Genomic DNA, 115,343 nt, shown 5'->3' on the forward strand with positions numbered 1-115,343 from the left:
CGGCGTTAATGGCGTTGGTGCTGCCATGGCTGACATACTTTGGGTGAGTGCGGTAAAGCTGACGAATAATAGGGGAAGGGTACGCAAAGAATGCTCCTTGGTTCGCAGGTTTTCACCTTGTATCACTACAAATAATCATAGGTAGTGGTTGATAAAAAAGTGTCCAGTAGCATGCTGACTTACACTGTTTAAGGTTGCTCGATAATGGCATCGACAGACAGCAGGTTATAGCCGAGACTGACGTTCCTGTAAATAGCTATCTAAATCAATATTAAAAGCAGCATAGTAAACTAAAATGGCATTGCCATGACCAACGTCACCAGATCGGGACGCCATTCATATTCAGACAAGCTAATTTTGCCACAGTTCACTGTTACCCCATCCATTCTTAATAATTCCATTTGTTGCTGAAAAGCATGTGAGTTTTTTTCAAAAGAAATTTTACCTTGGCTATTAAGCACTCTATGCCAAGGAAGTGATAAATGCTCTGGTGCCGATTTTAACGCTTTAGACACATAACGTGCTCGACCTGGTAAACCCGCATAATCGGCAATTTTGCCATAACTGCTGACTTTACCCTGTGGGATCATCGCCACGATATGCCATATTTTCGCCATGGGTGATAGCGTGGTTGTTTTTGTCTGTTCACTCGCAATATCTTTTTCATCTTGTTGAAGATATGCATACAGTGGTGATTTGTCTTTTGGAAACGATGCCATCAAATAGCAGCCTCAAGTTAAATAATATGTGGCACTCACTGAATTTCATTCCACAGCGGTAGCAGTAGTTTACCGGTAATAAGGAAATATTAGGTAAAGTAAAGGATTCATCAGCCTGTTAATGGTACAAAATCCTTAAGGTTTTATCGTTAATTCCGATTACCGATGAAATATTTAACCTATTATTGGCTTAAATATTGTGTAAACGGTCAAATAGTCCATAATAGCGCCAATTTTTTTGACTCGATGAGAGAAGATAACCGGCATGGCTGTACTCGATATTCTAACAATCCCCGATGAACGCCTTAAACGTAAAGCGCAACCTGTAAAAGATATTGAATCTGTTCAGGGATTTATCGATGACTTAATCGAAACCATGTACCACACCGAAGATGGTATCGGTTTAGCGGCAACACAAGTTGGCAGTACCGATGCGATTATCGTGATCGATTTATCTGATGAGCGTGACCAACCTCAAGTGCTAATCAACCCGGAAATCGTCGAAAAGTCTGGTGAGTTTATCGGTGAAGAAGGTTGTTTATCTATCCCCGGTTATCGCGCTAAGGTGACTCGTTTTGAAAAAATCAAAGTGATCGCCTTAGACAGAACGGGCAAGGCTATTGAAATTGAAACTGATGAGTTTTTAGCTATTGTATTGCAACATGAAATTGATCATTTGCATGGCAAAGTGTTTATCGAACATTTATCTATGCTAAAGCAACAAATCGCACTTAAAAAAGTCCGTAAATACGCCTAAGTTTGTTGTATAAAGCGTATAGTATCTCTTGATTAGCCGCATTTTACGATGCGGCTTTTTTGTATCTACAGGTTCGTTTCTCTTATCTTTTTTTACGCTGGTAAAAGGTTCAAAGATGTCATCTATAAAATTCGCAGGTAAAAAAGCGATCCACTTGGATCGCTTTTTTTATCGCTTTAACCTCCACACAACGCTAGCGTACTTGCGTATTAGGGCCTGACCTCCTATGATCCTCCGGTTTTATAATCCATGGTGACCATTTAAATGTTGAACTCTCCGCTTTCTGCCAGCTCGAACGAATTAGTGATCAGTATCTTAACTATGGTGCTGAGCCAAGGGAAACCCTTAGATCGGGCCTATTCTCAGCATTTTTCTGGATTGCAATTGGTGCCCGCCGAACAGGCGCGTATCGCATTAACGACAGGAGATATCCTTCGTCGCTTAAATCTTTACTGCTATCTGGCGGAAATTAGCCCAGATGAGATGGAACGTTTTGGTTCTAAATTGCTTAATGCGTGGCATTTATTCCACGGGCTTGAACTGCCTAAAATGCAATATTCGCTGCAAGTCGATGAGGCACGTTTAGCCGATCGTGTCGAGCAAGCGAAAACTAAGCCGGTATTATGGGACGGTTGTCCCGAATGGCTTGATACTATGGGCCGTGAGCAATTAGGCGATGCTTGGGAAAAAGAACGTGCAGCCTTAAGCACAGCACCGAAACGTTTTTTACGCGCAAATGGTCTTAAAGTCACTCGTGATGAGTTAGCGGCAAAACTTGCCGCTGAGTTTGTCAGCACGCTTAGCGTTGACGGAGTCGATTCTGCCCTTGAAGTGACCTCAGATTCCGCTTTGTTTCGTACACAAAGCTTTAAAGACGGTTTATTCGAGCAGCAAGATGCAGGCTCGCAGCGCGTAGCGGCGGCGCTCGATGCCAAACCCGGGATGAAAGTGATTGATGCTTGCGCGGGTGCGGGGGGTAAAACCTTGCATATTGCGGCGCAAATGCAGGGCAAAGGCCGCCTGTTGGCGATGGATGTGGAGCAATGGAAACTCGATAAACTCAAAGAGCGTGCTCGACGTAATGGCGCACACAATGTTGAAACACGCGTTATCGCCAGCAGTAAAACCATTAAACGCTTAAAACTGAGTGCAGACAGAGTATTACTCGATGTTCCATGTTCAGGTTTAGGGGTGTTGAAGCGTAACCCCGATGCGAAATGGCGCGATACCGTTGAACGTTTACCAGTATTAATGGCGCTGCAACAACATATTTTGAGCAGCTACAGCCGCATGGTTAAAGTTGGCGGTATTGTCGTGTATGCCACCTGTTCTATCTTCCCCTGCGAGAATCGTGGTCAAGTAGATGCCTTTTTAGCTGAAAATCCTAATTTCCGTTTAATTGAAGATGAAAGTATTAGCCCAGCCGATAGTGGTTTTGATGGGTTTTACATTGCAAAACTGGAACGCATTCAAGAATAAGGTTTTACCGTTAAGGTAAGTCGCCTGAGTAAATTTAAATGCTGAGCGGGTGTTAGCACTTACTGAATTAGTCATCCAAATAATTAGAGCGCCTAGGGCGCTCTAATTGTTTTAGCTGTTATTGAATTGGTATTAAGCGTTAGTTTTTAACTGGCCGTTAATCACTAGGCTCAAGTATTCAGTAAAGTCATGCCCGTGATTCTGTAGCATTTTGGGGAACATCGAAATCGGCGTAGAACCTGGAAAGGTATTGATTTCATTTAGCAGAATCTCGTTATCAGCGGTTAAGAAAAAGTCGATACGCGACAGATGACGCAGTTTCATGCCTTTAAATGCCTTAATCGCATAGGCACGAATTTGCTCGCTGATCTCAACTGAAACGTTTTGTGCCACAACATCGGTCCGTGCTTTGCTGTTTTTGGCGTACTTTTCATCGAAGGTGTAAAAGTTATTGGTATCACAAATGATTTCACCCGGCACGGTTGCCACTACTTCACCGTTGTACTCGTATACCGCCACTTCTAACTCGCGAGCTTTAATCGTTTTTTCAACTATCACATAGGGTGCATAACCAAACGCATCTTTAAGTACGGCGGCAACATTATCGCGGTCATCGACTTTGTAACAACCTACAGAGGACCCCTGTGAAGCCGCTTTAACAAAGATGGATCCCCATTGCGCTAATGCCGCTTGAGTTTGCTCAATCGCCGCATCATCAAACTGATTCAAGAAAATATACGGTGTATTGGGAATACCTAAGGCTGAGAACCACATTTTAGCGGTGATCTTGTTGAAGCAGTTGCTACTGGCTTCGGATTCGCAGCCAAAATAGGGCAGTTGGATCAGGTTAAAATAAGATTGAATGTCGCCGGTTTCGCCAGGGTAACCATGAATGCAAGGAATGACGTAATCGACTGGCCACGGCGCTTTACTTTGATCACGGAAGCGAATTTCACGGCTATTGGTTAATTCACAGTCATCACCTGCGACGGTGCGGTACTGGCCTAATTTATCCAGCTCGACGCGTAATACACAAAACTTCTCGGACTTTGCCAATGAGGTTTCAAAATAATTGGCCGACATTAATGAAATATCGTGTTCGGCACTTCCGCCACCGCACAGCAAAAGTAGATTGATCTTAGACATTATGATTCCTCAAGTGAGCAAAGTCGGATGACATCGGCCAGTGGCAATATGAATATCATCCAATAGTACAGCCGCTGACATCTTAGTTTTCTTGCCCCTATGAGCGCAAGGCTTTGGTGCCTTGGCGCTATTAAGTGGCGAATTTTAGCGCATCCCCGTTGGGTTTAACCCGCAGAGCTGGTTTGTGAATTGCCCAACCAGAGTCTATCAGCAAGGCCTGATGCCCGTTGAGTCACTTGGCTGCTGGCGTGTTCGAACACTTGCTGGGTACCTAAGCAGGTAAAGTGGGTTTTAGCGCGGGTGATGGCGGTGTAGACCAACTCTTTAGTCAACAGTTGCCACTGGGCTAAGCTTGGACTTGGCGGTAGCACTAAAGCAACGCGGCTGAATTCGCTACCTTGGCTTTTGTGTACTGTCATGGCGTAACAGGTTTCATGGCTAGGTAAACGGGCGGGTAAAACTTTTAACAGGCTGCCATCGGCCTTGATAAAATGTGCCATTAAACGTTCGGGTTTATCTTCGTCCTGTAAAATCAGTCCGATATCGCCATTAAATAGGCCTAGGTTATAGTCATTGCTTTGGATGATGATGGGCCTGCCTAGGTAAAACTCCTGCAGCGGTTTGATCAGCTTGGCATTGGCAAGTGCCTGAGTCACATATTGATTGATACCTTCGACCCCATAATCGCCTGAGCGCATGGCGCATAAAATACGGTACTGGTTGAAGCGTTCTATGATGTCAGCGGTACTTGGACGAGTGCCTAAATCACTGTTATCTACAGAGTGGTTCAATGCGCGAAGATAGTCGCCATATTGGTTGCAGGCTTGTTCGAGCAATAAGTTAAGCCCTGCGTTATTGGCAGGTTCGCTCACTTTCGCTTGGGTTTGGCTTACGAGCATGCTGTGTTCTAGCCAGCTTAATTCCGCTGGGCCTTGTTGCCATACCTGTAAAATAGCTTGAATATCAGCGCGATTGACGGCGCTGGCAAGCAGTCCAATACCTGCATCGCCTTTAAATCTGTGACTGTGCATCAACATACACAAGCTATCGCCAAGTTTAGGGACATCACTGATATAAGGCGTTAATTCAAAACCCGTTAAGGCGCACAGGCGCTCAGCTTGCTCTTTGGAGTAGCGCATTTGCCACTGAGGACTCTTATTTAACTCATTGTTGTTTAGAAAATTATTGTTTGGAATAGGGTTATTGGGATCTGCTGGTATTTTAAGACCTGCACAAATATCGGCGAGCACAGCACCGGCTTCTACCGAGGCGAGTTGGTCTTGATCGCCAAGCAAAATCAAACCGGCGTGCTCAGGTAGTGCGCTCAGTAGTTTATACATCATGGGCAAATCGACCATGGAAGCTTCATCGACGATTAACAAGTCGAGTCGTAGCGGATTGCCTTGATGGTGACGAAAGTGCGCTGAATTTGGGATCACCCCGAGCAGTCTGTGTAAGGTTGATGCCTCCTCTGGAATACGCCCTAACGCCGTTAGAAAGTCTTGGTTATTGGCACCAACATCAGCATGGGCGTTGAGTTCCTTTGCCAGACGGGCTTTTGAGGCCTTAATTGATTCGCTTAAGCGGGCTGCGGCTTTTCCCGTGGGTGCCACTAAGCGTATTTCCTGCATAGATTCCATTTGCAGCAACAATAAAAGCTTAGTCACAGTGGTGGTTTTACCTGTACCTGGGCCGCCAGTGATCACCGACAGTTTTTTGCCTAGCGCTGTGGCGGTAGCCACTTTTTGCCAGTCGATAATCGCGGCGTTTTCATTGTTAATAAGTTCATGATTAACGAGTGCATTGGTAGGGAATAATTGATCTAAACGTGACCTCAACTTAGCATCTTTAATTTGATCTTGAGCGTGAGTATCTGCTGATACGTGCTCAGATACGGCGCCAGATAAACGGATTAATGAGGCGGCCACTGAGGTTTCAAATTGATGGTAACGTTGCAAATAGAGCCTGCCATTGTCAAAAATAAGTGGTTTATTGCTACCCGCGATTCCAACTGCATCAAAGCTTTGCAAGCTCTGTGTTAGCGCCTCTAGACTTAAGCTGATTTTACAATGGCTAGTTTGCTCGGCCATGGGATTAAGCGGCACTATATGGGCTAACACGAGGCAGCTGTGCTGTGAAGATAATTGCTGGCTTAACAGCGCACACAACAAAATAAACAGGGGGTGCTGGCCATCACTGGGATGCAACTGACTCATCTCGAGCGCAAAGTGTCTATCCAGTGGCGTGAGCAGTCGTTCCTGCTCCCACAGCTTTAATAGTTCTGGCAAGACTGCACTAAGCTGGATTGCACCATGGTCTATCCATTTCGCTGCGGTGAGTGAATGTGCATTTAGCCGTTGAGTTGAGCGCATTATGCTATGACTCCTGCATCAGTTTTGCGGGGTAATTTGCTGTGAAATAAATTGTTATTAAAAAGCGCGTCGAGTGCGAGGATAAGCGCTTTGGCAGGTTTATCGTAATAAATACCATAGCCGGGATATTGCGCCGACATGCCCCGTAAAAATAAGTAATAACAACCGCCGATATGGCTGTCGTAGTCATAACTTGGCAGGCGCAAACTTAAATATCGGTGCAGCGCCAATGAGTAAAGGATGTATTGTAAATCGTATCTGTGGTCGGTGATTGCGCTTTGCAGCGCGCTCTGATGATAGGCATTGATATTGTCGCCCAAATGATTCGATTTATAATCGGCGATGTAATATTGACCTTGATATTCAAAGGTTAAGTCGATAAAACCCTTGAGCATGCCCTTAAGTTCATCAAACTTAAGTGTCGACTCATAGCCAAACTGCTGCAGTAGCGTATTGAGCTCAGTATCCTTAAGCTCGCTTAAAGGTAAATAAAATTCCATTTCGACTAAGGTATCTTGCGGTGATAACTTGGCTAAGTACAGATCTGGATGTTCAGGTTTGGCCGGCTTTAAATTGCTCTCGTAATCAATCGCATAGTCATTCGCTGAAGATGTTGCAGCATTGCTCTGAAATGCGGGTGTTGGCGGCATTGCGGATGGCATTAGCCCAAGTGGTGCATGCAGTATATCCAAATACCAAGTATGTAATACCGCTTGCCACTCGGGGAGGATTCCATATTGCAGCATGGCTTTGGGTAATTGCAGCGGTAAGTCGATTTCTGCTTTGGTAAAATCAATCTCTTCTAACACTAAGTGCATAAAGCTACCGGCATTGGCGCCGCGTTCAAAGTTAAAGCGATTGAGCATACCATCCTGTTGGGGGCTATCTGTGGTTGAAATTTGGACTGTGTCTAGCACACTCAATGCTTCATCATCCGCACCAGGCGCAGCTTTACCATGGCTGGTATTTTTAACTAGACCTGAATAACTGCCAACTCGCCACGGCGTATTGTATTGGCGAGTTAAGGTTTTCGCGCATAACACTTGCGCGCTATCTTGACTTGAGGGCAATGGGCGCTCGTCTATGTTATCGGGTACCTTATCAAGGCTAATGGCATCTACACTTTGGGCGAGTTGCTGGGCTGCTTTGCAGATACGGGCAAAATCACATTCTGAGTCGCCTATATTTAATAGATAGCCGATAGCGGTTTCATGCAGCTGGCTTTTAAGGCCATTTTTAAGCTGACGACTGTGGTTAGCAATATACAAGTAACATAAATATACAGGGCGAGTGAGCGCAACATACAAGAGGCGCAAATCTTCGGCCAAGGTTTCCTGTTTTGCTTGCTCCCAACCCTCATCCGTACCTTCGATATCCCACACTAACTCTTGCTCACCAGCATCGTTGATTCTGTGATACAGCATAGGCGTTGGGCGGCGGCGATTGTCACGGGCTAGGCTGACAAAGGGCACAAAACATACGGGATACTCAAGGCCCTTACTCTTATGGATAGTAACGATTTGTACTAGATTCTGCTCGCTTTCGAGGCGCAGCTGCTGCTCATCGGTGCCAGTATTATCAATCAGTTGTTGCTCATACCAATTGAGTAGGGCGCTAATGCCATCAAGCTCGGTGGCTTTTTGCTGTAATAGCTCGGCAAGGTGGCGAAAATCCGTCAAACGACGTTCGCCGTTAGTGGCGTCTTGTTCTTGAATATCAGTACTTGTGGTGTGCAGTAAACGGTCAATCAGCTTAGTACTATTGGCAAGGCTGAGTAGTGCGGGCATGATGCCGCGTTTTTGCCACACTTGGTGCAAGTTAAAAAACTGTTCTAACAGCAGTTGTCGCTGCTCTTCATCTTGGTTAAAGGCATGAATTTGCTCAGCGCTATAGCCTAATAATGCTGTGGCTAGGGCGCTGCGCAGTGCTCGCTCATCCTTTGGGTTAGCTAGAGAGCGTAAAATTAACGCCATTTCCCGCGCTTCTAGGGTATCAAATACACTGTCGCGACTTAAAAACACCGCGCCTATGTGACGTTTACTCAATGCAGTTTTCATCACCGCGGCTTCGTTACGATCACGCACTAGGATGGCGATGTCTTTAGCAACCAAAGGCCCTTTCGGGCTGTGGCACTCGCCATTGGCTGCATCTGTAAGTAAGCGAGTGATTTCTGCCGCCGCATCTTCGGCCAATATGTGTCTAGCAGTGGTCTTGTTGAGGCCGTTATCTTCACTTTCACTCAAGAGTCTTAATCTTAAGGCGGCGGGATTAGCGGTTTTTTCAGTGAGAGTCTTATCTTTAGCACTGCTGGGCGTTTTCACGCTATCAAAGGGGATCGACTGGCTGATAAAAGGATCGGGATGCTGGCTAAATAGATGGTTGACCCCAGCCACCATGTTGGCGCTTGAGCGGTAGTTAGTATCCAGATGATAGTGGGCCTGCGTATGATTACGCGCCTCAATATAGGTATGAATATCAGCGCCGCGAAAGGCATAAATGGCTTGTTTAGGATCGCCAATCATCAATAGACTGAGTTTGTTTTCAGTATCGTCTTTATCTTGTTGCTCAAATGGGTAACGGCCTTGGTAAATATCAGAGAAAATAGCAAATTGCAGCGGATCGGTATCTTGGAACTCATCAATAAGCGCAACCGGGAAACGCGCCGCCACGGCTTTGGGCAAGGTTTCATTGTTGGCATTTAGCGCGCTTGCTAAGGTCGTGAGTAAATCATCGGGTGTTAGCACGTTCTTTTGCTGTTTTTGCTCGCTAAAACGCTCGCTGATCCTGAGTTTAGCGCTATATAAAAATGCCGGTTTAATCGCAGCTATCAATGTAGCTAGCTGCTCCATATGATCCATCAGCGGCGCTTCACTTACGCTTGGGATCACGCCGCCCTTGTTGAGTTTTAACTCAGACAAGGACAAGGCGGCTAACTCTTTCAGTGGCGGCAGCCCATAACCGAAGGCAAGCCAGTTATCCAGCTCATCGAACATGGCGGCGAGTTTGGGGTATTGATCAGTTGCTTTACCAAAACGGGTACCATTTAGCGGTAAACTGTGCAGTAGTTCCAATAAGTCATCGCGGCCCCGCGGCCAGACTAATTTAAAACGCTCGACACTCTGGCGCAGTGACAGGGCTAAGACATCAAACTTAAGCGCAGCTTTAAGCGGCTTTGCTTGACTGGCACCAAGGAGCGGCCGCAACTGTTTGACTAAACCATCGGGCTCGCCAAATTCCTTGGCAATAATTTGCGCTAAGTAATCGGGCAGCGGATAACAGGCCTCACGCCAAAAATCCCGCACCGCATGGTGCAAAAATTCGCTATCGTCTAAGGTAAAGTCCGATTCGAACAGCAAAGATGACTCAAAGGCGAGATCCGATAAAATACGCTGACAAAAACCGTGGATGGTGAAAATCGCCGCTTCATCGAGGGACTTAAGGGCGAGATCGAATCGCCGCAGGGCAATGGCGCGATCACGCTCAGGGGTGTTGTCATACAATGCCTGCACAAAGGGATCGGCAATCGTTAGTCCTAAAAAGCATTTAAAGGCGACTTGAATACGGCGACGAATACGATCCCGTAACTCTTCGGTAGCCGCATTAGTGAAGGTTACTACGAGAATTTGTTCGCAGGTCAGCGGCGCTGCTATACCATCGCCAAGTAATAAACGTAAATAAAGGCCTGAAATGGTATAGGTTTTACCTGTGCCAGCACTGGCCTCAATAAGACGGTTACCGCCAAAGGGCAACGTGAGTGGGTTAAGTGCCTGTGCGCCTGCACTTAATTCTTGTGTGTTCAATGGTATCAGCTCGCTCATGTAGGTTCTCCCTGCGCGCTATCGCGGCTTAAATGTGCGGCAGTTGCTTGGCCTTGGCTCATGCCATCGTTAAGCGCAAATTCCTCAAGCTGAGCCAGCGTGTCTTTGTGATATAAACTTACCATAGGGCGATAGATGTGCTCGGCTAATACGCCAAAGCTTTCCTCAGAGAAATCCCGCGGAAAACTGAATACTCGCTGGTAATGAGGTTCATTCCCTTCTCCAAAAGCAGCTTCACCTAATTGACTTTGCTCATCTAGCCATTCAGGTAGTGCTTGCTGTAAGCGGTCATCGTGCTCGCCCTCGCTGCTGACATAGGCCAAAGAGGTGCGCGGCATAAAACACAGCGGGTATTGCTGACCTTGGTAAAACAGTACCAATAAATCGGCGAGTAACGTATGGGCGCGCTCAGCGGTGATTGGCGCTAGGGCGTGGAAATGCCCCATGTCGAGTAGATAGCTTGCATGTGTGTGTCCCATCGCCATTAAGCACAGGTGGCGAAGGTACAACCTCAGTACGTCGCGGCCATGGGCGCTACCGGGACGATAATTCACTAATCCCTTAGGGCTAATATCATCGATACGACCTTGCAGTAGTACTTTGTAAGATTTATCCGGCGTGATGGGCAAGTCAAAGGCGAGGTTAATATCGGCGTGGCTGCTGGCCTGTTCACCCTTGAGGAACAAAGTTCTGCCAATCAAAGGCTTAATATCGTGCTGATATTGGCGTAGCAGTAAATCATCGAAGGGCTGCATCGGCAAACTGCCGCTGGCTTTGAGGCGTTTAATCAGCTCGATATCGGGCTCAGTTGTCCCTTTACCTATGGCATCGTCGAGTAACTGAGCTTGCAACATATAGCGTTCTAAGGCATTTAAGCTAAAAGGCTCGTCATTATCGTCGGCCTGAATATTAAGGCTAAGGTCGACTTTTAAGGTTCGGTTGAAAAAATACTGCGCCGGATTTCGAAAGAAACGGATTAAGGCAGACACGTCCACTTGCTTGCTTTGCTGTGGTTCGTGCTGTGAAGCGGCCTGTGCATTTGTCTCTAATATTGAATCTTGCTCATCAGTTTCGAGCAGGATGCGGGTGTGCGCGTCGATAAAGCGGCCCGAATTTACGCCTGCTTTATCGGCATTAGGCGGACACCATTGCTGGCTGTAACTTTGGCCTACGCCTGATTTATTGCCTGAGCCATTTTCATCACCACCTTCACGCTTAGCTTGATACAACTTAGGATCGAAGGGTTGCAGTGGCTGGTGGCTAACAATCGCTTTATAAAGTGCTTTTTCGGCATCCTCTGGATCTATAGGGCTTGAAGCATTTTGCGATTGAGCCAATAGCGTTTCAGGCAGATAACACAGCTGGCAATATTCTATTAGTTCAGAAACCAGCATAGAGGCGATACGCTCAGAGTTATCCCGTTCGCTACGACCGATATAGCTGATATACAGTTGCTCACGCGCCGATAGTAACGCCTCTAAAAACAAATATCTGTCATCGAGGCGGCGGGAGCGATCGCCCCTGCGGGCACCAAAGTGCGCCATGAGATCAAAACCGACAGGATGTTGAACCCTAGGATACACCCCATCGTTCATGCCGAGTAAACACACGACCTTAAAGGGGATAGATCGCATTGGCATTAAGGTACAAAAGTTCACGCTACCGGCAAGATAACGCTGGCCGACCCGGGATTCAGTTAAGCGTTGATTAAACCATTGCTGCAGCACTTCAATGCTGAGGCTCAGTCCGCTTATGCGCTCTTGAGTTAACGTCTCTAACGGACTTACATCTAAAGAAAAACCCAACAGTGAGGCATCTAATGGCTTTACCGCCGAGAGCAGCTCTTTCTCTAGGGCGGCAATGGCATCGCGGATTTCTTGTAACTGTTCGCGCTCGTCTTCATCTGTGTCGTAAAAAGCATCTAGCAGTTCAGTTAATTCACTTAAGCGCAGTGCGCCAATTTGCTGCAGTGCGAGTATTTGCGCCGTTTCATCGAGCACTTCAATAAAGTTAAGTAATTTACCTAACGCCTGTGCTGATTGGCCTTCGATACCGGTTACCACTAATTGGTCTTGATACAGCGGCGCATCATCACTTAAGGCATAGCCTAAAATCAGTCTTTTAATACCAAACGCCCAGGAGTTTTGCTCAAATGCCGGCACGCCTTGTTTAAGGCGGCTTTGTTCATCACGGCCCCAGCGTACACCAGCCTCATCTAACCAACGGCGGATCAGTTGCAACTCATCGTCATCGAGTTGGAAACGGCGCAAAATGGCGGGCACTTCGAGTATGCTCAAAATGTCGGTTAGGCCAAAACGGCTCTGATTAATACCCAGTAAATTTAAAAAACTATTGATGAGCGGAGATTCCTGCGCTGCGCCGCGGTCGGCAATGGCGTAGGGAATGTAATGCAGTCCTTGCTTTGCTGAAAAGACGGCATCGATATAGGGCGCATAGGCGGCGACATCGGGCATCATCACCACGATATCTTTGGGAGTTAGGTCTGCATGGTTGCTGAGTAACTCAAGCAAGTGATCGTGCAGGGTTTCGACTTCCCGCAGTGGGCTGTGACAACTCTTAACGCGAATGGACTCATCGTCGCGTTTAAATAAACGTCTGTTCTCAACATTCTGATAAAGCTCGGCATCTGGCCCTAGCACTCGGTCTAAGGTTTGCATCTCTAAAATATCGTATTGCACCCCGTGGAGCATGCTGGCTTGATTCATGGGATCGTTAGGGTCGTCACAGGGCTCACAATAAACATCATCACCAAAATCGCAGTGTTCGGTGGGGAGTTCAAGCAGCATATCGAGTAATTCACGGCCCATTTTACCGTTATTAGCCAGTAGCGGATTGCCCACTTCGAGTTTATCTTCCCACAGTTCGGCTAATTGGCGTTTACCCGCATATTGCACCGCCATACGGGCACGATTACGGGGGTCGATAATGTCGCCCCAATAATGCTGACACGGACTTAAACCCAGCACTATCACATCGATACGGCTTGCCAGATGATAAAGCACCTCGAGGGTTTGCGGCGCCATAGATGAAATGCCAAACACAAATAAACGTTGCGGCAATTTGGCGAGTGACGTGTCGGGATTATTCAGCGCGGCAATCAAGTCACTGTGCAGGTTAGCCCTATGGTAATGGTTTTGATTAAGCTCATCACGGTTAAAGGCAATAAGCGCGCGCCATAGAATAGGTTGCCAGCGTTGATCGTCATTCAGCGATTTTGAGAGTGATTCTGGATGCTCATTTTGCTCCCACGCTAAAATCCAATCGGGGCGATAGACTAAGTATTGGTCGAAAATGTCGGCGATGCGGCCACAGAGTTGGTACAGCTTAATATCATCCGCCGTCATGTTGCTAGTGTTGAGGCGCTCACTCGTATCAGCGGTATTTTCGTTAGAAACATTATTGTCTAGCGTATTACCTAGGTAGTGTCTTAATGGCCCAAAGGCATCATCTTGCAACATGCGCGGTAAGAGTTGCATCAGCTTCCACGTCATTGCCGCCTTAGTGAAGGCGTTATCCTTAGGCACATTGGGCAATAAGTCGTGGCACAACTGCCAAGTAAAGCTCGATGGTAGTGGAAACGCTAATGCGGCGGCAATACCATTTTGTTTGGCGATTTCAAGGCGTAGCCAAGTCGACATGCCGGGGCTCTGCACCAGAATATGCTCGTTACTCAGTAGACGTGCAAAAGCAAGGGGTTGGGTCAGGTAAGCGGCTAAATGGGCGCAGAGCACTTCCATCTGATTGGACTGGATTAACTTAAGCATGTGCAACTCGGCATGGTGACAGTAAAACAATTCTATGTGTTTGATTTATAAGATTCAACACTATTGCTGCATCTATGAAATTTACCCGTGATTTTAGGTGTTTACTGGGAGCACTGGTTAGCTTAAACCTTTAAGTACTCGCGATTGTTAGGCTAGATTGAGCTTAGCTCGCACCTTCGCGTTAAATAAGTACCTATTAAGTTGTTTTACCGCCATTTTAAATTCGCTTAAATGCCGTTGATAGTCCTCAGCGGGTAACGCTTGGTATTTCAGTGCCACATAACTTTGCGTCATGGTTTGAACCAGCGCGCAGAGTTTTGGTGCACTGTGTTGGTATTGCTTGATTATCTGCTGGGAAAATTGATTGGGACCATCACTGTCATTGCGTTTAATGCCATGGCGGGCAAGACGATTACAAACGAGTTGATAGCGGTTACGGATGGGATCGCCCTTAGTATTAAAGTGTAATAGCCCTGCACTGTAGGCGATATAAAGCACGATAAGGCTGATACACAGCCCCATAAACAGCGCAATTTTAGTGTTAGTCACCTTGCCTAAAATCCCGCTGAGCACTTGCTTTTGTTTATCTTGGTTGAAACCGAGCACCCACACACTCCAGTAGTAATCTATGCTGGCAAAACGCTGTCTTAACTCGTTAAGCCAAGGCATAGATTTAAACCGTAGACTACTAAAAGGGCTTGCTTGCAGGTAACTTTGCTCTGGGTCAAACTGAGCGTCAAACCCTTGTTCGATGCGTTCGGGCGCCACCATCGCGGTCGGATCAAAGCGCACCCAACCTTCACCTTCAAGCCAAACCTCTGCCCATGCATGGGCCATATATTGATAAATGCTGTAGTAACCCGCCTGTGGATTAAACTCTCCGCCTTGATAGCCTGTCACCATACGTGCAGGTAAGCCTGATGCCCGCGCCATAAAAATAAACGCAGCGGCATAATGCACACAAAATCCGGCTTTGTTTTCAAATAGAAAATCATCCACTTGCTGCGGCCCAAGGGGAGGTGGCGTGAGCGTATAGAAAAAGGGTTCACTATTGAAATGGCGCATCATGGCCCACAATTGTGGCTTAGGCTCGGGATGTTGCATTTTAAATTGTGCTGCCAGTGCCCAAGTACGCGGATTACTCTTACTCGGCAGCTCAAGGTTAATCTGCCTTTGTTGCGCTGAAAGCATGAGATCCATCTTCGCCTTGGGCCAAGATTCAACTTGATAACTCATGCGTTGGTCGACATTACGCAGGGCTAATAGCCGATAGTCGGGTAGATTGGCCACATTATCATCTTGGCTATAGGCCACATCCAGACCAAATAACCACGGCTGGTGGCTCGGCTCAGCAATCACTTGGTAACGAATGCTGTGGCTATTATCTTGCGCAGCATTTTGAGGCTTGCTGCTTATCAAAGTAGGGTTATTAATCATCAACGCGGGGCTGGGCCGTGATGGCGGAAACTGCAGCACCTCTTTTTGCAGCTTTTTAATTTCTGCATCTTGGCGCCAAGTGACACCGTCATAGTTTTCCATTACTAGGGCGCGCCAATATAACTCGGCATTGGTGGGGGTTGCATTGGAAAACCCCGCCCTAAAGGCAAGTTCGGTCGAACGGGTGAGCTTGCCGATATCACCAATAGCTAGATTATCGGACAGACCCGTTTGCGCTTCTTTCATGTTAGGCACTAACCAGAGCGGCGCAAATCGCGGTAACACTAAAAACAACAGCAGCGCGAGTGGCACACTCTGCAGTAAAAATTTGCCACCGAGCCAAGCTGTATGTTTGAAGGAGTGTTTATCTTGGTATAACGTCACCAGTACGCAAGTGTTGATTAGCGTAACCACCAGTAGGAGCAGAGTGCTCAGTAGGGATTGGTGATCAATAAATGTCAGCGCGATAATAAAATAGCCCGCGAGCACGACAACTCGTACATCCCTTTGGTTGCGCATTTCAATGTATTTTAAGGCATAACCTAACAGCAATAGATTCACTAGCGCATTCAGTAAGCCAATTTGCTTTGAGACTAATGCCAATGTGGTGGCGGCGCCTATTGCAAGACTAGTTACCAGAAAACGCGGCGGCTTTGCCACTTTGCCGACATAAATACCTATGCGCCACAGCAAACAAATCGCGCAAATCCCTAACGTCCAAGGCGTGGTTTTATCAAACAATGGGCTTAATACAGCGATATTGGTGATCAATAACCAAAAGAGTGTATGACGGCCGATATTTTCGCCGATTTGCGGTGTCGTGCTGTTGGCAAGTAATTTCATGCCTGTTCCCTCGAGATAGGGATATGACGCTTCTTGCTGCTGGCTTTATCTGTTTTATTCGAGTGCTTCGCCGCTGATGACGAATTAACAGCTGACGGCGCTTGTGGATACAAGGCAAGGGCTTTTTGACAGGCGATCCTATGGTTATTGCCGGTAGCGGGCGCAATCAGAATATCCTCACCCATCGGCATGGGTAGGTGTAAACCGAAATACTGCTCGAGTTGCGTAAGTTTATTAACTTGCCAGCTTAACTGACTCAACTGGGTTTCGAGCCGTTTAGCATCGGGTCTGAGCCTTAACCAAACAGGCTCGCCTTGGGGCTGTTGAAATTCTTTACTGAGCATGCCGCGCCCTTGCGCCCATTGTTTCCACGCCACTTGCTTAAGGGATTCACCGAGCACATAGGGTTTAAGTCCTTTAAATTCATCGATACCCGCCACATGTTTACCCGCAAGTAACAGCGGATCTTGCTCTGATTGAATATTGTCTGCCTCAAGTTGTAACGGCGCTTCCATTGGTTTTGCAAAAACTAAGTGGTTAATGGCTAAATCGACATGGGACCATGCGCGGCACAGCCCTAAGGGATAAAAGGATTCAATTTTGAGCCGCCCCGGTGACATATTTCCCCGTTGATGATACTCAAAAGGCACCAGCGCTTGCTGTTCATCGGCGTTGACGTCTTGCACTGTATAAGTGCGATTATGCGGATAGTTAAGCTGGATATTATGGCTACTGTGATGGGTACTAATGAGGACGGGAAAGGTTAATGTTTCGTCCGCATAGGTTTCTGGCGGCGTCATGGCGCGTAAATGTAGGCCAGCCAGATTTTTGTAACTGTAGAGAATACAGGTATTAAACAGGCTTAAAAGTAAAATACTGAGGCCAATGACTAAGTTATTTTGATAGTTAGTACCAAACAAATATAAGAGTAAAATCAGACCTAGCCAAACTAAGCCAAAACCGCTCGGCAAAATAAAAATGCTGCGATGGCTTAAGATGATTTCAGGACTCGGTGGTAAGCGCCTTACTAACCAACGCTGCCAAATCGGGGCTAAAATTGTAACCGCCAGTCGTTTCACGCTTGTATCACTTCCTTATTTGAATAGCTTACCTAAATACCTTGGTTCATTCGTTTAATGACATACTTTAGCGATATCGTTTATTACAATGGCTCGCTACATGATGGGATTGACGCTGGCAAGGATTCGCTCAGATAACGCTTCACCCTGTAATTGGCTACTGGTTCTCAGTCTGTGCTCCGCCACGCAGCAAAATACCGCTTGCACATCTTCGGGGACTAAATAATGTCGGCCCTCTAAAAAAGCCCATGCTTTAGCGGCTTGCAATAAAGCTTTAGTGGCGCGCGGTGATAAACCCACACTGTCACTTTGGCTGCGCGAAAAAGCGACTAAGGCCAAAATGTAATTTAGCAGAGCATCGGAAGCGCTGACCTTGTCGCACTCTTCTTGCAGTTGCATCAAGGCTAGTGGTGTCAGGCACTGGGGCAATTGTTCTAAGGTCAAGTGGTTATGATTACTTTTAAGCATCGCAAGCTCAGCGTCGTGGCTTGGATAGCCAATAGATAGACGCATCATAAATCTGTCTAGCTGCGATTCTGGTAGCGCAAATGTACCCGATTGATCGGTGGGGTTTTGCGTTGCGATGACAAAGAATGGATTGGGTAATCTGTGGGTAATGCCATCGACGGAAATTTGTTGTTCAGCCATCGCCTCGAGCAAAGCACTTTGTGTTTTAGGGCTGGCGCGGTTAATTTCATCGGCCAAAATCATTTGCTTAAAAATCGGCCCGGGATGAAAGATAAATTGCGCCTGATGTTGATCAAAAATTGACACGCCAAGAATGTCTGCCGGCAGCATGTCACTGGTAAATTGGATCCGCTGGTAACTCAAGCCCAAGCTTTGGGCTATAGCATGGGAAATACTGGTTTTACCCATGCCAGGTAAGTCTTCAATCAATAGATGGCCGCGGGCGAGAATACAGGCTAATGCAAGCCGGATTTGCCTAGGTTTACCCAGCAATACTTGTTCAAGTTGTTGTAGTAATGCGCTGATCCCAGATTGTGTCACGGGCGACTCCTAATACATTTGAAAACGCTGCTGAACGTACATGTGAAAGCAGACAAGCTTTACCACTATGGCGGATAGTTGCCTGCTTATCCAGTGGCATTTCTGCTGTGAAATCAATTGCTCGACTGAGTGAAGTTTAGGTTTGAGTGTACTGGTGGCGCAAAACCAAAGGACAGCGGTCGATCTATGCAAGACACAGCGTTTGACTGCTGGTGGGGCGAATAAACCAAGATTTAAACAAAAAGCCTTGGACTAAGTGGACGCCGATGTCTCGCGCAAATGCTAAGTGAGCTTCAGTTTCTATACCTTCTAGAATGCACTTCTTATTAGTTTGTTTAGCAAAGTTAATCAGTGCTATGAGTAATTGGACTCCCTCAGGATGCGTGATATGGGTTAACCAATGGCGATCGAACTTGAGATAATCCACGTTCATCATCAGATCGACACACAGCAAAGAGTGGGGCGCGCCAATATCGTCCAGCGCTACCTTGATATTCGCTTGTTTAAATTGGCTGAATAGTTGATTAGCAAGCATGGCATCGTTAACACAGGTATTTTCAATGATCTCGACCGTGACTTGCTGGTACTGTGATAACAGCTTTATAAGCTTGGCAGTATTTGGCCCATCGACGGCATGGGGATCGACATTAATAAAAATACGCTGCTGTTGGGGCGCATGGGTGAGTTGAAATACCTTGGCTTGATATTCAACCGCGGCGAGCAACTCTATGGATTCATGCAGTTGCTCGAACACTATATTGGGTGCAATCGCATCGCCATTCGGTTGATAAAAACGCGCTAAGGCTTCATAGCCGTCGATAGTAAACGTATGGGGATCGACAAAGGGTTGGTATTCACAGCTGAGCGTTAACAAACTAAGGTTAATCATGGGCCTAATGGGAGTATTAATGCATTAATACTAACTATTCGCATTTAATGCCTTTTAGTGCAAACAAATTTACGAGAAAACGGCGTGATTGCTGAATAATTATTCGCTTTGCTAATTATTTGAATTTAGTGGACATCATTAATAATTTTTGGCGGTTAAAGTGTGGGCATTACTCTAGGGTATGCTGAAAAGTAGGAACTCGATACTGCTGAGCATCGAGTTCCTTTTTATGCCGCGAGTTAGTAAGCAAACTTCAGTTCAGCTTCGCTGAATAATGGCTGCGCTTTTTGTTCCTGCGCCTCATAAATCAATCGATAGCTGAGGACGGCTTGCACATATTCACGGGTTTCGGTAAACGGAATCGCTTCAATAAAGCCCATAGCATCGAGTTTACCGTCTGAGTTTGCTAACCAGCGACGTACTCTTGATGGCCCTGCATTATAGGCCGCGGTGGCGAGGACACGGTTTTGATTAAACTCTTTCAATAACTGGGCATAGTAAGCACTGCCAAGATTGAGATTAAGCTCGGCACTATAAAGATCTTTTGGATCGCTATATTTTGCACCCTGCTTTTTAGCGGTTGCTTTGGCCGTAGCTGGCATAATTTGCATTAATCCGCGGGCACCTACGCCAGAGGTCGCATAAAGGTAGAAGGCGCTCTCGCGGCGACTAATAGCACGAATTTCATCGATGTTCACTTTGTGCTTTTTACTGGCATGTTCAAAGCCTTCTTGGTGTGCCATAGGGAAACGTAGCGGTATATCATCCCACAACTTACCTTGGATACTGGCTTCAACGCCAAAATCGTACCAGCCCTGTTCGTGGGCATAACGACCATAACGGGCACGCATAGTGTTATCACTGCGTTTGAGCAGCGATATCCATTCGTAGCGCGCATCAAAATAGCGGTCCAGAGCCATTAATTCTTGCACTCTAACAAAGCCCACATCATCGGTTAACTTTTGACTGCTGGTATCGACAACGGGCTCGGGACTTTGATTAAGCGACACCGGTTTGTTTAAGTACTGTGCCGCGGCAAAACCGTAAAAATTGCGTTCATTACTGATGGTGGCAAGTGCCTTGGTGGCACTCTCTGGCGCATCTTTGGCATTGGTACGATAGAGCCAATATTGCCAACGTTCTTTAGCTAAGGTTTCGGGTTGTAGCAGGTTCAAATATCGCGCAATGCTGCGCATGTCATGATCGCGAATTGCCCATCTTAAACGGCGCTCAAACAAATCGTCATTTTTTAACGTAGCTATTTCTGCGTCTGCATAGTCTTTATGGTCATCATCTTGTTCAATTAATACGCGGCGAACCAAGTATTTATTTAATTGTTCTGCCTGAGCTGGCGTGAAACGATGGGAATTTTGATACCGAGTATACAAATTAATGGCTTGATCGAGGTCCTTGCGAGCAAGGCGTTTTAGCCCCGCGGCAACAATGTCACCGACAAGGAGATTTTTATCATTAAATTTTTCGGTATGGCGCAAACTATTAGGATCTTTAAATACGGCGACTAAGCGTTTTGCTTCGTTATTGTGGGTGGTGATTTTTTGTGATAAATAACTCAGTAGGCTTGTTTCACCAGCCTCAAAACTCAGCATCATCCGTGCCCATATGACATCTTGTGTACGTTTACCGGCTTTGGTCCAAGTATTAAATAGCGGATCACATTCCTTTGGCCGTGAACCACCATAAACCCACAGAGATTGCGCGGCAGCATAGGCGGTTTTAATGTCACCTTGTGCCAGTTTTGCTTCAAAGAAGTAACATTGCAGGCGGATATCGGCGGGGGCTTCTTGGGCGATAGTCAGGTAATCAGTCCAACGATTTTGGCTGCCAGCATTGTATAAGTATTTAGACCTTAACCTGTTGTACATAGGCGTAGTCTCATACTTTTCAATTAATGATTTAGCCGCAAAACCGGATAAGCCATTAAGATTACCAATATCAATATCGTGATCTAAGTAGATTGCCAGCGGATAATCACCGAGTTTTGCTCGCAGAGGTTTGTAAACTGCATAGTCTTGCTTTTTTAATGCTTGTTCAGCCTCTATAAAGGTTTTTTGCGTCGATGTTAGCGCAAGTGCAGCAGGGGCGTTGAGTGCGCCTGCAAGCAATATTGCACTAGAGATAACCACATTCATAACGGCTTTGCACATGGCGCATTTGCCTCCGGGCATTCAGGTTTCAATCGACACTTTTGCATCGATTCAAGATAATTAGTGAGTATTTCGTTGTTTATTCAGCACCGCATTAAGCGGGTTCGAGTTCGGTATTGCTGCGCTCTGGCTGCAAATTGGCATCAAGCTCATCGTCCTGTGTGTCATTATCATCTTGAGCTTCATTGAGCGCTTTTTCGAGCAGCATTTTATCCAGTTGTTTACTGGTATCGACACCAAGTTGTTGCATTAAATGGGCTTGGCGTACAAGGTTACCTTTACCCGATGACAACTTGTTCATCGCACTGTGGTAGCTTTTTTCGGCATTATCTAAGGCGCGGCCGAGTTTTTCCATATCTTCAATATAACCACATAACTTGTCGTAAATGCGGCCCGCTTGCTTGGCAATCGTTTGCGCGTGTTGATTTTGGTATTCATAGCGCCAAATATTATTAATGGTGCGCAGGGCCACCAATAAATTGGTTGGGCTGACTAACATAATATTCTGCTCAAGGGCAAAGTTAACTAGACTAGGATCATGCTCTAGCGCCAGTAAAAATGCTGGTTCAATCGGAATAAACATCAACACATAATCAAGGCTCTTAAGCCCATGAAGATGTTGATAATCCTTTTGACTCAAGCCCTTAATATGGCTGCGAATCGAGATCACATGCTCATTAATCGCCTGTTGGCGCAGGGCGGGATCTTCGCTATTGAAATAGCGCTCGTAACTGACCAACGACATTTTAGCATCGATGACCACATCTTTATTTTCTGGCAGATGGACAATGACATCCGGCTTAAAGCGTTTGCCGTTATCGTCCTTTAAATCTTGTTGAGTATGGTACTCGTGGCCTTCACGTAGGCCACTTTCCTGCAATACGCGATCGAGGATCACTTCACCCCAGTTGCCTTGCTGCTTGTTATCGCCCTTAAGCGCTTTAGTCAGGTTGATGGCGTCTTGACTCATCTTAAGATTGAGATCCCTTAGGTGCTCAAGTTGATGTTTAAGAGCGCTACGCTCGGATTGTTCGTGGGTGTAGGACTCACGAATTTGCTGCCTGAATCCTTCAAGCTGTTGTTTTAATGGCCCAAGTACACCTTCAAGTTGACTGGCATTTTGGTGCTTAAAGTTTTCACTACGCTCTTCAAAAATACGATTCGCGAGGTTTTCAAATTGGGTTTGAAGGCGTACCTCAGCCGATTCGAGACTGGCGATTTTATCCTGCAGTGACTCTTGCTGTGCATCGGCCTTGGCTTGAATGGTTTGCTGCATAGCATTGGATTTTGACAGCGCTAATTGAATTTCTAGTTGGCGGCGCTGGCTATCAGTTAATTGCTGCTCTAAAGTGGGAACACGTTCGGCTAAGGCTTCGGCTTTACCTAATTGCTCAATTTTAAGTTCAAGACGCTGTTGGTATTGGCGTAACTGTGCTTCTTTGTCATCGACCAAAACTTGCTGTTGTGCCAAGGATAATTCGGCATCTTCGTTCACTTGACGCATTTCTTGTTCAAGTTGGTCTTTGTGTTCTTGCCAGCGTTGGCGTGTGAGCCTTTGATTGAGCAGGGCACCTATCAACAAGCCCAAAAAAGCAATCGCGAAAAGGCCGATGATTTCGGCGACAGAAAAAGATTGAAAAAATGGCATGTTCAATAACACTCCTTTAGCATTGACGTCTAGGTTCGCATGCTCAATAACAGGCTTCAAGCCCTTTAAGCAACTATATCTGCGCTTGATGTCTGAATGAGCAAGTCTTATACGTTTAAGGTGAATTTATTCACGGGTAGAAAGTTTTTCTGGCTTTTACCTGTCTATATAACAGTGTGCGATACAGACGAGCGCCAGATAAGGTTTTATCGCGACTCGATAGCTTAAATTATCAGATTGCAGAGGTGTCAATTGGCTAAAAATTCCCGTTTTACCCCAAGTATTCTCAAAAAAGCGCAGTGGCACATGCAAGATAATCAAGTGACTCCCGAAGCGGTATTTCGCTCGCGTAGACAGATTGTAAAAGCAATGGGCCTCGGTGCTATCGGCGCCAGTGTGCCAGGTTATGTGCAAGCCGGATTATTCGATTTATTTGGCGAACAGCCTAAATCATCCTTTATCACTACGCCACTGACTTTTCAAACCAATAAATACTACGGCGACACCGATGTGTTAACGCCGTTTGATAAAGTTACCCAGCACAATAACTTTTTTGAGTTTGGTACGGACAAGCAAGATCCTTCCAATAATGCCCAAGGCTATAAAGTCGATCCTTGGCAACTGCGTATTGAAGGTGAAGTTGAACGGCCAATGACCTTAGATTTTAATGATCTGACAACTATGTTCCCGCTTGAAGAGCGCAACTATCGTCTACGCTGCGTTGAAGCTTGGTCTATGGTCGTTCCTTGGGTGGGCTTTCCCTTGGCGGCATTATTGAAAAAAGTTGGCGTGACTAATAAGGGCAAATATGTTGCTTTTGAAACGGCCTTTGATCCCGAACAAATGCCGGGCCAAAAGAGTCGATTAATGGGCGGTGGCATCCATTACCCTTATGTTGAAGGGCTCACGTTAGCCGAAGCCATGAACGACTTAACCTTAATGTCGGTCGGTTTATACGGTAAAACCCTGCCACCGCAGAACGGTGCGCCCATTCGCTTGGTGGTGCCATGGAAATACGGTTTTAAGAGTATTAAATCAATTGTGCGAATTCGGGTGATGGATAAACAGCCGCCAACCAGTTGGAACCAGCTTGCTTCACACGAATATGGATTTTATGCCAACGTCAATCCGGCGGTAGATCATCCGCGCTGGTCACAGGCCACTGAGCGCCGTATTGGCGAGGGTGGATTATTTTCAGCCACCCGTATTGATACCCAACCGTTTAATGGTTATGGCGAGTTTGTAGCTTCGCTTTATGACGGCATGGATTTGAGGAAAAACTATTAATGGTTTGTTTGCTGTTGCGTTTGCAGTCTTGTTTGCCGTTAAATTGGGGTAACCTATGTTGAGGTTAACCCCTAAGCACTTATTTTGGCTAAAGGTGATATTTCATTTGTTAGGTTTACTGCCTATCGGCTATTTAGTGTTAACTGTGATATTGGGCCGTGCGGGCGGCGATCCGGTGCAGCATATTATTCACTATACAGGCATAGGCGCCTTAAATGCGTTAGCCGCGACTTTGCTAATTTCACCGATTGTTAAGCTGACAAAGCAAGGGCTATTGATGCAAACCCGCCGCTTGGTGGGTTTATACGTGTTTGCCTATGCAACCTTGCATATTGTGGCGTTTTTCAGTTTAGATCTACTGTTTGCTTGGGGATTATTGTTTAGTGAAGTGGTAAAACGGCCGTACATTTTAGTAGGTGCAGTAGCTTATCTTATCGTGACAGCCTTGGCGGTAACCTCGTTTAAAGCCTTGATGCGTAAGATGGGACGTCGTTGGCAAACCTTGCACAATGGCGTGTATTTGGTCGCTATTTTAGCGCCAATCCATTTTTACTGGTCGGTAAAATCAGAAATCATTGAGCCGAGTTTGTATATCTTAGGTTTTAGTGTGTTATTGCTGTGGCGTATGCCTTGGTTTAAACGCAGGTTTAGCCGAAAAGGAGTAAACAAAACGGCTCAAAAGGTGACAAGTGCATCAAGGTAAAATAGTGACAAACCAACGTCAGCACAACGCGAGTTGTTAATCTTGAGCTGGTTTTACAAGTGGTTTTACGAGTTTAAATGCCTATGCTAAATATGCAGCATAAAAAATGCCGAACTTAACCTTCGGCATTTTTATTGTTCAGTTTTAACCTAGTGAATAGGGTACGGTTTAACCTAAACCTTGTGTCATTGATTTCATTTGAATGAACTCAATTTTATAACCGTCAGGATCTTCGACGAATGCAATTTCAGTGGTTCCACCTGCGACTGGACCTGGGGCGCGAGTGACTTTGCCACCGGCTGCGGCAATCGCAGCACAACGGGCGTAGATATCTTCATCGCCTATGGCTAAATGGCCAAAACCAGTGCCTAAATCATACTTGTCGGTGCCCCAGTTGTAGGTCAGTTCGACTACGGCTTGGCCGGTAGACTCTTCACCGAACCCTACGAAAGCTAAAGAATATTTGTACTCTGGGTTCTCAGAGGTACGAAGTAGTTTCATGCCAAGCACGTCAGTATAAAAAGTAATACTGCGTTCTAAGTTACCGACACGGATCATAGTGTGTAATAGTTGTGACATAGGGTTCTCTTGATAAATAAATTACCCATCGAGTATATCAAAAATGCGTCTATGGATGAGGATAAATGTAGTTCTTAATGGACTTTGTTCTGCTTAAGTCAATCGAGTACTAGGGCGCCATCCGATTAACTTTTATGTCCTGTGACAAAGAAATAGCCGATAAATTGGCTGTCGCTCACAAAACACAGATCCAAACATGGGTTTTTGTTATGGGCTTGATGATAATGTCATCAAGCCCACTAGGAGAGTAAAAAATGAGTATCGAACTAAAAATGGCCTTAGGCACAACGGTTGTGGTCGCTTTATTTTTAAGCGCGTTCTTCGTTTCACTTTTTTGATGAGTTTTACAATTTTTTGCTAAGCTTGTACCCGTCAATCAAAAAGCCGCATTAGCGGCTTTTTGATTGTCTGTGATTTAATACGATTGTATAATCCACGTAAAACTTCACAAGGATTTGAAGATGATGTTTAGCAAAACTGAAATAGCATTAATTGCATCGGCTAAGCGAAAAGTACAGATGGCACAGAAAGTGCGGTTAGCTGTGATTGCATTAGTTGTGCTGGGTACTGGGCTGACGATATCTGGTTTGTGGGTTAATGAGTTCGCTATTTATATGATCTTTGGACTCGTAGTCTTTGCAGTGGCCTTGCCACAATTTGGGCAAGGGCCAAAATATGAAGAGTTAGTCAGCTTGCTCGAGAAAAAAAGCCAAGGTTAACTCACTTGAGGTTTATTCATCAGGATAAATTTTATCTTTAAATTCACATAAATCTTCAATGATACAGCTGCCGCAGCGCGGTTTACGGGCGAGACAAGTGTAGCGTCCGTGTAGGATAAACCAGTGATGCACATCGACTTTAAACTCAGCAGGCACGACTTTTAGCATTTTATCTTCCACTTCGACTACATTTTTGCCTGGGGCAAATTTAGTGCGATTGGCGAGGCGGAAAATATGCGTATCGACGGCGATCGTTGGCCAACCAAACGCAGTGTTGAGTACCACATTAGCCGTTTTGCGCCCAACGCCGGGGAGAGATTCTAGCGCTTCTCTATCCTCTGGTACTTCACCATGATATTTCTCAATTAAGATCTCACACGCTTTGATGACATTGACAGCTTTGTTGTTATATAAGCCGATGGTTTTTATATATTGTTTTAAACCATCCACCCCTAGGGCATAAATACTGCTGGGAGTATTAGCAACCGGAAAGAGCTTATCAGTTGCCTTATTCACACTCACGTCCGTTGCCTGCGCCGATAAGGTCACAGCGACCAAAAGCTCGAAGGGGCTAGAGAAATTGAGTTCGGTCTCAGGTTTTGGATTGTTATCGCGAAGACGAGTGAGAATTTGAATGCGCTTTGCTTGGTTCATATTAGCTAACCTTAGTGATCCGTGCGCGGGTAACACTTGGCTCAGTAGCGACTTCTGGCTGGCGTTCCTTGAGTTTTTTATCAATCACATTTTTGAGGGCTATAAGTAATCCCATAATGATAAAAGCGCCCGGTGGCAGCATCGCCAATAGGAAAGGCGTGTCCACTTGCCATAGATGAACCGTTAATGATGTTGCCCAAGGACCAAGGAGCAAATCGGCGCCTTCAAACAGTGTACCTTGACTTAATATTTCCCGCGTAGCGCCAAGCACTGTTAGCACTAAGGTAAAACCCAGCCCCATCATTAAGCCATCAAAGGCAGCACTAAAGGCATTATTGCGTGAAGCAAAGGCTTCGGCGCGGCCAATGATAATGCAGTTTGTTACAATCAAAGGCAGAAATATCCCCAGCGATACATACAAACCGTAGGCGTAGGCGTTAATCAGTAATTGCACTGTGGTGACAAGCGCCGCAATGATCATCACAAACACGGGAATACGGATTTCTTTTGGTACATAATCACGCACCAAAGACACCAATATGTTAGAACCTATCAGCACCAACATAGTAGCGATACCTAATCCTAGGGCATTAGTTATCGTGGCGGTCACCGCAAGCAACGGACACAGACCTAAAAGCTGCACTAGGCCAGGGTTATTTTTCCACAGGCCTTGCCAAGCTATTTCGCGATAATTAGTCATGTTTGGCCTCACAATTCAATGGTTGGCTGAAGATTTGCGCTTGGTTATTATTGAAATACCAGACGGCATTTTTTACCGCCTTAACATAAGCGCGTGGGGTGATGGTTGCGCCGGTGAATTGATCAAAATCACCGCCATCTTTTTTGACTAACCATTGTTTGTCATCTTGCGAATCTAACATTTTACCGACAAATTGACTGACCCAATTGGATTTACGTAACTCGATTTTATCACCTAAGCCGGGTGTTTCTTGGTGGGTTAAAGTGCGAACACCTAATACTTCGCCTTGGGTGTTAACCCCAACAATTAGCTTAATATTACCGTTATACCCATCAGGCGCGATGGCCTCAATGGCGATAGCAACCGGCTTACCCGCCATTGTTGCAATGTAGGCTGGCATAGGGTTATCAGTGCCTAAGGCTTCTTTATTTAACAATAAAGTACATTGCTTCGTGAGATCATTATCGTGTATCTCATCGGGAATTAATTGATGTAAGACTCGCATTAATTCTTGTTGTTCTTGTTGCGTTATTTTGTCGGCAGTTTGTTGATTCACCACAGCGACTAAACCTGTACAAATCAGGGCAAACAGTGCCAATAAAAACCCATTTTTAATCATCGGATTATTCAAAACGATTTCCTTAAACTCTTGTTACTCACGCCGTCATGCATTTTCGATAATGACGTTAGCCCGCAGAGTGACCATAGGTCCGTGGACGAACATAATAGTCAATAAAGGGCGCGCACAGGTTTGCCAGTAATACGGCAAAAGCAAAGGCGTCAGGGTAACCGCCTTTGGTACGAATGATATATACCAACACACCAATCAATGCCCCAAAGATAATACGGCCGCGAGGACTGGTTGCTGCAGTGACGGGATCGGTGGCGATAAAAAACGCCGCTAACATGGTCGCGCCAGAAAATAAATGTAACAGAGGACTGGCTTGGGTATCAGGCGACAGTAAAAAGCCGATACTGGATGCCACAAAGAGCCCTAATAATACGCCAGTGCTGATCTGCCAACGGATAGCTTTAAGCTTGAGTAGCACTAAACCGCCAGCAAGATAAGCTAAATTCACCCAGAACCAACCTACACCTGTGCTGCCATCAAAAATCGCCTTAGTCATGCTTTCCGTGCTGGTTAATCCCATCGATAAATCGGTTTTGAGGGTATCAAGTGGCGTGGCCATGGTGGTACCGTCAATGCCTAAACGGAATTGATTGATATCAATGTGAGCACCTAGATTGAAAATAATCTGCAGGCTATCGATAAAACTCGGTGAGTTTAGCGCAACACTACTGGGGGCGACCCAAGTCGTCATTTGCAGTGGGAAAGACACTAAAAGTAATACGTAAGCCGCCATCGCAGGGTTAAACAGGTTATGACCTAAGCCACCGTAAAGGTGCTTCACAATGACAATCGCAAAAGCTGCGCCCATCACTATCATCCACCAAGGTGCAAGAGGGGGAATAGCGATACCAATTAAGATGGCGGTGAGCATGGCGCTGTTATCGCTTAAGCTTGCTTTGATGTTGCGCTGGCGAAGTTTCATTACGGCAGCTTCGCAGCTTAAGGCGACAAGCATTGCCAGTAACACTTGGATGAGTGTGCCCCAGCCAAAAAAGGCACATTGCAGCACAAGTCCTGGCAGTAAACATAAAATAACCCGTTGCATAACGGTTGAGGTATGCAGGTTGTGCGTTACATGGGGTGATGAGGCAATTTTAAACGCCATCGTGATTCCTTTTTATCATTCTATTCTCAGTCATTGCTAACACTTGAGTCGCTTGACGTTGTGGCTTCATGAGCGAGCGCCACTTTTTTGGCTTTTGCCTTGGCGATGGTCGCCGCTATTCGCGCTTTTTTAAGGTCTTCGCTAGATAAGGGCGCCGTTTCAATGGGATTTGTCGTGAGCGCGGCAGATGGCGAAAGGGTTTCAGCTTTCGCTACGACGGTATCAAGCGTGTTTTCTATTGGCGGCATATTCACTTTAGTTTGAACATGCTCAACTGACTCAGACTTAACTGCAGGCTCGGATTTAACGACAGCCTCAGGCTTAAGTGTTGACTCAGACCTAACGGCTGGCTCAAGATCAGGCTCTGTTGCCATTAATGCCGCTTTCTTCGCTTTAGCGCGCGCTACCGCTGCGGCGACTTTGGCCTTTTTAATCGTTTCAGCATCATCAATATCTGTAGCGGCTTCAACATCAGTACTCGCATTGATTTGCGCGCCAGAGGTTGATTGCAAATCTGGAGTAACGGTTTGGCTTAAATCATCTCCAGTATTAGCTTGTGCTTGTTGAGCGGCTTTTTTGGCCTTAGCGCGGGCAACGGCAGCCGCTACTTTGGCTTTTTTATCTGTATCTGCAGTGGGGTGCGCTGCGCTGGCGGCGGTTTCACTGGTTTCAAGCGGCGTGTTATCGAGCTGCTGTGTGGCCTTTTTGGCTTTGGCGCGGGCAACGGCAGCAGCAACTTTTTCTTTTTGAGTTAACGGCGCTTCTTGCGTTGTTACGACACGTGTTGCCGTTGGTGCGTGATTAGCTTCAACATTCACTGCATGGCTTAGGTCTGCATCATCGGTATTAGCTTGTGCAGCTTTTTTGGCTTTAGCCCGGGCAATTGCTGCAGCAACGGCTTGGTTTTTAGGCGTTGCTGTCGAAGTCGTCGTTTCTACCGTATCTACGCTTGGCGCTGCATTTGATGGTTGCGCTGCGGCAGCTTTTTTTGCTGCGATACGCGCCATCGCTTCAGCGACAGCATTTTTGTCTGTGCCTGTCATGGTGGCTTGTCGGCGCTCAGCGGCTTCTTTAGCCTTAGTTTCGCGGGCGATTTTTTCTTCTTCAAGACGCATTAAACGAGCATCAAAACGTTGCTTGGCGCGTTCTGCTTGTTGTTTTTCATCGGCGCTGTGTTTTAGGGCCGATTTTGCAATACGATAATATTCGACTAAGGGAATATCACTTGGGCAGACGTAACTACAGCAACCACATTCAATACAATCCTTTAGATTGAAACTGGCGGCCTTGTCGTACTCTCCCGCTTTGGCGTGCCAAAATAGCTGTTGTGGTAACAAGAGTGCAGGGCAGGCAATAGCGCATTCGCCGCAGCGAATACAGGCTTTTTCCTCTGGTGTAGTCCCTATTTCTTGGCTACTTGGCACCAAAATACAATTGGTGCCTTTTAAAATAGGTACTTGGATATTCGCCAATGCGTGACCCATCATAGGCCCGCCAATAATCACTTTTTGTTCGGGCTCGGGGGTAAATGCTGTCGTGGCGAGTACGTGCTCAACCGGTGTACCTATGGGGAGCCAGTAATTGCCAGGTTTACCTACATTGTTGCCCGTTACAGTAACGACTCGTTCAATCAAGGGTTTACCTTGGGTGACCGCTTGATAAATAGCAAATGCAGTACCCACGTTGTGGACCACTATGCCGAGTTTGGCTGGGATTGCGCCCGAGGGCACTTCTCGGCCAGTGATAATTTGTATAAGTTGTTTTTCGCCGCCAGAAGGATATTTAGTCGGAATGACGGTCACGCGTATGCAACCGGCAGGGAGCGTACTTTGCATCACCGCGGTTTGCATGGCGTTTATCGCTTCGAGTTTATTGTCTTCAATCGCGATAATAATGCGTTTTGGCGTTAATAGCCGATGAATAATGCCAATCCCCGCGAGGATATCGTGGCTGTACTCACGCATTAATCTGTCATCGGCGCTGATGTAAGGCTCGCATTCGACGCCATTGATAATGACTACATCAATCTCACTGACCGGATTGAGTTTTATATGGCTTGGAAACGCCGCGCCGCCCATTCCTGCAATACCAGCGGAGCGAATTTTATCGATCATTTGTGGATTGCTGAGATTCTCAAGCTCACTTTTGGCTAGCTCGCACCAAGTATCATTGCCGTCGGCTTTGATAACGCAAGTGTTAACGGGTAAAGCCGAGGCATGATTACTGATCCTAGGCTCAATCGCAACAATTGTGCCCGATGTGGGCGCGTGCACAGGTAAGTGCCAAATAGAGGTGCCTTGAGTTAACGGTGCGCCCTTTAATACTTTATCGCCAACCTTGACGATTAAAGTGCAGTTTTCGCCTACTTGAGGGACGGGCACTAAAAACGTCGAGGCCAATGGCAGTTGCCCAATTGGCGTGGTATTGGAGAGGGATTTGACTTCAGGAGGATGTATTCCACCGGGTGAGCGCCAAAGGGTTCCTTTATCTAATTGATCTAATAAAGTTAACACCGCTTATCCTCTTCTAACTGGGCTTTTGGGGCCATCGTATTTTTAGCAGTAGCATCTTGAGCAGTGCCGTCTTGAATCATCGTCACTGGAATGGCATTTAAACGCCAATCCCAATTTTTAATATTCTGGGTCACTGGGATCATATCAATACAATCGACGGGACAAGGCTCAACACATAAATCACACCCAGTGCAGTCGGTTGTCAGTACGGTGTGCATGAGTTTACCGGCACCGATAATGGCATCCACAGGACAGGCTTGAATGCATTTAGTGCAGCCAATGCATTCGTCTTCACGAATATAGGCGACCTTTTTAACTTGCGATTGCGCTTCGGCATTGAGCGGCTCGGGATCAACCCCCATTAAGCTGGCGAGTTTTTCCATGGTGGCGGTGCCGCCTGGAGGACATCTGTTGATTTTTTCGCCATTGGCGATGGCTTCAGCGTAGGGACGACAACCGGGATAACCACATTGACCACACTGAGTTTGCGGTAAAATAGCTTCGAGATCATCGACAATTGGATTGCCCTCAACCTTAAATTTAAGGGCGGCAAATCCGAGTATGATCCCAAAGACTAACGCTAATAGGGTTAATAATATTACAGCAATTAAAATTCCGGACATCTTACTTAACCAATCCTGTGAATCCCATAAAAGCGAGGGACATAAGGCCTGCGGTAATCATCGCAATCGCGCCGCCTTTGAAGGGTAAGGGCACATCGGCAGCCGCTAAACGCTCACGCATTGCCGAGAACAGAATTAACACTAAGGAGAAACCCACCGCAGCACCAAAACCATAAACCGCCGATTGAATAAAATCATGCTTCTCGTTGACGTTAAGCAAGGCCACACCGAGGACTGCACAGTTGGTGGTGATAAGCGGCAGGTAAATCCCTAAGGCGCGGTGCAGCGTCGCACTGGTTTTTTGCACAACCATTTCAGTAAATTGTACTACAACGGCAATCACTAAAATAAAGCTCATCGTACGTAAGTAACTTAAATCAAAGGGTAATAATAAATATTGATTAACGAGATAACTCAAAATAGAGGCTAAGGTCAACACAAATGTGGTTGCCATACACATGCCAATAGCGGACTCCAATTTACTGGAGACCCCCATGAAAGGACACAGGCCTAAGAATTTCACTAAAACGAAATTGTTAACCAGCACTGTACTGATTAACAGGAGGAGATATTCAGTCATCTCAATACTTGTCTAAACGGATCTTGGCGGTATTATCGACTTTTCTGTTTGTATAAACAACATATAGAATGCAGGGTTAAACATCTTTACTGTAAATTTTGGCGACGAATTAACCCATTGAAGTATTAAATCTGATCTGTGGTTGTGATGGCTTGTGGCTGGGCGATGTAATAACCTTGCAAGCCATCGACGAGCATTTTCTCGAGCGTCAGCTTTTCTTCTTGGCGCTCAACACTGGTGGCGATAACACGAATGCCTAAACGTCTGGCCACGTCTACCATCATACGGACGAAGAACTTATTATTGCTATCCTCATCAATATTCGAGGTGTAGCTGCCATCAAGTTTAATGTAGTCAGGGCGCACTTCACTGAAGAATTTGAAAGAGGTAAAACTCATACCAAAGCGTTCAATCGACACCCGTGAACCAACGCTATGTACCTCGCGGACGAATTTATGACTTGCCCCTAAATTTGATTGCATGCCGGACTCATTAATCTCAAATACTAAGCGTGATGCTATGTGCTTATGTTTACTTAACATGTCTTTTAGCCAAGCGATAAACAGATCTTGGTGGGCTGAAAACGCACTGATATTAATGCCGAAATTAGCCGAAATAGCCGGGTTATCGTTAAGCATTTTTAATGCACTGATCACCACTAATTTATCTAATTCAGTACTCATACCATGGCGTTCGGCCATTGCAATGACGGTAGTGGTGGGTAAAAACTTACCTTCACTGTTGTAAAAGCGTGCCAGTAGCTCTCGATAAACCTCAACATTGGTACGACAGGGTTGAATTGGTTGCTGGTAGAATTTCAATGCCCGTCGAGTGATTAAATCATTGATGGTCATTTTCCAACGGTCATCGCCAAATTGCTCATTACTATTGAGTTTTTCTAGAATATGAAAACTATTGGGCCCCAATGTCTGAGCGATGCTGACGGCGGTATCCGCGATGGTTAATAAATTGACCGCATCGGTACCTTGTTGATAAGGGACTAGGCCGATATGAGCGACCGATTCTGACTCAGTTACTTGCACATATTGATCGAGATAACTTTTTAATAGCTCTAAAAACTTAGGCGCATCTTTAAGCATGACGTCAGGAATAAATACTGCAAAATCAGCACTTGATACTCGAAAACACTCGGCATCAGGATATTTACTGCAGGCTTTACGGATACAGGCGGCGACTTTTACCAAATAATCATCACCTGCTGTACGCCCCTTTTTTTGATTAATTTGCGCAAGCTCTGTTGCCTTAACCATTGCCATTACGCCCAATTGGGGCATATCGGGATTGCTAATGGTTTCTAGCTTTTGGGTAAAGCGTTGGCGAGTAGCAAAACCTGTAACCGTGTCTTGATAAGCCGCTTTATGTAGCTTTTCGTTTTCTTGATTGAGTTTATCTATTTGTGTTTTGAGTTGAGTTCTGCATTCTTCAAGTGATACTGCAATGGGTTTTAGTTCACCAGAGAGTTTGGATGATGCGACTGCCGAAAAACTTAGGTCGGGTATTTTTGAAATATAATCAGCAGCATAACGTATTGCAACCTTCTGCTTGGACATTAAAATAATAAACGCAGCGAGCAACAGTAGGTAACTGGCTATCAGTATGATACCGAATGATGACGTATTACTTATCGCAATTTCTATGGCTTGATTGGTACTGAGTTTGACCTGTAAACGACCCGTCGCTAATTTTTGTGTATGGCTGAGGTCAATTAAAAATAGGCTCGAAAAAGGGGGGGCATCTTGGTTGTCTAAACTGCCTTCAGTGTAATTTTGTGAGCCATCAGTGTCATCCACATACTGAAAAAACTGGAACGGGTAATGTTCAGCGAGTTTTTTAAACAGTTCTGCGCCATTACCTTGCCATTGTTGATATTGGGTTAAACTGGTTTTAAAGCTAGCAAGCTGTTGTTGCTGCTGAAGCTGCAATTGGTTATTTTCACTCTGGTACACCCAAGCAAAGAGGCCTAAAAAGATAATTAGTAAAAGAATGGGATATGATTTTGATATGGTCATAATAATCCGTTGTAGATTTAGATGATTTTGAACCGAGCAAGTTTAAGCTAAGAGTGCTTAAGTCGCTATCTGTATGAAAAACCGTGAGCAAAAAAATCATCGATTTGTTTAATTGTCAGTAATGAGTGTAACTGTATTTAAACAAAAACAAAATGATAGGTAATGTAGGTAAGGTTTAGATATTTAAATACGCGAAAGCGGGGGAATGGTATGGAGCTATAAATGGCTCCCCTGACTGGACTCGAACCAGTGACATACGGATTAACAGTCCGCCGTTCTACCAACTGAACTACAGGGGAATTGAGTGCGATATCGTTATCGACTTTTTATCTATAGACACACATCTTTAAAATGGCTCCCCAGACTGGACTTGAACCAGTGACATACGGATTAACAGTCCGCCGTTCTACCGACTGAACTACTGGGGAATCGAAAATGCGATATTGCTATCGACTTTTACTATTTCATCTTACTTTAAAATGGCTCCCCTGACTGGACTCGAACCAGTGACATACGGATTAACAGTCCGCCGTTCTACCAACTGAACTACAGGGGAATAACTTTAAAGTAATAATGACAATTTTATTTAAGTGGCTCCCCTGACTGGACTCGAACCAGTGACATACGGATTAACAGTCCGCCGTTCTACCAACTGAACTACAGGGGAATTGCGCTTAAATCAAATTGTAATTGTTGTACCCAACGATATGTAAATTGGCTCCCCTGACTGGACTCGAACCAGTGACATACGGATTAACAGTCCGCCGTTCTACCAACTGAACTACAGGGGAATCGTTTCACAAAGTCATAATGACTCGTTGAGAACGGAGCGCATAGTAAAACGACCCGTTGTACGAGTCAACTCGAGTTACCAAAAAAAGTGTAATTATGCTGTTAAGTGCTCATCTAATGTGCATCATGGCGCAGAATTCGACGTTTCGGTGTAAAAAATGCTTAACAATTCGGGATATAGCCTAAGTCATTTTAAAGTTTTACTTTTCTTTTTCTATAAAATTTAAATAGCTAGCTAAAAAGTAAACTAGATAGCAGCATTAAGTTGAATTGTCATTTAAGCCCGTTAATTAGACAGGGTTCGCAAGAATTTATATATTGAGAGTGAGGTAACTCATATCATGGCAAGGGTGTTTGGCTAAAGGTGTTTTGGATTATTATTATCAACACTCTAAGAATAGCCCGCTAACAGATTGACGTTAACGACCCTAATTTAAAGACTTCTCTTAACACTTAAAATACGCGCATAACGATGTCATTCTTTAGTATGGCCCTGCTATCGCAGTTAATTCTCGCTCGCTTTTATGATTACCACGCCATTAATTCCCGTTAATCATTCTTGCGACTGACGAGCGAATGTGCCGAAAATGAAATAGATAAAAGTAAGCACGTTTATCAAATGTAATTAAATTACCAAATGTTGAACCAGTGTGATTGGTGAGCATAATAGCCTCCAATCCCGCGTGGTTTATAGGTTATTTCGACTTATCAACAAAATCTGTGGATAACCCTGTGAGTTGTCTTAATAAACGGGCGGCAAAGCCTTGGGGGATGGGCTACGGACTTAAAATGCACTATTTTGTGGTTTTAAATTAAACCTCTTATTTTTCAATTAAATAGTAAAAGCAAGCGCTTTTAATTGTCGGTATAAATAAGGTTGCAGTTTTGTAATCAAACAAAATACCTTTCTTGTGTATTAAATTGGTATTTTTGCTCAGTTTATGCGTATTTTATGGGCAAAATTAGTAGAAAATGCCTTCGACACAAACTTTCAGATTTTCTCCGCTAATTTATCATTTTACAGTATTGTGGTGCGTCTTTCGTCGTCAACACTCTATTCTCATCAAGTCATATAATGACTGGAGCTTAGTGAGTGACTTGATTAGAATAGGGTGACTCATTAAAAGGATATGCGCGCGTGTCAGAATCTGTTTTTCAGCTTGAATCGGAATTCGCCCCCGCAGGCGACCAACCTACCGCTATAGCCAAATTAGTCGACGGCCTCGAGGCGGGTTTGGCTTGCCAAACGTTACTCGGCGTAACCGGCTCAGGTAAAACCTTCACGATTGCCAATGTGATCCAACAGTTAGGCCGCCCCACGATTATCATGGCGCCCAATAAAACCTTGGCAGCGCAGCTCTATGGCGAGATGAAAGAGTTTTTCCCCCATAATGCGGTCGAGTATTTTGTTTCTTACTACGATTACTATCAACCAGAAGCCTATGTACCTGCATCAAATACCTTTATTGAGAAAGATGCTTCGGTGAATGCCCACATTGAGCAGATGCGCTTATCCGCCACTAAGGCGCTATTAGAGCGTAAAGACGTGGTGCTGATTGCCTCCGTGTCGGCTATTTATGGCTTGGGCGATCCCGACTCCTATTTGAAAATGTTGCTGCATCTACGCCAAGGCGATGTGATGGGCCAACGTGATATTTTAATCCGCCTCAGTGAATTGCAATATAAACGTAATGATATTGAGTTGCAGCGCGGTACTTATCGAGTACGCGGTGAAGTGATTGATATTTTTCCCGCCGATTCTGAGCGTAATGCCATTCGTATTGAGCTATTTGACGATGAGATTGAACGCTTAAGTGAATTTGATCCGTTAACTGGCCATATTATTAAGCGTATTGCTCGCACTACGGTTTATCCTAAAACTCATTATGTGACACCGCGGGAAAAAATCATCGCTGCCACTGAGTTTATTAAAGAAGAATTACGTGAGCGTAAGCAGTATCTGCTTGATAATAATAAGCTGATTGAAGCGCAGCGCATTCATGAACGAGTGCAATACGATGTCGAAATGATGGTGGAGTTGGGTTACTGCTCCGGCATTGAAAACTACTCACGTTATTTATCTGGCCGTGCTCCGGGCGAAGGGCCACCAACCTTACTCGATTATTTACCCGCTGATGGTTTGCTTATTATCGATGAATCCCATGTGACTGTGCCGCAAATTGGCGCCATGTATAAAGGTGACCGTTCACGTAAAACCACGCTTGTGGAATACGGTTTCAGGTTGCCGTCAGCATTAGACAATCGCCCGCTTAAGTTCGAAGAGTTCGAGCAATTGATGCCGCAAACTATTTATGTGTCGGCAACTCCCAGTGTCTATGAGCTTGAAAAGAGTCAAGGCGAAATTGCGGAGCAAGTGGTACGGCCAACGGGTTTACTCGATCCAGAGTTAGAAGTACGTCCGGTTGGCACACAAGTGGATGATTTACTGTCCGAAATTGCTAAGCGAGTTGCCGTTAATGAACGGGTGCTAGTGACGACATTAACCAAGCGTATGTCGGAAGATTTAACCGAATACTTAGATGAGCACGGCGTTAAAGTGCGTTATCTGCATTCAGATATCGATACCGTTGAGCGAGTTGAAATTATTCGTGATTTACGGCTTGGCAAGTTTGATGTGCTGGTCGGCATCAACTTATTGCGTGAAGGCTTAGACATGCCAGAAGTCTCTCTGGTGTGTATTTTAGATGCCGATAAAGAAGGCTTTTTACGCTCAGAACGCTCGCTTATTCAAACCATTGGCCGTGCGGCACGTAACGTCAACGGTAAAGCTATCCTTTATGCCGATCGCATCACTAATTCAATGGAAAAAGCGATTGGTGAAACGAATCGACGTCGAGAACGTCAGCGCGCGCACAATCTAAAACTTGGCATCACGCCTAAGGGCGTGGTTAAACGCATTACTGATGTGATGGACGTGGATGATGGCCGCAACAGTAAGGCGGTCTATGGCAAAGTGGCTGAGTCTACATCCCAATACCACAAAGCCGATGCGACGGAATTGAGCCATCAAATCGATGTGCTCGAAAAGAAAATGCACGATCACGCGCGTAATTTAGAGTTTGAACAAGCGGCGGCGATGCGTGATGAAGTAAAACATCTGCGGGATTTGTTGATTAGAGCGTAGATTTTTTTACGTTAACTATTTAAGGCGTTGGCCATTAAAAACGCCGTCTAGCATTTAATGCTACGACGGCTTTTAAATATCAGTTATCGGTTAAATAGGGTTAAGTCGTGACTTTTGAACGATTAAGTTTAAGAGTGATAAACACAGCTAAAGCGCAAATCAGCCCACAGACTAAGCCGACTAAATGTGCTTCGGTGGCCACGCGCGCGCCTATCATGGCGGTGACGTCACTACTCGCACCATAAAGCTGTTCGTGGCCGACTTTAATAATAACGCCAATTAATAGCACATACCCAGAACGCAGCTTGCGCACTATATCTTGCACAGCGCCATAGGCGAATAAGCCATGCAACATACCGCTTAAGCCAACGTAACCAAGCAATTGCGGATAACCCACATACAAGCCTATGCCTTCAAACAAACAGAGAATAAAAAATAACGTACTCAATCCTTTGAGATGATAATGAAAGTGGTGCAAAAACAGCACTACCCATAATCCTGCTAGATTCATCAACAGATGCCATTGATTCGTGTGCAGCAAATTACCACTGACTAAGCGCCACCATTCGCCGTCATTAATTGCACTACGGCGATAGGCGAGTAAGTGGTCGATAGCAGGACTTGTCAAACCGGCGAGATATAAGCCTACGCAAATCAAGCTTATAATCAGTGCGAGCCAATAGGGGCTACGTGTCATACCTTGGGCTCACAGGCGTTAAGCTCAGCCATCACTGCGGTTTTATTTTGCAGATAGTCTTCTAATCCACGTTTACGCAGATGACAAGCAGGGCAATCACCACAACCATCGCCAATGATGCCGTTATAACAAGTGAGCGTGTGATGACGCACTAAATCAAGTTGCTGATACTTATCCGCCATCGCCCAGGTTTGCGCCTTATTGAGCCACATTAATGGCGTGATGATCTTAAGTTGTTTATCCATACCTTGAACTAAGGCACTTTCCATCGCTTTGACAAAATCATTGCGACAATCTGGGTAGCCAGAAAAATCGGTTTCACACACACCTGTGATTATCGCCTCAGCCCCCAATTGATAAGCATAAATGCCCGCAAGCGTTAAAAACAAAATATTACGGCCGGGTACAAAAGTATTGGGCAGCCCATTTTCCATTAACTCGTGTGAAACGGGTATCGCATCACGGGTGAGGGCCGAAATCGCCAACTCATTCAACACGGTAACATCCATGACTTTGTGACTGGTGATTTTCAAATGTTCCGCTAAGGATTTAGCGACTTCAATTTCTTCGCGGTGACGTTGGCCATAGTCAAAGGTGATACCGTGTACTTCATCGTACTGGGTTAGGGCTTGAATAAGGCAGGTTGTCGAATCTTGCCCGCCACTGAAGACTACCACTGCTTTTGACATTAACTTTTTTGACTCTGAATTTATTGACATAAAGAATTTCACTTGACCGTAGAACACGCATAAATAGGCCGTTAGTGTAACTCAGGCCATAGAGCTTGCCCACTCAGTGAGTTAACTCGTAGGCGTAAAAACTTGCAGCACAAGTTAAAATCCACTATAAATGCCGCCCCATAAAAGTGGAACGCCCGCATGAATTATCCTGTCAACGAAGTATTTGAAACCATCCAAGGTGAAGGTGTCTTTACCGGAGTGCCCGCTATATTTGTTCGCTTACAAGGTTGTCCCGTGGGATGTGCTTGGTGCGATACTAAACAGACATGGGATGTGCTTGAAGCCAATAAAGTTGAACCAGCGCAGGTGATTACCGTAGATGGCACTATTGGTCGATGGGCTGAACATACCGCCCAAAGCCTGATTGCCGCTTTTAATGCCAAAAGTTTTACTGCGCGCCATGTCGTGATCACTGGCGGCGAGCCTTGCATGTACGATTTACGTGATTTAACCCAAACTCTCCATAGCCAAGGTTTTGCTACTCAAATTGAAACCAGTGGCACTTTCGAGGTGTTGTGCGCCGATGACACTTGGGTAACTGTGTCACCCAAGGTGAATATGAAGGGCGGTTATAAAGTATTAACGCATGCATTGAACCGTGCCAATGAGATTAAGCATCCTATTGCCACTGAGAATCATATTGCTGAACTGGATAATTTACTGCAAGACATCGATATTTCAGCTAAAACGATTTGTCTGCAACCGATAAGCCAAAAGCCCAGAGCGACCGAACTGGCGATGAAGGTGTGTATTGCCCGTAATTGGCGTTTATCAATTCAAACTCATAAATATTTGAATATTGATTAATGCCAATAGGTTAATACATTCATCATAAAAAATGCCTCACTCATCGTGGGGCATTTTTTATGGCTGATATTTAGTGATGAGCTTTTAGTCCAATTGCGCTAAGGTGGGGCGCAAATCGAACAGATTTAATCAAGCTCAATTAACTGACCTAAATGACTAAATGCTACGAGTTGGCGCTCGTAAGGCGCAATATCACCGATATTAGCTGCAATCCAATCTGTATCGTAATAGGTATCAAGGTAACGCTCGCCAGAGTCGCAAATCAAGGTCACGATTGAGCCTTGTTCTCCACGCGCTTGCATTTGCACGGCAAGTTGTAAGGCGCCGTAGAGGTTAGTTCCGGTCGATGCGCCCGTTTTGCGGCCAATCAGTTGCGCTAACCAGTGAATCGTCGCTACCGACGCTGCGTCGGGGATCTGCAGCATAGTATCGACCACGCCAGGGATAAACGATGGCTCGACTCTTGGTCTACCAATGCCCTCAATCTTACTGCCATTACAACAGGTCAGGTTGGCATCGCCGTTATGGTAAAAATCAAAGAATACTGAGTTTTGTGGATCGACCACGCAGAGCTGCGTCGCTAAACGTTGATAGCGAATATAGCGGCCTATAGTCGCCGATGTGCCGCCAGTGCCGGGGCTCATCACAATCCAACGTGGGATAGTGTGAGGCTCTCGCTCCATTTGATTAAAAATGGAATTGGCTATGTTGTTATTACCGCGCCAGTCGGTTGCGCGCTCAGCGTAGGTGAATTGATCCATATAATGGCCGTCTAGCTCTGCGGCAAGACGCGAAGATTCGGCGTAAATTTCACTGGAATGGTCGACAAAGTGACACTGACCACCATAAAAAGTTATCTGCTCTATTTTCTTTTTAGCGGTACTTTTGGGCATTACCGCAATAAAGGGTAATCCGAGTAAGCGGGCAAAATAGGCTTCAGAGATTGCAGTGCTGCCCGATGAAGATTCAATAATCGGTGTGCCTTGCTTAATCCAGCCGTTGCACAGGGCATAAAGAAAGAGTGAGCGGGCGAGGCGGTGTTTTAAACTACCAGTCGGATGCGTACTTTCATCTTTGAGGTAAATATCAATACCATTGAGCATGGGCAATTCAAGCTTGATAAGGTGCGTATCGGCACTGCGCTGAAAATCCGCTTCAATTTTACCTATCGCATGGGCTTCCCATGTTGGGCATAGATCATGGGCAAGGTTTGAGCCCATTGGTGGTTGAGTCGTATTGATCATCATAGTCACATCGAAAAGAATCATGTTTAGATCATATCACAGCGACTGGCAAAGCGGTTTTCTTGGGTAAATGAGTACTAAATGGTTGGTTAAATGCGGTTAAATATAAATATCGTCAAAGGATAGTAGTGGGGCAGCTAAGTGTAGCTAATGCATTAAAAAGAGAAATATGAAAGAGGATTATAAAGAATAGAAAATTTGCAACGAGAAAATACAGCAACATACGACGTGGAAAGTGAAAGAAATGGTGGAGGGAGAAGGATTCGAACCTTCGAAGGCTGAGCCGTCAGATTTACAGTCTGATCCCTTTGGCCGCTCGGGAACCCCTCCACAAACTTTCTTTTATCTTGCTTACAACTAGCTTATCTAAACCACATCAATTAAATGCATGATTTATATAAATTAAGTTATCAGCATTGTCCTAAACATTGGCCTGGTTTAGAACATTAAAAATCATCATCTGCGTTAGAGATAAAGATGGTGGAGGGAGAAGGATTCGAACCTTCGAAGGCTGAGCCGTCAGATTTACAGTCTGATCCCTTTGGCCACTCGGGAACCCCTCCACAAATACCTTTAACGCTTTTGTAAAACTCTACATTATTTTCAAAAAACAACGTTATACATACTACAGTGCAAATGGTGGAGGGAGAAGGATTCGAACCTTCGAAGGCTGAGCCGTCAGATTTACAGTCTGATCCCTTTGGCCACTCGGGAACCCCTCCTCAATTGCGGCCGCCATAGTAGTCAGAAACCTTTTGTATGTAAATAGCCAATGTAAAAATTTCCCTAAAGTTATGTGCCAAATGGTCGATTAAATAACAACGAATTGTTTTGACGATGTTTTTTTATGCAAATTGATGTTCCTTTAGTCAACGAAGCCCAAATTGGCACCCGCTTAAACGCGGCGATAGAAAACGACAGACGGGGCGAGTTCGCCTTGTTATTGTCGTTACTGTCGGTTGACGCTCGGGACATGGCGCAATTTCAATGGCAAAACGATCTCAATATGGCGCAAAAATTACAGCGTCAGTTCGAGTTACCACCGCAGCAAGCCTTAATGGCTGATTTATCCTCTGTTGAACCTGTGGTTGATAACAGCAGTATTTTTATAGCAGAGGGCCCGCGGGCATTTCAATTACAGCAAGCATTGCGCCCAGAAGCTTTAGTGATCCGTGGCGGTGAGTCAATGGCAATGGCTGAAGCACTCAGTAATTGCGACCCTATCACCCAACTAAGGCAACGGGGTCAATTGATTCCGCCTAAAGTGGACATCATGCACTTTGCTGATCAATTGGCGATACAACGTAATCTGGTTCCCTTACAGGCTTTGGCATAACAATTTTAACTCAATGCTCTAGCGCTAACTTGTGTGCCTGTTTAAACATTCAACTTATTATTGTGTTTTATTATCAGTAGATAAGCGTGAGCTAAAGCAAACTCTTATCCTACTAAATTGCCTATAATCGGCTTCCTAAAGAGTTAAACACTAACGGACATATTTCAGTTATGCCGTTATTGAGTCGCTATTATTGATAAGGAATTAAAGATGAAAGGCATAATAGAAGCGCAGAATCCAGCAGTGAATGATACTTGTACCGATTGTGGCAGTTTTGTTGATATCGGTGCAGTGATTGATGAGCACGATACGTTATTAACCTTAAAATTTACAGGTGATAGTGCGCAAGCCGATGCAAATGAGATGGCTGCGCGTGCCCAAGCCCGTTTTGCTGAGGTGCAAACGCAATACGTGACTAAGACAACAGGCGTTGATCTACTACTGACTTTTGGCGTTAGCGCCGAGAAAATGATTTTTCAATTAGAAAATGGTTTGTAATATTTTTAGTTAATTTTTAGTCGGCTACGCAGTATTTTTAATAGTGGTACATGACAGTCAATTATTTAAAAATACTGCAGTTGTAAATTAATAGTAATCAATTGTGCTGCATATTGCTGTACTTATAGTGGATGGTGTAATCTGCTTCAAATAAAAATTATTCTCATAGCCATTTTAAAATTACAGAAGAATTTGCTAAGGCAACGATCTTTAGCCCAACACGAAGTTTTGTAGGGATCCAGCGTGAAGCGACGTCAGCATCAACATTTATTGGAGTCTTTGGTGCATTCGACTGCAAAGCAGCAGGGCGATTTTACTAAGACGGCAGAGTTAACCATAGAATTGTTATGTCAGAATGTAACGGTTTCTTTGGCATCAGTGTGGACGTTTTCATCGGATCAACAAACTCAGTCACTTGAAGCACAATTTGGTTCTATGATGCTGCAAGATATTCATCGACCTAAGCGACTACAAGACTGTCCCCGCTATCTGCATGAGCTGCAAACCCATCGCTATATTGATGCAGGTAATACTGTTATCGATCCACGTTTAAGCGAGCTGGCGAATGATTATTTTATCCCTCTGCAAATTCACTCTAGTCTTGAGGTCGGCATTCGAATCAACGGTCACCTCGAAGGTGTGCTTTGTTTAGAGCGCGCACAAGTGACTTCCCATTGGCATGACAGCGAAATTCATCTCGCTTGTCAGATGGCCGATCAATTAGCACTGACATTAGCCATAAAACACAGTTACGAGAAAGAAGAAAGCTTGAGCTTATTTCGCTGTGCGGCCGAGCAATCAAAGCAAATCAGTATGTTAGTAAATTTGCATACTGAAAAAGTCGAGTATGTTAATCAGGCTCACAGTGATATTACAGGTATTCCCCGTGAACAAATTATCGGCGCGAATCTGCGTGAATTATCCTTTTTCAAGCAACACGGTGAATTAGCTGAACAGTCCCTAGCACAGATTTTTAAGGGCGAAATCGTCAACGGTGAGGTGCAATTTCAGCGTGCCGATGGCAGTCATTATTGGATCCAATATGTGTTAAGCCAGTTTATTACTGAGCGGGGTAATCATTATGCTTTGGTGTCAAGTGTCGAAAATACTGGCGAGCATAACTATCGTTCTGAGCTTGAACGACTCGCGTGGCGCTGTGGATTAACCGGTTTGTATAACCGCACTCATTTTAATCGCGTGCTTGAGCGAACCACACAGGGCGTGTTGCTATTCGTCGATCTGCTGGGCTTTAAACGTTTTAACGATACCTATGGTCATGATAATGGCGATAGTCTATTGATTGAAATTGCCCACCGTATAAGGCATTTTCCTGAGTTTAATAAGGCCATTGAAATTGCCCGAGTGGGTAGCGATGAATTTGCTGTGCTGCTCACTGAAAGTAATGATTTAGACTATTTTAGCCATCGCCTATACCAGCATCTATCTATGCCTATTTTAATTGGTCGAGAGCAAATAGAACCCAAGCCTGCACTTGCTATCGTTGATATTGCTTCGGTTGTGGGCACATTTTCACCGTTAACCTGTGCCGATATTGCAGTGCAGTATGCTAAAAAAAGAAAAGGCAATGCAATTCAAGTATTCAATAATGCTTTGTTAAACGAATTTAAAGAAGATGCACAAATAGAACGTGATTTGCACAGTGCAATCAGTGGTCGACAATTTGAGCTGTATTATCAACCTTTAAGGGACTTAGAACAGAATACCTATATTGGCGCTGAAGCATTAATCCGTTGGCATCATCCTAAAAGAGGTGTGTTATTTCCCGCCTCATTTATCAATATTGCAGAACAATCAGGCGTGATTAATGCGATTGGCAGTTGGGTTTTGGAAGCGGCATGTCGGCAATTAAATCTGTGGCAACATCATAATGCCGATATGACAATGCATGTGAATGTGTCAGCTCGTCAGTTCTTTAGTGGCAATCTATTTGAACAGGTGTGGCAGCTATTGATCCGATATCGATTAAAGCCTAAAACGTTGATTTTGGAGATTACTGAAACAGAATTAATGGGGGATGTGCGCCATGCCACACTGTTATGCCAAGAACTGGCAGAATTGGGCGTAGGGTTAGCCATTGACGATTTTGGTACGGGTTATAGCTCTATGCGTTATCTTAAACAGTTTCCCATCAGTAAACTTAAAATAGATCGCTCATTTGTTTCAGATTTAACCGTTAGCCGCGAAAGTCGTGAAATCGTTTCAGCGATTATTGCGATGGCGAATGCATTGAATATTTCATTGACGGCAGAAGGGGTTGAAACGGTTGAACAAGAAGCGTTTTTAGCGAAAAAGGGTTGTCATCAGGCGCAGGGGTATTTATATAGCCCTGCATTGCGAGAACCTGAATTTGCACAGTTTTTATTGTTGGCCCAAAATCCAGTATTAATAGCGCATTAGAATTGCTTTTTACGTTATGTATTGCTTACTTATCAAAGTCTAAACCCTACTGAGGCTACTTATACGTTAGTCCCATGCCGATAGTGTTCGTTACACAGATACTATTAATAATGCGGCATAGCCAATGTGACTGGTGTGAGTCCTAAGCACGGTAGTGATTTCTCATCAAACACGGATTATCTGACATCTAATCATAAGTCTGCTTTCAAACAGCATTGTTTAAATTTTTTACCGCTATGGCAAACGCAAGGATCATTTCTACCGGGTAATTTAGCCGTCATTTGTTGGCCTTGGCTGTAATACCAGCGGCCAGCTTGGTAGATAAATTCTGAGCGCTCATAAATCGCATCAATTTCACCTTCGAGCTTATACCAAGCCTTAAATGTCACAGTGCCCTGAGTGATTGACGGACTTTCAGCTTGAGTCCTGTGGGCTGTATTTTGAAGATTATCGAGCACTTCTAGTCCAAGCCAATATGGCTGAGGGCCAGCATTGAGGCTTGCGAGCGTCAGGCCATTTAAGTAGTCAGGGTGATGTGTTTTTAAAATGTAATCAAATTTTTTCAATGCAAATGCGCTGTAACGTGAGCGCATAAGTTGCAAAGGAGTATTGGCAATGATTTGCCCGTCATCCACATGTCTATGTAGAGGCTCACAACAGTTCTGATAGCTTAGAGCACTGCCACAAGGGCAAGTATTTGGTGTTTTGTTCATATTGGTATACTACGGTAAGATTTCATTTTATTATAATGAGTTAGAATGTAGCGATGCTAAATCCTAGGGGAATTTCTTGTCAGAGGGTAAAGGAGAGAACTGACGACCATAATATAAATTAGGCACAGGTTTCGCATTCAGATAATAGCTAGGTTCTGCTCGATTACTTGTATCTAAGTTCACTTTCCATTGTGTTGCTGAGACTTTTTCAGTGCCAATAGCAAATTTACCTGCAAATTCACTCACAGGTTCGCCTGTTTCTTGTGCAGGATAGAATCTCACTAAGTAATAGCCCGTATCGATAGCCCCATTACCCCATATTTTACGTTTGGTAACACGAAAATCTATGTCAATACTTGCTTTCTTTTTGCGGATTTTATCGAAAAATTTTTGATAAATTGCCACAATGCTGTCCCTGCCATAATAAATTTCCTTATTCTGACTTTCTGAAAGATAACTCGCATCATCAGTGTAAATCTCGCGGGTAACTTCAGACGATAATTGATTAAATGCACCAATAAACAAGGGGTAATTAGCATTAATCAACTGTTCGACAGAAGAGGTAGTTTGTGTTGTAGCTGGATTAGCGACGCTTGGCATCGACAATAAACACATTAGCAAGAGCGGCAAAAATTTCATCACGTTATTCTAATTCTGGCAATCATGGCGTCACTATAATGTAGCCGTCCTCTGAACTAAAGCCTTGAATGTTTACAAAGTGTGTTCGGCATAAAAAATTACAAGGAGCTTTTACCTATAACTTTGCGTTGGAACGAAGAGTTTGGATAGGTTTGGCTATTTCAAGTGAGTCTTTGCATGCTTCGAGTTTTTTGCATGATGGGGTGATTATGCAATCAAGTTTGATAGTCCAAGATGACTGTAAATTCATTATCCACAGTTTGATTCTATTGTTAATGCAGTAATTATTGCTTCAGCATTATCACAGGCGCTTAATCCCAGCGCGAATGTTCGGCGAAGGCAATTTTACTGCGACTAATTAATAAAATAACCCAATTCACTCATGCTTATTGCTTTTATAGTTCGTGGTTTACCTAAACCAGAGTATTTTGTGAAAGGGTTAATTAAGTTGTTGGTTATACTTATTTCGCCCAGAGAGAACGCAGGTTATAAAACGGTAGTTTTAACTAATTTTAGTTTGACATCCGTAGTGGCAATGTTTAATTTAAACGAGTGTTTAAATTATTTCAAGGTCACGGAATGGCAAGTCGATCTGATACAAAAACTAGAATACTTGATGCCGCTGAAAAATTGTTCGCCGAACGGGGTTTTTCTGAAACTTCCTTGCGACTGATTACCAGCAAGGCTGAGGTGAATTTAGCATCGGTTAATTATCACTTTGGTTCTAAAAAAGAGTTGATCCGTGCCGTATTAGCGCGTTATTTAGATGTGTTTATGCCAGCGGCTTCAAACCAAATGAACCATTTACATTCCGCCCCAGTACAATCAACGCTGGAAGAAATTCTCTCTTCGTTGGTTGATCCGCTGTTGGATTTAAACGCATTACGTGCTGAAGGCACGACGATCTTCTTGCAGCTTTTGGGTCGCGGTTATATCGAAAGCCAGGGACATTTACGTTGGTTTATCACAACGCATTACGGCCAGCATTTAAATGCATTTGTTAAAGCTGTTTCCGCCAGTGCGCCGCATATTCCATCGGCTGAAATGTTTTGGCGTTTACACTTTACCCTAGGTACGATTGTATTCACTATGGCGTCTGCCGATGCTTTAAACGATATTGCAGCAGCTGAATTTGGTGAACATAACGATATTGAAGCTGTGATCCGTAAAGTCATCCCCTACATGGCGGCTGGTATATCAGTCCCGGTTGAAAATTAATAAAAGGTATTGATTATGTTGACGATTATAATTATTGCCCTGGTTGCCATTATCGTGTTTTTTGCGGTAAAAAATATCCGGATGCAGTTTATTACGCGCCCAGTGTTTAGTTTTTTCAAAAAAGTCTTGCCGCCGTTATCTGATACCGAGCGTGAAGCGATGGAAGCAGGTGATGTATGGTGGGAAGGAGAGTTATTTCGTGGCAATCCAAACTGGAATATGCTGCACAGCTATGGTAAACCGACCTTAAGCGCAGAAGAAAAAGGCTTTATCGATAATCAAGTCATGACAGCACTGACAATGATTGATGATTTCGACATAGTGCATAACCGTAAAGATTTACCGCCAGAGCTGTGGGAATACTTTAAGAAAGAAGGTTTCTTTGCACTGATTATTCCGAAAAAATTTGGTGGTAAAGGCTTCTCTGCATACGCTAACTCAACCATTGTCAGTAAATTAGGTAGCCGTAGCGTTAGCGCAGCGGTCACAGTCATGGTGCCAAACTCCTTAGGCCCTGGTGAGTTACTGACTCACTATGGTACCAACGAGCAGAAAGAACGTTGGTTACCGGCTTTAGCCAAAGGCGATGAAATTCCTTGTTTTGCATTAACAGGTCCAGAAGCGGGCAGTGACGCAGGTGCTATCCCAGATATCGGTATTGTCTGTCGTGACACGTTTAATGGCGAAGAAATGCTTGGGCTAAAACTTACCTGGGATAAGCGTTATATCACGCTTGCTCCAGTGGCGACGGTTCTGGGTTTAGCGTTCCAAATGCGCGATCCTGAAGGTCTGCTTGGTGATAAAAAGAATTTAGGTATTACCTGCGCGTTGATCCCAACGGATCATCCTGGTGTGGTTATTGGCCGTCGACATAATCCGCTGGGTATGGCGTTTATGAACGGCACGACTCAAGGTAAAGAAGTGTTTATCCCGTTAGATTGGATTATCGGCGGCCCCGAGTTTGCCGGTAAAGGCTGGCGTATGCTGGTTGAGTGTCTATCAGCTGGTCGCGGGATTTCATTGCCAGCATTGGCAACGGCTTCTGGTCATATGGCGACTAAGACGACAACGGCTTACAGTTATGTGCGTCATCAGTTTGGTATGGCCATTGGCCAGTTTGAAGGGGTGCAAGAAGCGCTGGCGCGCATTATTGCCAACACCTATCAATTAGAAGCGGCGCGTTGTTTAACTACCACAGGTATTGATCTTAAAGTTAAGCCTTCAGTTGTCACGGCGATTGCCAAGTACCATATGACAGAACTGGGCCGTTCAGTGATGAACGATGCCATGGATATTCAATCGGGTAAGGGTATCCAATTAGGGCCTAAAAACTATTTAGGCCACCCTTATATGTCCAACCCGATTTCGATTACTGTTGAGGGGGCAAATATCTTAACTCGCTCCTTGATGATTTTCGGTCAAGGCGCGACGCGCTGTCATCCTTACGTGCTTGCCGAAATGGAAGCTGCAGCGATGGAAAACCAACATGAAGCATTAGAACGCTTTGACGCCCTATTGATGGGTCACATGGGTTATGCGACTCGTAACGCCTTTAGTGCACTATTTAATGCCCTTACAGGGAGTCGTTTTGGTAGTGCGCCAGTGAGTGGTGAAACGAAGCAGTATTATAAAGATATGACGCGTATTTCATCTGCATTAGCGGTAATGACAGATTTATCCATGCTGATCATGGGCGGTGATTTAAAGCGTAAAGAAATGATCTCCGCTCGTATGGGTGATGTACTGAGTCAGTTGTATTTAGGCTCGGCAACCTTAAAGTTATTTGAGGATAATGGTCGCCAACAGGATGACTTACCTGCGGTACGTTATGTAATGGCGAACCGTTTACACTTAGCGGCTAAAGCGCTCGAAGATACAATACGTAACTTCCCAAGCCGTCCGGTGTCTTGGTTATTGCGTGGTTTAATCTTTCCGTTAGGTAATCATTTCAATGCACCGACGGATAAAATGGCAACTGACTTAGTCGGTGGTATGTTAAAACCTGGGCCTGCCCGTGACCGTATTACCTTTTTGTGCCCTGAGTTTGAAGGGGATAAAGGTGGTATTGCTGAAGTAGAGCAAGCATTTATTGCTCAATACGCCTGTAAAGACATCTATAAAAAGCTCAAACAAGCTCAGCGTGCCCGAGAGTTGCCAGTAAAAGTGCCTAATATTATGTTGTTCGCCGCAGCATCAGAAAAAGGCCTGATTACTGCTGATGAAGAACAAAAGCTGCAACACGCGGATAAACTGCGTTTAGCTGCCATAAATGTGAATGATTTCGAAGCGTTATAGTCATCATTTTTGCGCTTTACTCCAAGCGGTTTGATTGAACCGTTTGGACTTCTCTTTAGAATAAGAGATTACAGAGTAAATAGTAGACATAAAAAAACCACCTTTAATAAGGTGGTTTTTTATTGGCTTTGGTTTCTAACGAGCTTTAGTCGTTAGAAACAAGGTAAACGGTTCATGCAACTAAGCAACGATCAACACTTTACTGGTGTTAGTGCCGCCAATCGTTTCCATAGAGTCGCCTTTGGTCATCAGCACCATATCACCACTATTCAAATAACCTGCAGCAGTTAATGCTTCTAACGCTTTTTGCGCTAGCTCATCAGCTGGATAGATAGTTGAATCGAAATAGATAGGTAATACGCCGCGATACAACGCCATTTTAGCCAGTGTTGTTGCGTGACGTGATAAACCAAGAATAGGCAGTGCAGAACTAATGCGTGACATTAACTGTGGCGTTGCCCCAGATTCAGTCAGAGCAATAATCGCCTTAACGCCTTCAAGATGGTTAGCCGCATACATAGTTGATAATGCAATGGTTTCTTCAACTGAAGTGAAACGCACATCAAGTCTATGCTTAGACACAATCACACTTGGATGAGCTTCCGCACCAATACAAACACTTGCCATCGCTTTGACGGTTTCTTCTGGGAAGTCACCGGCTGCTGTTTCGGCAGATAACATTACCGCATCAGTGCCATCAAGTACTGCGTTTGCCACGTCCATCACTTCGGCGCGGGTTGGCATAGGGCTTGAAATCATCGATTCCATCATCTGCGTTGCAGTGATGACGACTTTATTCAGCTGGCGTGAGCGGGCGATGAGTTTCTTTTGTACCGCAACGAGTGCTGCATCACCAATCTCAACACCTAAGTCACCACGGGCAACCATGACAACGTCAGAGGCTAAAATCACATCATCCATGGCGGCATCGGTTGCAACGGCTTCTGCACGCTCAACTTTGGCCACAATTAAGGCATTACAACCGGCTTGGCGAGCTAAATCACGGGCGTAATCTAAATCAGCACCACTGCGCGGGAAAGACACAGCTAAGTAATCAACTTGGATCAGTGCAGCAGTCAGAATGTCTGCTTTGTCTTTTTCGGTCAGCGCAGCTGCAGAAAGTCCACCGCCTTGCTTGTTAATACCTTTGTTGTTAGATAAAGGACCCGCCACAGTGACTGTAGTATGTACTTTACGGCCTTCAACACGCTCAACGCGTAATTGAACACGGCCGTCATCTAGCATCAAGATATCGCCGATTTTAACATCGTCAGGTAACTGTTTGTAATCGATACCCACTTGCGTCTCGTCGCCTTCGCCTTTTGCAAGCTCTGCATCAAGTACGTAGGCTTGCCCTAATACGAGTTGTACTTTCTTATTATCTTTGAAAGTAGAAACGCGAATTTTAGGACCTTGTAAATCACCAAGAATAGCGACATGAACGCCCAACTCTTTTGCGATTTCGCGTGCTTGAGTTGCTCGTTTTAGATGATCTTCTGGGGAACCGTGGGAAAAGTTAAGACGTACAACGTTTGCGCCTGCCGCGATAATGCGACGTAGATTATCATCACGATCTGTGGCGGGGCCTAGAGTGGTGACGATTTTGGTTCTGCGGAACATAAGATACTCCGTTAAAGTTAAAAAAATCTTGGGGCTATATTACCATGCAATTGCAGATTTTGTAGTAAAGTTACAATCAAATTGATCTAAAGTTATGTATGAAAATTGTGAGGTATCGCCGATATTTGCACGATTAATGGCTAGGTTAACGGGTAACACTAGCCAGATTTAGAAAGGAAAGAGAATTACAGTATCGGATCTTTATTGATGCGAGACTCTTTTAACACTTCCTTCACACGTTTCAAATTATCGCGGAACCGTGGGCCTCGACGTAAGGTAAAGCCCGTAGCCAATACATCTATAGTCACCAATTGGGCTAAACGCGAGGCCATAGGTAAATACATGTCGGTATCTTCTGGTACTTCCATCGTTACAGGCAGGGTACATTCCATCGACAAAGGTGAGTTGCGTGCGGTGATACCAATCACAGCTGCGCCGTTTTCTCTCGCTAAACGCGCTATTTCAATCAATGACTTAGTACGGCCAGTGTGTGAGATTAATACCACGACATCGCCTTCATTACTGTTGATGCAGCTCATGCGTTGCATTAGAACATCGTCAAAACAGATGACAGGCACATTAAAACGGAAGAATTTATTTTGTGCATCATGGGCGACAGAAGCGGAGGCTCCTAGGCCAAAAAAAGAAATTGTCTTAGCTTGAGTGAGAATATCAACCGCTTTATTGATAGCTGAAATATCTAAACTTTGGCGGGCGGTATCGAGCGAAGCCATTGATGATTCGAATATTTTTGTTGTATATGACTCTGTCGAATCATCCTCTTCAACATGGCGGCTCACATAAGGTGTACCGTTTGCAAGACTTTGTGCTAGATGTAACTTAAAATCAGGGAAGCCTTTAGTATCTAAACGGCGGCAGAAACGATTCACAGTAGGTTCACTGACATCTGCCATCTTAGCCAGTGTGGCAATGCTAGAGTGTATAGCTGTTTGTGGCGATGCTAAGATCACCTCTGCAACCTTGCGTTCTGATTTACTAAAATGGGTGAGGCTTTTTTGAACCTTTTCTAGGGTATTCATACGCGTATGTCCGCTAAATGGAGAATGTAATTTTATTTTTTGTTTAGTAGGGCAGATCAAACGTGAAAACCCCACTGATTAGTTTTATGTAGTAATTTTTATTACAATTTTACAATAAGACTTTATTACCTTCAGTAATTTAAGCACAAAAATCATATCAGATTTATAGGCTAAGTGCCTAGTTAGCTAGAATGTTAATATTGATAAAATTTGATGCATTTAACAAATTCTGTTGTTATATTACAACAAAAATGTGGATTTCTTCATCGACATGAAGGAACACGGCATACAAAGGAGATCGTAACGCAATGGGCAAAACAACATCAGGCGCCAAAGCTTGTGACTTCGTACTCTTTGGTACTAAAGGCGATTTGGCACGACGCAAGTTGTTACCTTCTTTATACCAGCTAGATAAAGCTGAACTTCTCGATAAAGATACGAAAGTGATCGGTGTCGCAAAAGATGAGTTTACTCAAGATGAGTTTATCGAATTAGTCACGCTTGCATTAAACACCTTCGTGAAAGAGCCTTTGTGTGACGAGACTCTGCAACGTTTCCTCTCTCGTTGCCATTATATCGGCACCAATTTTACTGCTTCTGCTGGCTACAGTGCGTTTCATGATTTGCTCAAACCAGAAGAGCGCGTCATGGTCAGCTACTTTGCTACGCCGCCATCGATATTTGGTGATATCTGCCGTTGTTTACATGAACAAGATCTTATCCATCCCGATTCTCGCGTAGTGCTCGAAAAGCCCATCGGTTCAGACTTAGATTCTTCTCGCGTTATTAATGATCAAGTCTCGGCTTACTTCAAAGAACGTCAGGTTTACCGTATTGACCATTATTTAGGTAAAGAAACCGTACAGAACTTGATTGCGCTGCGTTTTGCCAACTCGCTATTTGCCTCCAAGTGGGACAACCGCACGATTGACCACGTCCAGATCACCGTTGCTGAAGAAGTGGGTATCGAAGGCCGTTGGGGATATTTTGATAAAGCGGGTCAGATGCGCGACATGATCCAAAACCATTTGTTGCAAGTGCTGACATTGGTTGCCATGGATCCGCCCGTTAACTTAGATGCTGACAGTATTCGTGATGAAAAAGTGAAAGTACTTAAATCACTGCGGCCGATCAATTCTGACAATGTGTATGAAAATACCGTACGCGGTCAGTATAGTGCTGGCTTCTTAAAGGGCAGTCCTGTACCGGGTTATCTCGAAGAAGAAGGGGCTAACGTTCAGTCGAACACTGAAACCTTTGTGGCAATTCGTGTTGATATCGACAACTGGCGCTGGGCTGGCGTGCCTTTCTATTTGCGTAGCGGCAAACGTATGCCGTTTAAGAGCTCTGAAATTGTGGTGTATTTCAAAAATCCACCGCATAACCTCTATCGCTCAAGCTACCGTAATCTACCGCCCAACAAGCTAACGATCCGTTTGCAGCCCCATGAAGGGGTTGAAATTCAGATGATGAATAAAGTACCGGGTCTGGAACAAAAACAACGTCTACAAACCACCAAACTCGATTTGAGCTTCTCTGATACCTTTAAAAATGAGCGTATCGCTGACGCCTATGAGCGATTATTACTTGAAGCTATGCTGGGTAATCAAGCGCTATTTGTGCGCCGCGATGAAGTCGAGCAAGCATGGACTTGGGTTGATGGCATTATTCAGTCGTGGGAGCAAAGCAACGAAAAGCCAAAACCTTATCCAGCGGGTACGTGGGGGCCGGTTGCATCTGTTGCCTTGATCACGAAAGACGGCCGTTCATGGGACGAGTAGGAGGCTTTGATGATTAAAGAAACCGTATTTAAATCTTTCGATACGCCAAGTGCGTTAGAACAACAGCTTGCAAATAGAATTGCCAGCCAGTTACAAGAAGCGGTTGATGCCCGCGGAAAAGCCAGTTTAGTGGTTTCCGGTGGTTCAACGCCGCTTAATTTATTTCAACTACTGAGCATGAAGTCCATCGATTGGAGTGATGTGTACATTACGCTTGCCGATGAGCGCTGGGTTGAAGCCGACACCGATGCTTCTAATGAACGTTTGGTACGAGAGCATTTATTACAAAACCGCGCTGCGAATGCCAAATTTCGTGGTTTAAAAAATATGTTCTCGACCGCAGAAGCCGGCGCCGATATGGCCGCTGAATCTTTGTCTAATTTCCCACGTCCTTTTGATGTCGTGGTATTAGGCATGGGTAACGATGGTCATACTTGTTCGTGGTTCCCCTGCAGCGCCGAGCTTGATAATGCACTAACAACCAAAGCCTTGTGCGTGGCGACTAACCCTACCACAGCGCCCCATGGCAGGATCACGCTTTCCAAGAGCGCAATCCTGAACAGCAGACAAATTTATCTGCACTTAGTCGGGGAACAGAAACTATCCGTATATCGTCAAGCGTTAGAAAGTGACGATATCCATGCAATGCCCATTAGAGCCATATTAGCGCAGCGTAAAACGCCCGTTGATGTGTTCTGGAGCGCTTAAGGAGCGACTATGCATTCAGTAGGAATACACTCAGTAGTTCAAGCTGTTACCGACAGAATTATTGCCCGTAGCAAAGCATCACGTGAAGGTTATTTAGCCGCATTAAATGATGCCCGTAATAATGGCGTACACCGTAGCTCATTGAGCTGTGGCAATTTAGCCCATGGTTTTGCCGCCTGTAATCCAGACGATAAAAATGCTTTACGCCAATTGACCAAAGCCAATATTGGCATTGTTACCGCATTCAACGATATGTTGTCAGCACACCAACCCTATGAGCATTATCCTGAATTGCTGAAAAAAGCGTGTCAGGAAGTCGGTAGTGTTGCTCAAGTTGCGGCCGGTGTGCCAGCAATGTGTGATGGTGTGACCCAAGGTCAACCCGGTATGGAGTTGAGCTTACTGAGTCGCGAAGTCATCGCCATGGCAACGGCAGTGGGCTTGTCTCACAATATGTTTGATGGTGCTTTACTGCTCGGAATTTGCGACAAAATTGTACCTGGTTTGCTTATTGGTGCGCTAAGTTTTGGTCACTTACCTATGCTATTCGTGCCAGCAGGCCCGATGAAATCAGGTATCCCGAATAAAGAAAAAGCACGCATTCGTCAGCAATTTGCCCAAGGTAAAGTGGATCGCGCGCAGTTGCTTGAAGCTGAAGCTCAGTCATACCATAGTGCGGGTACATGTACTTTTTACGGTACTGCCAACTCGAATCAGCTGATGCTTGAAGTCATGGGTCTACAGTTACCGGGCTCTTCTTTTGTTAATCCAGACGATCCACTGCGTGAAGCCTTAAGTAAAATGGCAGCTAAGCAAGTATGCCGTTTAACCGAAATGGGCACGCAATACACTCCAATCGGTGAAGTGGTCAGTGAGAAGTCAGTGGTTAACGGCATTGTGGCGCTGTTAGCGACAGGCGGTTCAACCAACTTGACCATGCACATTGTTGCCGCAGCACGCGCTGCCGGTATTATTGTGAACTGGGATGACTTTTCTGAATTATCCGATGCAGTGCCATTAGTGGCGCGCGTTTATCCAAACGGTCACGCCGATATTAACCATTTCCACGCCGCAGGCGGTATGGCTTATTTAATCAAAGAATTACTCGATGCGGGTCTTTTACATGAAGATGTAAACACTGTAGCGGGCTTTGGTTTGCGCCGTTATACCCAAGAGCCAAGATTACTCGACGGTGAGCTACGCTGGGTCGATGGGCCAACGGAAAGTTTGGATAAAGAAGTTTTAACCTCAGTGGCGACACCTTTCCAAGCCAATGGCGGCTTGAAATTATTAAAAGGTAACTTAGGCCGTGCGGTGATTAAAGTATCGGCGGTACAAGTAGAGCACAGAATCGTCGAGGCGCCCGCTGTGGTGATTGACGATCAAAACAAACTTGATGCCTTATTTCAATCAGGCAGCTTAGATAGGGATTGTGTTGTGGTGGTTAAGGGCCAAGGCCCGAAAGCTAACGGTATGCCAGAACTGCACAAGTTAACTCCATTATTGGGTACGCTCCAAGACAAAGGCTTTAAAGTCGCACTGTTGACCGACGGTCGTATGTCTGGCGCGTCGGGTAAAGTCCCTGCGGCGATTCATTTAACCCCAGAAGCCTTAGATGGCGGCTTAATCGCTAAAGTCCAAGATGGCGACTTGATCCGTGTTGATGCGTTGACAGGCGAACTGAGCCTGCTCGTCTCTGAAGCTGAGCTTGCTACCAGAACCGCTGGAATTGTAGATTTACATCGCTCACGTTATGGCATGGGCCGTGAATTATTTAGTGCGCTACGTTCAAATCTAAGTAGTCCAGAAACTGGTGCGCGTTGTACTAATGCCATCGATGAACTTTATTAATAAAAAGGAAGAATAACGCAATGCTTGAGAATAACTGGTCACTACAGCCACAAGATATTTTTAAACGCAGCCCGATTGTTCCTGTGATGGTGATTAACAAGATTGAACATGCGGTGCCATTAGCGCGAGCATTGGTAGCCGGTGGCATTAGTGTGTTAGAAGTGACACTGCGTACGCCTTGTGCACTTGAGGCTATCACTAAAATTGCCAAAGAGGTGCCTGAGGCTTTAGTGGGTGCAGGGACTATTTTAAATAAAGCTCAGCTTGACCAAGCTATTGCGGCTGGCGCGCAGTTTATTATAACCCCAGGCGCTACGGTTGAACTGCTTAAAGCGGGTATGGATTGCCCAGTACCATTAATTCCTGGTGTTGCGAGTATTTCTGAAGTAATGACCGGCATGGCGCTGGGTTATACTCATTTTAAATTCTTCCCAGCTGAAGCCTCTGGTGGTGTGGATGCACTGAAAGCGTTTTCAGGTCCGCTAGCTGATATTCGCTTCTGCCCAACAGGCGGCATAACCCCAAGCAGCTATAAAGATTACTTAGCGCTGAAAAATGTCGATTGTATTGGTGGCAGCTGGATTGCGCCAACGGATGCAATGGAACATGGTGATTGGGAGCGGATCACTCAGCTTTGTAAAGAAGCTATCGGCGCTTTATAAAACGAGTTATAAATCACAATAAATTAAAAAACCACCGCAAGGTGGGGTTGTCTTAAATTGATATGTAATGTGTACAAGTTATTTGATTAAACAATAACTTAAAGTGTCCATAAAATGAAGCCTTAAGCGATTAGCTTGGGGCTTTTTTATGCTTATGAACATGGAGTGGTGTTAAGCAAAAGACCAATCCGCAAATCAACTTAGTCTAAAATTATAAAATATCTTCTTTATGCTGCTTCACGATACGCTGAACTGATGAAAGGCTAATTGAAAGTTGTTCCGCAATCTTTCGTTGGCTCACACCTTCATTAAGTAAACTGATTGCCTCAGCCGTTTTACGCATAGCAGTTGTTCTCCCTTTATAAACTCCTTTATCTTTAGCGACTGCAATACCTTCACGTTGCCTTTCTTTTTTGATATCCACCTCAAATTGATAAACCGCCCCAATCAGATTAAGTAAAAGTTCGTTTGTAGGATTAGATTTGTCTCCTGTAAAAGTAAGATTTTCTTTAATAAATCTGACAGATACGCCTTTACTTGTTATTTGATGGAGTAACTCGTTTAAGTCTTTAAGAGACCTAGCAAGGCGACTGATATCGTCCACCAGCACTTCATCACCAATAGCTAGATTGATAATCATGTTTTTAAGCGCAGGACGGTTTGTTGTTCTCCCTGAAATTTTATCGATGATCTGTGTGTAACCTTCTGGCGTTTTAAGCTCCTGACGGTCTGTATGCTGCTGTGTTGTCGATACTCTGATGTAGTGATACTTAGCCATTGTGTTAACCCCAATTGATTATCTAAAAGCATCTTAACTTACTGATGATGTATTCACAAGTCTAAACCCTAGGTTCGAAGGCAAGTTGCTCTCTTTTATCCTATGTTATAGGCCATTTTTGTATTCAGCTTAAAGTGTATTCACAGGGTATAGATATGAAGTCGTTTGAAGGTATTTATAATGATAGCTATCACTGACCTAAAATTAACAATGTGCTAATTATCTTGAGGTATATCAATTTTACTGCAGCGGAGAGGGTGACTTGTTAAGCAATTCATATGATAATCAGTCATAAGTGCATTCTTTAACAAGAAAATTACCTTCCGACAAAGAGTGTTTTTGAGTATCTGATATGGATGTTTAGTCATGTTTGAACGATTGGAAGTGTTAAGTGGTGATATAGATAGAGGTTTTTGGGCTATAGATAGAGATGGTATCAAAAATTCAGGCTTTCTATCTATTTCTCGAAAAATTAAATATTCAGAAATTGAGTTGTTAACTAAAACTGAGCAAATAAGTAATGTTGTTTATATAGAAATTAAACTTATTACTGGTGAAACGGCTAATGCAAAGTTGGATGTCAAATACTATTCCATTCTTTATGATAACTATACAAAAGCAAAACCTTCTAGTGTCAGTGTAGACTCAACTTGTTCAAATGACCTTAAGATTACTGATAATGTTCACGATAAAGAAAATGCTTTAGATTTATGGAGCGTAAAGCCAAGTTCTAAAATGAATGATGGAACTACAAAGGTTAGTAGTAGCCAATCCAACGAACAGCGCCCAGTCAAGGAAAGGTCTACCGAGAATTTAGTTTGGTGGTTAGTTGGTATTATATTTATGCTCTTTCTATTTAGTGGGGAGTATATGGGGGATAATTCATCATCTACAAGTGAAGAACCCTCTGCAAGTCAAACTAATCCTAATGTAGATGCGCAAGTGTATTGTAAAATTGCCCTAGAAGATGCTGCAACATATGGAGCGAAGGTGCCTTGGGGCTCAAATACGGTAGTCGTACCTTATGAAGATGGTCGTCGTTATCGAGTCGCTATGGATGCTGAAATTAAAAATGCATATGGAACATGGGGTAAAAGTAGAATATCTTGCATTGTTAATGGTGAACAAGTCACTGAATTAATCGTTGGTGGGGAAGTTATCTATAATTAACTTCATGTTCATAGATGCTTTATAATAAATCAATTTTAGAAAGGCGTATATCTATCAATGTCATCAAAATGTATATTGTTGATGTTGATAGCTTCCTCATTATGATTTTTTAAGGCTAGACTTTTATTGATGATTGCTAGTCTGCTAATACTTCGCTTACCTTCTGGACTTAAGTTGTAAAAGTCTCTATAAACATTATCATTAAACATTTCTTTTTTGTTTATCCAAGAGTTAAAATTCGATTCATTCCATTGCTTGTTTAGCTTTTTATATACAAAGCGTTCATCAGTCAATTTAACTTTATCAATATCTATTGCTGTTTGTGTAAAAATACAAATCATTGGGAACCTAAATTGAGTTTTAGCCTTCAAGGTTCTAAGCCAGAATATCAATACACCATCATGCTTTTTACTAATGGACTTTCTAAGTTTCTGGTAAAGTTCAATGATATATTCCGGTTGCTCAGAGGCTTCAGCATTAAATTGAATGGATGTTAGATAGTTTAGTTTATACTCCTTAAATACATCCTTAAATTTACGTTTAGTTCGTTGTTCTGTGGTTTCAGTCATTGCATGTCCTTAACTTATTATGATGTGTAATATAGGATATTACTCTATATGTAGCTCGTATTACCATACTCACTATTACTTGCTCATGCTTTAATTATTTAAGATATAAAGTTATAGTATAGCCTGTTGATGCTGTAATGAGTCTATGTCATTATTAAATATGATATTTTTATGGTGTCACAACTCATCTGGCATTGATTTTTATTGCTGTACATATGATTTTTTACTTGGATTTTTACTTGATTTTAAAAGTCTTTGCGCTACTTGTGCGGTAAAGTCGTGTATGTTTATGACCATGAATTGACTTTTATTAGCATAGTGCTTCCCCTTGATTATAGGCTCAGAATGAGCTTCTGTGACCTTTTGTTGTAATACGATTCACAACTACCCTTTAGACTGAAACGTTGCTTATATGCTCTCTGACGAGTTTTGGTAATACATTTAAACAGTCTTCTTAGTAGGTAATTATATTCACGTATTTTTGGAGTATTTCAAGTTCAAGATGTGTATAACCTGCTTGTGTTTCGCTTTGAGCATGCCCTACAATTTTATTTTGAATACTTCTTTGAATATTTTCAGCAGTTAGCTTTGAAATGACTGTATGCCTAAATGAATATAGTGATAAACGTGAACCATCCTCTGCAAGATGAGGGATTTTGAGTGATGGCCTGAGTTCATGGGAGTAGTAACTTGTTAGTTTAGTCGAACTAAAATTGAATATATCTATCTTAAATTGTTGTACGTATGCGATAAAACCTAGCTTTAAAATCTCCCTGTGGATTGGGATTTTACGTTTAGCATTTGCAGTTTTACCCTGTTTTATATTGATATAACTGATTTGGCTGTCAGGGTCAGTAATAATATCACTTTTGGTTAAGTTTGTTACTTCACTGTTGCGCATGCCATGATAAGCCATTAATAAAATTGCCCAACTAAATGGATTGCTTAGATTAGCTTTGCAATGGTCGGTAATCGTTAATGCTTGTTGGTTGCTAAATTTCGTTCTAGGGGTTTGATTATGCTTTTTGTCTTTCAATAATTTATATGTGCTATCTGTGGCTATAGGGTTGTTCGTTGAATGTTTTGTTATATCGCAAGCCCAAGTGAAGAATTTTCTTAACTCTTGCTTATACTTTTTTGCATTCTGAAAAGCCATTGGCTGACCTGTGGCATCACCTGTTTTTGTCAATTCCCAAATGGATTCGATTGATTCATTTTTAGTGTTTTTAGGAAAGCGATTAATTATTTCCCATGCTTCAAGAATGTCTTCAAGATTAATACTATCAATTGGATAGTATTCTAAATCTTGCAGCCATAACTTCATGTGTCTTTTAGGGTCTGCTTGTTGCTTCTTTGGTAATTGTCCTTCTGCATATTCTATATATTTTTCAACTGCATCTTTAAATAACAGAGCATCTAAATTTTTGTTTTCCTGTGATGTGTTCACTAATGGTGGGGGACTGGGTAACAAGTCTATAAATCTTTCTGTCAATTCGTTCAGCGTTATTCTTAACTGAATTGGGTCATCTTCTTTATGAGCTTTATTTATATTATTTGTTAATTTAGTTACCTGTGCATTCAGGTAATCGTATTTAGCTTGATGAATAGTCGGATGTTGTAAGTCATCATAATGGGGATGCTCAGAATCAAAAACAACATCATCACGTTCAGCATCATAAGAGGTAAACGCTTGATAATCTGGTTGATATGCTGCAACTCTGTCTAAGCGAGATGATAACCAATTCGCATAGCTAGGGTATTCTGGATAAGGAGGAGGCGTTATATCCAAGTAACCCCAATCCGTTGAGTCGTAATTGTATTGATTATCGCGTTGAGTGCTTGTCTCATTGAACCATTGTTCAAAATAACTGTTTGCTGTAAGTGATAATGGTTGTGTTATCGCTTTACCTAATCTAACAACCTCGTTAACTTTGTTAGAAATAAGCATCTCAATAAAAACGTCTATGTCCGCTTTGTTCATTCCCTTTCCTAAGCGTTTACAATTACTAATGTGCGGCATGATAGCAGATAAATACCTGCGACATAGGCTAGGTGAATCAGTCTTAAGTGACTTTCTGTATGTTTTTTCACCCATGCGGAGATTAAAGTGATAGACCTCATTACGTCTAATTGTGTGGTTTATGTGTGACATAGCTAATCTCTTAGTTGTGTGACACATTACAATCATAATTTAACTATTTGATTTTCATCAAAACAAGAACCACCGCAAGGTGGTTTTTTGTCTTTCATCTTTTGCATTTAACTTTGCGGTAGTGTTCTTGCAATTATAGATAAAGTCCATCAGCAAGAATATTGGCTTACATTTCTTTGCTAAGCTCAACATTCGAGCCTGCTCTTGGGCTAAATAACTGCTGATACAGCCTTCCCGCAAATTCGTCCGTCATCCCCGAAATATAGTCAGCTAATACCCTATGGCTATTTAAGCCTTTTTGCTCGCTTTCACGCCATCGCTCTTGCGTGTTCAGCGGCAATAAACGCTCAGGATCAGAAGCAAAGGCCTCAAATAATCCCATCACGATTTGTTGGCCTTTATATTCGAGCATTTGAATTTCAGGTTTACGGATCACGTATTTATAAACCAGCTGCTTAAGTACATTGAGCGCAATGGCAAAATCGGGCTCTAGGGTTGCATTAAAGCGTAATAATGGGGTTTCAAAGGCCTCATCTTCAGTAATCACAATCGCGGTAACAAAGCCGTTAACCAGTGTACCAATGGCATCTTTACGCAGATGGTGCTCATGAGAAAATAGCTTGTTACCAATATCGGTCAGCTCTTTTTTTATCCAAGTATCAGCACTGTGGGTGAGTGTTGGCGCCACATCTAGTTGCCATTGAGATGCTGTTACTATGCCCATCACAATGGCATCTTCAAGATCGTGCACCGCATAGGCGATATCATCGGCCAGTTCCATAATTGAGCAATCGAAGGATTTAAACTGGGTCCGTAAATGCGGATAGTGGGGCAAGGCGGGGTGTGAACATTGTTGAGTTGACGTAAAACGGCGGCGGTCTTGCTCTGACAAAGGTTCAAGCACCCAAGCAAAAATGTCGCTATCGTCGTCGAAAATACCCTTAACAGGCGGCCATTGTGAGGGTTTTAGCTGTCTATGGTTGGTTATTTCACTATGTTCACCTGCGACAAACAGCTGTGAATGTGGCGCGGGGTATTTCAAAATTCCGAGCATGGTACGCCTGCATAAATTCATGCCAAAATCTAAGGTGTAGGGTTCTAGTTTAGATAAAATGCGAAAGGTTTGGCCGTTGCCCTCAAAGCCGCCGTGGTCGCGCATCATATAATTTAACGCCACTTCGCCGCCGTGACCAAAAGGCGGATGACCAATATCGTGCGCCAAGCACAGCGACTCTAATAAGCTCATCGAGCATAATAGTTGTTTATGCTGTGGATATTTACGTCTGAGCTGGGCGGCGATACCCGTACCAATTTGTGAGACTTCAAGGGAGTGGGTTAACCGAGTACGATAAAAATCATTCATGCCAACGCCGAGCACTTGGGTCTTAGCCTGCAGGCGCCTAAAAGCAGCTGAGTGTAAAATGCGCGCTCTATCGCGTTGATAGGGCGTGCGATGATCAAAGCGTCTTTGTTTATCTTCACCATGGCGGCGTTCTTGCCAAACATTTGGAGTCATATGCATTCCTAGCGAGAGTGAAAAATCACAGCATTTTGTTAATTTCGTCTAAATTAAGAGTGAAACTGGGTACAAAGCAGTCCATAAAATAGCTGACTGCTGGATCGGGATTAGTGGCAAGCATATTTTCTAGTCGTTTACGGGCAGTATTAAACTCACTGTTACCGGCGCGATTCTCTTCTAAGCACTTAAGATAAGCGCACAGAGTATCGGCGGATTTAACGATGGTCTTGTATATAGGATCGGCATAATCACTGATAAATAGGCTGCGATAATCCTCTTTAAATTCTTCTGGCACCATGTCTAGCATGCGTTGTTCGGCAATCGCCTCAATTTTTTTATACTCGGCTTCGATTTCTTTATTGAAGTATTTGACTGGCGTTGGCAAGTCACCGGTGAGGATTTCACTGGCATCGTGGAAAATGGCTAGACTTGTGGCTTGATGTGGGTCGAGCGCGGTGCCAAATTTTTTATTACTGATGATCACTAACGCATGGGCCACCATGGCAACTTGTAATGAGTGTTCTTGGACGTTTTCGGTGCGAACGTTGTACATCAAAGGCCAGCGTTGGATAAGCTTCATGCGAGCTAGATGAGCAAATAAGTGACTCATGTTTTTCCTTCTAATGAGTAAAGTGGGGCAGTGACCTTCAATTGAAAACAGTTCACATAAAATGGCAGGTGTACCCAAGTGAATGATTAGATTATCACAGCCTTGGATGACAAGTGAGCGGATAGGTACAGGATTCAATGAAAAGGGTTAAAAAATAAAGCGATCCGTAGGATCGCTTTATGAGACTCACGATTGTTCAGTATTAATGCAGAGTCTAACTATTGTCGGTAGGTCTCAAGAAAAGTGCCAAACTCGGTAAATGCTTTCTTTAGATCTTCTTTGTAGGGTAAAAAAACTACTCGCAAATGATCTGGCTCTGGCCAATTAAAGGCGGTGCCATGCACCAGTAGGATTTTTTTCTCTCTAAGTAAATCCAGCACTAAGCGCTCGTCATCCCGTAGATTAAATTTTTTCATGTCCAATTTTGGAAAAGCATACAACGCGCCTTTAGGCTTTTTCACGCTGACACCGGGGATTTGGTTTAATAGCTCATAACAAGCATCGCGCTGCACGGTTAAGCGGCCATTAGGTAAAATCAGTTCATTAATGCTTTGATAGCCACCGAGCGCCGTTTGAATGGCATGCTGATTGGGCACGTTTGCACACAGGCGCATTGAGGAAAGCATCTCTAAGCCTTCTATATAGCTCTTCGCAGCCTTAAGATTACCTGACAACATCATCCAACCGACCCGAAAGCCTGCCGCGCGGTAAGCCTTTGATAGGCCATTAAAGGTCACGGTTAAAATATCGTCAGACAGGCCAGCAGCAGGAACATGCTGGGCTTCGTCATATAAAATTTTATCGTAGATTTCATCGGCAAATAAAATCAAGCTGTGTTCACGGCAAAGCTCGACGACTTGCAGCAATAATTCTTTGCTGTAAACCGCCCCAGTTGGATTATTGGGGTTAATTAATACAATACCGCGGGTACGTGATGAAATTTTGCTTTTTATGTCATTGAGATCGGGAAACCAGTCTGCTTCTTCATCGCAACGGTAATGTACTGCTTTGCCGCCAGCGAGATTGGCCGCAGCCGTCCACAATGGGTAGTCTGGTGAAGGGATTAAAATTTCATCATCGGTGTTAAGCAGACCTTGCATCGCCATCATAATGAGCTCAGAGACGCCATTACCGATATAGATATCTTCAATATCGACCCCAAAAATTCCTTGTGCTTGATAATGCTGCACTATGGCCTTACGGGCAGAGAATAATCCTTTTGACTCACAGTAGCCTTGGGCACTGGGCAAATTAAGTATTACATCACGGACAATTTCTTCTGGCGCTTCGAAACCAAAAGGCGCGGGATTACCAATGTTGAGCTTGAGTATTCTGTGGCCTTCGTCTTCTAAACGTCTGGCTTCCTTGTGCACTGGGCCGCGTATGTCATAGCAAACGCTATCCAGCTTGTTGGATTTAATGATAGGGCGCATTTACACCTCGGAACATGCAAAAAAATTAGCTTAAGTTAGCGCACCATAACGAAATTTCAGTTTAGATGAAAGAGGGGATATGCACAGAATCAGACTTTATTTATAAAAGTCTGTTAGTTAAATATGCTTTAACAGTCAGTTAATGAAATAGGAACAAGTTTTATATTCTGACTTTGACGTTAATTTAAGTTTGTTTAGCTATGATGTGTTGCAAAATAAACCGGCTGTATGCATTTCAGGGCTAAAATAAGTCAAATAGTGAATGATCCGATGGATCTAATGGGGTAGTCAGGCTGACTCATCACTCTTTATTTTTATAGCTGAAGTGAAAACGTTAAATATAAGAACTTAGATTTTTATCCATCATAGTGTGGCGGTGTTGGATATCTATAAAAGTGTATTTTAGCAAAGCCTTAATGGTTGATTTTTAACCACACATTTTTGATAAGTTACACTTCTGCAACCTTGTATGCGTTAAATACTTCCTAGTGATAAATAGGCATATTTACTGAATGCTTATTAAATTAAATCGAACATAAACACTTAAGTTACGTTCGAGTTAAAAGTATTTAAAATCATTTGTTTAACTTGTTTTTCGTCATGAGCTATAAATTTATTTTCGACTAAATTAAATTTCTAGTTGACTCAGTATTCGATGCGCTTTATTTTCTGCGCGATGTTTTTGGCAAGGCACCTTAGATAGCAAGCAATTAGCGGGTTTTATCTGCAGGGTTAGTCAACATGAAGCAGCTATGTTAGCGTTTTGAATCGTGTTGATTCTAAGCGTTATTCTAAAACCATTTGCCTTTTTGGCGATTTATTTAGAGGACCTAAGTGCATGTCAGAACCGACAGCGTTAAGTCTCATCCCACCTTTGGTGGTATTGGTGTTAGCTATTTGGTTACGCCGTCCCATTTTATCTCTGATCATAGGTGCGGTAACCGGTTTTCTGTTACTCGATCCCAGTCAAGTATTAAACAATTTTGCTAAAGTGTCATTGCAGGTCATGACCGATGAAACCATAGGTTGGTTAATTCTGGTGTGTGGCGGTTTTGGTGCGCTCATTGCACTTTTGGTCCGCACCGGCGGCGCATTAGCGTTTGGCCGTAATGCACTTAAATTTGCGAAGGGACCTAAATCATCTCTGTTGATGACGTTTATTCTTGGGATTGTGATTTTTATCGATGACTATCTCAATGCGCTCACCGTGGGTGAAACCATGAAGCGTGTGACCGATAAGTTTAAAGTATCCCGTGAAATGCTTGCCTACGTGGTTGATTCAACCGCTGCACCGGTATGCGTGTTAGTGCCGTTATCGACCTGGGCGGTATTTTTCGGTGGATTATTGGTAGACAACGGTGTTGCCGCCGAAGGCCAAGGCATTGCAGTTTATATGCAAGCGATTCCTTATATGCTGTACGCTTGGTTAGCAGTGGCGATGGTGTTGCTTGTTGTATTAGGCATAGTACCAGCCATTGGGCCGATGAAAACGGCGCAGTTACGGGCCGCACAAGGCGAGCCAGCGCACGCACAAGTCGATTTTGACCAAGTACAAACCTCAGATGAGTATGCGGTTAAAGCGATAGAGGAAGAGTTTAAAAATGCCAATAGCCAAGGGCAGTTACATAACTTTTTAGTGCCAATTTTTTTATTGGTTGCCTTTACCGTATACTTTGATATTGACGTGTGGAAAGGGCTTCTTGCAACACTGGTCATTACCATCCCTTATTATGCGGTGCAGCGTTTGATGCCGTTATCCGAGATGATGGATCAGATGATTGACGGTTTTAAAAGCATGTTACCGGCCATTAGTACCGTTATAGCGGCGTTTGTGTTTAAGGATGTGTGCGATCAGCTATTACTGCCGCAATATGTAATTGAATCGCTTAGTCCGTTTATGACGCCTAAATTACTGCCAGCGGTAGTATTTTTATCGATGGCTATTCTGGCATTTGCCACTGGTTCTAGCTGGGGTATATTTGCGGTGACCATTCCCATTGTGATGCCATTAGCGCAATCGGTTGGGGCGGATATCCCATTAGTGATTGGGGCTTTATTGTCGGCATCATCATTCGGTAGCCAAGCATGTTTCTACTCTGATTCAACCGTATTGGCCGCCCAAGGCTCAGGTTGCAATTTAGTGAGTCATGCTGTAACTCAATTACCGTATGCGCTCATCGCTGCTCTACTGGCATTTATCGGCTTTATCGTCATAGCGTAAACTTGGTCATTAAACAGCTTCTAATATAAAAACCAGCTTCGGCTGGTTTTTTTATTGCTAAATCAATTGTCTAATAAGCCAGCTTAAGCTGATTAGATTTCGCTTTTAGGTATAAAAAATAGTCTTGTGCTAATAATGAGTGATTAGATATTCATAAAATGGTAGATAATTTTTAGATTTAAGAGGAGTTTTGTAAAATTGATTATATTTAAATAGGATTTTGCAGAAATGGTACACCCGAGTGGACTCGAACCACCGACCCCTACCATGTCAAGGTAGTGCTCTAACCAACTGAGCTACGGGTGTATTGTATGAATTTCTATATTTATACTCTTAGAGAAGAGTGGTACACCCGAGTGGACTCGAACCACCGACCCCTACCATGTCAAGGTAGTGCTCTAACCAACTGAGCTACGGGTGTATCGTTACATTTTAGCTTTATTCCAAAGCATTGCGCGTTGGAACGAGCGCTATATTAGGGGGATAGGACTGGGCTGGCAAGCAAAAAAAGTAAATTTATCGTCAAATGGTGAATTGCTGTGCAACTTGTCCAGTGTTTCTACAAATTTACTGATAAAACCGTAGTTTATCTTTCTGGCCTTAGTGGTTTAGCCATGTTACGTCGGCTATTTTATTCGTCAAATAGGCGACAAAGCTAAAATCTTGTCGCCTATTAAATCAATATGTTCATCAATGGTGCGTTGTATCACCTTCGATAAGGCTTAAATGCACGCTATGTTTTTGAATATAACGTAAGCGAATAAAAAATAAGAAGGCAGCCGAGGTTAAGCCTGCAATAAGTCCTGTCCAGAATCCATGAGCCCCCATAGCGGGTACGATATGGTCTGTATATGCCAAGGTATAACCGAGTGTCATACCAATAGCCCAATAAGAAAACAGGGTGATATAAAAGGCACTGCGCGTATCTTTATAACCACGAAGGGCACCGGCTGCGACAACTTGTACAGAGTCTGATAATTGATACAGTGCAGCCATAAGCATTAGGCTGCCAGCTAAAGCGACAACTTCAGCATCGCCATTATAAAGTTCGGCAATTTGAAACCTGAATATAACCGTTAAAATAGCCGTTGTCAGCGCGAGTAACAGAGCAAGTATCAAGCCTACTTTTGCCACTACTGCTGAAATATCAGCGCGGTCTTGGCCTAAGTAATAACCAATTCGAATCGATACTGCGATGCCAATGGATAACGGCACCATAAATACGATTGAGGAAAAATTCAGTGCTATTTGATGACTTGCGACGACCGTTGCACCTAATGGCGCAAGAAATAGTGCAATGATGGCAAATAAACTCACTTCAAAAAAGAGCGCCATAGCGATTGGCATGCCGAGTTTAGTCATTTTTTTCATCGTTTTGAAATCAGGGCGATGAAATTTACTGAAAGGAGCTAAAGCGGCAAACTTCTTATGCAACTGCATATAAATGATCATGGCAATCAGCATCGCCCAAAAAACTAAGGCGGTGGCAATGCCACAACCCGCGCCGCCCATAGCAGGTACGCCAAAGTGACCATAAATAAAAATATAGTTAGCGGGAATGTTTACGGCTAAGCCGACAAAACCTATTACCATGGTGGGTAAGGTATAAGAAATCCCTTCACTACAGCCACGCAGCACTTGATAGAGCACAAAGGCGGGGGCGCCCCATAAAATACCGTCGAGATATCCTATGGTTAAACGGTATAATTCAGGCTCTAAGTCCATGTGGCTAAGCACAAAGGGCGCTGATGCAAGAAAAATCATCACACCAATACCGCCGATGATGGCAAGATAGGCACCTTGAAAGGCCAGCGGTTGAATCGCTTTTTGATTATTCGCCCCATTATAGTGGGCAAATAAAGGTGTAAAAGCCATCAGCAAGCCTTGGACAAACAAAATAGCGGGCAACCACAGGCTTGTGCCGACTGCCACTGCGGCCATATCCACTGCACTTACACGGCCCGCCATAACGGTATCAATAAAGCCCATCATAGTCTGAGTGACTTGAGCTATTAGCACTGGGAGTGCCAGTTGGATTAAACGTTTGGCTTGATAGCCTGAATGATTCATAAATACAGCCTTTAACGATTAAGCGAGCAAAAAATGTTTACAGGTATAGTACAAGCCACCTGCGAGGTGGTTGCAATACATAAGAAAGATGGTTTACATACCCTTGAGGTAGCGTTTGAACCTGATTTGCGTGAGGGACTTACGATTGGCGCAAGTGTGGCAAATAACGGGGTATGTCTCACAGTGACTCAGATTGCTGATGATAGGGTATTTTTCGACGTAGTGGAAGAGACGTTATGGTTAACAAATCTGGTAAATTTGTCGGTGGGTCAAAGTATTAACATTGAACGTTCATTAACCTTTGGCAGTGAAATCGGTGGCCATATTCTGTCAGGCCATATCCATACCAAGGCCAAAGTCATGGATATCAGTCACACAGAACAGCATTATGATCTAACACTGGGTATTGAGCCTAAGTGGATGGACTATATTTTTTACAAAGGATTCGTCGGTGTCAACGGTTGCAGTTTAACGGTTGGTGAGGTGAGTGAATCGGGCTTTAAGTTGCATTTAATCCCTGAAACCTTAAAGCTAACAAACTTAAACCGCTATAACGTGGGTGACGAACTTAATATCGAGATAGACAGCCAGACACAAGTGATTGTCGATACTGTTGAGCGCGTACTGGCCAGACGTTTTAATGGTTCAGCGCGTTAGCCTTGTGTAAGCGTCTCGTGTTTAGTGCAAGCTGATTTAATAGATTTGCTCGTCGTCTGAGTCGATATACAGCTCAACGGTGCGTCTCAATTCATCGATATGTAAGCGTAAGTGAATGGGATTACAACAAATTCGGCAATCATCGTAATAATCTTGATCTCCGCCGCTGGCATCGATACTGATATCTTGATGGTGCCCGCAGTGCGGACAGGCTATCACTTTGTTTATGACTTTCATGGTGCCACTCCTTATATAACCAATAAAGCGAATCGCTCTGCTCAATCAGTACTTCTCGGGTTTGGTTTGCTCATGCTACCTACTGTTTTGAGTGAGCTCCGAGTGCTCTGTATGTGCCTTCTAGTTAGAGTAGAGTATCTTCTATTAAGTACTTTCTATTAGAGTATATAGCAGAGTGTAGCGTGTTGACTTAGATGAAGTCAGTCTCAAAACGCCGCATGATAAACCTTCTGGTTAAATTTTTTGCTTAGTGAGTGATGACACTTCTAGCATTTAGTCTTTTACCGTCACCCATCCTTCAATTTCGCTACTATGTAACACACCATCGTGTGCACTTTGGATAATATCGTGCGTTAAACGCTGTATTTGCTGTTCAATTTCACTTGTTATATCAAAGAGTAATATTTGCGTGTCGATCAGAGGGGCATTTACGCTTAACTCCTGCGGTTGAGGTAGCGCGCCTGCAGTAGTCATGATTGCCACTGCCAGTAGAATATAGTTCAACATATTTAAGCTCCCTTATCATGGTTTAGTTATGTGTCATAAACGGATACCAGAATAGGGGCGTTAGATGACCACTAAGTTACCAAGACACTGGAAAATCATGAATTCGCTTTTTGCTTTTAATCCCATTTCTAGCCATTAGACTTGCGCCTTTTAGCTACGATCCCTTAGAATAAACGCCCTGTTACGCAAGGTGGCTAAGACTCCTGTACTGTCTTAACCTAGCGAGCATTTTTCTCAATTAACTTAACCCAAGTGGCCCTACGTGTGGGTCACCACTGGAAAGGATATTTCATGCCTGTAATTACACTTCCCGATGGTAGCAAACGCGAGTTTGCTCATTCTGTCTCGACTCTCGATGTTGCCGCCGATATTGGCCCTGGTTTAGCAAAAGCGTGTATCGCTGGCCGCGTTAATGGCGAATTAAAAGATGCCTGCGACCTCATTGAAGCCGATGCTGAACTGTCAATCATTACCGCCAAAGACGAAGAAGGTGTTGAAATTCTTCGCCATTCTTGTGCGCATTTATTAGGCCATGCGATTAAGCAAATGTGGCCAGAAACCAAGATGGCGATTGGTCCAGTTATCGATAACGGCTTCTATTATGATATCGACCTTGAGCGTAAATTGACTCAAGAAGATATCGAAGCCTTAGAAAAGCGTATGCAACAACTTGCCAAAACTAACTATGACGTTGTGAAACAAGTGGTTAGCTGGCAAGAAGCGCGCGATACATTCGCAGCACGCGGTGAAGATTATAAAATTGCTATTCTGGATGAAAACATCAGCAAAGACGCAACGCCTGCGCTGTATCATCACGAAGAATACATAGATATGTGTCGTGGACCGCACGTGCCTAACATGCGTTTTTGTCAACATTTTAAATTGATGAGTATTGCAGGCGCTTATTGGCGTGGTAACTCAGACAATAAAATGCTGCAACGTATATATGGTACTGCCTGGGCCGATAAAAAGGCGCTGAGCACACACTTAACCCGTCTAGAAGAGGCTGCTAAGCGTGACCACCGTAAAATTGGTAAACAACTCGACTTGTATCACATGCAAGAAGAAGCGCCTGGTATGGTGTTCTGGCATAACGATGGTTGGAGTATCTTTTTAGAATTAGAAAGATTTATTCGCCGTAAGTTAAATCAATACACTTACCAAGAAGTCAAAGGTCCATTAATGATGGATCGTGTATTGTGGGAACGTTCTGGTCACTGGGATAAATACTCAGAAGCCATGTTTACAACCAGCAGCGAAAACCGCGAATACGCGATTAAGCCAATGAATTGTCCTGGTCACGTACAGATTTTTAACCAAGGGTTGAAATCTTATCGCGACTTACCCTTACGGATGGCGGAGTTTGGCTGCTGTCATCGCAATGAGCCTTCAGGTTCGTTGCATGGATTAATGCGCGTGCGTGGCTTCACCCAAGACGACGCCCATATTTTTTGTACAGACAGCCAAGTTCAAGAGGAAGTGAGTGCGTGTATCCAGATGGTTTACGATACTTACGCGACCTTTGGTTTTGACAATATTGTGGTTAAGTTATCTACTCGCCCAGAAAAACGTATCGGTGACGATGCCATGTGGGATAGAGCCGAAGAGGCGCTTAAGCAAGCACTACGTGCCAATAATATTGAATTCACTATTTTACCCGGTGAAGGTGCGTTCTACGGACCCAAAATCGAATTTACTTTACACGATTGTTTGGACCGTCCGTGGCAATGTGGTACTGTGCAGCTCGATTATGCGTTGCCAAGTCGTCTTGGTGCAACTTATGTTGCCGAAGATAACAGTCGTCAAACCCCAGTTATGATCCACCGTGCTATTTTAGGCTCGTTGGAGCGCTTCTTGGGTATCTTGATTGAAGAATATGCAGGACGTTTCCCAACTTGGTTAGCCCCAATGCAAGTTGTCGTGATGAATATCACCGACAAACAAGCTGATTATGTTGAAGAAGTTGTAAAATTTTTCAAAGAACAGGGTATTCGAGCGTCTTTTGACTTGAGGAATGAGAAAATAGGCTTTAAAATACGCGAGCACACCTTAAGGCGTGTCCCTTATTTGTTGGTCGTTGGTGATCAAGAAATGGAAAATAAGGAAGTCGCGGTGCGTACTCGTGATGGTATAGATTTAGGTAAGATGCGACTTGAAGATTTCGCCACTAAAATCCATCAACAGATTTCGCTCCGTAGTCTCAAATTGTTGGAGGAATAGATCATAAAGATCAAAAAAACAGCAGGGCGTCAGCCAGCCCCTAATAGAATCAATGACGAAATTACAGGCGTACCAGAAGTACGTTTAACTGGCATTGATGGTGAAGCTATTGGTGTGGTAAGCATCAGAGATGCTCAGAATTTGGCCGATGAAGCAGGTGCAGACCTAGTAGAAATTAGTCCAAACGCTGAACCTCCAGTATGTCGCATTATGGACTACGGTAAGTTCCTTTTTGATAAAGCGAAAGCTCAAAAAGAACAAAAGAAGAAGCAAAAACAGGTTCAGGTCAAGGAAATTAAATTCCGTCCTGGAACTGACGAAAACGACTATCAGGTAAAACTACGCAACCTGATACGTTTTCTGGAAGACGGGGACAAAGCGAAGATTACGCTACGTTTCCGAGGTCGCGAAATGGCACACCAAAACCTGGGTATGGATCTATTGAACCGTATTAAGGCTGATTTGGACGAGTATGCGGTTGTTGAGTCTTTCCCTAAAATGGAAGGCCGACAAGCAATTATGGTGCTAGCGCCTAAAAAGAAATAAGTAGGGCAAAACTTAAAGTAGCAAAGGCCTATGGCCTTTGCTCGCCTTGCTTTTTATTAAACATCCCAATGCGGAGTTTTAGAAATGCCTAAAATGAAAACAGACAAGGGTGTAGCGAAGCGTTTTAAGAAAACCGCTAATGGTTTCAAGCGCAAGCAAGCACACTTACGTCACATTTTGACGAAAAAAAGCACTAAACGTAAACGTCACTTACGTGCCAAATGTTTAGTATCAAAAGCTGACGTACCAGCAATCGCGCGTCAATTACCTTACGCTTAATTTAGGAGTTTAGAAAATGCCAAGAGTTAAGCGTGGTGTAACCGCTCGTGCTCGTCACAAAAAAGTTTTAAAACTAGCTAAAGGTTATTATGGCGCTCGTAGCCGTACTTACCGTGTTGCTGTACAAGCAGTAACTAAAGCTGGCCAATATGCTTACCGTGACCGTCGTCAGAAAAAACGTCAATTCCGTCAATTATGGATTGCACGTATTAATGCTGCCGCTCGTCAAAATGGTCTGTCTTACAGCCGTTTCATCAACGGTCTGAAAAAGGCGTCTATCGAAATCGATCGTAAGATTTTGGCTGACATCGCTGTATTCGACAAAGTTGTATTTGCAACTTTAGTTGAAAAAGCAAAAGAAGCGTTAAACTAAGAAATTAGTTTTTTGCTGTAGAGAAGGGACCATTTGGTCCCTTTTTTTGTAGGTTATTTTTGACTTAATACTATGATTAAATATTTTTACGTTGAATAAATTAGAATGTATGACTGCGTGGAAGCGAAAAAGCCTCTGTGTTTACAGCATTAAACTTTGGGAAAACATGAGCTAAATGATGGTCTTTATGGATAAGTTGCAGTTAAAAAAATAGCAGGCTAAGCCTGCTATTTATCTACAAGCTTATTTTGCTATTTGTTAGCGTCTAAATAACGCTCGGCATCGAGTGCAGCCATACATCCAGTACCTGCAGAGGTGATGGCTTGACGATAATGTTGATCCATTACGTCACCACAAGCATAAACACCTTCAATACTGGTTTGCGTTGCGTTACCTTGCAAGCCACTTTGTACTTTCAAATAACCGTGGTTCATTTCTAGCTGACCAGCAAAAATACCGGTATTAGGGCTGTGGCCAATGGCGACGAACACGCCTGCAACGGCTAAGTCGGTGATTAAACCATCTTTAGTGCTCTTCATCTTCAGGCCTGTTACACCCATAGCATCACCAACAACTTCATCCATGGTTTGATCTAAGTGAAGGATGATGTTGCCATTAGCGACTTTGTCCATCAGACGATCGATCAGAATTTTTTCTGAGCGGAATGTGTCACGGCGATGAATTAAATGTACTTCAGCGGCAATATTGCTTAAGTACAGTGCTTCTTCAACGGCAGTATTACCACCACCGATCACGGCAACTTTTTGATTGCGATAGAAGAAACCATCACAGGTTGCACAGGCTGACACGCCGCGGCCCTTGAATGCTTCTTCAGAATCTAATCCTAAATAACGGGCTGAAGCGCCAGTTGCAATGATCAGCGCATCACAAGTGTATTCGCCGTTGTCGCCTTTTAAACGAAAAGGGCGCTCGGTTAAGGTCACTTCATTAATGTGATCGAATAAAATTTCAGTATCAAACTTTTCTGCATGCTTCTGCATGCGCTCCATCAAAGCAGGACCAGTTAGGTCATCCGCATCGCCTGGCCAGTTCTCAACTTCAGTTGTGGTGGTTAATTGTCCACCTTGCTGCATACCTGTGATCATCACTGGCTTTAAATTCGCTCGCGCAGCATAAACAGCTGCGGTATATCCTGCTGGGCCTGAACCCAAAATCAATAAGTTACAATGTCTGATCTGGCTCATTTTTATCTCCATGCCTTTAGCAAATTGCGAAGATTGTAGGGAATTTACCCGTGGGGGTAAAGTGCTGGACGGCGATTCTTTTAGATTGCGCTAATCGAGTCAGAATGGTTTTAGATTAGGGCGTAAGCTTTACTTTATCTACGGTGAAAGTTAACACTTTGAAAGAGCAATAATGATCACTATTGTATGATAGGTTTATTGATTAAATGATGGCTAAATAAGTGTTATTTAAACGTATCAATAAAAGAAACGGCCTCAAAAATAGAGATCGTTCAAAATGAATTGCTAAGTAACACTTACGTCAATTTAGCTTAAAAGACTGGCTGGTGAAGTGAACTCTAAATTTAGTGCGTGAGCGACTTCTTTACAGACAACTTTACCGTGCATTACGTTTAAGCCATTGAGAAAATGCCTATCCTGTAACAGCGCTTCTTTATAGCCTAAGTTAGCGAGCTTAAGAATGAACGGTAGGGTTGCATTGTTGAGCGCAAAGGTCGAAGTTCGGGCAACTGCGCCGGGCATATTTGCGACACAATAATGCACAACACCATCAACAATGTAAGTTGGATCTTCATGAGTGGTTGCATGTGAAGTTTCAACACACCCACCTTGATCGATTGCCACATCAACGATAGCGCTGCCTTGCTTCATACGGGAGATCATGCTTCGTGTCACTAATTTGGGGGCCGCAGCGCCTGGTATAAGTACACCTCCGATAACAAGATCCGCTTTAATAACATGTTGTTCAATCGCATCAGCGGTAGAGTAAATCGTTTTAACTGCCGAGCCAAACTGTACATTTAAACGACGCAGCGCATCAATACTACGATCGAGCACTACTACATCGGCGCCCATACCGACTGCGACTTGAGCAGCATTAGTCCCCACCATACCGCCACCAATGATGACGACTTTAGCGGGTTCTACACCGGGGACACCGCCCATTAATACACCGCGTCCGCCAGAAGATTTCTCTAATGCCATTGCCCCCGCTTGGATTGACATACGACCAGCCACTTCTGACATAGGGGCCAATAGAGGAAGGCCACCGTGGTTATCTGTCACGGTTTCGTAAGCAATACACACAGCACCACTTCTTATTAAGTCTTCTGTTTGTGGTAAATCTGGCGCCAGATGTAGATAAGTAAATAAAATTTGATCGTAGCGCAACATTGCACGTTCAACGGCTTGAGGTTCTTTTACTTTTACAATCATTTGTGCTTTAGCAAAAACCTCTGCCGCGGTGGCTAAAATGGTGGCGCCAGCGTCAATATAATCTTCATCAGAAAAACCAATACCTTGGCCAGCATTAGTTTCAACAAAAACGTCATGACCTTTGTTCGCTAACTCGCGAACACTAGAAGGAACCATACCGACACGATATTCGTGGTTTTTAATTTCTTTTGGAACACCAATAATCATAGTAGAGCCTCAATTGCCTGTAAATCCCACTTTTAATGGGCATAATTGTTATTTTATCGTGACCTGAACGTGATTAATTCAGGGATTTCTAGTATAGTATCGGCGAAGCAGTTTATGCTGCTAAACTTGAGTCATACGCAGATTAAAATGTTGTTTTAGTGATAAAGCAAGGTTAAATAAATGGCATATAATAAAAAGAGTCCTGTAAAAGACTTGGATCGCATCGATCGAAACATTCTTAATGAATTACAACTTGATGGCCGCATTTCAAATGTGGAATTATCAAAAAGAGTCGGACTCAGTCCAACTCCGTGTTTAGAAAGAGTGAAGCGACTCGAAAAACAAGGTTATATCAATGGCTATACTGCGTTGGTCAATCCGCATTTCTTGGGTGCATCCCTGCTCGTATTCGTTGAGATCACGCTAAGTCGCGATACTCCCGAAGTGTTTGATAAGTTTAACCGTGCAGTGCAGCTGCTAGATGATATTCAAGAATGTCACCTTGTGTCAGGCGATTTTGACTACTTACTGAAAACTCGAGTTTCAGATATGTCAGCCTATCGTCGTTTGCTAGGTGAGACATTATTGAAGTTACCTTCTGTTTCTGACACGCGTACCTATGTCGTGATGGAAGAGGTGAAACACACCAGTCGTGTCGCGATAAATCATCTACTCTCAGATATTTAATTTACCCTGATTATTTGGTTTTATCATAAGGGGCTTTGGCTCCTTATTTTTAGTAAAATATCTATTTGCCTCGCTTGAATTCAGTTGTATTCAACCTTGTGATCTTACTTAAGTTAGCGCAGTTTGCGCGCCTATTTTTGTGGCATTTTTAATCAAAATTGTTAACGGAAGTGTTTGTGTAATAACTCTTTCCTCCCTAAAAGTACACTTAAACACTCTCATAGGTTAAATTTTGCCAATCATGGCTAATTCTGCATAGAAAAACAGACTAATATGCTCCACATTTAGTGGGATTCTGGTATCGTTAGCCCACCTGTTTTCACTTATTATGGATTACGTCGTTTGTCTCAAGGAAATAGTGTACGCACGCTCACTGGGCTGCAACGTCTGCTGGAAGGCGGACTCATCATTTGTTGTGTTCTCGCCACTTATATTTTGCTTGCATTAACGAGTTTTAGCCCGTCTGATCCCGGTTGGAGTCAGTCGCATTTTCAAGGCGATATTAAAAACTGGACTGGAGCGGTAGGGGCTTGGATTGCCGACATCCTGTTATATTTTTTTGGTGTGACAGCTTACATTATGCCGCTTATTGTCGCATCGACAGGTTGGTTAATGTTCAAACGCGCCCATCATTTACTTGAGGTTGATTATTTCTCTGTCGCCCTGAGATTGATTGGTTTTTTACTGATTATTTTAGGGTTTTCGGCCTTAGCGAGTATGAATGCTAATAACATTTACGAGTTTTCGGCTGGCGGCGTCGCGGGTGATGTTATTGGTCAAGCCATGCTGCCGTATTTTAATAAACTCGGTACGACCTTATTGCTGCTGTGCTTTTTAGGCTCAGGTTTTACCCTGTTAACAGGGATTAGCTGGCTAACCGTGGTAGAAAAAGTCGGCCTAATTTCAATTTGGGTTTATAAAAAGCTTAAATTACTGCCACAAGCGATTAAACGTAAAGGTGAAAGCGAAGATACTCGTGGCTTTATGTCGGTGGTCGATAAGTTTAAACAGCGCCGCGAATCCCAATATGTGCTTGAGAGGCCTGCTGTAGTTGACTCGCCTAAGGTTCGTGAGCGATATATCGGACGTAGAGCGGAGATAACGCCTACATTGTCTGCTACAGATGAGGGCATCATCACTGAAACACAAGACGATACGCCGCAAAAACACAAGCTGTCTGCGCTCGCAAAAATTTTGAGTTTTAATGGCGCCAAAAATAAAAATACGCAACGGGTTGAGCCGCAAATCGATCATAATGATTTGGCCGTCCATGGTAATTTTGAAGCTCCGCCATGGTTAGCTGAGCAGCAACATGAGATGACAGCTGAGCAAGGCAGCGCTGACTTTAACTCATATTCATTTGATCATGATGCCAATGAGCCTGTGTTTAACCATCAAACATTGGCAGAAGATGACGATGAAAGTATTGGGTTTAATGATGATGACGTTATTGATTTTGATACTAAAGCCTCAATGGGAGCTGTGACTCAAGCGCAACGTAATAAGCAAGAAAAAAAGGCAAAAATTGTCAATGGTATCGTTGTGTTGCCAGGACAAGAGGATAAACCTGCACCAAAAAAACCAATGGATCCGCTGCCCAGTATTAATTTACTCGATATACCTGATCGTAAAAAGAACCCCATCAGCCCAGAAGAATTGGATCAAGTTGCGCGTCTTGTTGAAGTTAAGCTTGCCGATTTCAACATCATTGCCAATGTGGTGGGTGTGTATCCAGGACCTGTGATCACGCGCTTTGAATTAGAATTAGCGCCAGGTGTTAAAGCATCAAAAATCTCTAATCTGTCAAAAGATTTAGCTCGTTCTTTATTGGCTGAAAGTGTGCGAGTGGTAGAAGTTATTCCGGGTAAGGCTTATGTTGGCATCGAAATACCCAATAAATTCCGCGAAACCGTGTTTATGCGCGATGTACTTGATTGCGCCGCCTTTACGGATAGCAAATCCAATTTAACGATGGTGTTAGGCCAAGATATTGCTGGCGATCCTGTGGTAGTAGATCTGGGTAAAATGCCGCATTTGTTAGTGGCGGGTACAACGGGTTCGGGTAAGTCTGTGGGCGTCAACGTCATGATCACTAGCTTACTGTATAAGTCTGGCCCAGAAGATGTGCGCTTTATCATGATCGACCCTAAAATGTTGGAACTGTCTGTCTATGAAGGCATTCCGCATTTGTTGTGTGAAGTGGTTACCGACATGAAAGAAGCTGCCAATGCGCTGCGTTGGTGTGTGGGTGAGATGGAACGTCGTTATAAGCTGATGTCTATGATGGGTGTGCGTAATATTAAAGGCTATAACGCTAAAATTGCCGAGGCGAAGGCTAATGGCGAAGCGATTTTAGATCCTATGTGGAAATCCTCTGACAGCATGGAGCCCGAAGCACCTGCGTTAGATAAGTTGCCATCTATTGTCGTCGTGGTTGATGAATTTGCCGATATGATGATGATAGTCGGTAAGAAAGTGGAAGAGTTAATTGCTCGTATCGCTCAAAAAGCACGTGCTGCAGGTATTCATCTAATTCTGGCTACCCAAAGACCGTCAGTGGATGTGATTACCGGTTTGATTAAAGCCAACATTCCTACCCGTATGGCGTTCCAAGTGTCGTCGCGTATCGATTCGCGCACTATTTTAGATCAACAAGGCGCTGAAACCTTACTCGGTATGGGGGATATGTTATTTCTGCCACCGGGCACGGCCATACCGAATCGTGTTCATGGCGCCTTTGTTGACGATCATGAAGTACATCGCGTCGTTGCCGATTGGTGCGCCCGTGGTAAGCCGCAATATATTGATGAAATTCTTAATGGCGCTACTGATGGTGAGCAAGTGTTATTGCCCGGTGAAACCGCTGAGTCCGATGAAGAATATGATCCGTTATATGATGAAGCCGTCGCCTTTGTGACTGAAACTCGCCGCGGTTCTATTTCAAGCGTACAGCGTAAGTTTAAGATTGGTTATAACCGTGCTGCGCGCATTATTGAACAGATGGAAGCTCAAGGTATCGTGTCGGCGCAAGGCCATAACGGTAATCGTGAAGTATTGGCGCCGCCAGCACCAAAAAAATATTAAGCCAATGCTAAGACATGGCTTTAGTGCACCCAATAGTTTTACAGGGTAAGGATTAAAATGAAAAAACGATTATACGCTGTGTTGTTAGCTTCGCCTTTGTTATATAGCGCAGCGGTATTTGCCGATGATGCACAGCAGCTTAGAGACAAACTGATTAGCACTGCCTCATTAAAAGCGGATTTTAAGCAAACTGTCACTGACGTAAATCAAAAAGTGATTCAGACGGGGTCTGGCATTTTTGCCTTGGCGTATCCCAATCAATTTTATTGGCATTTAACTCAGCCTGATGAGTCTAAAATTGTCGCCGACGGTAAAGATTTATGGATTTATAATCCCTTCGCCGAAGAAGTGGTCATTATGGATTTTGCACAGGCAATCAATGCTTCGCCTATCGCCTTGTTAGTGCATCGCGATGATGCCACTTGGTCACAGTATTTTGTGACTAAAAAGCAAGATTGCTATGAGATCAAACCTAAAGCGGTTGATTCGGGTATTTTGTCCGTTAATGTATGTTTCAATAATACTCAGCTAACCCATTTTAATGTCGCCGATGATAAGGGTAATTTAAGCCAGTTTGATTTAAGCCATCAGCAAGCGATTACCAATAAAGATAAAGCGCTATTTACCTTTATACTGCCAGATAATATCGATGTTGATGACCAACGTCGTAAAACAGCGCACTAGGCTATCGCGTGAGCAGTTTATCCTTTAATTTCGCCCCAGACTTTCGCCCCTTGGCCGCGCGCATGCGGCCAAGAAGGATTAGCGAATATATAGGTCAAGCCCATTTATTGGGCGAAGGCCAGCCGCTGCGCAAAGCATTGGAAGCAGGGCGTGCCCATTCCATGATGTTGTGGGGGCCACCGGGCACAGGTAAAACGACCCTAGCCGAATTAATTGCACATTATTCTAATGCTCACGTTGAACGTATTTCGGCGGTCACCTCTGGCGTCAAAGATATTCGCGCGGCGATAGAGCAAGCAAAAGCCGTGGCGCAGTCGCGTGGTCAACGCACCTTATTGTTTGTCGATGAAGTCCACCGATTCAATAAGAGCCAGCAAGATGCTTTTTTGCCGTTTATTGAAGATGGCACAGTGATTTTCATTGGTGCAACGACAGAAAACCCATCGTTTGAAATCAACAATGCTTTGCTCTCGCGGGCAAGAGTCTATCTTATCAAACGTTTAAGCCATGATGAGATAGCCCACATTGTGACTCAAGCCTTAAACGATACCGAACGCGGTTTAGGTCAGCACCAATTTGTGATGCCCAGCGATGTACTTACTACTTTGGCACAACTTTGTGATGGCGATGCCCGTAAAGCCTTAAATCTTATCGAGTTGATGAGCGATATGCTCACCGATGGCAGCACCTTCACCACCGAAATGTTAATTCAAGTGGCGGGGCACCAAGTTGCCGGATTCGATAAGAATGGCGATCAGTTTTACGATTTAATTTCCGCCGTCCATAAATCAATTCGCGGCTCAGCACCCGATGCTGCGCTTTATTGGTTTTGCAGAATATTAGAAGGCGGCGGCGATCCGCTGTACGTCGCAAGGCGCTTACTGGCGATTGCCTCGGAAGATGTCGGTAATGCCGATCCTGCGGCCATGACCATAGCGCTTAATGCTTGGGATTGTTTTCATCGTGTTGGCCCCGCCGAAGGTGAGCGAGCAATAGCACAAGCCATTGTTTATCTTGCCAGCGCGCCTAAGAGCAACGCTGTGTATAGCGCATTTAAGGCGGCGCGTGAGTTAGCCCGCGAAACGGGACAAGTTGAAGTGCCGCATCATTTACGTAATGCACCGACTCAGTTAATGAAAGACATCTGCATGGGAGCAGGGTATCGATATGCCCACGATGAGCCCAATGCCTATGCCTGTGGTGAAAATTATTTCCCCGAATCCCTGCAAACAGCGCAGTTTTATTTTCCGACTGAGCGAGGGTTCGAAAAACGCATCAAAGATAAGTTGGCGCAATTAGCCCAGTTAGATCAAGCCAGCGAGCACAAAAGATATGAATAACATCTTACTTGTGGCGCTCGGTGGTTCAATTGGGGCTGTTTTTCGCTATCTTATTTCAATATTCATGATCCAAGTATTTGGCAGCAGTTTTCCTTTTGGTACACTGTTGGTTAATGTCCTCGGTTCATTTTTAATGGGCGTAATTTACGCACTGGGGCAAATGAGTCATATCAGCCCAGAACTCAAGGCGCTTATTGGTATTGGCCTATTGGGCGCCTTGACAACGTTTTCGACTTTCTCCAATGAAACCTTATTGCTGATGCAAGAAGGGGATTGGCTGAAGGCGACTTTGAATGTGGTGTTGAATCTAAGCCTATGTTTATTCATGGTGTATTTAGGTCAACAACTGGTTTTTTCTCGCATTTAACTATTAAGAATATATCACATGCTAGATCCTAAATTTTTACGCAACGAATTAAACGTTACCGCTGAGCGACTGGCCACTCGTGGCTTTATTTTAGATATCGCTCATCTCACTCAATTAGAAGAAAAGCGTAAGTCACTGCAAGTAACGACCGAAGAGTTACAAGCGTCGCGTAACGCTATCTCAAAATCCATTGGCCAGGCAAAAGGTCGTGGTGATGATGTTGAAGCGATCATGGCGCAAGTGGGCGATTTAGGTTCACAGCTTGATGCCAAAAAGCTTGAATTGGCGGCAGTGCTTGAAGAAGTCAATGCAATTGCGATGTCAATGCCTAACCTGCCAGATGAATCAGCGCCCATTGGCGCCGATGAAACACAGAACGTTGAAGTTCGCCGCTGGGGCACGCCGCGCACGTTTGATTTCCCCATTAAAGATCATATCGACTTAGGCGAAGGCTTAAACGGTTTAGATTTTAAAAGTGCAGTGAAAATTACGGGCTCACGTTTTATCGTGATGAAAGGTCAAGTGGCGCGCTTAAACCGTGCCATTGGTCAGTTCATGTTGGACTTACATACTACTGAGCACGGTTATACCGAAGCCTATGTGCCATTACTGGTTAACGAGGCAAGCTTGCTTGGTACAGGACAACTGCCTAAGTTTGGTGAAGATTTATTCCACACCAAACCTGCTACCGAAGAAGGCCAAGGCTTGAGTCTTATCCCAACGGCTGAAGTCCCGTTAACCAACCTCGTGCGCGATACCATTGTTGACGAAGACGACCTGCCGATTAAATTAACTGCTCAAACGGCTTGTTTTCGTAGTGAAGCGGGTTCATACGGTAAAGATACCCGTGGTTTAATCCGTCAGCATCAGTTTGATAAAGTTGAAATGGTGCAAATCGTTAAACCTGAAGATTCAATGGCGGCGCTCGAGACGCTGACCGGCCATGCTGAAACGGTATTACAACGTTTAGGTTTGCCATACCGTACAGTGGTTTTATGTACCGGCGATATGGGCTTTGGCTCAAGTAAAACCTATGACATCGAAGTGTGGCTTCCAGCACAAGATACTTACCGCGAAATTTCTTCTTGCTCAAATATGAAGGATTTCCAAGCGCGTCGTATGCAGGCGCGTTACCGCGTGAAAGCAGATAATAAACCCGCGCTGCTGCACACCTTAAATGGTTCTGGTTTAGCAGTAGGCCGTACTTTAGTGGCTATTTTAGAAAACTATCAAAATGCCGATGGCAGTATTACTGTTCCTGAAGTATTACGTCCTTATATGGGCGGGTTGACTCAAATAGGCTAACGGGTCACAAAATAACATCATGGATAAAGGCCAGCGCTATTTCCGTTGGCTTTCCTATACTGCAGTCATTGCTGTGTTTTTTGCTGTGATGTTGGCGACCATAGGCAAAGCCTTCTGGGTTGTATTAGAAAATATCACTTGAGTCTATTTTGTGCACCAATAAAAAAAAGGCATGTTCCCTAAGGGAACATGCCTTTTTTTGTTTGCGCTTATTTTGGTATAACCTCTCTCAAAGGTTTAAATACATTTCGCCGGTTTTGGCAGACCCGCAATTTTGGTTGCCTGTTTAGCGGGTCCAAGCGGAAACAGGGTATATAAGTATTTTGAATTGCCTTTGTCACTCCCTAAGGTTTGACCAATGGCTTTGACTAATACGCGAATGGCAGGGCTAGTTTTATATTCGAGATAGAAATCGCGAACAAAGTTAATGACTTCCCAGTGGGCGGATGTCAGCGTTACTTGCTCTTCTGCTGCCAATAATAAGGCCATGTCAGGCTGCCAATCGTCGATGTTTTTTAAATAACCCTGATAGTCACGGTCGATTTCAACACCATTAAAGAGTAACGAATTTACCACGTTATCACCTTATTATGCCGTAATGATTGGACCACAAACTCGTTGTAATCGATAAGACTGACATTTTTGAAACGCTCAGTTAAACCGCGAGCAATCACATCGTCTCTTAATACCATGAGCTTGAAAGGCGATAAGGCCATGGTCCATTGGCGCAGTAACAGTGCGTTAACGCCATCGCTCGATAATAAAATACTATCTTCTTTACAGGCATAGCGTAAGCACAGTTTTAGTGCACTATCGCGGCTGGGTGATGTTTGAATATGGTGTAATATCATCAGAATACTAAGACCTCATCCACTGAATTTAAATGTATTGCTATGGTTTCATCGTTGACGATAGTGACCGGAATTGACAATAAACCATGGCTTAAGCCGTAATCAGTTAACGATTGTTTACATACCAATACCGACTCGATATCGTACAATGGCAAGGCTTTAAAGGTAGAAATATAATCTTTTGCGCCAATAAGCTCAGGCTGCTGATCTTTAATCAAATGCAGCACTCCTTCATCAACAAAGACCAAGCTGACTTCTTGCTCAAAACTGGCACTCAGTAGGGCGAGATCTAAGCCTTCGCGGCCACGAACACAGCCGTGTGGCGAGCAGCGAAATAGGATACACAATTTTTTCATAGCAACCCTGTGAGTTAAAAACTGATCAAACGATCGGCCGATTCAATGCCAGTGATGAGTTCACCTAAACCACCCATAATAAATGACTTGCCTACATTCCAATGACTCAAACCATTATCATGAGCATCTTGCTCACCGACAATTCCGCGACGTAGCGCAGCGGAAACACAATTAACTAACGGTACTTGATTAGATTGCGCTAACTGCTTCCAGTCACTGATCACATCGTTTTCGTCGGAGGCGGGTAAGCTTAAATCGGTAGAGTTATATACGCCATCTTGATAGAAAAAAACACAGATAACCTGATGCCCGGATGCAAGGGCGGCTTGAGTAAAACGTAAAGCATTGATGCTCGCTGACGTGCCATAAGCAGGCCCGTTCACTTGGATAATAAATTTGCTCATTTACAATAAAAATGGCCGAAAAGTAAGGCTATTCTAACGTAAATTAAGCTAAAAATCCCTAAGTAACCCAGAGCACAGTTTAATGAGTGATGATTCTAGTACCATTAAACTGTGTCCAAGTAAGCGGCTTTATCTTATGAGCTTTACTTAGTTCTGGTTGATTACCCATCAATGTATAATAAGTCCACTGATATAGAACATAAAATGACCAACAATACCTTATCTAGAGTACGCTCTTTATGTGACTATTTGATAATAAAATCAACGGCGAGTGCCTTAACTAAATGTTAATAGCTCGGTACTAGATTATTCGCAGCTTTATTTAGTTGGTTTTATTGAAGCCAATATTTCTTGCTCGCCCTCTAACAGATTCTGCATCGAAGGGCGCGTTTTGATACGGTTATAAAGTGCAAGAAGGTTAGGCCAGCGCTTGGCGTCGAGTTGTTCTCCAGCGTGCTCCATATTGACCATTTGAGAAGCAAATGCCAGATCGGCAAGACTTAAGCTGCCACCGACAAAAAACTCAGCATTTCCTAAACTTTGCTCCAGATAATCAAAGTGTGAAGGGAGTTTCTCGGTTAAAGCTGTCCGCACAATCTTTTCATCACAATGCTGACCCATGCTTGGATTAATGATGCGTTGTTGAAATAGCATAAAAGTAGTCAGTGGCGCCAGTTCATAGTCGGCATATTTTTCTAACCAACGCACCTTGGCATGCTGCTCTGGGGTTTGTCCGAGCAACGGCTTAAGGCTTCTATATTTATCTTCAAGATATTGGCAGATCACGCCGGAATCAGCCAAAGTAAGGTCGCCATCTGTCATCGCGGGAATACGACCCAAAGGATTGAGATCTTTAAACCAAGCCGGTTGATCAAAGGGCAGCACTATGACCAATTCATAATCGAGTTCTTTTTCTGCGAGGCATAAACGTAATTTTCGCACATAGGGAGAAAGTGGAACGCCATAGACGGTGAGATTCATTGTGGGTCCTTATATCGTTTAAGAGAAATGCATCATGTGAGTGCAACTTAGGACATTTTTAAACGGTGCAGAGTATGACGTTAACTGATTTTTTACCATAGGATATAATTTTTGCTTAACCATTTGTCATAAAAAACAGCCACAAAAAAGCCAGTGCTAGCACTGGCTTTTTGTCTGGAAACGAGAAGAGTGATTAAACGCGTTTCTTGAATTCGCCAGTACGAGTATCGATTTCAATCTTGTCGCCCACTTTCACGAAGTCAGCAACGTTAATCTTGCCGCCGCCAGTGATAGTAGCTGGCTTCATCACTTTACCTGAAGTATCACCACGGGCTGAAGGCTCAGCGTAGATAACTTCACGTACGACAGTGGTTGGCATTTCTACAGAAATGGCTTTGCCGTCGTAGAAAGTCACTTGGCAAGTTTCTTCCATACCATCAACGATGTAATTCGCTGCATCACCTAAGTTTTCAGCTTCTACGTCATACTGGTTGTACTCTGCATCCATAAATACATACATAGGATCTGCAAAGTAAGAATAAGTACAATCTAAACGATCTAAAACGATGTCTTCTAACTTATCTTCACCTTTAAACGTCGTTTCAGTACCTGAGTTAAGTAATAAGTTTTTTAACTTTAACTTAACGATAGCAGCGTTACGGCCAGAACGAGTTGTTTCAGTTTTCTGCACAACCCATGGGCTGCCATCTAACATGATCACGTTACCAGGACGGATTTCATGAGCAGTTTTCATTACAGTATTTCCTATATGTAGATTTTTCTGTTATCGCGCAGTATCTTAGCTGTTTTTAACGAACTGAACTAGTCGAGTTGCAAGATCTGCGTCATTTATTGCATTAATTGGCCATTGTTTAACATGTTGCAACAAGGGCAAACTAACAGGATTAAGGTTTTGCCAATGAAGATCCACAGCTGATTGCTGCGCTTGGTTAAATGCGAGATTCAATTTAGACCAATTTTCGGCAATTTCAGGGGCGAGATTATCGCAGTAAATTTTGAGAAAAGCTTCTAATTTTACCAGGTGATAATCATCTTCTTGCGGATAAATATGCCAAATGAAGGGTTTTGCGGCCCATTGTGCTCGCATAAACGAATCTTCACCACGCACGATATTAATATCACAACTCCACAGTAAGCGATCAAAGCTCTGTTGATTTGTCATGGGTAAGATGTGCAGAGTTAAATTGCCATGAACGATTTTTTGGCCTGGCACTAAAGCCTCAATTTCGCAGGGCAATAAATGTGTCAGGCTATGTAAACTACGCCCTTTAGGGATCAGCGCATGGACTTTTTTTGCACCTTGTTGCCATAACTCGCATAGTGTAGCTAGTGCCTGTGTTTCATAGCTAAAAATGCTAATCACAGTGTCTTCAGCCTTTATACCTTTGAGATTAAGTTCGTTAAAAAGCTGTAGCTTATTAGCCGTATCGGCTTGCCATGCATCGCGCTGTGCAAACAAGTTCTGTTCGCAAATCAGTCCGCCCGTTTTGGCGGTAAAACCGGGAAAGTAGAAATACTTTTTCAAGCCATTAGCTTGTAACGAGGGTAAACCATGGCAACCTTCAACCCAGTCTTCGGCACTTAAATACTCTAAGTTCAACCAGATAGGTACAGACTTTGGATCTGTTTGATGTAAATGAAGTAATTGATTCTTTACCTGTTCGGGTAATTCACAGGCAAAAGCCTCTACAATCACATCTCCTGCTATAAACCCAATAGGCAAAGGCTCAGCCCAATGAATAATATTCACGCCACTGAAGGATTGTACTTTTTTAAAGGGGTTGAGCGCCGGTAATATGTGCGAGAAGCTCGCGAGATCATCAACCCATAAATTAACGGGAATAGAGTACTCATTGGCAATTTGCTTGGCTAAACGCCAAGTCACGCCGATATCACCGTAGTTATCGACGACGGTGCAAAAAATATCCCAATGGTTAGCGCGGGGCATATTGATCATAAGTTGGGTATGTTGTTATTCAGTGGTGAAATAATTTTTTATGCACAAAAATAAATGCATAAAAAAAGCGGCGTGAAGGCCGCTTTATTCAGAGAGTTAGATAATTAATCTTCTAATTCCGCTAAGCACATTTCTTCGTAGATTTGCTTAACCCAAGCATCAACACGCTCTTCGGTTAGTTCTGGCTGACGATCTTCATCGATACCTAAACCAATAAAATGCTCGTCATCGACTTGGCCTTTAGAGGCTTCGAAGTTGTAGCTTGCCGTTGGCCAATGGCCAATGATGATACCACCACGCGCCTGAACGATATCGCCCACCATGCCCATGGCATCAAGGAAATACTCTGCGTAGTCTTCTTGATCACCACAACCAAAAATAGCGACAAGTTTGTCAGTAAAATCAATTTGTTCTAATTCTGGGAAGAAATCGTCCCAATCACATTGAGCTTCGCCGTAATACCAGGTCGGGATGCCGAACAGCAGCAAATCATATTCTGCAATCTGTTCTTTGGTACTTTTGGCGATATCTTTCACCTCAACCATTTTTTTACCCAGTTTTTTCTGGATCATCTTGGCTACAGCTTCGGTGTTACCTGTGTCGCTACCGAAAAAAAGACCTACAGTTGCCATTGTCTATCCTTTAATGTCTAGTTCACTTATTAGGTTAATCTTGCTGGTACTCCTTCAGCACTCAATTTGCTGCTGAAGAATGAATTCGATTAACTGGCTACGGCTGATGTTACTGGCCAATGCCTGCTCATTCAAGGCGTCATACAAATCTTGTGACACCTTTAACTCTATTCGCTTTAATCCGTTAGCTTTATCGCGCTGGATTTGATTGCGTTTGTTGACCTTAAGCTGTTGACTACGGGACAAAGGATTACTTCTTGGGCGGCCCCGGCGTTTGTCATTGGCAAAAAGGTCAATAGTGGTTCTGTCTGTCGCTTCTTTTGCCATGTCGTTATTGTTAACCGATCCCTGAGCCTTCCCAAGTGATCTGGATAATACCTTTTACAATAAACCCGGCACAGCCGAGAAATAACACTAACCAAACAATAAATCGACCAGATTTAGGTACATTACCTTGCTTTAGCACATCGTGGATGGCCATGCCGATAAAGAAAAATATCGAGGCAAAAAACAGGTTAAGACCGATGGTTTCAATTTGTTCCATGTACTGAGTTAACATAGTTTCTTAGTCCTTTAGAGTGTTCTAAGGCCAAAAGAGGCGCGAATATATCACATCAAGATGACGGCTGCCATAGGCTTTAAGCCAACTATCATGGGTATTTACTCAGTATGTTTGTCAATAAATTCAGACACAATCCGGTTAAATATGGCGGGTTTTTGTGCATGTAACCAATGGCCACATCCTTCAAGCGTTTTCGCTTGTGCTGCAGGGAATTGACTCATAATTGCCGTTCTATGCTCGCTCGTCACATAGTTCGAATCACCGCCGCGAATAAATAAGCTCGGGCCCGCATAAGTTTGTGAGGGATTGGGGCTCTGATTGTACCAGCCAATAATATTGGGGTAACCATCTTTTAAACCACTTAGGTTGAGTTTCCAACGAAAGCCTGTGTCGATTCGTTGCAAATTTTTGAGTAAAAATTGCGCCGTGGCTTCGTCAATACCCTGATTAATTAAATGATTTAGGGCAAAACGTCTGTCGGTGTGGCCTTCTAACGGCAGGCTTTCGAGTGCAGCAAACACGATATCGTGTCTTGGCTCATAGGCAACGGGCGCGATATCTGCCGCCACCACAGTGATAATACGCTCAGGAAATACCAACGCTGTAGCCATGGCGATTTTCCCGCCCATTGAGTGGCCCACAATATGGGCACGTTCTATGTCAAGTTCATCGAGCAAGCCTGCCATGGCATGGGCGAGGCTAGGGTAATCCATCTGCTGCCAATGTTCGCTTAAACCGTGATTAGGTACATCGACGCGGATCACTTGATGATGAGTTTCTAGTGTTTGCCCTAGATTTTTAAGATTATCTAGATTACCAAACAAGCCGTGGATCAAGAGGACAGCGCTTCCTTGGCCTGTGGAAACAAAATTCATGGCGATTCCTGTGGGATATTTTGCGGGTCGAGGCGCGAATTGTGCCCTTAATGCACTTAGATTGACAAGTCGACTTTGCCTAGCAAAACCATGACGGCGGTTAACTTGCCTGCTTTTTCAGCAATTGCCCATTATCTGCTAGTTTGCTGTGCTGTTTAGCGCATTTTTAGAATAATGACGCTTTATCAGATTGATAGAGATAGATACACTGATACAGATCGCAATGATCTGTCCCGATCGCTGTGGTACACTTTTTTCGGTTAAGCCTGTCGAATAACAAAGGATAATGAAGGTCATGAAATATATCGAAGTAGATGAAGAGCTCTATCGTCACATTGCCAGCAAAACAGAACGTATTGGTGAGAGCGCCTCAGACATTTTGCGTCGATTACTCGGCTTGTCCTTTAATGCGGTTGAACCACCTCAGCCTTTGGCGATAAGCCAACCCAGTTTAGAGGCTGAACCTATTCAGCCAGTTGTAGTTAAAGCCGTGACGCCAGTTGTTAATGATTTCAGCGCATTAGTTAATGAGCATCAATTATCCCAACAAAAGGGCGCAGTAGGGCGTTTTCTATTTTTGCTCGACAGTTTGTATCAATTAGCCCCTGAGCAGTTTTCGCAAATTTTGCAGATCCAAGGCCGCGATCGTTTATATTTTGCCCGCTCTAAAGAGCAGTTACTGGAAGCGAGCGCTTCGGCGAACCCTAAAGAAATCGGCAACAGTGGTTTTTGGGTCACAAGCAATAATAATACAGCCAAAAAACGCACTATTTTATCCGAAGTGTTAGTGCAGTTTGGTTGTGATGCGACTGTCGCCGCCGGTATCGCTGAGCGAGTGTAAGCCGTTGTTCAATATTCTATTTATTTTTCACTGTAATTGAGTGCAGGAGAACCACAGATGGCAATACATCAACGGGCAGGACTAATCGCCCATCAGACGGATCTGGTCAATATTCCGAAACTGATGAGTCATTATTACGCCATCACGCCAAATATGGCTGACGTGCAACAACGTGTCACCTTTGGCACCTCTGGGCACAGAGGCTGTGCCTTTAACGGCAGTTTTAACCAACAGCACATTTGGGCAATTACCCAAGCGGTGGTGGATTATCGCCAATCTGTGAATATCGATGGACCGTTAATTCTTGGCATTGATACCCATGCGTTATCCTACGCCGCCTATTTATCCGCCATTGAAGTGCTGTCGGCAAACAAAGTGACTGTGCATATTCAGCAGCACGATGGATTTACGCCAACGCCAGTGGTTTCCCATGGCGTAATTGGTGCTAATCGTACAGCTAATATCACTGGCGCGGGATTGTCTGATGGACTGATCATTACGCCATCACATAACCCGCCACAGGATGGGGGCATTAAGTACAACCCGCCCCATGGCGGTCCGGCGGAAGGCAATATTACTGCTTGGATTGAATCGCGCGCGAATGAGTATCTTAATCAGCAGTTAGCTGGTGTGCATAAACTCACCTATGCCGATGCACTCACTTCAGGTTATATAAAAGCCATTGATTTAGTTAGCCCGTATGTGGCCGACTTAGAAAACGTTATTGATATGCAGGCGATTGCCAAAGCTAAAATACGCATTGGCGTTGATCCGCTTGGCGGCTCAGGTATCCATTATTGGGCGCCGATTGCAGCGTACTACGGGCTCGATATCACCTTAGTTAATGATAAAGTGGACCCAAGTTTTAGCTTTATGCCATTGGATAAAGATGGAAAAATCCGCATGGATTGCTCGTCGCCCTATGCGATGGCTGGTTTACTTGCCCATAAAGAATCCTTTGATTTATGTCTGGGTAACGATCCCGATTATGACCGCCACGGCATTGTGTGCCCAGGCACTGGTTTGATGGATCCTAATCATTATTTAGCGGTCGCTATAGATTATTTGCTCACCCACAGACCAGATTGGAGTGATACCTTAGCCATAGGTAAAACTTTAGTATCGAGCGCTCTGATTGATAAAATTTGTGCCTTCCATGGTAAAAAATTACTCGAAGTGCCAGTGGGCTTTAAATGGTTTGTTGACGGCTTAGCCGAGGCCACTATTGCTTTTGGTGGTGAAGAGAGTGCTGGCGCGGCATTCCTGCGCCGCGATGGCACAACATGGTGTACCGATAAAGATGGTTTTATTCTGGGTTTACTGGCGGCGGAAATACTTGCAGTTACAGGTAAAACCCCTGGTCAGCGTCACCAAGAGCTAGTAAAGCAATTTGGCCAAAGCTTTTATAAGCGTATCGATAGCCCCATTAGTCTTGAAAACAAGGCCAAGTTCGCCTTACTTAATGCTGACACCTTAAATGCCACTATGCTTGCGGGTGAGACAATCGAAAATGTGTTAACCCATGCGCCGGGTAATAATGCGGCGATTGGTGGCATTAAAGTGACCACGGCGAATGGCTGGTTTGCAGCGCGTCCATCGGGCACTGAAGCGTTATTTAAGATCTACGGCGAGAGTTTTATCAGCGAGCAACACTTAGCCGATATCATCAAAGATGCGCAGGCGTTAATTGATAAGGCGCTAAACGCTTAAGATGAGCTGCATTCTTAGCCGACAAAAAAACTAACGGTTAAGTATAAAAATATCTAAAAAACGCACTCATTATTGAGTGCGTTTTTTTAAAACAGAAAAACACGTTAGTAAGCGATATGACAACTGGGTAAGTTATTATTATCGATATAATTTTGATGGTATTCCTCCGCAACATGAAATTGCTGCAAGGGAACAATTTCAGTCACAATGTGGCGTAACCCCCAACGTCCCGAGCGTGCGAAGGCCAGTTTTGATGCTTCAGCGGCGGCTTTTTGTTCGCGATCATGAAAGAAAATAGTGCTGCGATACTGAGTGCCGATATCTCCACCTTGCATATTAAGGCTGGTCGGATTGTGATTTTTCCAAAACACTTCGAGTAAGTCTTCATAACTGATAATGGCGGGATCAAATTCCACTTGCACCACTTCAGCGTGACCGGTGTTGCCTTTTTTGACTTCTTCATAAGTCGTCGCCGTGTTTTTACCACCCATATAACCACTCGTGGCGTTGAGTACCCCTTCAACTTGTCTAAAAAAATATTCAACGCCCCAGAAACAGCCGGCTCCAAAAGTTGCTAATGCCATAGATTATACCAATTAGATGTCTAGATGGCTGAGATTGTGATTAATCTGCTCATCAAAAGCAAGTAGGACGATTAAATTTAATATTTTTAGCTTTTACCAGTCCCAAGTGGTTGGACTTCAGCTAACGTATTGGCTGTTATTGTCTTTTATAATCAAGCGTTTTTTTGCCGTGAATGTCTAGGATACGGTTTTCATACTTGTGTTAGTATTGATGCGCTTTTAAAGATGCCTGCCTCACTCAAACCGTATCACGATAAAAATTAAACGGGCTTAATGGATCCCGTTGGGCATTTATCTTTAGCACACCATTATAAGGAGAATTCTGTGTTACAAGCTCTGTTAGATTCGAAGGATTTTTTAGCGTTAACCTTAGCCAATCCACACACATTTGATGGCAAGTTTTCGTTCATGTTAGGCGATCATACTCAAGTTGAAGTGTGGGATACCGGCGTTATCGTTTTTGAGCCAGTCCACAATGAAGGTAAAGATATTGTCCTATCCTGCGGTGTTCACGGTAACGAAACTGCGCCTATTGAGCTATGTAATGGCTTAATTACACAGCTTCTACAGCAAAAAATCATTGCCAAACAGCGCACTTTGTTCCTTATTGGTAACCCATTAGCCATCAATAACGGTACCCGTATTATTGATGAAAATATGAACCGTCTTTTCAGTGGTGAGCATTCAAACCCTCCCGGTTTAATCAATCCAGAACGTATCCGTGCGAAGAAACTCGAAGCCTATATCGATAATTTCTATACGTCTGTAGCGGATGGACGCCAGCGTATTCATTATGATTTACATACCGCAATGCGGGCCTCTAAACACGAAAAGTTTGCTATTTATCCCTATCGTCCAGGACGCGCCTTTAGTGGTGAGCAAATCATGTTTTTAGCCGCAAGCGGCATTGATACGGTTCTATTTCACCATGAGCCCACGACCACATTCAGTTATTTTTCCTCTGAGCATTATGGCGCTGATGCCTTTACCATTGAATTAGGTAAAGTGTATCCCATGGGGCAAAACGACATGACGCGCTTTATCGCCACTCATGAAATGTTTATGCGTTTAATTACAGCTAAGCCATTAGAACTTGCTGATTTTGATGCAGATAAAGTCAACTTGTATCAAGTATGCCGCGTCATCAATAAACATGCCGATGATTTTGAATTTACCTTCGCAACCGATGTCGAAAACTTCAGATCTTTCCCTAAGGGCTTTGTTTTAGCGCGGGAAGGTGGGCAAGACATTAAAGTCGAGCAAGAATTTGAGTCTATCGTGTTCCCTAACGCGAAAGTGCCTATTGGCAATCGCACTGTGATTTGTTTAATTCCGGCGGTTAATGCGCACGTGCGTTAGGCTTGTAAAGCATTATATACATGCAAGGTAAGGATAACTTGCAGTTTGAACTGTGCCAATGGTTGATAGGTAGTTTACGTTAACGTAATGTTCGTCCGGCATATTCGTATAAATTAGGCGCACCTAACACGTTGGGGCGTCACGAGATAACAAGAGCACAATATGAGCAAAGCAACACTCAACACTGATACAGTGCACCGTGTCGGCTTCTTGGATAAGGCATCGCTTCACATTCCTATCCTTCGAATTCTACAAGCCGATGGCACCACTTATGAAACCGCGGTTTTGCCTATTATAGATGAAACCTTAGCTACCAAAATTTATGATACCTGTGTGTTCACTCGGGTACTCGATGAACGTATGTTAGGTGCCCAACGTCAAGGGCGCATCAGCTTTTATATGACCTGTACGGGTGAAGAGGCGGCGATTGTCGGCAGTGTGGCCGCACTCGCTCAAGAAGACGTGATCCTCGCGCAATACCGTGAGCATGCAGCGCTTCGTTATCGCGGTTTTACCACTGAACAGTTTATGAATCAGATGTTCAGTAACGAAAAAGACCTCGGTAAAGGCCGCCAAATGCCCATTCATTACGGCAGTGCGGCATTGCACTATCAAACGATCTCATCACCATTAGCAACGCAGATTCCACAAGCGACAGGTGTTGGCTATAGCTTAAAGATGCAGGGCAAACGCAATGTAGCTATTTGCTATTTTGGCGAAGGCGCCGCATCTGAAGGGGATTTTCATGCTGGTCTAAACATGGCCGCGGTGTTGAAATGCCCGGTGATTTTCTTTTGTCGTAACAATGGCTATGCCATTTCAACACCAACGGAAGAACAGTTTGCCGGTAATGGTATTGCCAGTCGTGGTGTCGGTTATGGCATGCATACTATTCGTGTTGACGGTAATGACATGCTGGCTGTGCTGGCTGCAACTCAGCAAGCCCGTGCCTATGCAATCGAGCATAATGCTCCCGTGTTGATTGAAGCGATGACTTATCGCCTTGGCGCCCATTCATCTTCAGACGACCCATCAGGTTATCGCTCCAAAGATGAAGAAGCTAAGTGGCAGCAACATGATCCGGTAAAACGTTTCAAATTATGGCTTATCAACAAAGGTTGGTTTGCCGAAGCGGATGATGTGAAACTGCATGAAAAATATCGCGAAGAAGTATTAGCTGCGGTAAAAGTGGCTGAAAAAATTCCTGTACCTATGCTGGATGAAATTATTGAAGATGTGTACGACAAGCCAACGCCTGTGCTGAAAAAGCAACTTAGCGATCTTAAAGAACATATCAAAAAATATCCGCAAGCCTATCCAAAAAGTGCAGGGAGACTATAAGCCGTGGCTGAAATGAATATGTTACAGGCCGTGAATGAGGCCTTGTCTATTGCTATGCAAGCCGATGAGCGCATGGTGATTTTTGGTGAAGATGTGGGCCATTTTGGCGGCGTATTTCGCGCTACTTCCGGTCTGCAAGAAAAGTTTGGTCGCGACCGCTGCTTTAATACCCCGCTGACAGAGCAAGGTATTGCTGGTTTTGCTAATGGTTTAGCCTCAAATGGTATGACGGCTGTGGCTGAAATCCAATTTGCCGATTATATCTTTCCGGCATTTGATCAAATCGTCAACGAGTCGGCTAAGTTTCGCTATCGAAGCGGTAATGAATTTGATGTTGGTGGTTTAGTGTTTCGTACGCCCTATGGCGGCGGCATCGCTGGCGGCCATTATCACTCGCAATCACCAGAAGCCTATTTTACCCAAACGCCTGGATTAAAAGTGGTGGTGCCACGTAACCCAGAGCAAGCTAAAGGGCTGCTGTTGGCGTCAATTCGTGATAAAAACCCGATAATATTCTTTGAGCCTAAGCGTTTATATCGTGCATCAGTTGGCGAAGTACCCGCGGGTGATTATGAAATCGAACTGGGTAAAGCTGAAGTGGTTCGCGAAGGCAAAGATATCACCTTAGTAGCGTGGGGCGCACAAATGGAAATTCTTGAAAAAGCCGCTGATATGGCCGCTAAAGAGGGGATCTCCTGCGAAATTATCGATTTACGTACCTTGTCACCCTGGGATATCGATACCGTTGCCGATTCAGTCAAAAAGACCGGACGTTTGTTGGTCAATCATGAAGCGCCATTAACCGGTGGTTTTGCTGGTGAAATTGCTGCGACTATTCAGCAAGAATGCTTCTTATATCTTGAGTCGCCTATTAGCCGCGTTTGTGGTTTAGATACCCCGTACCCACTCATTCATGAAAAAGAATACATGCCAGATGCGCTCAAAACCTTTGAAGCCATCAAAGCATCAGTGACCTTTTAGGAGTCCGGTATGATTAAAGATTTTATTTTGCCGGATATTGGCGAAGGTGTGGTTGAGTGTGAGTTGGTTGAATGGTTGGTTAAAGAAGGCGACACCGTCGTTGAAGATCAACCCATTGCCGATGTCATGACCGACAAAGCCTTAGTACAAATCCCTGCGCCTTTTGCGGGTGTGGTCACTAAGCTTTATTACGCGAAAGGTGAGATTGCGAAAGTGCATGCGCCGCTCTATGCCGTACAAATTGAAGGTGCCGTTGAAATTGCGGGTGAAGAACCTGTTGCGGCTCCGTCAGCTGTGGCTACTCAATCTACAGTGGCGCAAGTCGCGGCAAAGGTTGCTGAGCCCGCTGGGAACGCATCAGGTAATGCATCCGTCAGCATTGAAGAGTTCTTATTGCCGGATATTGGCGAAGGCATTGTTGAATGTGAACTCGTCGAATGGCTAGTGAGCGAAGGTGATTGGGTTGAGGAAGATCAACCGATTGCCGACGTGATGACCGATAAAGCGCTGGTGCAAATTCCAGCCATTAAAGCGGGTAAAATTGCCAAACTGCATTATCGTAAAGGTCAGCTGGCCAAAGTGCATTCGCCTTTATTTGCCATTGAAGTTGAACAGGCGGCTTCAGCACCTGCGGCGACAACAAACACTGATACAGTGGCCAATGCGGCACTGGTAGCACAGGCTGTGAGTGCAGAACCCGCTCGCCAAGGTAAAGCCTTAGCCAGCCCTGCGGTTCGTCGCATGGCGCGGTCATTAGATATCGATTTAAGCCGAGTACCTGGCACAGGAAAGCACGGCCGTGTGTATAAGGAAGATATCACTCGCTTCCAACAAGGAGCGAGCAATGTTTCTGCATCAAGTGCGACTCAGCTAAAAGAGGCGCCAGCTCAAGCGACTCAAGCATCTCAAACCCAAGTTCCAACATCTACAGTGACTCAACGCGCTGACACGGTTGAGCCTATTCGCGGCGTAAAAGCGGTGATGGCACGCATGATGGTCGAGTCGGTGTCGAGTATTCCGCACTTCACCTATTGCGAAGAGTTTGATTTAACAGACTTAGTTGCACTGCGTGAAAGCATGAAGGTCAAATATTCGTCAGATGAAGTAAAGCTCACTATGATGCCTTTCTTCATGAAGTCAATGTCGCTCGCGTTAAATCAGTTCCCTGTGATGAACAGTCAAGTCAATGCTGATTGCACTGAATTGACTTATAAATCTCGTCACAATATCGGCATGGCGGTGGATTCTAAAGTCGGTCTTTTAGTGCCTAACATTAAAGATGTGCAGGACAAGAGCATTTTAGAAGTGGCTGCAGAAATTACCCGCCTGACCCAAGCTGCTCGCAGTGGCCGCGTGGCGCCGGCAGATCTAAAAGACGGCACGATTTCCATCTCTAACATTGGCGCTTTAGGTGGCACAGTAGCGACGCCTATTATCAATAAACCTGAGGTAGCGATTGTAGCTTTAGGTAAATTACAAACCTTGCCACGCTTTAACGCGAAAGGGGAAGTCGAAGCCCGCCAAATTATGCAAGTGAGTTGGTCTGGCGACCATCGCGTTATTGATGGCGGCACGATTGCACGCTTCTGTAATTTGTGGAAACAGTATCTTGAGCACCCTCAAGAAATGTTATTAGCGATGCATTAAGCGACTGGCAAGCAGATTTGACACAAAAGGACGCTTTAAAGCGTCCTTTTTAATTTGCATTGCATAAATGGGTTAATCTTTTGATTCCGATTACGTATAATTCGCGAACGTAGTTATCCTAATGGATGTGTTATGAGTCAGTTTATCCCCAGCATAGAAACTATTGATTTCCCGTTTCCGCCTAAGCCTATTCCTTTGTCTGATATTGAAAAAGCCGATTATAAGGCGCGTATCAAGCAACTGCTCATTGAAAAAGATGCCGTTCTGGTTGCCCACTATTATACCGATCCTGAAATCCAAGCCCTTGCCGAAGAAACCGGCGGCTGCGTTTCAGACTCCTTAGAAATGGCGCGTTTCGGCCGAGATCACCCAGCAAAAACGTTAATCGTTGCTGGTGTCAAGTTTATGGGTGAAACCGCCAAGATTTTAAGCCCAGAAAAAACCATTTTAATGCCGACCTTAGAGGCCACGTGCTCGTTGGACTTAGGTTGTCCTATTGATAAGTTCAGCGCTTTTTGCGACGCGCACCCAGAGCACACTGTGGTGGTTTATGCTAATACCTCTGCCGCGGTTAAAGCCCGTGCCGATTGGGTGGTCACATCAAGTATTGCCCTTGAAATCGTTGAGCATTTAGACAGCGAAGGCAAAAAAATTATTTGGGGACCCGATCGTCATTTAGGTAGTTATATTGCCAAGCAGACGGGTGCCGAAATGTTGATGTGGCAGGGCGATTGTATCGTTCACGACGAATTTAAATCGAACGCGCTGCGTGACATGAAAAGTGTGTACCCTGATGCGGCTATCCTTGTGCACCCTGAGTCGCCCGCCAGTGTCGTGGCCATGGCTGATGCTGTAGGTTCGACCAGCCAGCTTATTAAAGCGGCGCAGACAATGCCGAATGAGCGTTTTATCGTGGCAACCGATCGCGGTATTTTTTATAAGATGCAGCAGGCAGCGCCAGGTAAAATATTAATCGAAGCGCCAACCGGCGGTAATGGTGCAACCTGTAAGAGCTGCGCTCACTGTCCTTGGATGGCGATGAACGGTCTACAGGCCATTGAGGCGTCACTTAGCGGCAGCGATAAAACTCCCCATGAGATTCTTGTGGATGAAGACTTAAGAGTCAAAGCACTTATTCCGCTGACGCGTATGCTAGATTTCGCCAAGACATTGAATATGAAAGTGAAGGGTAATGCCTAAGCATCGTTAAGCGCGTCCTTCTTTCTGTGTAATAAAAATCCCTGCCATAGAGTGGGGATTTTTTTATGTGTATTTTTTATTGAATCTAAGGTAATAAAAAGCCCCGCGATTGCGAGGCTTGATTGAATAACGCGTTATCTAAAAGCTAGATTACTTTGCTCTCAATTACTTGGCGTTCATCAGTGCAACCGCGTTATCTAACATGCGGTTACTGAATCCCCACTCGTTATCATACCAAGACATCACTTTCACTAAACGGCCGTTCACACGGGTTTGAGTGGCGTCAAAGTTTGAAGAGAACGCATTGTGGTTAAAGTCGATAGACACTAATGGTTCTTTGTTTACCGCTAACACTTCGCTTAATGGCGCAATGCTGGCAGCACGTTCGATAATCGCATTCACTTCTTCAACCGTAGTATCACGGGCAGCGATGAAAGATAAATCCACCAATGATACGTTAACGGTAGGAACACGAACCGCTAAACCATCGAACTTACCTTGTAATTCAGGTACAACTAAACCAACAGCAGCAGCTGCGCCAGTTTTAGTCGGGATCATCGACAGCGCTGCAGCGCGGGCACGGCGTAAATCTGTGTGGTAAACGTCAGATAAACGTTGATCGTTGGTGTAAGCGTGAATAGTCGTCATCAAACCTGACTCAATACCAATCTCGTCATTTAACGGCTTAGCAAAAGGCGCTAAACAGTTAGTTGTACAAGAAGCATTGGAAATTACTGTCATGCTTGAGGTCAATACATCATTGTTTACACCGTAAACAACAGTGGCATCAACATTTTTACCTGGAGCAGAAATAATCACTTTCTTCGCGCCAGCAGTTAAATGTGGCTGAACGGTTTCTTTCGACGTGAAGATACCTGTACATTCAAAAACCACGTCAACTTGTAACTCAGCCCAAGGCAGTTTTGCAGGATCGCGTTCTTGGAAAGTGAGGATCTTATCGCCATTCACATAAATAGCTTCATCATCATGATCAACCTTGGCATTAAAACGACCATGAACAGAATCGTATTTAGTCAAGTGAGCATTGATGGAAGCATCGCCTAAATCATTAATTGCGACGATCTTGATTGGATAAGCTTTTTCGCTTTCGTACAAGGCGCGTAAAACGTTTCTACCGATACGGCCATAGCCATTTATTGCGACACGGATAGTCATCTCATATCCCTCTGGTGATTATAAAATTTAACTGGTAGTAAAATTACCAAACTGACAGCTATCGTCAAGTTAAATCGGTGTTTTACTGTTATATTGCTTAACAAATTCGGCTTTTTTTTACATTGATCGCGTAATTACTATTTTTTACGCATTAATCGGGTAAAAAATTACAAGATGGCAAACATTTTGCCATCGTCGTTTTGCTTATTTCTCGTCGGAGTGAACGGGTAAGGTTTCGGGTTTTATATCTGCTGCAACAGCTTGAGACTCAAGCCATATTTTTACTAAGCTTAGTGGATAGCTGGCATCTTCAAGAGAATCAATCAGCGTTTGAGCTTTTAAATCTAATTCTGCCGCGAGTAACTTATTACCACCAAGTAAGGCTAGCATCTTTTGCTCTGAATACTTCTGCTGCGTAAGTAGTAAATTCGCTTTCGTTAACATGTAGGTTTTATCAAATTGCTGTGTTTGACGATAAGTCGAAGCGAGTCCAAGTAGCCAGTTAACATCAAAATCATCAAATGGGATTTCTGCAAACACTTTAAGGTAGAGTTGTTGCGCTTTAATGGCATTGCGATTGCTGTAGTAAGTTGCCGCTTGTGCAAGTAGAAACGGATCGCTTACCTCACCGGTATTCTCAAGTTCTAAAAAACGATTTAATGCGTCAGTATCACCAAAACGTGTCCATTGGTAGTAAGACATAAAAGGATCTTGGCGCTCACGGGTTTGCTCTTGTAACACACTTAAATTTTCAGTGCTTAATCTGAAGGCTCTGGCTCGGTCTGCAGTTCGTTCCGTGTGGATGATATGTTGCACACCCGATGCGAGTTCGATACAGCGACTGTAGTCCTCAAGGTCGGTTAATTGTATATAGAGTTGTTTCCCAGTGGTTACTTCACTGTCTTTTACTGCGTAACGATTTTGGATAATTTTAGTTTTTTCAGCTAAACACCAACTATCTTTGTGTAAATCGGCACAAATTTCAGGATTATTTTTACAAATAGACCGGATGTTTCGACCATTATCACAACCGATAAGACCTAAAAAGCTCATCCCTAGGCTAAATGATGTAATTATTACTAGATTTTGTCTCAAAACTGACTCCGGATGGTGATTTTCTCTAATAAAATTACAGATTTACAGAAAACATCTTGCTGGAAACAAAGCGCGACTTTCATTACAATGGCGCCGACCAAAACAGGGTTTTCCCTAAAACCCGTATTAGATTATTGGTCTTTTCGTCATGTTACTCAAACCTTTCAGTACATTTTATTGGAAAGTGAGATAAAGGATCTATAAATGAGCGCTGATAAACACCTACAAAGTTGGCAAGAACGTTTTGAAATGGCAGAGGCAATGCAACCTTTGTTAGGCAAGTTGTACCGTAATCAAGGCGTTGAAGTCATGATTTATGGCAAGCCGTTACTCAATGCTTCTACGATTGAAATCATTAAAGCGCACCGTTTAGTCCGTCGTCATGTTGGTGAGAAATTACGTTTACGCGAGAGTTTTCCTTTTGTTCAGGCGCTGAGCAAGCTTGCAGTTAAACAATGCAGAGTGGATATTGGTAAATTAGCCGTTAATTACTGGCGCGATCATACCGATGTCAGCGAAATTGAAAGCTATATGGCCAAAGAATTGGCCGATGCCATTGACCATGCCGATGATGTTGCGCCGCGTGATGTCGTGCTTTATGGCTTTGGCCGTATTGGACGTTTATTAGCGCGTTTGCTAATTGAACGCACTGGTCGCAGCAACAAGTTAAGATTACGCGCTATCGTGTTACGTGGCGGTAAGAAGGGCGATTTAGAGAAACGTGCTAGTTTATTACGTCGAGACTCTGTCCATGGTCCCTTCAATGGTTCTGTAGAAGTTGACGAAGATAATAATGCTATCATCGCCAATGGTACGTATATTCAAGTGATCTATGCCAATTCACCGGATGAAGTGGATTACACTAAATATGATATCAGCGATGCATTAATTGTTGATAACACGGGTATTTGGAAAGATGAAGCCGGTTTGGGTTTACATCTTAAGAGCCCTGGTGCCAGCAAAGTATTACTGACTGCTCCTGCAAAAGGCGCGATTAAAAATATCGTTTACGGTGTTAACGAAGGCGATATTACCGCAGAAGACATTATCGTTTCTGCAGCAAGCTGTACGACCAACGCGATTACGCCAGTATTAAAAGCCGTCAATGATAAATATGGTATTGAGAATGGTCACGTTGAAACTATTCACTCTTATACCAACGATCAAAACTTGATTGATAACTATCATACTGCCGATCGTCGTGGTCGTAGCGCACCATTAAACATGGTCATTACGGAAACTGGCGCCGCAAAAGCTGTCGCTAAAGCGTTGCCAGAGCTAGCCGGTAAGTTAACTGGTAACGCGATTCGCGTGCCTACGCCTAACGTCTCTATGGCCATCATCAGCATGAATTTAAATGCTGAAACCAGTAAAGATGAGCTGAATGAGTACCTTAAAGATACGGCGTTACAATCACCGTTACAAAACCAAATTGATTACACTGACTCAACCGAGATAGTGTCTAGCGATTTGGTTGGCTCTCGCTATGCGGGTGTGGTTGATTCGCAAGCGACTATCGCAGAAGGTAAGCGTGCCATTCTTTATGTCTGGTACGACAACGAGTTTGGCTACAGCTGCCAAGTTGTGGGCGTAATGCAAACTATGCTGGGTTTAACGACGCTGTCATTACCTGCATAAGTCTTTTGATCCATTAAGAGCTTTAACTGCTTTCCAAATAAGCGCTTGGTAAAAAGGGCGCTTTTTTTGTTCTCTATTTCGGTATTTTATTGCTCTGGCTGCAATCTTTGCATGAGCGACTGTTTATCTACCGAGTTCGATCATTGGTATGGGGATCGGCAATAATCTCTACAATGAATCCCGAAATAGATTAGTGAAACATCAATTTAGTGCAGTTATGACGGTTTATTGGGCAAACGATGCGGCTTAGATCATTTTTTAAAAATTGTTGATTGACTATGGGGTCTAAATCGGTAGAATGCCAATCCGCAGTCAAGGGAAAGCGTGCCTAGCATGAGTTCCAATGACATAGCGCAGTAATAAGCGACATTAGCTCAGTTGGTAGAGCGATACCTTGCCAAGGTATAGGTCATCGGTTCGAACCCGATATGTCGCTCCAAATTCTAAGCAATTTGGTGATTTTGGCGCGATGGCAGAATGGCTATGCTGCGGATTGCAAATCCGCCGATCTCGGTTCGACTCCGGGTCGCGCCTCCAAGATAAAACGTTAATGACATGATTCCCGTTGTTAATGTAAAGAGTTTGCCCGAGTGGTGGAATCGGTAGACACAAGGGATTTAAAATCCCTCGCTGGTAACAGCGTGCCAGTTCAAGTCTGGCCTCGGGTACCAAAACAGAAAAGCCCTGACAATAGTCAGGGCTTTTTTGCTTTAGACATTTTTAATGTATGAATTCAACACTGCGTTGCCAATGTTGCGATAATCTCGTTTGTCGCCTTATTTATGGCTAGCTTTTATCATATTTACAACAAATTGAATAATAAAAGTGTGATCTAGATTTTACAAATACATTATCTTAAAAAAAACGGGTTTTTGTTTACAATTAATCAATAATATTCAAATTTTATTGATTAATCTTTGATAGCATAATCATTTCTAAACTAAGCAGTCTTCGGGTCTATTACACCTAGTAAGACAGTGATATAAATAACTCGAAATTTCCCCTACACGTGAACATTGAGGATAAGTTGTCATGATTTTCTCTGAAGTTGTACTTGCACCCGCCGATCCGATTCTTGGTTTAACCGATACATTTAAAGCGGATCCACGCCAAGATAAAGTAAATCTAGGTGTGGGTATTTATAAGAATGAGGCCGGCCAGACTCCTGTACTTGCATCAGTGAAAAAAGCAGAAGCTATCTTGCTTGAGCAAGAGAAGACTAAAAACTACTTAGGTATTGAAGGCGTTCAAGCTTATAACCATGCGGTACAAACACTGTTATTTGGTGAGGGCAGTCAGTTGATATCTTCTGGCCGTGCAGCTACAGCGCAAGCTCCTGGTGGCACTGGTGCATTACGTATTGCCGCTGAGTTTTTACTGCGTAATACCGATTCACATACCATTTGGGTCAGTAACCCAACGTGGGCGAACCATCAAAATATTTTTGAAACGGCAGGCTTAACGGTAAAAGAGTACGGTTATTATAAAGCAGAGGCCCATGATATTGATTTCGATACCATGATGACGGATCTGTCTAGTGCGAATGTGGGCGATATCGTGCTATTACATGGTTGCTGCCATAACCCAACGGGTATCGACTTGACCTTAGCGCAATGGGAACTCGTAGCCCAACTGTGCGCCGATAAGAAACTGGTACCACTGTTTGATTTTGCTTATCAAGGCTTTGGTACAGGAATTGAAGAAGATGCTGCAGGTTTGCGTTTAGTTGCCGCTAAGGTGCCTGAATTGTTGATTGCGAACTCTTTTTCTAAAAACTTTGGTTTGTATAATGAACGTATCGGTGCAGTGACCGTCGTGGCAGAAGATACTGATGCCGCAGTACGTGCATTTAGCCAAGTGAAGCGCACCATCCGTGCTAACTATTCTAATCCGCCAGCCCATGGTGCGCTGATCGTCAGCACCATTCTGGGCGATACAGCACTTAAAGCAATGTGGGTGCAGGAAGTGACTGAAATGCGTGAGCGTATAGCTGAAATGCGTACACTGTTCGTTGATAGTTTGAAAGCAGAGGGCGTGACACAGGACTTTAGTTTTATTTCCCGCCAAAATGGTATGTTTAGTTTTTCGGGTTTAAACAAAGCCCAAGTGGCACGTTTGAAAGATAAGTTTGGTGTTTACATTGTGGGTTCTGGCCGTATTAGCGTGGCTGGAATGACAAAGACCAATATGCCTGCGATCTGCAAAGCCATAGCGAAAGTACTATAAGATTGATAGTTTTATAAATTAAGCTAAAAGGACAGCATTGGCTGTCCTTTATTGTTTTGATTCAATTATTCACCGCTATACACTAAAAGGATTAACAAGCGAGTGGTTGCAGAGTGAACTCTGGTTTGATCTGCAGCAGGGTGCTTAATGCGTCTAACAAATTCGCCTGATCATGCAAATTGGGATTATGACGATTTTTTAGCGGAAAGTAGTTGATCAGTGAGCCTAAACGTATTTGTTCGCCATGGCGTAGCACTTTGCTGATCACCGGTTTGCCGATCACTTGATGGCACCAAGCAATACGTTGTTCAATGCTAAATTGACCCGCAGGAGAGGTTTCTTCGGCAAGGTTATCAATAAAAATGACTTGTGCTTTTGTTGCCGCTAAACTTTTGGCGAACTTAGGCAGTAAGAGTGGCGGCATGATACTGGTTAAAAAGCTTCCTGGGCCTAAAATAATTAAATCGGCATGACGTACAGCCTCACAGGCCTCAAAGGTTGCATCGACTTGTGGCTCAAGGCACAAGGCTATGGGCGCTTCATCCATGCTATCGACATTTGTCTCACCAAACACTTTACTGCCAGAGGCTCGAAGGGCAACTAAGTGAGTCGGTTGTTCGGACATAGGGATAAGCTGAGTCTCGATCTTGAGTAAGTTACGGATAAGATTAACCGCTTCTAATGGACGCACGCAGAGTTGATCTAATGCCAGTAACATTAAATTTCCCAGATTATGACCACTGAGTTCAGTTTGCCCCTGAAAACGGTATTCAAAAAGCTGTGAGCCAACCGAAGGTCGATAAGCAAGATGGGATAAACAATTACGTAAATCACCCCATGCAATACAATCTTGTTCAGCCCGAAGCCTACCTGTCGAACCGCCATTATCTGTGGTAGCGACAATCCCAGTTAGGCGGTTACCTAAAAAATCGAGAGAAGATAATACTCGGCCTAAACCATGGCCTCCGCCGATGGCGACGACATATTTAAATTGATTTAACATCAAATACTGCATCTGGGTTTATCCTTCCTGAATACCCGATAAGATCATTGTTATCCCTAAATAGCGCGTTAAGCGCGGTGATAGATGACCAAATGTTGTCATACATGATGGAAATAGCGGAACCTTAGAATAAAAGCTCAGTCAAAGATTGTACTGAAAAAGTGGAGAACGGATCCAGTCCAACTGATTGATGTCGTTTCCGGCGGATATTGTACCTGAATTTACTCCCCTGATTTCAGGCAAATTTCGTTAAATCTAACAAATAGCTTATAATCCGCACTTTATTTTGCCTGTAAGGGCATTAAACCAAAGGTGAACTATTGAAAATAGGTAGAATTGGTTCGTTTACATTAGCATTAGCCATGGTCATCGTCGCCATTTTTTCATTGAGAGTGTGGATTATCCCAACGACTAATGATGCATCACATCTTGCGACTCGATTTGTTAACGCGGTCGATCCTGTTACTCAAGTTCCTGACTTTTCAACGGTTAATGATATCGTTGAAAAAAAGAAAGCCTTTTTTGATTTTTTGCGTCCCATTGTTCAGCAGCAAAATGCGATTATCTTGATGGAACGTGACTTTATCAATGAGATACTCGCCTTAATCGATAACGACAAGAGTTTATCTGAGAGCCAACGTGGGCTACTCAATGAGTTATTTGACAAGTATCAATATGCAGCACGAAATATAGATGCTAAATCCTTAAACAGTTTATTAAAACGCGTCGATATAGTGCCGGAATCTATGGTGCTAATCCAAGCGGCAAATGAGTCTGGTTGGGGCAGTTCTCGTTTTGCCCGTGAAGGCTTTAACTTTTTTGGAGAATGGTGCTTTACGTCGGGTTGCGGCATCGTGCCATCCTCGCGAGGTTCGGGTAAGTCGCATGAAGTGAAAGTGTTTACTTCAGTTGATGAGTCAGTGTCTTCTTATATGCGTAACCTTAACTCGAACACTGCCTATACGTTGCTTCGCTCAATACGCGCTGATTTACGCTCACAGGAGCTAGAGCTTAAGGCGGATCAATTGATTTACGGTTTAGTGAATTATTCAGAACGACAAGATGCTTATATTGATGAGCTTCTGGATATGTTACGTCATAACGAAAAATATTTGGTGAATGTTGATGTATAAAAAATGGTGGTTAGGTTGTTTGTGTTTATTGGCCAGTAGTGCGAGCGCTGAAACTATATCCCTTGAATACAAAGGTTTTTATGACCGACTAAAACAGGTCAATAAAGGCAACTACCAGCTTGTTGAAGTAGCTTTTAGCGTCCCTAAACAAAAAAACTGTGTGATCCAAAGTGGAACTATTTCCAATGAAAAAAATTCAACGCCATTAACGTATACGGATGCTCAACGGTTATTTATACCATTAGATGATGAGTTAAAGAATGAGCGGACCTTAATTAATCTTAATTTTGCTGGTAGTGCAGAAGGGTGCGCAATTGCGATGCAAGTGAGAGCAAAACAGACATTAATACAATACGACAATCACCGTTTGCAGCAAATTAACACTGAAATGGATGCACTACTGAGTGCAATGCAAGGCTTTCCAATGCGCTATTTTAGGGAGCCCATAGCAGGATTAAACTTTGAGTTTACACCCGAGCAATCCGTGGCCATTCATATTGATGACCGCGAGCAAATAGTTACAGGCAGTTTCAAATTAGCGACCAGCGAGCTCGAAAACATCACATCTTTACGTTTTAGCTTGCCACCTTTGGTGTTGAGTCCTTGGGTCAAATAAGTGCTTTAAAAAATAAGGCAGCATTGCTTAAATTAAGATGCCGATCAAAAAGCCCACTCACAGTGGGCTTTTTGATCTCTTTGATGGGCAAACTTAGTTTTTTGGCTTACTTAGGTATGAGCTAGGCCTTATAGGTTTGCACAATCTCAATACGTTTGGTGGCATCTAAATTAATATGCCCATTTTCAACAATATTAAGGAAGTCGAAGGCGGGTAAATTAGCCTCAGCAGCCACATCACCACGCATAGGTGCATCAGGATCCCGTTTTAACGAGACAAAATCAAACTGTTCACGATCAACACCTTGCGAGGGAGCTGTATTTTGCATCGCAGTAAAAATGGTTTCAATACGTCCAGGATACTGCCTATCCCACTGGTTGAGCATATCTTTGACTGCTGCGCGCTTTAAGTTTTCCTGCGAGCCACACAAATTACATGGAATGATCGGAAACTCTTTTAAACTAGCATATTCTTCAAGATCTTTCTCACGGCAATAAGCTAAGGGACGGATCACCACATTAGCACCATCATCAGACAGTAACTTAGCTGGCATAGCTTTCATCCTGCCGCCAAAAAACATATTCAAGAACAGGGTCTCAATAATATCGTCTCTGTGGTGGCCAAGAGCGATTTTAGTCGCGCCGATACGCTGGGCAAAACTATAAAGAGTGCCACGGCGCAGACGAGAGCACAGTGAACAGGTCGTTTTACCTTCTGGGATTTTGTCTTTAACTATCGAGTAAGTATCCTTTTCAAGTATATGATATGGCACGTTGAGTTGATCTAGATAGGCGGGTAGTACATGCTCGGGAAAACCGGGTTGCTTCTGATCTAGATTGACCGCGATAATTTCAAACTGAATGGGCGCACGTTGCTGTAAATTCATCAAAATATCGAGCATCGCATAGCTGTCTTTACCACCACTGAGGCAGCACATGATCTTATCGCCATCTTCAATCATATTATAATCGGCGATAGCACTACCCACTTCACGGCGTAAGCGTTTTTGTAATTTATTTAAACGGGTGGTATTTTTTTTTGATAATTCTTCAGACATTGGATTTGCCGCAGTTTCAGACATAGCTTCAAACATAAAAAAGCGCCCAGTAACACAGTTTCAGGGCGCGTATTATTCCAGCTATCTTAGCTGTGGTAAAGAGCATTGTACTGCTTAGGTTTCTTCTAACGGTGATTTATAGCCGTCCGGTTTAATGGCGAGTAAATCGCAGTTAATACTATCTATAACATGTTCGGCGGTATTACCAATAAGCGCGGCTGAAAATCCTGTACGGCCAACCGTTCCTAAGATCACTAGTTCAGCGTCGAGTTGCTCGGCAAGCTCAGGGATAACATCCTCTGGTAAACCTTCTTTAACATGGCAATGATTGGGGTCAATACCATAGGCGTTTGCAAGGTAGCTTACGCGTTGCTCATGTTGCGTACGAATAGTTTCATTATAGGATTGAGCATCAAAATCCGGTAATTCAATGGCTAGGTTAACCGGGGTGCCGGGGTAACCATTGACTAAATGTACTTCAGCGGAAAATTTAACGGCTAAATCTTTAGCATGCTCAATGATTTTACCGTTAAGCATTTGATGATCGCTATCTTCAGTTGCCACATTGACAGCACAGAGGATTTTTCCCGTTGCTGGCCAGTCGTGGGCTTTCACCATTAAGACTGGTACAGGGGCTTTGCGCATTAAATGCCAATCGGTTGGTGTAAAGATCACTGCTTTGAGTTTATCGTGGGCATGGGTGCCTTTGACAATTAAATCGTACTTGCCTGCAATTGCATGATTAATAATACTTTCGAAGGGACGATTATGCCAAATCACCTGGGTATCGATATTGAGTTGCAGATGAGCGTAAGCGGTAAGTAAATCTTTAATCCAAGCTAAGCGTTGGTCTATAACACCTTGGCGCATAGATTCACGCTCTTGATTTGACAAAATAGATGTCATTTCGTAAGAGAAGTCGAAAATAGAAAGAAACACAGTGACTTGAGCGTTACTTTTACTGGCTAACGTGATTGCTCTTGCTAGAGCAACTTGATCTTCAGTGGTCGGGTCAACCACAACCAGTATTTTTTGATAATCCTTCATGGCACGTTCCTTTAGTCATAGGTTCAATATCATCATGAGCCTTTGGCGATTAGCGGTATTGTTTTAGATCAAATTGGTTCCAAACTCATTTAAATATCGCGATTGACACTATTTTTTTGTCTAGCCTATCTATTTACAACTGAATTATTGGGTCATCAATGATGGGTGAATAATCTGCTATCGAGCGATTCTTGAATGTCCGGCCAATTGATTGAGTTCTAACGTATCGAGAATGGTTATATATTTACCATTAACTTCAATTAAGCCTGATTTCTGGAAGCGGCCAAGTAACCGGCTGATAGTTTCGACGGTTAAACCAAGATAGTTGCCGATATCACCGCGGGTCATCGTTAGTCGGAATTCTTTATGGGAAAAACCACGGCTACCAAAGCGATTAGCGAGGTTGCTGATAAATGCGGCTAAGCGTTCTTCGGCATTTTTCTTACTCAATAACAAAATCATTTCTTGATCGCTCATGATTTCATTACTCATCAGACGCATGATCTGTTGGCGTAATTTAGGCATAGTGCCTGAAAGTTCATCAAGGATATTGTAAGGAATTTCACAAACCATCGACGTTTCAAGTGCTTGTGCAAAACTTTGATGTAACTGTGCGTGGATCCCGTCAAAGCCTATCACATCACCAGCAAGGTGGAAGCCGGTAATTTGTTCATCGCCTTGCTCGGTAATCGTATAACTTTTAATGGTGCCAGAGCGGATCGCAAACAGCGATTTTAATACATCGCCTGATTTAAAAATTTGTTCACCTTTTTGAATCGGCTTTTTACGCTCAATAATATCATCGAGCTGATCTAGCTCACTGGCATTCAGGGTAAAGGGAATACATAGGGTACCCATACTACAATCGTGACAATGGATTGTGCATCCGCTAGCGGCAGGACGACGATTTTTATTTTGTTCAATTGTCATGTTGATTCTCAAGTTTTTGCACTGCAACCATGTTAAACCAATTCACTCATTTGGGCTAGTTCAGCTGTGCAAGGGCAATATATAAAGTTTGACCACCAAAGGCTATTAACAGTAAGCCGCTCAACAACCTAACTGTTTTCTGTTGTACCCATGTGGCGAGCCGTTTTGCGGCTACGCCCGCGCTTAATAGGGCCGGTAACGTACCTACACCA

Annotated in this window: 99 protein-coding genes and 13 tRNA genes (2 of these 112 running past the window's edge); 44 read left to right on the forward strand and 68 right to left on the reverse strand. The window is 43.9% G+C overall.

Annotation, left to right across the window (positions count from 1 at the left end; genetic code table 11):
* A protein-coding gene (locus L2717_RS00940) for a DUF3108 domain-containing protein (RefSeq protein ID WP_220773275.1) crosses the window boundary here: on the reverse strand, positions 1–87 show its 5' end (the start). It extends 708 nt beyond the left edge of the window; 87 of the gene's 795 nt are visible here — the first part of the coding sequence; it begins with the start codon at positions 85–87; its stop codon lies off the left edge, out of view.
* 203 nt (positions 88–290) lie between these two features.
* On the reverse strand, positions 291–719 hold the full coding sequence (locus tag L2717_RS00945; RefSeq protein ID WP_220773276.1) for an MGMT family protein: 429 nt from the start codon (positions 717–719) through the stop codon (positions 291–293).
* 265 nt (positions 720–984) lie between these two features.
* On the opposite strand from L2717_RS00945, the gene def reads away from it, so the two are divergent.
* Both def and L2717_RS00955 read left to right on the forward strand, forming a co-directional pair.
* Complete coding sequence (gene def / locus L2717_RS00950) at positions 985–1,476, forward strand: peptide deformylase (RefSeq protein ID WP_220773277.1); 492 nt, start codon at positions 985–987, stop codon at positions 1,474–1,476.
* Between the two features lie 264 nt (positions 1,477–1,740).
* On the forward strand, positions 1,741–2,955 hold the full coding sequence (locus L2717_RS00955; protein WP_220773278.1) for an RsmB/NOP family class I SAM-dependent RNA methyltransferase: 1,215 nt from the start codon (positions 1,741–1,743) through the stop codon (positions 2,953–2,955).
* 132 nt (positions 2,956–3,087) lie between these two features.
* On the opposite strand, the gene L2717_RS00960 is transcribed toward L2717_RS00955, so the two are convergent.
* From L2717_RS00960 to rmuC, 10 genes are all read right to left on the reverse strand, one after another.
* On the reverse strand, positions 3,088–4,101 hold the full coding sequence (locus L2717_RS00960; RefSeq protein WP_220773279.1) for a D-alanine--D-alanine ligase: 1,014 nt from the start codon (positions 4,099–4,101) through the stop codon (positions 3,088–3,090).
* A gap of 164 nt (positions 4,102–4,265) precedes the next feature.
* Positions 4,266–6,476, reverse strand: coding sequence for an exodeoxyribonuclease V subunit alpha (gene recD, locus L2717_RS00965; RefSeq protein ID WP_220773286.1), 2,211 nt, complete (start codon positions 6,474–6,476; stop codon positions 4,266–4,268).
* Complete coding sequence (gene recB / locus L2717_RS00970; RefSeq protein ID WP_220773280.1) at positions 6,473–10,291, reverse strand: exodeoxyribonuclease V subunit beta; 3,819 nt, start codon at positions 10,289–10,291, stop codon at positions 6,473–6,475. The genes recD and recB overlap by 4 nt, the downstream gene beginning before the upstream one ends.
* Positions 10,288–14,076 carry an exodeoxyribonuclease V subunit gamma gene (recC, locus tag L2717_RS00975; RefSeq protein WP_220773281.1) on the reverse strand — a complete coding sequence of 1,263 codons (3,789 nt, stop codon included), beginning with the start codon at positions 14,074–14,076 and terminating at the stop codon, positions 10,288–10,290. Before recC ends, recB begins: the two co-directional genes overlap by 4 nt.
* Before the next feature lie 147 nt (positions 14,077–14,223).
* On the reverse strand, positions 14,224–16,356 hold the full coding sequence (locus tag L2717_RS00980) for a transglutaminase TgpA family protein (protein WP_220773282.1): 2,133 nt from the start codon (positions 16,354–16,356) through the stop codon (positions 14,224–14,226).
* A complete protein-coding gene (locus L2717_RS00985; RefSeq protein ID WP_220773283.1) occupies positions 16,353–17,435 on the reverse strand; it encodes a DUF58 domain-containing protein in 1,083 nt (360 codons plus the stop codon). Before L2717_RS00985 ends, L2717_RS00980 begins: the two co-directional genes overlap by 4 nt.
* Positions 17,436–17,531: 96 nt before the next feature.
* Positions 17,532–18,443, reverse strand: a complete 912-nt coding sequence (locus L2717_RS00990; protein WP_107883031.1) for an AAA family ATPase — start codon at positions 18,441–18,443, stop codon at positions 17,532–17,534.
* 184 nt (positions 18,444–18,627) lie between these two features.
* A complete protein-coding gene (locus tag L2717_RS00995; RefSeq protein WP_220773284.1) occupies positions 18,628–19,332 on the reverse strand; it encodes an EAL domain-containing protein in 705 nt (234 codons plus the stop codon).
* Positions 19,333–19,571: 239 nt separating this feature from the next.
* Positions 19,572–21,497: a transglycosylase SLT domain-containing protein gene (locus L2717_RS01000; RefSeq protein WP_248937953.1), complete on the reverse strand. Its 1,926-nt coding sequence runs from the start codon at positions 21,495–21,497 to the stop codon at positions 19,572–19,574.
* A 94-nt stretch (positions 21,498–21,591) separates the two neighbouring features.
* Positions 21,592–23,145, reverse strand: a complete 1,554-nt coding sequence (gene rmuC, locus L2717_RS01005) for a DNA recombination protein RmuC (RefSeq protein ID WP_220774348.1) — start codon at positions 23,143–23,145, stop codon at positions 21,592–21,594.
* Positions 23,146–23,397: 252 nt separating this feature from the next.
* Here rmuC and msrP point away from each other — a divergent pair, with 252 nt between their 5' ends.
* Positions 23,398–24,432: a protein-methionine-sulfoxide reductase catalytic subunit MsrP gene (msrP, locus tag L2717_RS01010; RefSeq protein ID WP_220774349.1), complete on the forward strand. Its 1,035-nt coding sequence runs from the start codon at positions 23,398–23,400 to the stop codon at positions 24,430–24,432.
* Positions 24,433–24,487: 55 nt separating this feature from the next.
* Positions 24,488–25,135, forward strand: a complete 648-nt coding sequence (msrQ, locus tag L2717_RS01015; protein ID WP_220774350.1) for a protein-methionine-sulfoxide reductase heme-binding subunit MsrQ — start codon at positions 24,488–24,490, stop codon at positions 25,133–25,135.
* A gap of 168 nt (positions 25,136–25,303) precedes the next feature.
* On the opposite strand, the gene gloA is transcribed toward msrQ, so the two are convergent.
* Positions 25,304–25,714, reverse strand: a complete 411-nt coding sequence (gloA, locus tag L2717_RS01020; protein WP_220774351.1) for a lactoylglutathione lyase — start codon at positions 25,712–25,714, stop codon at positions 25,304–25,306.
* 461 nt (positions 25,715–26,175) lie between these two features.
* Between gloA and L2717_RS01025 the strand changes: the two genes are divergently transcribed.
* A complete protein-coding gene (locus L2717_RS01025; RefSeq protein ID WP_220774352.1) occupies positions 26,176–26,433 on the forward strand; it encodes a hypothetical protein in 258 nt (85 codons plus the stop codon).
* A 12-nt stretch (positions 26,434–26,445) separates the two neighbouring features.
* Here the strand turns inward: L2717_RS01025 and nth are convergent, their stop codons facing one another.
* The 13 genes from nth to L2717_RS01090 form a co-directional block, all read right to left on the reverse strand.
* Positions 26,446–27,087: an endonuclease III gene (gene nth / locus L2717_RS01030; RefSeq protein WP_220774353.1), complete on the reverse strand. Its 642-nt coding sequence runs from the start codon at positions 27,085–27,087 to the stop codon at positions 26,446–26,448.
* 1 nt (position 27,088) lies between these two features.
* Positions 27,089–27,787, reverse strand: a complete 699-nt coding sequence (locus L2717_RS01035) for an electron transport complex subunit E (protein WP_220774354.1) — start codon at positions 27,785–27,787, stop codon at positions 27,089–27,091.
* Entirely contained in the window at positions 27,780–28,418 is a 639-nt protein-coding gene (rsxG, locus tag L2717_RS01040) for an electron transport complex subunit RsxG (RefSeq protein WP_220774355.1), read from the reverse strand. The genes L2717_RS01035 and rsxG overlap by 8 nt, the downstream gene beginning before the upstream one ends.
* A gap of 55 nt (positions 28,419–28,473) precedes the next feature.
* Complete coding sequence (gene rsxD / locus L2717_RS01045; RefSeq protein ID WP_220774356.1) at positions 28,474–29,523, reverse strand: electron transport complex subunit RsxD; 1,050 nt, start codon at positions 29,521–29,523, stop codon at positions 28,474–28,476.
* A gap of 26 nt (positions 29,524–29,549) precedes the next feature.
* Positions 29,550–32,036 carry an electron transport complex subunit RsxC gene (gene rsxC / locus L2717_RS01050; RefSeq protein ID WP_220774357.1) on the reverse strand — a complete coding sequence of 829 codons (2,487 nt, stop codon included), beginning with the start codon at positions 32,034–32,036 and terminating at the stop codon, positions 29,550–29,552.
* Positions 32,030–32,659, reverse strand: a complete 630-nt coding sequence (gene rsxB, locus L2717_RS01055; protein WP_220774358.1) for an electron transport complex subunit RsxB — start codon at positions 32,657–32,659, stop codon at positions 32,030–32,032. Before rsxB ends, rsxC begins: the two co-directional genes overlap by 7 nt.
* A 1-nt stretch (position 32,660) precedes the next feature.
* Positions 32,661–33,239, reverse strand: a complete 579-nt coding sequence (rsxA, locus tag L2717_RS01060) for an electron transport complex subunit RsxA (protein ID WP_076500575.1) — start codon at positions 33,237–33,239, stop codon at positions 32,661–32,663.
* Positions 33,240–33,364: 125 nt separating this feature from the next.
* The gene (locus L2717_RS01065) at positions 33,365–35,269 is read right to left on the reverse strand and encodes an EAL domain-containing protein (RefSeq protein WP_248937954.1); all 1,905 of its coding nucleotides are present in this window, start codon (positions 35,267–35,269) and stop codon (positions 33,365–33,367) included.
* Positions 35,270–35,492: 223 nt separating this feature from the next.
* Positions 35,493–35,568: transfer RNA gene (locus tag L2717_RS01070), tRNA-Asn, on the reverse strand.
* A 53-nt stretch (positions 35,569–35,621) separates the two neighbouring features.
* Positions 35,622–35,697 (reverse strand) — tRNA-Asn (locus L2717_RS01075).
* A 52-nt stretch (positions 35,698–35,749) separates the two neighbouring features.
* Positions 35,750–35,825: transfer RNA gene (locus tag L2717_RS01080), tRNA-Asn, on the reverse strand.
* Between the two features lie 35 nt (positions 35,826–35,860).
* A tRNA-Asn gene (locus L2717_RS01085) sits at positions 35,861–35,936 on the reverse strand.
* 48 nt (positions 35,937–35,984) lie between these two features.
* Positions 35,985–36,060: transfer RNA gene (locus tag L2717_RS01090), tRNA-Asn, on the reverse strand.
* 1,139 nt (positions 36,061–37,199) lie between these two features.
* Here L2717_RS01090 and uvrB point away from each other — a divergent pair.
* Positions 37,200–39,206: an excinuclease ABC subunit UvrB gene (gene uvrB, locus L2717_RS01095; protein WP_107883009.1), complete on the forward strand. Its 2,007-nt coding sequence runs from the start codon at positions 37,200–37,202 to the stop codon at positions 39,204–39,206.
* Positions 39,207–39,306: 100 nt separating this feature from the next.
* On the opposite strand, the gene rrtA is transcribed toward uvrB, so the two are convergent.
* Both rrtA and queC read right to left on the reverse strand, forming a co-directional pair.
* Entirely contained in the window at positions 39,307–39,903 is a 597-nt protein-coding gene (rrtA, locus tag L2717_RS01100; RefSeq protein ID WP_220774728.1) for a rhombosortase, read from the reverse strand.
* A complete protein-coding gene (queC, locus tag L2717_RS01105) occupies positions 39,900–40,622 on the reverse strand; it encodes a 7-cyano-7-deazaguanine synthase QueC (protein WP_220774727.1) in 723 nt (240 codons plus the stop codon). Before queC ends, rrtA begins: the two co-directional genes overlap by 4 nt.
* A gap of 159 nt (positions 40,623–40,781) precedes the next feature.
* Between queC and queE the strand changes: the two genes are divergently transcribed.
* Positions 40,782–41,450, forward strand: a complete 669-nt coding sequence (gene queE / locus L2717_RS01110) for a 7-carboxy-7-deazaguanine synthase QueE (protein ID WP_220774726.1) — start codon at positions 40,782–40,784, stop codon at positions 41,448–41,450.
* Positions 41,451–41,575: 125 nt separating this feature from the next.
* On the opposite strand, the gene L2717_RS01115 is transcribed toward queE, so the two are convergent.
* The 4 genes from L2717_RS01115 to L2717_RS01130 all read right to left on the reverse strand — a co-directional run bounded on the left by L2717_RS01115 (position 41,576) and on the right by L2717_RS01130 (position 43,416).
* Positions 41,576–42,718 (reverse strand): PLP-dependent cysteine synthase family protein, encoded by a 1,143-nt coding sequence (locus tag L2717_RS01115; RefSeq protein ID WP_281421754.1) that lies wholly within the window; start codon positions 42,716–42,718, stop codon positions 41,576–41,578.
* 221 nt (positions 42,719–42,939) lie between these two features.
* Positions 42,940–43,024, reverse strand: a tRNA-Tyr gene (locus L2717_RS01120).
* Between the two features lie 148 nt (positions 43,025–43,172).
* Positions 43,173–43,257 (reverse strand) — tRNA-Tyr (locus L2717_RS01125).
* 74 nt (positions 43,258–43,331) lie between these two features.
* Positions 43,332–43,416, reverse strand: a tRNA-Tyr gene (locus L2717_RS01130).
* Positions 43,417–43,541: 125 nt separating this feature from the next.
* Here L2717_RS01130 and L2717_RS01135 point away from each other — a divergent pair.
* From L2717_RS01135 to L2717_RS01145, 3 genes are all read left to right on the forward strand, one after another.
* Positions 43,542–44,030 (forward strand): VC2046/SO_2500 family protein, encoded by a 489-nt coding sequence (locus tag L2717_RS01135; protein WP_220774953.1) that lies wholly within the window; start codon positions 43,542–43,544, stop codon positions 44,028–44,030.
* 210 nt (positions 44,031–44,240) lie between these two features.
* A complete protein-coding gene (locus L2717_RS01140) occupies positions 44,241–44,528 on the forward strand; it encodes a DUF406 family protein (RefSeq protein ID WP_220774954.1) in 288 nt (95 codons plus the stop codon).
* A gap of 243 nt (positions 44,529–44,771) precedes the next feature.
* On the forward strand, positions 44,772–46,946 hold the full coding sequence (locus tag L2717_RS01145) for a sensor domain-containing phosphodiesterase (protein ID WP_220774955.1): 2,175 nt from the start codon (positions 44,772–44,774) through the stop codon (positions 46,944–46,946).
* Between the two features lie 191 nt (positions 46,947–47,137).
* Here L2717_RS01145 and L2717_RS01150 read toward each other — a convergent pair whose 3' ends face one another.
* Complete coding sequence (locus tag L2717_RS01150; RefSeq protein ID WP_248937955.1) at positions 47,138–47,659, reverse strand: YchJ family protein; 522 nt, start codon at positions 47,657–47,659, stop codon at positions 47,138–47,140.
* A gap of 63 nt (positions 47,660–47,722) precedes the next feature.
* Positions 47,723–48,298: a DUF4440 domain-containing protein gene (locus tag L2717_RS01155; RefSeq protein ID WP_220774325.1), complete on the reverse strand. Its 576-nt coding sequence runs from the start codon at positions 48,296–48,298 to the stop codon at positions 47,723–47,725.
* 579 nt (positions 48,299–48,877) lie between these two features.
* Here L2717_RS01155 and psrA point away from each other — a divergent pair.
* Both psrA and L2717_RS01165 read left to right on the forward strand, forming a co-directional pair.
* Positions 48,878–49,516 (forward strand): TetR family transcriptional repressor PsrA, encoded by a 639-nt coding sequence (psrA, locus tag L2717_RS01160; protein ID WP_220774324.1) that lies wholly within the window; start codon positions 48,878–48,880, stop codon positions 49,514–49,516.
* Between the two features lie 15 nt (positions 49,517–49,531).
* Positions 49,532–51,811 carry an acyl-CoA dehydrogenase gene (locus L2717_RS01165; RefSeq protein ID WP_220774323.1) on the forward strand — a complete coding sequence of 760 codons (2,280 nt, stop codon included), beginning with the start codon at positions 49,532–49,534 and terminating at the stop codon, positions 51,809–51,811.
* Positions 51,812–51,991: 180 nt separating this feature from the next.
* On the opposite strand, the gene pyk is transcribed toward L2717_RS01165, so the two are convergent.
* Both pyk and L2717_RS01175 read right to left on the reverse strand, forming a co-directional pair.
* Complete coding sequence (gene pyk / locus L2717_RS01170; protein ID WP_220774322.1) at positions 51,992–53,431, reverse strand: pyruvate kinase; 1,440 nt, start codon at positions 53,429–53,431, stop codon at positions 51,992–51,994.
* A gap of 185 nt (positions 53,432–53,616) precedes the next feature.
* Positions 53,617–54,471, reverse strand: a complete 855-nt coding sequence (locus L2717_RS01175; protein ID WP_006081563.1) for a MurR/RpiR family transcriptional regulator — start codon at positions 54,469–54,471, stop codon at positions 53,617–53,619.
* Positions 54,472–54,779: 308 nt separating this feature from the next.
* On the opposite strand from L2717_RS01175, the gene zwf reads away from it, so the two are divergent.
* From zwf to L2717_RS01195, 4 genes are read left to right on the forward strand one after another with little or no spacing between them, the layout of a single operon-like run.
* Entirely contained in the window at positions 54,780–56,252 is a 1,473-nt protein-coding gene (gene zwf / locus L2717_RS01180) for a glucose-6-phosphate dehydrogenase (protein ID WP_220774321.1), read from the forward strand.
* A gap of 9 nt (positions 56,253–56,261) precedes the next feature.
* Positions 56,262–56,960, forward strand: a complete 699-nt coding sequence (pgl, locus tag L2717_RS01185) for a 6-phosphogluconolactonase (protein ID WP_220774320.1) — start codon at positions 56,262–56,264, stop codon at positions 56,958–56,960.
* A 24-nt stretch (positions 56,961–56,984) separates the two neighbouring features.
* A complete protein-coding gene (edd, locus tag L2717_RS01190) occupies positions 56,985–58,811 on the forward strand; it encodes a phosphogluconate dehydratase (RefSeq protein ID WP_220774326.1) in 1,827 nt (608 codons plus the stop codon).
* Between the two features lie 20 nt (positions 58,812–58,831).
* On the forward strand, positions 58,832–59,473 hold the full coding sequence (locus tag L2717_RS01195; RefSeq protein ID WP_220774319.1) for a bifunctional 4-hydroxy-2-oxoglutarate aldolase/2-dehydro-3-deoxy-phosphogluconate aldolase: 642 nt from the start codon (positions 58,832–58,834) through the stop codon (positions 59,471–59,473).
* A gap of 211 nt (positions 59,474–59,684) precedes the next feature.
* Here L2717_RS01195 and L2717_RS01200 read toward each other — a convergent pair whose 3' ends face one another.
* A complete protein-coding gene (locus L2717_RS01200; RefSeq protein ID WP_248937956.1) occupies positions 59,685–60,251 on the reverse strand; it encodes a recombinase family protein in 567 nt (188 codons plus the stop codon).
* A 366-nt stretch (positions 60,252–60,617) separates the two neighbouring features.
* Between L2717_RS01200 and L2717_RS01205 the strand changes: the two genes are divergently transcribed.
* A complete protein-coding gene (locus L2717_RS01205; RefSeq protein WP_248937957.1) occupies positions 60,618–61,421 on the forward strand; it encodes a hypothetical protein in 804 nt (267 codons plus the stop codon).
* A 35-nt stretch (positions 61,422–61,456) separates the two neighbouring features.
* On the opposite strand, the gene L2717_RS01210 is transcribed toward L2717_RS01205, so the two are convergent.
* From L2717_RS01210 to L2717_RS01230, 5 genes are all read right to left on the reverse strand, one after another.
* Positions 61,457–61,990, reverse strand: coding sequence for a hypothetical protein (locus tag L2717_RS01210; protein ID WP_248937958.1), 534 nt, complete (start codon positions 61,988–61,990; stop codon positions 61,457–61,459).
* Positions 61,991–62,444: 454 nt separating this feature from the next.
* Complete coding sequence (locus tag L2717_RS01215; RefSeq protein WP_248937959.1) at positions 62,445–63,971, reverse strand: site-specific integrase; 1,527 nt, start codon at positions 63,969–63,971, stop codon at positions 62,445–62,447.
* Between the two features lie 337 nt (positions 63,972–64,308).
* Positions 64,309–65,658 (reverse strand): anti-phage deoxyguanosine triphosphatase, encoded by a 1,350-nt coding sequence (locus tag L2717_RS01220; RefSeq protein WP_220774892.1) that lies wholly within the window; start codon positions 65,656–65,658, stop codon positions 64,309–64,311.
* Between the two features lie 25 nt (positions 65,659–65,683).
* Positions 65,684–66,271, reverse strand: coding sequence for a 5'-deoxynucleotidase (yfbR, locus tag L2717_RS01225; protein ID WP_220774893.1), 588 nt, complete (start codon positions 66,269–66,271; stop codon positions 65,684–65,686).
* Between the two features lie 218 nt (positions 66,272–66,489).
* The gene (locus tag L2717_RS01230) at positions 66,490–67,704 is read right to left on the reverse strand and encodes a pyridoxal phosphate-dependent aminotransferase (RefSeq protein WP_220774894.1); all 1,215 of its coding nucleotides are present in this window, start codon (positions 67,702–67,704) and stop codon (positions 66,490–66,492) included.
* Positions 67,705–68,542: 838 nt separating this feature from the next.
* On the opposite strand from L2717_RS01230, the gene L2717_RS01235 reads away from it, so the two are divergent.
* Positions 68,543–69,925, forward strand: a complete 1,383-nt coding sequence (locus L2717_RS01235) for a Na+/H+ antiporter NhaC family protein (protein ID WP_220775152.1) — start codon at positions 68,543–68,545, stop codon at positions 69,923–69,925.
* A gap of 229 nt (positions 69,926–70,154) precedes the next feature.
* On the opposite strand, the gene L2717_RS01240 is transcribed toward L2717_RS01235, so the two are convergent.
* The 3 genes from L2717_RS01240 to L2717_RS01250 form a co-directional block, all read right to left on the reverse strand.
* Positions 70,155–70,231, reverse strand: a tRNA-Val gene (locus tag L2717_RS01240).
* 38 nt (positions 70,232–70,269) lie between these two features.
* A tRNA-Val gene (locus L2717_RS01245) sits at positions 70,270–70,346 on the reverse strand.
* A gap of 269 nt (positions 70,347–70,615) precedes the next feature.
* Positions 70,616–71,995 (reverse strand): MATE family efflux transporter, encoded by a 1,380-nt coding sequence (locus L2717_RS01250; RefSeq protein ID WP_220774807.1) that lies wholly within the window; start codon positions 71,993–71,995, stop codon positions 70,616–70,618.
* Positions 71,996–72,028: 33 nt separating this feature from the next.
* Here L2717_RS01250 and L2717_RS01255 point away from each other — a divergent pair, with 33 nt between their 5' ends.
* Positions 72,029–72,652: a riboflavin synthase subunit alpha gene (locus L2717_RS01255; protein WP_220774806.1), complete on the forward strand. Its 624-nt coding sequence runs from the start codon at positions 72,029–72,031 to the stop codon at positions 72,650–72,652.
* Between the two features lie 36 nt (positions 72,653–72,688).
* Here L2717_RS01255 and L2717_RS01260 read toward each other — a convergent pair whose 3' ends face one another.
* Both L2717_RS01260 and L2717_RS01265 read right to left on the reverse strand, forming a co-directional pair.
* Positions 72,689–72,889, reverse strand: a complete 201-nt coding sequence (locus L2717_RS01260) for a CPXCG motif-containing cysteine-rich protein (protein WP_220774805.1) — start codon at positions 72,887–72,889, stop codon at positions 72,689–72,691.
* 273 nt (positions 72,890–73,162) lie between these two features.
* Positions 73,163–73,396: a hypothetical protein gene (locus tag L2717_RS01265; RefSeq protein WP_220774804.1), complete on the reverse strand. Its 234-nt coding sequence runs from the start codon at positions 73,394–73,396 to the stop codon at positions 73,163–73,165.
* 291 nt (positions 73,397–73,687) lie between these two features.
* Here L2717_RS01265 and thrS point away from each other — a divergent pair, with 291 nt between their 5' ends.
* The 4 genes from thrS to rplT all read left to right on the forward strand — a co-directional run bounded on the left by thrS (position 73,688) and on the right by rplT (position 76,814).
* Positions 73,688–75,616: a threonine--tRNA ligase gene (gene thrS / locus L2717_RS01270; protein WP_220774803.1), complete on the forward strand. Its 1,929-nt coding sequence runs from the start codon at positions 73,688–73,690 to the stop codon at positions 75,614–75,616.
* A gap of 3 nt (positions 75,617–75,619) precedes the next feature.
* The gene (gene infC / locus L2717_RS01275) at positions 75,620–76,162 is read left to right on the forward strand and encodes a translation initiation factor IF-3 (protein ID WP_076501573.1); all 543 of its coding nucleotides are present in this window, start codon (positions 75,620–75,622) and stop codon (positions 76,160–76,162) included.
* 84 nt (positions 76,163–76,246) lie between these two features.
* Positions 76,247–76,441 (forward strand): 50S ribosomal protein L35, encoded by a 195-nt coding sequence (gene rpmI / locus L2717_RS01280; protein WP_006081653.1) that lies wholly within the window; start codon positions 76,247–76,249, stop codon positions 76,439–76,441.
* 16 nt (positions 76,442–76,457) lie between these two features.
* Complete coding sequence (rplT, locus tag L2717_RS01285; RefSeq protein WP_006081652.1) at positions 76,458–76,814, forward strand: 50S ribosomal protein L20; 357 nt, start codon at positions 76,458–76,460, stop codon at positions 76,812–76,814.
* Between the two features lie 251 nt (positions 76,815–77,065).
* Here the strand turns inward: rplT and trxB are convergent, their stop codons facing one another.
* Positions 77,066–78,019, reverse strand: coding sequence for a thioredoxin-disulfide reductase (gene trxB, locus L2717_RS01290; RefSeq protein WP_220773873.1), 954 nt, complete (start codon positions 78,017–78,019; stop codon positions 77,066–77,068).
* A gap of 306 nt (positions 78,020–78,325) precedes the next feature.
* Positions 78,326–79,441, reverse strand: coding sequence for an alanine dehydrogenase (gene ald, locus L2717_RS01295; protein WP_220773874.1), 1,116 nt, complete (start codon positions 79,439–79,441; stop codon positions 78,326–78,328).
* A 180-nt stretch (positions 79,442–79,621) separates the two neighbouring features.
* On the opposite strand from ald, the gene lrp reads away from it, so the two are divergent.
* From lrp to L2717_RS18120, 7 genes are all read left to right on the forward strand, one after another.
* Positions 79,622–80,128: a leucine-responsive transcriptional regulator Lrp gene (gene lrp / locus L2717_RS01300; protein ID WP_006081649.1), complete on the forward strand. Its 507-nt coding sequence runs from the start codon at positions 79,622–79,624 to the stop codon at positions 80,126–80,128.
* A gap of 342 nt (positions 80,129–80,470) precedes the next feature.
* Positions 80,471–83,212 (forward strand): DNA translocase FtsK, encoded by a 2,742-nt coding sequence (locus L2717_RS01305; RefSeq protein ID WP_220773875.1) that lies wholly within the window; start codon positions 80,471–80,473, stop codon positions 83,210–83,212.
* Positions 83,213–83,269: 57 nt separating this feature from the next.
* A complete protein-coding gene (gene lolA / locus L2717_RS01310; protein WP_220773876.1) occupies positions 83,270–83,896 on the forward strand; it encodes an outer membrane lipoprotein periplasmic chaperone LolA in 627 nt (208 codons plus the stop codon).
* A gap of 8 nt (positions 83,897–83,904) precedes the next feature.
* Complete coding sequence (locus L2717_RS01315) at positions 83,905–85,236, forward strand: replication-associated recombination protein A (protein ID WP_220773877.1); 1,332 nt, start codon at positions 83,905–83,907, stop codon at positions 85,234–85,236.
* A complete protein-coding gene (gene crcB / locus L2717_RS01320) occupies positions 85,229–85,603 on the forward strand; it encodes a fluoride efflux transporter CrcB (RefSeq protein ID WP_220773878.1) in 375 nt (124 codons plus the stop codon). The genes L2717_RS01315 and crcB overlap by 8 nt, the downstream gene beginning before the upstream one ends.
* 18 nt (positions 85,604–85,621) lie before the next feature.
* A complete protein-coding gene (gene serS, locus L2717_RS01325; RefSeq protein ID WP_220773879.1) occupies positions 85,622–86,908 on the forward strand; it encodes a serine--tRNA ligase in 1,287 nt (428 codons plus the stop codon).
* A gap of 19 nt (positions 86,909–86,927) precedes the next feature.
* The gene (locus L2717_RS18120) at positions 86,928–87,050 is read left to right on the forward strand and encodes a hypothetical protein (RefSeq protein WP_263189929.1); all 123 of its coding nucleotides are present in this window, start codon (positions 86,928–86,930) and stop codon (positions 87,048–87,050) included.
* Positions 87,051–87,145: 95 nt separating this feature from the next.
* Here the strand turns inward: L2717_RS18120 and L2717_RS01330 are convergent, their stop codons facing one another.
* From L2717_RS01330 to L2717_RS01380, 11 genes are all read right to left on the reverse strand, one after another.
* The gene (locus L2717_RS01330) at positions 87,146–87,484 is read right to left on the reverse strand and encodes a TusE/DsrC/DsvC family sulfur relay protein (protein WP_220773880.1); all 339 of its coding nucleotides are present in this window, start codon (positions 87,482–87,484) and stop codon (positions 87,146–87,148) included.
* On the reverse strand, positions 87,478–87,759 hold the full coding sequence (gene tusB / locus L2717_RS01335) for a sulfurtransferase complex subunit TusB (RefSeq protein ID WP_220773881.1): 282 nt from the start codon (positions 87,757–87,759) through the stop codon (positions 87,478–87,480). Before tusB ends, L2717_RS01330 begins: the two co-directional genes overlap by 7 nt.
* Positions 87,759–88,115, reverse strand: a complete 357-nt coding sequence (gene tusC / locus L2717_RS01340) for a sulfurtransferase complex subunit TusC (protein ID WP_220773882.1) — start codon at positions 88,113–88,115, stop codon at positions 87,759–87,761. The genes tusB and tusC overlap by 1 nt, the downstream gene beginning before the upstream one ends.
* Before the next feature lie 14 nt (positions 88,116–88,129).
* Positions 88,130–88,519: a sulfurtransferase complex subunit TusD gene (tusD, locus tag L2717_RS01345; RefSeq protein ID WP_220773883.1), complete on the reverse strand. Its 390-nt coding sequence runs from the start codon at positions 88,517–88,519 to the stop codon at positions 88,130–88,132.
* A 318-nt stretch (positions 88,520–88,837) separates the two neighbouring features.
* On the reverse strand, positions 88,838–89,500 hold the full coding sequence (locus L2717_RS01350) for a glutathione S-transferase family protein (protein WP_220773884.1): 663 nt from the start codon (positions 89,498–89,500) through the stop codon (positions 88,838–88,840).
* Positions 89,501–89,693: 193 nt separating this feature from the next.
* Positions 89,694–90,254: an elongation factor P gene (gene efp / locus L2717_RS01355; protein ID WP_220773885.1), complete on the reverse strand. Its 561-nt coding sequence runs from the start codon at positions 90,252–90,254 to the stop codon at positions 89,694–89,696.
* 45 nt (positions 90,255–90,299) lie between these two features.
* Positions 90,300–91,478 carry an elongation factor P maturation arginine rhamnosyltransferase EarP gene (gene earP / locus L2717_RS01360; protein ID WP_220773886.1) on the reverse strand — a complete coding sequence of 393 codons (1,179 nt, stop codon included), beginning with the start codon at positions 91,476–91,478 and terminating at the stop codon, positions 90,300–90,302.
* 104 nt (positions 91,479–91,582) lie between these two features.
* The gene (gene fldA / locus L2717_RS01365; protein WP_076501538.1) at positions 91,583–92,110 is read right to left on the reverse strand and encodes a flavodoxin FldA; all 528 of its coding nucleotides are present in this window, start codon (positions 92,108–92,110) and stop codon (positions 91,583–91,585) included.
* A gap of 54 nt (positions 92,111–92,164) precedes the next feature.
* Complete coding sequence (gene ybfE, locus L2717_RS01370; protein WP_076501535.1) at positions 92,165–92,437, reverse strand: LexA regulated protein; 273 nt, start codon at positions 92,435–92,437, stop codon at positions 92,165–92,167.
* Between the two features lie 10 nt (positions 92,438–92,447).
* On the reverse strand, positions 92,448–92,669 hold the full coding sequence (locus L2717_RS01375; protein ID WP_220773887.1) for a DUF2788 domain-containing protein: 222 nt from the start codon (positions 92,667–92,669) through the stop codon (positions 92,448–92,450).
* 101 nt (positions 92,670–92,770) lie between these two features.
* On the reverse strand, positions 92,771–93,547 hold the full coding sequence (locus L2717_RS01380) for an alpha/beta fold hydrolase (RefSeq protein WP_220773888.1): 777 nt from the start codon (positions 93,545–93,547) through the stop codon (positions 92,771–92,773).
* A 295-nt stretch (positions 93,548–93,842) separates the two neighbouring features.
* Here L2717_RS01380 and seqA point away from each other — a divergent pair, with 295 nt between their 5' ends.
* Both seqA and pgm read left to right on the forward strand, forming a co-directional pair.
* A complete protein-coding gene (gene seqA, locus L2717_RS01385) occupies positions 93,843–94,388 on the forward strand; it encodes a replication initiation negative regulator SeqA (RefSeq protein ID WP_220773889.1) in 546 nt (181 codons plus the stop codon).
* 57 nt (positions 94,389–94,445) lie between these two features.
* Entirely contained in the window at positions 94,446–96,098 is a 1,653-nt protein-coding gene (gene pgm / locus L2717_RS01390; protein WP_220773890.1) for a phosphoglucomutase (alpha-D-glucose-1,6-bisphosphate-dependent), read from the forward strand.
* A gap of 104 nt (positions 96,099–96,202) precedes the next feature.
* Here pgm and msrA read toward each other — a convergent pair whose 3' ends face one another.
* Positions 96,203–96,682: a peptide-methionine (S)-S-oxide reductase MsrA gene (gene msrA, locus L2717_RS01395; RefSeq protein ID WP_220774774.1), complete on the reverse strand. Its 480-nt coding sequence runs from the start codon at positions 96,680–96,682 to the stop codon at positions 96,203–96,205.
* A gap of 324 nt (positions 96,683–97,006) precedes the next feature.
* On the opposite strand from msrA, the gene astE reads away from it, so the two are divergent.
* From astE to nadA, 5 genes are all read left to right on the forward strand, one after another.
* Positions 97,007–98,041 (forward strand): succinylglutamate desuccinylase, encoded by a 1,035-nt coding sequence (gene astE / locus L2717_RS01400; RefSeq protein ID WP_220774775.1) that lies wholly within the window; start codon positions 97,007–97,009, stop codon positions 98,039–98,041.
* A gap of 162 nt (positions 98,042–98,203) precedes the next feature.
* Positions 98,204–99,382 (forward strand): thiamine pyrophosphate-dependent dehydrogenase E1 component subunit alpha, encoded by a 1,179-nt coding sequence (locus L2717_RS01405; protein WP_220774776.1) that lies wholly within the window; start codon positions 98,204–98,206, stop codon positions 99,380–99,382.
* A gap of 3 nt (positions 99,383–99,385) precedes the next feature.
* Positions 99,386–100,363 carry an alpha-ketoacid dehydrogenase subunit beta gene (locus tag L2717_RS01410; protein WP_220774777.1) on the forward strand — a complete coding sequence of 326 codons (978 nt, stop codon included), beginning with the start codon at positions 99,386–99,388 and terminating at the stop codon, positions 100,361–100,363.
* A 9-nt stretch (positions 100,364–100,372) separates the two neighbouring features.
* Positions 100,373–102,010 carry a dihydrolipoyllysine-residue acetyltransferase gene (locus L2717_RS01415; protein ID WP_220774778.1) on the forward strand — a complete coding sequence of 546 codons (1,638 nt, stop codon included), beginning with the start codon at positions 100,373–100,375 and terminating at the stop codon, positions 102,008–102,010.
* Between the two features lie 132 nt (positions 102,011–102,142).
* Positions 102,143–103,210 carry a quinolinate synthase NadA gene (gene nadA, locus L2717_RS01420; RefSeq protein WP_220774779.1) on the forward strand — a complete coding sequence of 356 codons (1,068 nt, stop codon included), beginning with the start codon at positions 102,143–102,145 and terminating at the stop codon, positions 103,208–103,210.
* Between the two features lie 165 nt (positions 103,211–103,375).
* Here the strand turns inward: nadA and gap are convergent, their stop codons facing one another.
* Both gap and L2717_RS01430 read right to left on the reverse strand, forming a co-directional pair.
* Positions 103,376–104,386, reverse strand: a complete 1,011-nt coding sequence (gap, locus tag L2717_RS01425) for a type I glyceraldehyde-3-phosphate dehydrogenase (protein WP_220774611.1) — start codon at positions 104,384–104,386, stop codon at positions 103,376–103,378.
* A gap of 204 nt (positions 104,387–104,590) precedes the next feature.
* Positions 104,591–105,481, reverse strand: a complete 891-nt coding sequence (locus tag L2717_RS01430) for a DUF2989 domain-containing protein (RefSeq protein ID WP_220774610.1) — start codon at positions 105,479–105,481, stop codon at positions 104,591–104,593.
* A 204-nt stretch (positions 105,482–105,685) separates the two neighbouring features.
* On the opposite strand from L2717_RS01430, the gene L2717_RS01435 reads away from it, so the two are divergent.
* From L2717_RS01435 to L2717_RS01455, 5 genes are all read left to right on the forward strand, one after another.
* Positions 105,686–107,119, forward strand: coding sequence for a glyceraldehyde-3-phosphate dehydrogenase (locus L2717_RS01435; protein ID WP_220774609.1), 1,434 nt, complete (start codon positions 105,686–105,688; stop codon positions 107,117–107,119).
* Between the two features lie 363 nt (positions 107,120–107,482).
* Positions 107,483–107,558, forward strand: a tRNA-Gly gene (locus L2717_RS01440).
* Between the two features lie 24 nt (positions 107,559–107,582).
* A tRNA-Cys gene (locus L2717_RS01445) sits at positions 107,583–107,656 on the forward strand.
* 47 nt (positions 107,657–107,703) lie between these two features.
* Positions 107,704–107,790, forward strand: a tRNA-Leu gene (locus L2717_RS01450).
* A 361-nt stretch (positions 107,791–108,151) separates the two neighbouring features.
* Positions 108,152–109,345, forward strand: coding sequence for an amino acid aminotransferase (locus L2717_RS01455; protein ID WP_220774608.1), 1,194 nt, complete (start codon positions 108,152–108,154; stop codon positions 109,343–109,345).
* A 91-nt stretch (positions 109,346–109,436) separates the two neighbouring features.
* Here L2717_RS01455 and L2717_RS01460 read toward each other — a convergent pair whose 3' ends face one another.
* Positions 109,437–110,360 (reverse strand): YvcK family protein, encoded by a 924-nt coding sequence (locus L2717_RS01460; RefSeq protein ID WP_220774607.1) that lies wholly within the window; start codon positions 110,358–110,360, stop codon positions 109,437–109,439.
* A 308-nt stretch (positions 110,361–110,668) separates the two neighbouring features.
* Between L2717_RS01460 and L2717_RS01465 the strand changes: the two genes are divergently transcribed.
* The gene (locus L2717_RS01465) at positions 110,669–111,481 is read left to right on the forward strand and encodes a glucosaminidase domain-containing protein (RefSeq protein ID WP_220774606.1); all 813 of its coding nucleotides are present in this window, start codon (positions 110,669–110,671) and stop codon (positions 111,479–111,481) included.
* Positions 111,474–112,097 carry a DUF2987 domain-containing protein gene (locus tag L2717_RS01470; RefSeq protein WP_220774605.1) on the forward strand — a complete coding sequence of 208 codons (624 nt, stop codon included), beginning with the start codon at positions 111,474–111,476 and terminating at the stop codon, positions 112,095–112,097. Before L2717_RS01465 ends, L2717_RS01470 begins: the two co-directional genes overlap by 8 nt.
* 121 nt (positions 112,098–112,218) lie before the next feature.
* Here the strand turns inward: L2717_RS01470 and ttcA are convergent, their stop codons facing one another.
* From ttcA to L2717_RS01490, 4 genes are all read right to left on the reverse strand, one after another.
* Positions 112,219–113,190 carry a tRNA 2-thiocytidine(32) synthetase TtcA gene (gene ttcA / locus L2717_RS01475; protein ID WP_248937960.1) on the reverse strand — a complete coding sequence of 324 codons (972 nt, stop codon included), beginning with the start codon at positions 113,188–113,190 and terminating at the stop codon, positions 112,219–112,221.
* Positions 113,191–113,268: 78 nt separating this feature from the next.
* Positions 113,269–114,201, reverse strand: coding sequence for a universal stress protein UspE (gene uspE, locus L2717_RS01480; RefSeq protein WP_220774064.1), 933 nt, complete (start codon positions 114,199–114,201; stop codon positions 113,269–113,271).
* A 177-nt stretch (positions 114,202–114,378) separates the two neighbouring features.
* Positions 114,379–115,131 (reverse strand): electron transport transcriptional regulator EtrA, encoded by a 753-nt coding sequence (gene etrA / locus L2717_RS01485; RefSeq protein WP_220774063.1) that lies wholly within the window; start codon positions 115,129–115,131, stop codon positions 114,379–114,381.
* A gap of 55 nt (positions 115,132–115,186) precedes the next feature.
* Positions 115,187–115,343: the end of a sulfite exporter TauE/SafE family protein gene (locus tag L2717_RS01490; RefSeq protein WP_220774062.1), read on the reverse strand. It continues 536 nt past the right edge of the window; only the last 157 of its 693 coding nucleotides appear in the window; its start codon lies off the right edge, out of view — the gene reads right to left on this strand; the stop codon is at positions 115,187–115,189.

The sequence above is a fragment of the Shewanella glacialipiscicola genome (assembly GCF_023283485.1).
Classification (GTDB): Bacteria; Pseudomonadota; Gammaproteobacteria; order Enterobacterales; family Shewanellaceae; genus Shewanella; species Shewanella glacialipiscicola.

What these genes read in the sequence shown, in the direction of transcription:
- L2717_RS01255 (WP_220774806.1), top strand. Translation starts at nt 72,029, where the DNA reads ATGTTTACAGGTATAGTACAAGCCACCTGCGAGGTGGTTGCAATACAT.
- L2717_RS01200 (WP_248937956.1), bottom strand. Translation starts at nt 60,251, where the DNA reads ATGGCTAAGTATCACTACATCAGAGTATCGACAACACAGCAGCATACA.
- rsxA (WP_076500575.1), bottom strand. Translation starts at nt 33,239, where the DNA reads ATGACTGAATATCTCCTCCTGTTAATCAGTACAGTGCTGGTTAACAAT.
- L2717_RS00960 (WP_220773279.1), bottom strand. Translation starts at nt 4,101, where the DNA reads ATGTCTAAGATCAATCTACTTTTGCTGTGCGGTGGCGGAAGTGCCGAA.
- nadA (WP_220774779.1), top strand. Translation starts at nt 102,143, where the DNA reads ATGAGTCAGTTTATCCCCAGCATAGAAACTATTGATTTCCCGTTTCCG.
- msrA (WP_220774774.1), bottom strand. Translation starts at nt 96,682, where the DNA reads ATGGCATTAGCAACTTTTGGAGCCGGCTGTTTCTGGGGCGTTGAATAT.
- recC (WP_220773281.1), bottom strand. Translation starts at nt 14,076, where the DNA reads ATGCTTAAGTTAATCCAGTCCAATCAGATGGAAGTGCTCTGCGCCCAT.
- L2717_RS01375 (WP_220773887.1), bottom strand. Translation starts at nt 92,669, where the DNA reads ATGTTAACTCAGTACATGGAACAAATTGAAACCATCGGTCTTAACCTG.
- rrtA (WP_220774728.1), bottom strand. Translation starts at nt 39,903, where the DNA reads ATGACACGTAGCCCCTATTGGCTCGCACTGATTATAAGCTTGATTTGC.
- efp (WP_220773885.1), bottom strand. Translation starts at nt 90,254, where the DNA reads ATGAAAACTGCTCATGAAATCCGTCCTGGTAACGTGATCATGTTAGAT.
- queE (WP_220774726.1), top strand. Translation starts at nt 40,782, where the DNA reads ATGAATTATCCTGTCAACGAAGTATTTGAAACCATCCAAGGTGAAGGT.
- L2717_RS01000 (WP_248937953.1), bottom strand. Translation starts at nt 21,497, where the DNA reads ATGTGCAAAGCCGTTATGAATGTGGTTATCTCTAGTGCAATATTGCTT.
- L2717_RS01235 (WP_220775152.1), top strand. Translation starts at nt 68,543, where the DNA reads ATGTCAGAACCGACAGCGTTAAGTCTCATCCCACCTTTGGTGGTATTG.
- crcB (WP_220773878.1), top strand. Translation starts at nt 85,229, where the DNA reads ATGAATAACATCTTACTTGTGGCGCTCGGTGGTTCAATTGGGGCTGTT.
- rsxB (WP_220774358.1), bottom strand. Translation starts at nt 32,659, where the DNA reads ATGTCCGGAATTTTAATTGCTGTAATATTATTAACCCTATTAGCGTTA.
- L2717_RS01135 (WP_220774953.1), top strand. Translation starts at nt 43,542, where the DNA reads ATGCAAATTGATGTTCCTTTAGTCAACGAAGCCCAAATTGGCACCCGC.
- pgl (WP_220774320.1), top strand. Translation starts at nt 56,262, where the DNA reads ATGATTAAAGAAACCGTATTTAAATCTTTCGATACGCCAAGTGCGTTA.
- L2717_RS01350 (WP_220773884.1), bottom strand. Translation starts at nt 89,500, where the DNA reads ATGAATCTCACCGTCTATGGCGTTCCACTTTCTCCCTATGTGCGAAAA.
- L2717_RS01435 (WP_220774609.1), top strand. Translation starts at nt 105,686, where the DNA reads ATGAGCGCTGATAAACACCTACAAAGTTGGCAAGAACGTTTTGAAATG.
- nth (WP_220774353.1), bottom strand. Translation starts at nt 27,087, where the DNA reads ATGAACCAAGCAAAGCGCATTCAAATTCTCACTCGTCTTCGCGATAAC.
- thrS (WP_220774803.1), top strand. Translation starts at nt 73,688, where the DNA reads ATGCCTGTAATTACACTTCCCGATGGTAGCAAACGCGAGTTTGCTCAT.
- etrA (WP_220774063.1), bottom strand. Translation starts at nt 115,131, where the DNA reads ATGACAATTGAACAAAATAAAAATCGTCGTCCTGCCGCTAGCGGATGC.
- lrp (WP_006081649.1), top strand. Translation starts at nt 79,622, where the DNA reads ATGGCATATAATAAAAAGAGTCCTGTAAAAGACTTGGATCGCATCGAT.
- ald (WP_220773874.1), bottom strand. Translation starts at nt 79,441, where the DNA reads ATGATTATTGGTGTTCCAAAAGAAATTAAAAACCACGAATATCGTGTC.
- earP (WP_220773886.1), bottom strand. Translation starts at nt 91,478, where the DNA reads ATGATCAATATGCCCCGCGCTAACCATTGGGATATTTTTTGCACCGTC.
- gloA (WP_220774351.1), bottom strand. Translation starts at nt 25,714, where the DNA reads ATGTCACAACTATTACACACTATGATCCGTGTCGGTAACTTAGAACGC.
- L2717_RS01175 (WP_006081563.1), bottom strand. Translation starts at nt 54,471, where the DNA reads ATGAATACCCTAGAAAAGGTTCAAAAAAGCCTCACCCATTTTAGTAAA.
- L2717_RS01470 (WP_220774605.1), top strand. Translation starts at nt 111,474, where the DNA reads ATGTATAAAAAATGGTGGTTAGGTTGTTTGTGTTTATTGGCCAGTAGT.
- ybfE (WP_076501535.1), bottom strand. Translation starts at nt 92,437, where the DNA reads ATGGCAAAAGAAGCGACAGACAGAACCACTATTGACCTTTTTGCCAAT.
- gap (WP_220774611.1), bottom strand. Translation starts at nt 104,386, where the DNA reads ATGACTATCCGTGTCGCAATAAATGGCTATGGCCGTATCGGTAGAAAC.
- seqA (WP_220773889.1), top strand. Translation starts at nt 93,843, where the DNA reads ATGAAATATATCGAAGTAGATGAAGAGCTCTATCGTCACATTGCCAGC.
- L2717_RS00995 (WP_220773284.1), bottom strand. Translation starts at nt 19,332, where the DNA reads ATGATTAACCTTAGTTTGTTAACGCTCAGCTGTGAATACCAACCCTTT.
- msrQ (WP_220774350.1), top strand. Translation starts at nt 24,488, where the DNA reads ATGTTGAGGTTAACCCCTAAGCACTTATTTTGGCTAAAGGTGATATTT.
- L2717_RS01155 (WP_220774325.1), bottom strand. Translation starts at nt 48,298, where the DNA reads ATGAAATTTTTGCCGCTCTTGCTAATGTGTTTATTGTCGATGCCAAGC.
- L2717_RS01380 (WP_220773888.1), bottom strand. Translation starts at nt 93,547, where the DNA reads ATGAATTTTGTTTCCACAGGCCAAGGAAGCGCTGTCCTCTTGATCCAC.
- L2717_RS01405 (WP_220774776.1), top strand. Translation starts at nt 98,204, where the DNA reads ATGAGCAAAGCAACACTCAACACTGATACAGTGCACCGTGTCGGCTTC.
- recB (WP_220773280.1), bottom strand. Translation starts at nt 10,291, where the DNA reads ATGAGCGAGCTGATACCATTGAACACACAAGAATTAAGTGCAGGCGCA.
- L2717_RS01150 (WP_248937955.1), bottom strand. Translation starts at nt 47,659, where the DNA reads ATGAACAAAACACCAAATACTTGCCCTTGTGGCAGTGCTCTAAGCTAT.
- serS (WP_220773879.1), top strand. Translation starts at nt 85,622, where the DNA reads ATGCTAGATCCTAAATTTTTACGCAACGAATTAAACGTTACCGCTGAG.
- L2717_RS01205 (WP_248937957.1), top strand. Translation starts at nt 60,618, where the DNA reads ATGTTTGAACGATTGGAAGTGTTAAGTGGTGATATAGATAGAGGTTTT.
- psrA (WP_220774324.1), top strand. Translation starts at nt 48,878, where the DNA reads ATGGCAAGTCGATCTGATACAAAAACTAGAATACTTGATGCCGCTGAA.
- uspE (WP_220774064.1), bottom strand. Translation starts at nt 114,201, where the DNA reads ATGAAGGATTATCAAAAAATACTGGTTGTGGTTGACCCGACCACTGAA.
- queC (WP_220774727.1), bottom strand. Translation starts at nt 40,622, where the DNA reads ATGTCAATAAATTCAGAGTCAAAAAAGTTAATGTCAAAAGCAGTGGTA.
- L2717_RS01025 (WP_220774352.1), top strand. Translation starts at nt 26,176, where the DNA reads ATGATGTTTAGCAAAACTGAAATAGCATTAATTGCATCGGCTAAGCGA.
- L2717_RS01215 (WP_248937959.1), bottom strand. Translation starts at nt 63,971, where the DNA reads ATGAACAAAGCGGACATAGACGTTTTTATTGAGATGCTTATTTCTAAC.
- L2717_RS01220 (WP_220774892.1), bottom strand. Translation starts at nt 65,658, where the DNA reads ATGACTCCAAATGTTTGGCAAGAACGCCGCCATGGTGAAGATAAACAA.
- L2717_RS01265 (WP_220774804.1), bottom strand. Translation starts at nt 73,396, where the DNA reads ATGTTGAACTATATTCTACTGGCAGTGGCAATCATGACTACTGCAGGC.
- pyk (WP_220774322.1), bottom strand. Translation starts at nt 53,431, where the DNA reads ATGTTCCGCAGAACCAAAATCGTCACCACTCTAGGCCCCGCCACAGAT.
- L2717_RS01260 (WP_220774805.1), bottom strand. Translation starts at nt 72,889, where the DNA reads ATGAAAGTCATAAACAAAGTGATAGCCTGTCCGCACTGCGGGCACCAT.
- L2717_RS01460 (WP_220774607.1), bottom strand. Translation starts at nt 110,360, where the DNA reads ATGCAGTATTTGATGTTAAATCAATTTAAATATGTCGTCGCCATCGGC.
- L2717_RS00955 (WP_220773278.1), top strand. Translation starts at nt 1,741, where the DNA reads ATGTTGAACTCTCCGCTTTCTGCCAGCTCGAACGAATTAGTGATCAGT.
- fldA (WP_076501538.1), bottom strand. Translation starts at nt 92,110, where the DNA reads ATGGCAACTGTAGGTCTTTTTTTCGGTAGCGACACAGGTAACACCGAA.
- rsxD (WP_220774356.1), bottom strand. Translation starts at nt 29,523, where the DNA reads ATGGCGTTTAAAATTGCCTCATCACCCCATGTAACGCACAACCTGCAT.
- rplT (WP_006081652.1), top strand. Translation starts at nt 76,458, where the DNA reads ATGCCAAGAGTTAAGCGTGGTGTAACCGCTCGTGCTCGTCACAAAAAA.
- L2717_RS01165 (WP_220774323.1), top strand. Translation starts at nt 49,532, where the DNA reads ATGTTGACGATTATAATTATTGCCCTGGTTGCCATTATCGTGTTTTTT.
- L2717_RS00945 (WP_220773276.1), bottom strand. Translation starts at nt 719, where the DNA reads ATGGCATCGTTTCCAAAAGACAAATCACCACTGTATGCATATCTTCAA.
- L2717_RS18120 (WP_263189929.1), top strand. Translation starts at nt 86,928, where the DNA reads ATGGATAAAGGCCAGCGCTATTTCCGTTGGCTTTCCTATACTGCAGTC.
- tusB (WP_220773881.1), bottom strand. Translation starts at nt 87,759, where the DNA reads ATGATATTACACCATATTCAAACATCACCCAGCCGCGATAGTGCACTA.
- L2717_RS01455 (WP_220774608.1), top strand. Translation starts at nt 108,152, where the DNA reads ATGATTTTCTCTGAAGTTGTACTTGCACCCGCCGATCCGATTCTTGGT.
- L2717_RS00980 (WP_220773282.1), bottom strand. Translation starts at nt 16,356, where the DNA reads ATGAAATTACTTGCCAACAGCACGACACCGCAAATCGGCGAAAATATC.
- rmuC (WP_220774348.1), bottom strand. Translation starts at nt 23,145, where the DNA reads ATGCCATTTTTTCAATCTTTTTCTGTCGCCGAAATCATCGGCCTTTTC.
- L2717_RS01035 (WP_220774354.1), bottom strand. Translation starts at nt 27,787, where the DNA reads ATGACTAATTATCGCGAAATAGCTTGGCAAGGCCTGTGGAAAAATAAC.
- rpmI (WP_006081653.1), top strand. Translation starts at nt 76,247, where the DNA reads ATGCCTAAAATGAAAACAGACAAGGGTGTAGCGAAGCGTTTTAAGAAA.
- L2717_RS01115 (WP_281421754.1), bottom strand. Translation starts at nt 42,718, where the DNA reads ATGATTCTTTTCGATGTGACTATGATGATCAATACGACTCAACCACCA.
- ttcA (WP_248937960.1), bottom strand. Translation starts at nt 113,190, where the DNA reads ATGTTTGAAGCTATGTCTGAAACTGCGGCAAATCCAATGTCTGAAGAA.
- zwf (WP_220774321.1), top strand. Translation starts at nt 54,780, where the DNA reads ATGGGCAAAACAACATCAGGCGCCAAAGCTTGTGACTTCGTACTCTTT.
- L2717_RS01250 (WP_220774807.1), bottom strand. Translation starts at nt 71,995, where the DNA reads ATGAATCATTCAGGCTATCAAGCCAAACGTTTAATCCAACTGGCACTC.
- L2717_RS01065 (WP_248937954.1), bottom strand. Translation starts at nt 35,269, where the DNA reads ATGACCATATCAAAATCATATCCCATTCTTTTACTAATTATCTTTTTA.
- L2717_RS01210 (WP_248937958.1), bottom strand. Translation starts at nt 61,990, where the DNA reads ATGACTGAAACCACAGAACAACGAACTAAACGTAAATTTAAGGATGTA.
- tusD (WP_220773883.1), bottom strand. Translation starts at nt 88,519, where the DNA reads ATGAGCAAATTTATTATCCAAGTGAACGGGCCTGCTTATGGCACGTCA.
- L2717_RS01140 (WP_220774954.1), top strand. Translation starts at nt 44,241, where the DNA reads ATGAAAGGCATAATAGAAGCGCAGAATCCAGCAGTGAATGATACTTGT.
- tusC (WP_220773882.1), bottom strand. Translation starts at nt 88,115, where the DNA reads ATGAAAAAATTGTGTATCCTATTTCGCTGCTCGCCACACGGCTGTGTT.
- L2717_RS01415 (WP_220774778.1), top strand. Translation starts at nt 100,373, where the DNA reads ATGATTAAAGATTTTATTTTGCCGGATATTGGCGAAGGTGTGGTTGAG.
- L2717_RS01195 (WP_220774319.1), top strand. Translation starts at nt 58,832, where the DNA reads ATGCTTGAGAATAACTGGTCACTACAGCCACAAGATATTTTTAAACGC.
- L2717_RS01230 (WP_220774894.1), bottom strand. Translation starts at nt 67,704, where the DNA reads ATGCGCCCTATCATTAAATCCAACAAGCTGGATAGCGTTTGCTATGAC.
- yfbR (WP_220774893.1), bottom strand. Translation starts at nt 66,271, where the DNA reads ATGAGTCACTTATTTGCTCATCTAGCTCGCATGAAGCTTATCCAACGC.
- def (WP_220773277.1), top strand. Translation starts at nt 985, where the DNA reads ATGGCTGTACTCGATATTCTAACAATCCCCGATGAACGCCTTAAACGT.
- pgm (WP_220773890.1), top strand. Translation starts at nt 94,446, where the DNA reads ATGGCAATACATCAACGGGCAGGACTAATCGCCCATCAGACGGATCTG.
- lolA (WP_220773876.1), top strand. Translation starts at nt 83,270, where the DNA reads ATGAAAAAACGATTATACGCTGTGTTGTTAGCTTCGCCTTTGTTATAT.
- trxB (WP_220773873.1), bottom strand. Translation starts at nt 78,019, where the DNA reads ATGAGCCAGATCAGACATTGTAACTTATTGATTTTGGGTTCAGGCCCA.